The organism is Bradyrhizobium sp. Ec3.3 (genome assembly GCF_000472925.1).
In the GTDB taxonomy this organism is placed as follows: Bacteria; Pseudomonadota; Alphaproteobacteria; order Rhizobiales; family Xanthobacteraceae; genus Bradyrhizobium.
Genome location: NZ_AXAS01000003.1, coordinates 56,721 through 170,504, shown reverse-complemented (window position 1 = coordinate 170,504; position 113,784 = coordinate 56,721). Strand labels below are relative to the sequence as shown.

Below are 113,784 nucleotides of genomic sequence, written 5' to 3'. Positions count from 1 at the left end.
GGAAACGTTCGCCAAGGCGCAGGAGTATCTGAAGTCCGACGTAATCTTCGCGTCGAACACGTCCACGCTGCCGATCACCTCGCTCGCCGAGAGCTTCAATGACCAGGGCAAGTTCGTCGGCATCCACTTCTTCTCGCCGGTCGAGAAGATGATGCTGGTCGAGATCATTCTCGGCAAGAACACCGGTGACGTCGCGCTGGCGACCGCGCTCGACTACGTCCGCACCATCGGCAAGACGCCGATCGTCGTGAACGACAGCCGCGGCTTCTTCGCCAACCGTTGCGTCGGCCGCTATGTCGCCGAAGGCAACGAGATGTTCCTCGAAGGCGTCCCGCCGGCGATGATCGAGAATTGCGCCAAGATGGCGGGCATGCCGGTCGGCCCGCTCTCGCTGTCCGACGAAGTCGCGCTCGACCTCGGTCTGAAGATCATGAAGGCGACGGAAGCTGATCTCGGCCCCAACGCCATCAACCCCGATCAGAAGAAGCTGATGGTGGAGATGGTCGAGAAGCAGGGCCGGCTTGGCCGCAAGAACAGCAAGGGCTTCTACGACTATCCGGAGAAGGGCAAGGGTCAGAAGAGCCTGTGGCCGGGGCTGTCGGCGCTCCAGCCCAAGCAGCTCGATCCTGATACGCTCGACGTCGAGGAGCTGAAGCAGCGCTTCCTGGTGGTGCAGGCGGTGGAGGCCGCGCGCACGGTGGAGGATCACGTCATCACTGATCCGCGCGAGGCGGACGTCGGCTCGATCCTCGGCTTCGGCTTCGCGCCGTTCACCGGCGGCACGCTGTCCTACATCGACTTCATGGGCACGAAGAAGTTCGTCGAGCTCTGCCATAAGCTGGAAGCCAAATACGGCTCCCGCTTCACGCCGCCCAAACTGCTCGAGGAGATGGCGGCGAAGGGCGAGACCTTCTACGGCCGCTTCGCGCCGAAGAAATCTGCGGCTTAAGACTCCGCTGTGCTATGTAGTGAAAAGGCCGGATCACCGATCCGGCCTTTTTTTGCTTTTCGACCTGCGCGTTCATTCCATTCAGTCCTCCGGATAGAGCGCATGACCGGAGACGCGTTCATCGCCCTTGCTGGCGGTCCAGCTGCCCTTGTTGCCGCGCGCAACGCGCACCTCGAAATGCCAGTCGTTCTGGTTGGTGAACGCGATCTCCGCGCCGTCCTTCCGTTCGGTGTATGTGCAGCGATATTCGGTGGGCCGATCGGGAAACACGATCTGGCCCTCTCTGCTCTCGAACGCGGCGCTGGTCATCCCCGGGTGAAGCGTGAAGACACAGTCGCGTTGCGGCGCGACAGGTTGCGACAGTAGCAGCATGGCGAGGTACGTCCCGGAGGACGTCATGAATACGATCAGGTTCATCAGTGGATATTCTCGCGTGAGGATGTTCAGCCCTTGGTCGCTGCGACGGATCATGCAGTTCGCGGCATCGATGCGATTTTTGCGTGCAACTGCTGCCTGACACCCCGCGTCAGGTGCCATCACGCATCCGCGATGACACACTCCGGCCGCGCCGCGTCCGCAGGGACGCCACGCCCACGGCGTACTGGCACCGCTCTTGCTACCGTTCCCACCAGCAAGCCGGTAAGGCGACGATCAGCAATGAAGGTGTCCCGCAATGAACTCACTGGTGTCCCAAAAGAGTGCGGCCGGCATCGCGCTCCAATTCACGCCCCTGTCCTTTGTGAGTGGCCTGCTGACGCGCCGAAAGTCCTTGCGTCAGCGCCGCAAGGTTCCGTCCTGGGTGGGATTGACGCTACTCGTATTGGTCGCGGATATTCTTCTGGCGGTGTTTGCCTGGAAGGCCGTCGACTTCGTCCTCCATTGAGAGTTTCCCCCGGTGCAGGTGGAACGTCGCCAGCAGATAGGCGAGCTGGCTGACGACGAGGCACCCGACGATCACGGACACACCGGCGAAAAACTCAAAGCCCGCGGACTGAAGAACGATCGCGGACACGACCGCGACCAACGGCGAAGCCAGCGCCAGCGCCCAGACCCGGAACAACAGACCTGTCGCCAGTCCGACGACCAGGCTCGCAAGCAGGAGGGTGACTGCAACGGTCACAGTTCCAATTCCACTTCACCGACGCCCCCTGCAATCGATAGTTGGCCAACCCGGTCGCTCACGCAACAATGGTGTTACGCACGCCGTTCACAAGGCCAGTTATTGTTAACTGCGACAATGCTGTTCAATTGCTCCCGACGCGGCTCGCCTGCAAACGAGCAATCCAACAAACAAAAAAGAAGAGCCGGATCACTGATCCGGCTCCTTGTCACTGAACCTCGATCGACGGTCTCACGCCGCCTGCGCGAGCCCTTCGCGCTTCAGTGCTTCCTGCACCTTCGGCCGCGCGGCGACGCGGGCCTTGTAGGCGAGGAGGTTCGTGAGGGCTGAGAGATCGAACTTCAGTCGCTCCGCCCAGGTCAGCATGGTGAAGAGATACCCGTCGGCGACGGTGAACTGCTTGCCCATCAAATAGTCGCGACCGGCGAGCTGGCCGTCGATATATTTCAGCTTGCCCATCACGCGATCCCTGAAGAACGCCTTGGCATCATCGGCCAGCACCGGCGAGAACAGCGGACCAAAGCTCTTGTGCACCTCCGAGGTGAGGAAGTTCAGCCACTCCAGCAGCTTGTAGCGCTCGGAACTGTCGCGCGCAGGCGCCAGGCTTTTGGCCGAGGCCTGATCGGCGATCATCTGGACAATGACTGGGCCTTCGGTCACGATCTCACCGCTATCGAGGCCAAGCGCCGGCACTTGGCCCTTCGGGTTGACCTTCAGATAATCCTCACCGTTTTCGAGCTTCTTGGCGCGGATATCGACCTTGACGAGTTCGTAGGGCAGGTCGGCTTCCAGGAGGGCGATGTGGGGGGACAACGAGCACGCTCCCGGCGAGTAATAGAGCTTCATGGAATTTTCTCCTGCCGATGGTTGGTTGGGGCGAAAGAACGCCTACATGCATCTGCATGGAATAGTCAAGATTGATGCAGGTGCATCAAGTGCGCTAAGAACAGGCTACACACTTGAGCGGGACCATGAAACGCAGACCATCGACCGAGGCGACGTCCGCCTGGATCCGCCTGATGCGGGTGCAGAGCCGCGTGCTCGACTGCGTGGAGCAGGACCTGAAGAAGGCCGGTTTCCCGCCGCTCGCCTGGTATGATGCGCTTCTCGAGCTGTCGCGCGCGCCGTCGGGCGAGCTGCGCCCCGTGGAGCTCGAGCGCCAGATGCTGATCCCGCAATATTCGACCTCGCGGCTGATCGACCGCCTGGTCGACGAGGGCCTCGCCGTGCGCCGCGAATGCAAGATCGACAAGCGCGGCCAGTTCGTCGAGATCACCGAAGCCGGTCGCGAGTTGCAGAAGCGGATGTGGGGAGCCTATTCCGCCGCAATCGAGAAGTATGTCGGCTCAAAACTGTCCGATGCGGACGCAGTCAAGCTCAGCGGTCTGCTCGACCGGCTCGGTTGCTCCTGCGGCGAGATGAAGCTGCCGGTCGCCAACGAAAGCACACCGTTGCGATGACTCCGCAGCAAACCAATATGTCCGCGCAACCGGTTGGTTCGCGGACCATCCCTGTCACCCGCGCGCGTTCGGTCGAAGCGCTTTTGATTAGAGTTTGATATGGCGCGAGACCAGATCGATATGACGCCGCTGCAGTCACGCGACGAGCTCGTCGCGTGGTTCGAGGCCGGCTGCAAGCCGCTCGACGACTTCCGCATCGGCACCGAGCATGAGAAAACGCCGTTCACGCTCGAAGGCCGCCGCCCGGTTCCTTACGAGGGTGCGCGCGGCATCGGCGCGCTGCTCGAAGGCATGAAGCTCCTGCTCGGCTGGGAGCCGATCATGGAGAAGGGCAACATCATCGGCCTCTACGACGTTACCGGCGGCGGCGCGATCTCGCTCGAACCCGGCGGGCAGTTCGAATTGTCCGGCGCGCCGGTCGAGACCGTGCACCAGACGCAGAGCGAGCTGATGGCGCATCTGGCGCAGGTGCGGGAGATCGCGACCCCGCTCGGCATCGGCTTCCTTGGCCTTGGCATGACGCCGTCCTGGTCGCGCGCCGACATTCCGGTGATGCCGAAAGGCCGCTACAAGATCATGACCAACTACATGCCGAAGGTCGGCAAATACGGCCTCGACATGATGTACCGCACCTGCACGGTGCAGACCAATCTCGACTTCTCGTCCGAAGCGGACATGGTCAAGAAGCTCCGCGTCTCGCTTGCGCTTCAGCCGGTCGCAACTGCCCTGTTTGCCAATTCGCCGTTCACCGAAGGCAAGCCCAACGGCTTCCTGTCCTTCCGCTCGGAAATCTGGCGCGACACCGACAATGCACGCTCCGGCATGCTGCCTTTCGCGTTCGAGGACGGCATGGGCTTTGAGCGCTATGTCGACTATGCGCTCGACGTGCCCATGTATTTCGTCAAGCGCGGCGAGGACTACATCGACGTCTCGGGCTCCTCCTTCCGCGCCTTCTTCGACGGCCGCAACAACAACCTTCCCGGCGAGCGGCCGACGCTGTCGGACTGGGCCAATCATCTCTCGACCATCTTCCCGGAGGTGCGGCTGAAGCGTTACCTCGAGATGCGCGGCTCCGACGGTGGTCCGTGGGGCCGGCTGCCGGCGCTGTCGGCGTTCTGGGTCGGGCTGCTCTATGACAACGTCTCGCTCGATGCCGCCTGGGATCTGGTGAAGCACTGGAGCGCGCATGAGCGCCAGGCGCTGCGCGACGATGTGCCGCGCTTCGGCTTCAAGGCCCGGATCAAGGACCGCTATCTCTTCGAGATTGCCAAGGAATGCCTGGTGCTGGCCCATGCCGGCCTGCGCCGCCGTGGCCGGATCGACCAGCTCGGCCGGGATGAGACGCGCCATCTGGAGCCACTCGACCGCATCATCGATTGCGGACGGACCCCGGCCGAGGAGATGCTGGAGAAATTTCACGGCGCCTGGAAGGAATCCGTGGAACCGGCCTACGAGGACTACGCGTTCTAGTTCAGCCGGACGAGCGGCGCGCCGCCGTTCATCGCCCGTACAGGTTTGCGGCGATCAAATGACCGGCTGAAAAATCCAAGCGCGTTCAATAACTCGAAAGCTGTTCTAATGGGGAAAGGCCGCCTGCCAGGGGCCTTGATGGCAAAGGTCATGGCAAGAGCCGTGACGAGGGTCGTGGCACAGGGTATGGCGTGGGTCATGCTGCTGGCAGTCCTGCCTGCCATGGTGCCGGCGAGTGCCCAGACCGCATTCGACCGGCCCGGCGGCGACTATTTCAACACGCCCGTTGCGTCAGGGGATCCCGAGGACTGCGCGCTGCTGTGCGAGCGCGACCGGCGCTGCCGATCCTGGAGCTTCAGCTATCCCGACGTCGAGGGCGCGCCTGCGGTGTGCTGGCTGAAGAACACCGTGCCGCCGCGCAGCCCGGCGAATTGCTGCATCTCCGGCGTCCGCGGTGCGGGCGTGATCGAGCCGCGCGTCGAGGGTGTCGAAACGTCGATCGATCGTCCCGGCGGGGACCTGCGCAATTTCGAACTGAAGGTCGACGAAGGCGAGGACGCCTGCAAGGCCGCCTGCGTCGCCGACAACAAGTGCCGCGCCTTCACCTTCGCGCGCCCAGGTTATACCGGGCGCGCCGCGAAATGCTTCCTGAAGAAGGAAATCAAGCCGCCACGCAGGAAGGCGGGGTTTACGTCGGGCGTGGTCAGGTAGGGATACTCTCGCGCCCCGGGCGCAGTGCAGCACGCTAGTGATGCGCTGCTGAACCGGGGCCCACGTCGCTGGGTCCCGGCTCTGCGTCGCGTCACTGCGTGCCGCGCCGCGTCCGGGACACGAGACCTACTCCGCCGCAATGATCGCGATCTCCGGCCATAGCGATTTCCATCGCTGAGTTTTCGCCGCGTAGTTCGTCGCGGAGAAATTCGCGCCCGGATTGGGACGCGCGATCAACCCCGCGACGTCGTCGAACCCGTGCGGCGCATAGACGTCGCAGCGATCGCCTGCACGCCGGATGCCGATCTGTGTGTTCTGCGTCAGGAAACGGTCGATGCCGTCGGTCGAACAGGTCAGCGGCGGATAGGGCAGGCCGTGCTTGTCGGGGTACCACAGATGCACGCGCGCCTGGTTGCGCGCTTCGATCTTCGCGCCGAGATGCGCAAGGCTGGCGTCCAGCTTGCGGATCACCGCGTCTTCCGCTTCCCACGAGGTGTCAGGGTCGAAATAGAACACGTCGTAGTCGGCGATGCCGTGATCGATCGCGCGGCCCGTGATCACGTTCCACGCCGTCTGCACCAGGCATCCCGACACCAGCCAGGCATCCGGCAGCGCAAGCTGCGCGAGCGCGTCGGTGATCGCGACGTTGACGGGATTGCGCAGCGCCAATGCGAGGAATTCGTCGCGGGTCATCGGGAATCGTAGAGTGGGCAAAGGCGCGCACTTCGCGCGTCGTGCCCACCATCTCTCCAGGATTGCGACAGAAGTGGCGGGCACGCTTTCGCTGTGCCCAGCCTACGATCTTCCGGCTCCGTGCCTCACTTCACCGCGGTGAAGAACCGGGCCATCCGGAAGCCCGAGAGCCAGGTCCACATCGGCTGGCTGCGCATGCCGAGATCCCAGGAGCCGAGTACTGCGTCGGCGCGGCCGACGAGATTGTCGATCGGCAACAGCCCGACGCCGCCGGAGCGCAGCGACACGCGGCTGTCGGCGGAGTTGTCCCTGTTGTCGCCGAGCACGAAGAGATGCCCGGCCGGCACCGTCACTTCCGGCGTGTTGTCGAGCGGGCCGTTGTCGCGCATCTTGAAAATGAGATGCGAGACGCCATTCGGCAGCGTCTCGACATAGCGATAGGCGGGCTCGTTGCCGCCGTTGTCGTCCTCAGCCTGGCCGACGCCATCGGGCTTCAGCTCCGCAGGACGGTCGTTGATGAAGAGCTGGCCCTGCCGCATCTGGATGCGGTCGCCGGGCAGACCGACCACGCGCTTGACCCAGGCCTGCGAGCGGTCGCCGGGCCAGCGGAACACGACGACGTCGCCGAGCTTCGGCGTCTCGGCGAAGACGCGGCCGGTTTCCGGCAGGTTGATCTGGATCGGCAACGACGAGGTGCCGTAGCCATAGGGGAATTTCGAGGCGAGCAGCGCGTCGCCGATCAGCAAGGTCGGCTCCATCGAGCCCGACGGCACGTAGAATGGCTCGGCCAGCGCACCCTTGGCGATGAACACGGCGGCGACGATGCCGGCAAGCTGCACGAGCTGTCCGCGCCAGGTGCCGCTCTTGCCGCTGTTCTTGCCGCCGCTCTTGCCGCTGCTCTTGGGCTTGGTTGTTGCAGTCATTTTCTCAACGCTCATGCGCCCGTACCACCCACCGTAATCCGTTCCATCAGAAGCGTCGGCTGGCCGACGCCGACCGGCACGCCCTGGCCGTTCTTGCCGCAGGTACCGATGCCGGTATCGAGCGCGAGATCGTTGCCGATTGCGCGGATGCGATGCAGGTCGGTCGGCCCGTTGCCGATCAGCATGGCGCCCTTCAGCGGCGCGCCGATCTTGCCGTTCTCGATCTTGTAGGCCTCGGTGCACTGGAAGACGTATTTGCCCGAGGTGATGTCGACCTGGCCGCCGCCGAAATTCGCGGCGAAGACGCCGTTCTTCACCGAGGCGAGGATCTCGCCCGGCTCGCGGTCGCCCGCGAGCATGTAGGTGTTGGTCATGCGCGGCATCGGCACATGGGCGTAGCCCTGCCGGCGACCGTTGCCGGTCGGTTTCATGTTCATCAGGCGCGCGTTCTGGCGGTCCTGCATATAGCCGACCAGGATGCCGTCATCGATCAGCACCGTGCGGTTGGTCGGCGTGCCCTCGTCGTCGATCGACAGCGAGCCGCGCCGTGAGGCAATGGTGCCGTCGTCGACCACGGTGACGCCCTTGGCCGCCACCTGCTGGCCCATCAGCCCTGCAAACGCCGAGGTCTTCTTGCGGTTGAAGTCGCCCTCCAGGCCATGGCCGACCGCCTCATGCAACATGACGCCGGGCCAGCCGGCGCCAAGCACCACGTCCATCTCGCCGGCGGGCGCCGGCACGGATTCCAGATTCACCAGCGCCTCGCGCAGCGCGCCGTCAGCTGCGTCGCGCCAGTTCCTGGTCTCGATGAATTCGGCATAGCCGGCACGGCCGCCATAGCCCTTGCTGCCGCTTTCCTGACGATCGCCCTGGCCGGCGACAACGGAAATGTTCACGCGCACCAACGGGCGGATGTCGCGATAGCTCTCGCCATCGGGGCGGAGGATTTCAACCACCTGCCAGGTCGCCCCTATACTCACGCTGACCTGCCGCACGCGCGGATCCTTGTCGCGCAAATACGCGTCGATCTCCGCGAGCAGCTTGACCTTGGCTTCAAAACCCGGCGCATCCAGCGGATTGTCGTCGGCATAGAGCCGCACATTGGTATGCGGCGGCGGCGCGGCAAAGCTTCCCGAATAGCCGCCGCGGACTGCTGCGACCGCATCGGCCGCGCGGATCAGCGCCGGCAGCGACACGTCGGAGGAATGCGCGTAGCCGACCGCGTCGTCTTTCACGGCGCGCAGGCCAAAGCCCTGCGAGGTGTCATAGGTCGCCTGCTTCAGCCGCCCATTGTCGAACATCAGCGCTTCGGTCTGGCTGTATTCCAGGAACAATTCGCCGTCGTCGGCGCCCGAAAGCCCGCGCGCGACTTCGTGGCGAACCTGGTCGCGATCGAGATTGGCGCGGTCGAGCAGGGAGGTCGTGGCAGGGTTGGTCATCGGCGATCCATTATCGGGAGATGTGGGGCAAGATAATGGTTTCAAAAGCGTTCGGCGAGGGGGGCGGGCCGTCACATTACTGAAACGACATGGTCGGGATCGCACCCGGCCAGCCTTTCGATTGGCCTCGTCTTAAGCCGGTTTTCAAGGTTTTCAGCCTATACGGGCGCACACCTGTGTGAACCGGCGGCCAAAGCATGTGGAATTCCCTGCTTGCATTCTGGGATCAGTATCACGGCCTGATCATCGGCTTTGCCGTGCTGGCCCTGGTCCTGTTCGTCAACCAGTTCATCTTCCGCCGTGGCTGGAAATCCTACCCCGCGCGCGAACAGTACGTCGCGGCCCATCCAGGCTCAGCGACGGCGGGCGGCGTCGTCTGCGCCAAGTGCCGGCAGAAGGCGGCCGGAATGGCTGTCGCCAGTGCCGGCCGCATCTACCGCTGCACCTGGTGCGAGACGGAGCTTTATCGCGTCGACAGGGCGTGAGGTGCGGGCGGGCGGCCCACACTCCCGTCATTGCGAGCGCAGCGAAGCAATCCAGACTGCAATCCGCGGAAAGACTCTGGATTGCTTCGTCGCAAGAGCTCCTCGCAATGACTCGAGTGGCTAGGGTCCACTCCATCACCGTCACCACCGCGCAATGGCGAAGCCATTGTCGCTGGAGGTGCTGGAGCGTAGCGGAGGGCTCGAAGGGCGACGGCCCGGCCGGCCATTCTGCCGTTCATCCTTCGAGGCGAGCCTTGCGGCTCGCACCTCAGGATGTCGGGACTGGCATCGCCCTACGGCAACTTGTCATAGCCCTCGCCGAGCCCGTTCAAGCTGAGCGGGAAGCCGATGCCTTCCTCGGGGGTTTCGAAGATGATGAAGGTCGCGGTCTTGGCTGAACGGAGTTGGCCGAGCAGCTTGTCCTCCAGGACGACCTCGGCGACGCAGCCGTTTGGCAGGCAGCGGACAAAGCCGGCGCGGCCGACGTCCTGGTTGTCGAGCTTCAGCCCGAGGCCGGAGGGCAGCAGCACGCCGAGCGGCGCGACCACCCGCATCAGGCGGCTCTTCTGGTCGGCGGTCTTCAGCACGATCACGGTCAGGCCGGCATTGGAGCGGTCCTCGGCGACAACGCTCTGGATCAGGGCGCATTGCTCGGCCTGGGCCCCCGGCGGGGTGTCGCAGCGGATCTGCCAGTCACCATGGACCGAGCGCACCGCGCCTTGCGCATGCGCAAGGCCCGGCAGGAGGAGGACGGCGGCCACCAGAAAACAGGCCAGCGTGCCAAAATGGCGGTAAGGAGCGGGTTTCGCCATGCGTGTCGAAAGCCCCATCGGGGTCGATCCCTCTGTTCGCAACCTGCTTGGGCGGCTTCGCTTTCACTCAGGTACGGAAATGACGGCGGCTTGAAGGCGGATCCCAAGCAACCAACAAGCAAATCTCGCGCCGCGCCGGTCGCCTTTTTCCCGCGCGAATCAGGCTCCTGCGGGGGCGGCCGATCAGTGCCTACAGCGGGCAATCCTGCTGTCAAGCCGCGACACTCCCGGGACCGCTCATTTTGTCTGAAATATCTTGCGTGTGATGGCTGGCAGACCGGGCTCAAGACTGCATTGCGATACATCAAGAATTATGGTTTGAGAGGCTTGATTTCGGCGTTCTAGCGATCTGGCCCCAATTCCTCTTAGAGGTATTCTTGCGCGGCGGTTTGTCGGACGGGCGGATCGAATAAGCGTTCCCCAAAAATAGGGGAGCGCATTGGGGTGATTTCGTAAGGGGAGCGCGAGCGGCATGAGGATGTCGATGGGCCGGATGGGCCGGCACTTGCTGGGATTGGCCGTAGCTGGCCTGACGCTGGCCACTGGTGGCGCGGCATTTGCCGAGCTGGGTCAGCCGGCGCCGTGGGAGTGGACACTCCAGCAATCCGGTTCCCCGGTGATGGACAACATCGTCTGGTTCCACAATTTCCTGTTCGTGCTCATCACCGTGATCACGCTGTTCGTGCTTGCGCTGCTGGTGATCGTGGTCGTGAAGTTCAACGCGAGGGCCAATCCGGTGCCGTCGCGGACCACCCACAACACGCTGATCGAGGTGCTCTGGACGCTGGTGCCGGTGCTGATCCTGGTCGGCATTGCGGTGCCGTCGTTCCGCCTCCTGTTCCTCGAGCTCGACGTGCCGAAGGCGGACCTGACCATCAAGGCCACCGGCAAGCAGTGGTACTGGTCCTACGCCTATCCGGACAACGGCAAGTTCGAGTTCGACTCGCTGATGGCGCAGGACAAGCAGCCCCGCCTGCTCGGCGTCGACAACGAGATGGTGGTGCCGGTCAACAAGGTGATTCGCGTCCAGACCACCGGCGCCGACGTCATCCACGCCTTCGCGTTGCCGGCCTTCGGCGTCAAGATCGACGCGATTCCGGGCCGCCTGAACGAGACCTGGTTCAAGGCGACCAAGACCGGCATGTATTACGGCCAGTGCTCGGAGCTCTGCGGCAAGGACCATGCCTTCATGCCGATCGCGATTCGCGTGGTCAGCGACCAGGAATTCGCCTCCTGGGTTGATACGGCGAAGAAGAAATTTGCGAGCGGTGGCACGAGCACTTACGCCTCCGCGGCCGGCCCGGCGCAGTAAGCGCCGGTTCAGGGGACGAAAGGGTGGGACCTCTCGGGGTCCGAACGGGACGCAAGGCAGGATTTGAAAATGGCAACGAGTGCAGCGACACACGGCGATCACGCCCAAGACCACGCACACGACGATCACGGCCATCCGACCGGATGGCGGCGCTACGTCTATTCGACCAACCACAAGGACATCGGCACGATGTACCTGATCTTCGCGGTCATCGCGGGCATCATCGGTGCGGCGATGTCGATCGCGATCCGCGCCGAGCTGATGTATCCGGGCGTGCAGATCTTCCACGAGACCCACACCTACAACGTGTTCGTGACCAGCCACGGTCTGATCATGATCTTTTTCATGGTCATGCCTGCGATGATCGGCGGCTTCGGCAACTGGTTCGTGCCGCTGATGATCGGTGCGCCGGACATGGCGTTCCCGCGCATGAACAACATCTCGTTCTGGCTGCTGCCGGCCTCCTTCGCGCTGCTGCTCTGCTCGACCTTCGTCGAGGGCGAGCCGGGCGCCAACGGCGTCGGTGCGGGCTGGACCATCTACGCGCCGCTGTCGACCACGGGTCATCCGGGCCCGGCCGTCGATTTCGCGATCCTGTCGCTGCACCTTGCCGGTGCCTCCTCGATCCTGGGCGCGATCAACTTCATCACCACGATCTTCAACATGCGCGCACCGGGCATGACCTTGCACAAGATGCCGCTGTTCGTCTGGTCGATCCTGGTGACGGTATTCCTGCTGCTGCTGTCGCTGCCGGTGCTCGCCGGCGCGATCACCATGCTGCTCACCGACCGCAACTTCGGCACCACCTTCTTCTCGCCGGACGGCGGCGGCGACCCCGTGCTGTTCCAGCACCTGTTCTGGTTCTTCGGCCACCCCGAGGTGTACATCCTGATCCTGCCCGGCTTCGGCATGGTCAGCCAGATCGTGTCGACCTTCTCGCGCAAGCCCGTGTTCGGCTATCTCGGCATGGCCTACGCCATGGTCGCGATCGGCGGCATCGGCTTCGTGGTGTGGGCGCACCACATGTACACGGTCGGCATGTCCTCGGCGACGCAGGCCTATTTCGTCGCCGCGACCATGGTCATCGCGGTGCCCACGGGCGTGAAGATCTTCTCGTGGATCGCCACGATGTGGGGCGGCTCGATCGAGTTCCGCGCGCCGATGATCTGGGCGGTGGGCTTCATCTTCCTGTTCACGGTCGGCGGCGTCACCGGCGTCGTGCTGGCGAATGCCGGCGTCGACCGTGTGCTCCAGGAGACCTACTACGTCGTCGCGCACTTCCACTACGTGCTGTCGCTCGGCGCGGTGTTCGCGATCTTCGCCGGCTGGTACTACTGGTTCCCGAAGATGACGGGCTACATGTACAACGAGACGCTCGCCAAGACACACTTCTGGGTCACCTTCATCGGCGTCAATCTGGTGTTCTTCCCGCAGCACTTCCTCGGCCTGTCGGGCATGCCGCGCCGCTATGTCGACTATCCCGACGCGTTCGCGGGCTGGAACCTGATCTCCTCGATCGGCTCCTACATCTCCGGCTTCGGCGTGCTGATCTTCCTCTACTGCGTGTTCGACGCCTTCATCCGCAAGGAGCGGGCGGCCGACAATCCCTGGGGTGCCGGCGCAACCACGCTGGAGTGGACGCTGCCCTCGCCGCCGCCGTTCCACCAGTTCGAAGTGCTGCCCCGCGTGCAGTAAGCAACCCTTCGCCGCGGCGCCTGTTACGGGCGCCGCGGCTCTATAACGAAGCGAGTAGGTTTAAGTGTCGGTCCTCGATCAGAACGCTGTCGATATCAGGATCTCCGAGGCGGAGGTCGGCGACTACATCGCGCTCTTGAAGCCGCGGGTGATGTCGCTCGTGATCTTCACCGCGCTGGTCGGGCTGATGCTGGCGCCCGGGCATTTCCACCCCGTGCTCGCGATCACCTCGCTGCTCTGCATCGCGGTCGGCGCCGGCGCCTCCGGTGCGCTGAACATGGCGCTGGAAGGCGACATCGATGCCAAGATGTCGCGCACCGCGAACCGGCCGATCCCGCGCGGCCGCATCACCAAGCCCGAGGCGATGACCTTCGGCATGACGCTCGCCTTCTTCTCGGTGATGACGCTCGGCATTCTCGTCAACTGGATCGCGGGCGCGCTGCTTGCCTTCACCATCTTCTTCTACGTCGTGATCTACACGATGCTGTTGAAGCGCTGGACCGCGCAGAACATCGTGATCGGCGGCGCCGCCGGCGCGCTGCCGCCGGTGGTCGCCTGGGCCGCAGTGACCGGCACGGTCGACGTCGAGCCGCTGCTCCTGTTCCTCATCATCTTCTTCTGGACTCCGCCGCACTTCTGGGCGCTGGCGCTGTTCCGCTCCGACGATTACGCCCGTGCCGGCATCCCGATGCTGCCCAACGTCTCCGGTCCCGACGCGACGCGGCTGCAGATCCTGCTCTACACCGTCGTCCTGATCGCGGTGGCGGCGGCGCCCTGGGCGCTCGGTTATTTCGACTGGATCTACGGCGTCACCTCGCTGGTGCTCGGCGCCGGCATGCTGGTGCTCGCCATCAACGTCTATATGCGGCGCGAGCGCAGCCAGTCGCTGCGAGCGACGCGCAAATTGTTTGCTTTCTCGATTCTTTATCTGTTCGCGCTGTTCGCGACCCTGCTCGCCGAGGTCGTGTTCCGCGCCCTTGCTCCGATGGTAGGGGGCGCATGACGCTGGCATGCCCGACAAACCCGAGCCAGATGGAATCGTCCTCACCGAGGCGCAGAAGAGGAGCCGCCGTCAGCGCTCGATCGCGATCGCGCTCGCGCTCGGCGTGCTCGTGGTGCTGTTTTTCGCGGTCACCATGGTCAAGGGACCAGCGGTGCTAGTTCGGCCATTGTAGGAAAGATGGATCAGAAGCCGACCATATCGCGGGATGAGAGCCGAAGGGCCACGAAGGGGCGTGGTCTTTTCAACGGTCTTGGCCGCGACGCACTGGTCGCCTCGATCTGTGGCGGCGTGGTCGCACTGATGGTCGGCGCCTCCTACGCGGCCGTGCCGTTCTACAACTGGTTCTGCCGCGCCACCGGCTTCAACGGCACCACTCAAGTCGCGACCTCCGCGCCTACCGCCGGGCCGATCGCGCGCAAGATCGCGGTGCGCTTCGATTCCAACGTCGCGCCGGGCCTGCCCTGGAAGTTCGAGCCCGAGCAGACCGAGATCGAGGTCAATGTCGGCCAGGTCACGACCGTCTACTACACCGTGACCAACCAGGCCGCGCGCACCACCGCGGGGCAAGCGGCCTACAATGTCGCGCCGCTGACGGTCGGGTCCTATTTCCAGAAGATCAACTGCTTCTGCTTCACCGAGCAGACCATGGCGCCCGGCGAGAAGCGGGAGATGCCCGTGGTGTTCTATGTCGATCCATCGATCATCGATGATCACGACAATGACGGGCTGGGCACGATCACGCTGTCCTATACGTTCTATCCGGTGCGCGAGCCGGCGGTGAAGCCGCTCGCATCCGGCGAGGATGACAAGCGCAAAGGCAATCTTTGATCGCCGGGCTCAGATCCGGGGATTGGAATTAAAGGGGATAAGTGCCTGACGGGCACGGGCTAAGGAGAGAGACGGAAATGGCGACCGCGCAAGGCAAGCATCACGACTATCACTTGGTCGATCCGTCTCCGTGGCCGGCCGTCGGCTCGGTCTCGGCCTTCGTCATGGCATTCGGCGCCATCGCCTGGATGCACCACATGTTCGCGGCTGCGCCGATCATCTTCGGCTTCGGCACCGTCGGCGTGCTCTACACCATGGCGAGCTGGTGGGGCGACGTGATCAGGGAAGCCCAGTACAAGGGCGACCACACCCGCGTCGTGCAGCTGCACCACCGCTACGGCATGATCCTGTTCATCGCCTCCGAGGTGATGTTCTTCGTCGCCTGGTTCTGGGCCTTCTTCAACTCGGCGCTGTTCCCCGACTTCTCCATCCAGGCCACCCGTGACGCAGTCTTCGGTTGCGGACTGGGCACCGCGGCCGGCGCCTGCAGCGTGCCCGGCACCTGGCCGCCGCACGGCATCGAGACCTTCGATCCCTGGCACCTGCCGCTCCTCAACACGCTGATCCTCCTGACCTCCGGCACCACCGCGACCTGGGCGCACCATGCGCTGCTGGAGAACGACCGCCAGGGCCTCAAGTACGGTCTGATCCTTACCGTGCTCCTGGGCGCGACCTTTACCTGCGTGCAGGCCTATGAGTACAGCCACGCCGCGTTCTCCTTTGCCGGCAACATCTACGGCGCGACCTTCTTCATGGCGACCGGCTTCCACGGTTTCCACGTGCTGGTCGGCACCGTGTTCCTGCTGGTGTGCCTGGCGCGCGCCTATGCCGGTCACTTCACGCCGAAGCAGCACCTCGGCTTCGAGTTTGCCGCCTGGTACTGGCACTTCGTCGACGTGGTCTGGCTGTTCCTGTTCATCTGCATCTACGTCTGGGGTCGCGGCGCCGAGACCATGGCCCACGGAGCGCATTAACGCCCCGTCGATCGTGATACAAAGGGGCGGCCTCAAGGGCCGCCCCTTTTGCTTAAGGTGGGGAGAGGCGAAGGAAAGTGCATGACCGAGTATCCTCCCACGACCGTTTTCCAGAGCGCGATGCGCGGACTTGCCTGCAAATGCCCGCGCTGCGGACGGGGCAAGCTCTATGCAGGCTTTCTCACGCTCGCTCCGTCGTGTGAGGTCTGTGGCCTCGATTACGCCTTCATCGATTCCGGCGACGGGCCGGCGATCTTCATCATCATGCTGGCCGGCGCTATCGTGGTGGCCTGCGCGCTGATCGTCGAGGTCAAATACCAGCCGCCGTTCTGGCTGCATGCGGTGCTGTGGCTGCCGCTGATCCTGGCCACCACGCTGTTGCCGCTGCGCGCCATGAAGTCTCTGTTGATCGCGCTGCAATTCCACCACAAGGCGGCGCCGGGCCGGCTGGTCGATCGCGCGAAATGAACGGGACCGCGACGCGCCGCCGCGGCGTGGTGGGCTTTGGCCTGTTCACGCTCGCCATGATCGCAGCCTTCATCGCGCTCGGTGTCTGGCAATTGCAGCGCCGCGTCGCCAAGCATGAATTGATCGCAGCGCTGACCGAGCGTCTTGCAGCGCCGCCGGTCGCGCTGCCGCCGCCTCTACAGTGGAGCACGCTCAACGCGGCCAATGACGAGTTCCGCCGCGTGAGCTTCACGGCCACCTACGCGCCGCTTCCAGACGCCATGGTCTACAGCTCCGGCTCGGCCGTGCGCAAGGATGCCGCCGGTCCCGGCACCTGGGCCTTCCTGCCGGCACGGCTGCCGACCGGCGAGATGATCGTGATCGATGCCGGCTTCGTCGAGAATACGATGCAGGATCGGTCCGTCGAGGATCGTGCTGTAACCAAGCTCGTCACCGGCGGGCCGGTCGCGCTCACCGGATACTTGCGTTTTCCGGAAGCGCCGGGCTGGCTCACGCCTGCGGAGAATCGCACCAAGCGGCTGTGGTTCGTGCGCGATCAGCATCTGATGGCAAGTGCGCTCGGCTGGGGCGCGGTCGCACCATTCTACATCGATCTGGAACAGCCTGCGCCCGAGAACGGCATCCCGCGTCCCGGACCGCTCGACGTGCATCTGAAGGATGATCATCTGCAATACGCCATCACCTGGTTCACGCTCGCCGCCGCGGTGCTGATCGCGTTCGGCGTATGGGTGAGGGGACGGCGGCGGAGCTGATCCACCGGTTTCCGCGGCGGAACCCGGAATCTTCCGGGCTTTACCATTCAGCGTTCATTCGCGACTGTGGCCAAAAGCCGCGAAACGAATTCGCGTTAGCAGATCGGGATGGACGCGTGAGTGACTTCGACCAGATGGGCATTGTCGTCGACTGGCTGGACGCCTGTCGCAAGGGCGACCTCAGGTCGCTGATCGATCTCTACACCGATGATGCCAGCCTCGAATGCCAATGCGGGGGCACGCATCTCTACCACGGCCGCAGCGAGCTCGAAGCTTATTGGGGATCGCGGCTTGGGGCACTCTCCTCTGCCGGATTCGGGCTCGAGGACATCAGCCCCGCGCCGCAGGGCGTCGAGCTCGAATATTCGATTGCCGGCTCGTTGCGCATCCGCGCCAGCTTCGGCTTCAGCGCCGATGGCAAGATTTCCCGGACCACCTGCGCGCCGGCGCGGCAGAATCCGATGGACTGCTCTGCCTGCTAGCGGGGGAATGGCCCCGCGCCGCCAAATATGCAAACGGGCGCAGCCAGATGCACGTAGGGTCTTCCCCATTTAGTTAAATTCTAACGCAGGTCGCATTTTCACTCTTTCCATTTGTTCCCGCTGGCTTATCTGTTTGGGAAAGCGAGCACGAACAATGCAAGACATCGTCAAGCCGGCCACGCGGATATTGATCGTCGACGACCATCCGGTCGTCGTATTCGGCTGCAGGTCGCTGTTCGCGTCAGATCACTCGATCCGGATCGACGAGGCCAGTGATGCAAAGTCCGGTCACCGCGCCTTCGTCAGCAAGCGTCCCGACGTCACCCTGATCGACATCAGCCTGCCTGACGTCTCCGGCTTCGAGCTGATGCGCCGTATCCGCAAGGACGATCCGGACGCCAAGATCATCATGCTCAGCACCAACGACGATCCGGCTTTTGTGGTCCGGGCGGTCGAGATGGGCGCACAGGGCTATGTCTCCAAGGGCGACGACATCAAGATCCTGGTCAAGGCGGTGCGCAAGGTCGCGGCCGGCGACAATTTCATCTCGCCGCAACTCGCGGAGGCCGTGACCTTTTCCGGCGCGGCGATCAAGGCGAACCCGGCCTCGCAGATGACGCCGCGGGAATTGGAAATCCTGCGGCTGTTAGGGCGCGGCGACAAGATCGTCGAGGTCGCCGAAGCGCTCGGCATCTCCTACAAGACCGTCGCCAACACCACGTCGCTGTTGAAGCAGAAGCTTGGCGCGAAAAACCACTCTGACCTGATCCGGATCGCGGTGGCGGTCGGGATGAACTGAGTTCGGTCGTCCCAACTGAACGGCCTTCCAGCGGCGGGAAAAAATAGCAGGCGTGTCACGCCGAGCTTCAAAGCGGAGCGCGATCCGCGATCATCGCTTTGGCAGGTTGCGGGAAAAGTTGGAACGTTCTCCGGCGCAAACCGTTTTTCCCTTGACGATGAGATGACACCCGACCAAAAGCTCACGGCGAATGATTTGACGAGGCCCTGGCCCACGAACCGGCCTCTGAACATGGGTAAAACCGGTCTGCACACGTAACGACAGACCCTTCCAGGAGAGGGCTGCGGCATCGCCGCAGCCCTTTTTCTTGCGCCGCTTTAGGCCGGGGGCGACACGGGAAGCGGTTTCCCGATGCGGCAAAACGCTTTATGGTGCCCTCCAGCTTGCTGCGGCAAGAGAAAGTAACTTCATTAAAATCAAAGGTTTAGGCGATCGGCCGGCCTTTGGAGGGCGGTTTGACTCGATATATCTCCACACGGGGCGAGGCCCCCGAGCTTGGCTTCTGCGACGTGATGCTGACCGGGCTTGCCCGCGATGGCGGGCTCTATGTGCCCCTCGCCTGGCCGCAGCTCTCGCCAGAGACGATCGCGGGATTCTTCGGCCGTCCCTATTGGGAGGTCGCGGTCGACGTGATCCGCCCGTTCACCGGCGGTGAGATCTCGGATGCCGATCTCGGCCGCATGGCGAACGAGGCCTATGCCACCTTCCGCCACCCGGCCGTGGTGCCGCTGCGCCAGATGTCGCCGCATCAATTCGTGCTGGAGCTGTTTCACGGTCCGACGCTCGCCTTCAAGGACGTCGCGATGCAGCTGATCTCGCGGCTGATGGATCACGTCCTCGCCAAGCGCGGCCAGCGCACCACCATCGCGGTCGCGACCTCAGGCGACACCGGCGGCGCCGCCGTCGAAGCCTTCGCGGGCCTGGAGAATGTCGACCTCATCGTGCTGTTTCCGCACAACCGCGTCTCCAACGTGCAGCAGCGCATGATGACGACGACGGGCGCCGCCAACGTGCATGCGCTCGCCATCGAAGGCACGTTCGACGATTGCCAGGCGCTGGTGAAGGGGATGTTCAACCATCACCGCTTCCGCGACACCGTCGCTCTGTCCGGAGTCAACTCGATCAACTGGGCGCGCATCGTGGCGCAGGTGGTCTACTACTTCACCTCCGCGGTCGCGGTGGGCGCGCCGGCGCGGCAGGTCGATTTCACGGTGCCGACCGGCAATTTCGGCGACATCTTTGCGGGCTACGTCGCCAAGCGCATGGGGCTTCCGGTGCGCACCTTGCGCATCGCCGCCAATGTCAACGACATCCTGGCGCGCACGCTCAAGACCGGCATCTACGAAGTGCGCGAGGTGCACGCCACCGCGTCGCCCTCGATGGACATCCAGATCTCCTCGAACTTCGAGCGGCTGATGTTCGAGGCGAGCCGGCGCGATGCGGCCGGCGTCCGCCGGCTGATGGATTCGCTGAAGCAGTCGGGACGCTTCGTGCTGCCCGACGCAACGCTCGCTGCGATCCGCGAGGAGTTCGATGCCGGCCGCGCGGACGAGACCGAAACCTCGGCTGCGATCCGTGCCGCCTGGCGTGAGGCCGGCGAGCTCGTCGATCCCCATACCGCAGTGGCCCTCGCGGTGGCCGATCGCGACACCACGGACACGACGGTGCCCAATATCGTGCTGTCCACCGCGCATCCCGCCAAATTCCCCGACGCGGTCGAGGCCGCCTGCAGCATGCGGCCGCAATTGCCGGCCTGGCTCGACGGCTTGATGACCAAATCCGAACACATGAAGGTGATGAAGAACGATCAGGCCGAGGTGGAGCGGTTCGTGTTGTCGGTTAGCCGCGCCGCAAAGCAGGGAGTTGCCGGATGAGCGTCGAGATCTCCAAGCTTGGCTCCGGCCTCACCGTCGTCACCGACAACATGCCCCATGTCGAGACCGCCGCGCTCGGCGTCTGGGCCGGCGTGGGCGGCCGCGACGAGAAGTCGAACGAGCATGGCATCTCGCACCTGCTCGAGCACATGGCCTTCAAGGGGACCACCCGGCGCTCCTCGCGCGAGATCGTCGAGGAGATCGAGGCAGTCGGCGGAGATCTCAACGCCGGCACCTCGACCGAGACGACGTCCTACTACGCGCGGGTGATGAAGGCCGACGTGCCGCTGGCGCTCGACGTGCTCGCCGACATCCTCGCCAATCCCGCCTTCGAGCCGGAAGAGCTCGAGCGCGAGAAGAACGTCATCGTGCAGGAGATCGGCGCTGCGCAGGACACGCCCGACGACGTCGTGTTCGAGCATCTCAACGAGCTCTGCTATCCCGACCAGCCGATGGGCCGCTCGCTGCTCGGCACCGCCAAGACGCTGCGCGGCTTCAACCGCGACATGCTGCGCGGCTATCTCTCCACGCATTATCGCGGCCCCGACATGGTGGTGGCTGCCGCAGGCGCGGTCGACCACCGTCAGGTCGTGGACGAGGTGGCGAAGCGGTTTGCGAGTTTCGAGGCGACGCCAGGGCCGAAGCCGGCGCCTGCGATGTTCGGCAAGGGCGGGGCCAAGGTGGTGCATCGCGAGCTCGAGCAGGCGCATCTGACGCTGGCGCTGGAAGGCGTGCCGCAGACCGATCCGTCGCTGTTCTCGCTCCAGGTCTTCACCAACGTCCTCGGCGGCGGGATGTCGTCGCGGCTGTTCCAGGAGGTGCGGGAGAAGCGCGGGCTGTGCTACTCGATTTACAGCTTCCATGCGCCCTATACCGATACCGGCTTCTTCGGGCTCTACACCGGCACCGATCCGGGGGACGCGCCGGAGATGATGGAGGTCGTCGTCGACATCATCAATGATTCGGTGGAGACGCTGACCGAGGCCGAGATCGCGCGCGCAAAAGCACAGATGAAGGCGGGCCTCCTGATGGCGCTGGAGAGCTGCTCTTCGCGCGCCGAGCAGCTCGCGCGGCATGTGCTGGCCTATGGGCGGCCCCAGACGGTGCAGGAGCTGGTGGCTCGAATCGATGCCGTCAGCGTCGAATCGACGCGAAATGCGGCGCGAGCGCTATTATCGCGGAGCCGCCCCGCGGTCGTTGCATTGGGCAGCGGCAGGGGTCTGGACACGGCAGTGTCTTTTGCGGAAGGATTGACCCGGGCGCGAGCCAAGGCAAGGCTCCACTAGGAGCTATGCCGAAAGGGCTCATGCTGCGCCCCGGGAAGCATCACATGGCCCTTTTTCGCTTGCCATCCAGTGGACCCGCCGCCCTCGCCCCGCGCGGCAACGGGCTGCTGTTGCGTGCGCCGCAGATGTCCGACTTCCTGCAATGGGCGCATCTGCGCGAGGGAAGCAGGGACTACCTGACGCCCTGGGAGCCGATCTGGCCGTCCGATGATCTCACTCGCTCGGGCTTCCGCCGGCGCCTGCGCCGCTATGCCGAGGACATCGCCGCGGACCGCTCCTATCCGTTCCTGATCTTCCGGGAACTCGACAGCGCCATGGTCGGCGGCATTACGCTTGCCAATGTCCGCCGTGGCATCGTCCAGGCCGGCACGATCGGCTACTGGGTCGGGCAGCCCTACGCCCATCGCGGCTATATGACCGCGGCGCTGCGGGTGCTGCTGCCGACCCTGTTCGGCGAGCTCAATCTGCACCGGGTGGAGGCCGCCTGCATCCCCACCAATGCGCCGTCGATCCGGGTGCTGGAGAAGTGCGGCTTCTCCCGCGAGGGGCTGGCGCGCCGCTATCTCTGCATCAACGGGGTCTGGCAGGACCATCTGTTGTTCGGCTTGCTGCACGAGGATTTCCGCGGCTAAGCAGGCCGAAAGTTACCGTGTCGTGTGCCTTGGGTTCGCCGATTTTGGCGATATAACGCGCAGCAGGCCGGCGATCTGCCGGGACATTGTCATGGAGTATGGTCCCTTGAAGGTGAGAGAGCTTCGGTCCTCGCAGACCGCGCTGCGGCGAGGTCCGGTGATGGCGCTGGCGTTGTCGATTGTGTTCGCGGCGGCCTCGCCGGCTACGGCGCAGTCGCTGACTGACCGGTTCAAGAGCCTCTTCGGCGGATCCTCGGACGAGCAGGCGCCCCAGACCACGACGCCGGCACCCGGCCAGCCGGCCGACGCCCAGACCGAGGTCGATTGCCCGCCGGTCACGGTGCGTTCGGGCGCGTCCACCTATGCCGTGGCCGTTCCCGGCAAGCAGGCGGTCGGCAACGACGTGCGCTACCAGGCCTCGATCACCAAGATGGCGCGCGAATGCGTCCGCAACGGCAGCGAGATCACCGCGCGGATCGGCATCCAGGGCCGTATCGTCGCCGGCCCCGCCGGTGCGCCGTCGTCTGTGGAGATTCCGCTGCGCGTCGCGGTGGTGCAGGGCGGTGTCGGCGAAAAGGTGATCGGGTCGAAGGCCTATCGCACCACGGTGGCGATGTCCGAGGACGGCAGCGTGCCCTTCACCTTCGTCGCCGAGGACATGGTCTATTCGATGCCGTCTGCCGCGACCGCCGATTCCTACATCTTCTACGTCGGCTTCGACCCGCAGGCGTTGTCGGGATCGTCGAAGGCGCCGGCGAAGAAGAAGAAATAAGCGGGTAGCTGGGGTCATCAATTCGGCTGTCATGCCCCGGCTTGACCGGGGCATCCGGTACGCCGCGGCTTCTCCGTATTCGTCACCGCCTCTGGAATACTGGATCGCCCGCCCCAGTGCGCAATTGCGCACAAGGCGGGCGATGACGACGAGAATCTGGAAAGCGTGCGAGCCCAACAACAGCCCACAAAAAAAGCCGGCGCTCATCGCGCCGGCTTTTCGATTTGTGAGGAAGCTCGCCTCAGTTCAGCTTCTGCCGGACCTCGGTGATGCCCTTGGCGAGGAGGTCGTCCGCGACCTTGCCCTTGACCGACTGCGACAGGATCGTGGAGGCGGCCTGGACGGCGGCCTCTGCGGCTGCGGCGCGGACGTCGGCGAGCGCCTGGGCCTCGGCGAGCGCGATCTTGCTCTCCGCGGTCTTGGTTCTGCGGGCGACGAAATCCTCCATCTTCGCCTTGGCTTCGGCCGCGATGCGTTCGGCTTCGGCCTTTGCGTTGGCGATGATGTCCTGGGCCTCACGCTCGGCGGAGGCGCTGCGGGCCTTGTAGTCGGCGAGCACCTTGGCCGCCTCCTGCTTGAGGCGCAGGGCGTCGTCGAGCTCGGCCTTGATGCGCTCGGCGCGGTGGTCGAGCGTGGTCAGCACGGTCTTGTGAATGCCGAGATAGCCAAACACGACCATCAGGATCACAAAGGCGACGGCGACCCAAAATTCAGGTTCGAAGAACATCTCGACTAACCTTTCAGGGACGCATCGACCGCGGCGTTGACCGACGCAGCGTCGGGAACGACGCCGGTCAGCCGCTGCACGATCGTGCCGGCCGCATCGGCCGCGATGCCGCGGACGTTGCCCATGGCAGTGGCGCGGGTCGAGGCGATGGTCTTCTCCGCCTCGGCGAGCTTTTTCGCCAATTGCTCTTCCAGCGTCTTGCGGTCGGCTTCCGCCTGCGCATTCGATTTTTCGCGGGTCTCGTTGCTGATCGCCTGGGCGCGCGAACGCGCCGAAGCGAGCTCGCCTTCATAGGCCTTCAGCGCCGCGTCGGACTGGTCCTTCAGCTTCTGCGCCTCGGCCAGATCACCGTCGATCTTGTTCTGACGCGCCTCGATCGCGCCGCCGACGCGCGGCAGCGCAATGCGCGACACGATCAGATAGAGCGCGACGAAGAAGATCGCGAGCGACACCAGTTGCGATGGAAAGGTGCTGCTGTCGAACGGCGGAAAGCCTCCGCCGTGGTGACCGCCCTCGGCCTCGGTGTGAGCATTGGCCTCCGGGCCTTTTGCCCCGCCATGACTCTCAGCCATGGAGATCTCCTGTTGCTGTCATGCGCGCCGCCCGTAGGTCGGGCGGCGCGAACACGTCCTCAGAGCGGAACGAACAGCAGAAGCAGCGCGATCAGCAGCGAGAAGATGCCGAGCGCTTCGGTCACGGCGAAGCCGAAGATCAGGTTGCCGAACTGGCCCTGGGCGGCCGACGGATTGCGCACTGCGGCTGCGAGGTAGTTGCCGAAGAGGACGCCAACGCCGACGCCCGCACCGCCCATGCCGATGCACGCGATGCCCGCGCCGATAAGTTTTGCTGCTGCCGGATCCATTTTTGACTCCTTGGAAGAAAGATTGGGTTGTGGGTGGATATTCCCCGGACCGCTCAGTGTCCGGGATGAAGGGCGTCGTTGAGGTAGATGCAGGTCAGGATCGCGAACACGTAGGCCTGGAGGAACGCGACCAGAAGTTCGAGCGCGGTGAGCGCGACGGTAAGGGCGAGCGGCATCACGCCGCCGATCCAGCCGACGGCGCCGAGCGAGACGCCGAGCATGGCGACGAAGCCCGCGAACACCTTCAGCGCGATGTGGCCGGCCAGCATGTTGGCGAACAGACGCACGCTGTGCGAGACCGGCCGCAGCAAGAACGACAGGATCTCGATGAACATCACCAGCGGCAGGATGTAGCCGGGAACGCCGTGCGGCACGAAAATACTAAAGAATTTCAGGCCGTTCTTGTAGACGCCGTAGATCAGGACGGTGAAGAAGACCAGGAGCGCGAGCGTCGCGGTAATGATCAGCTGGCTCGCGACCGTGAAGGTGTAGGGGATGATGCCGATCAGGTTCGAGACGGCGATGAACATGAACAGCGAGAAGATCAGCGGGAAGAACTTCATGCCTTCCGCGCCGGCGTTGCTGCGGATCATGGTCGCGACGAATTCGTAGGAGATTTCGGCAACCGACTGCAGGCGGCCGGGAACGAGCTGGGTGCCGCTGGCGAGCATCAGGAGCGAGATCACCGCCACCGCCACCAGCATGTAGAGCGACGAATTGGTGAAGGCGATCGCGTGATTGCCGATATGGCCGATCGTGAAGAGAGGCTCGATATTGAACTGATGGATCGGGTCGATTGTCATCCGCGCGGCATCTCTCGGTCTGCCGGGCAAGCCGGCTGGTCTCGGTCAGCCGGCCGGGCCGGCCCGTACCGGCGAGGCCGGCACGATCAATTCCTCTGGCCTGAGGGGCTACGAACCACTGCGCCTGTTTTGACCCGCGCCCGCCGATCTCACCACGTTCACCACACCAGCCACGAAGCCGAGCAGCGTGAACACGATAAATCCGAAAGGCGACGTCGACAGCAAGCGGTCGAAACCCCAGCCAATCCCCGCTCCGACAATGACCCCGGCGATCAACTCGGAGGATAGCCGGAAACCAAGCGCCATCGCCGAGGCTCTGGCCGCTCTGTCTCCACCTTCACCTTCGGGTTGCTCGGTCTTGATCCTGCGGTCGCGAAATTCGGACAACCGCTGATTAAGACTTCCGAGCCTTGCGGAAAGCGCAGCTTCCTCAGGCGATTTATCGCCATTTCCATTCTCGCCGTGCCCCGTGCCTGTAGTCATGCAACGAAGACCCGAAACGCCGCGGTTGAATGGAAATTACGCCCGCCACCCTCGAAAGCCGCGCGGACCATACTGACCGCACATAATCAAGTCAAGCCAAGTCACGATTGCGTCGTTTTCGTTTATCTATTTGATATTACTTGCGATAACGCCGCGTTCCCCAGCGCTACACACAGCGTGACGCCGCACCGCAGCAGCTCGCGCCGCAATCAGCGGGCCTTGCCCGGATTTGGCCGCTGTGCGGATACCGAACGAGGTACGGAAATCAGTCATCCCGCCGGCGCGTTTTTCGCGTGCGGGGTGTAGGATTGCGGACAGGTCAGATCATTTCCGACGGAGCAGCGCCATGAGGTCAGCGACGTCATCCAGGACATCGTGGTTTTCGGCGGCCGTCATCGCCGTGGCTGTCGCGGCGGGTGGCGGTCTCGTATTCGCGCAGGCGGCGCCCGACAGCGAGAACGGCCGCTACACGATGACGCCGACCCCGGACGGCGTGTTGCGGCTCGATACGCGCACGGGGGTCGTGTCCACCTGCTCGAACAACGGGGCGGGCTGGGCCTGCTACGCCGTACCCGACGAGCGCTCCGCGCTCGATGCCGAGATCGGCCGCCTGCAGGCCGAGCTCGAGAAGCTGAAGGCGCAGGTGGCCGCCGGGCCGACCGTCTCCGGCAAGGTCGAGGAGGCGCTGCCGAAATCTGACTCGCTGAAGAAGGCCGAGCCGAAAGCTGCGGAGAACAATCGCAAGATCGAGGTCCCGTTGCCGAGCGATCAGGACGTCGACCGCGTGGTGTCATTCCTGGAGCGTGCCTGGCGACGATTGATCGAGATGGCCAACCGCGTGCAGAAGGACGTGTCGGGGAAGATTTGAGGACCCGCTGGCGCGCCGATGCGTTGAGCCTTCGAAGGGTGGGCAAAGGCGCGTCAGCGCCGTGCCCACAGTCTTTTCACGATTGCTATAGAAGAGGTGGGCACGCTTCGCTTTGCCCGCCCTACTATGGCGTTCGATAGAGCGAGACCTTTCATGACATCGACCACGCGCTCCGCGCCATCGACCGTGCAGTCCGCGACGATCAGCACATCGTTGCTGACGGTGCACACTTCAGGCCGCGGTTTTATCGATCTCACCGCGGAAGCCGAGAAATTCGTGCGCGACGTTCATGCGCGCGAGGGCGCGCTGACGCTGTTCATCCGTCATACCTCGGCATCGCTGACGATCCAGGAGAACGCCGATCCCTCCGTGCTCGTCGATCTCACGACGGCGCTGTCGCGGCTCGCGCCGGAGAATTCCGGGTGGGTGCATGACCTCGAAGGGCCGGACGATATGCCGGCGCATATCAAGACCATGCTAACGGGGACATCGCTCCAGGTGCCGGTCCTGAAGGGCGAACTGGCACTCGGCACCTGGCAGGGGATCTATCTGGTCGAGCATCGCAAGGCGCCGCACCGCCGCGAGGTCGTGCTGCAATTCATCGGCCAGACCGGCATGGGCTGACAAAACAAAACCGGCCGCGGGATGCCGCGGCCGGTTTGCTATTGGCTTGCGCCGCCGGCGGCAGGCGCCGGCAGCTTCGCGATCAGGTCGCCTTGATGTCGACGTCCTTGGTCTCAGGCAGGAACAGGAAGCCGACCACGGCGGTGATCACTGCGAACACGATCGGATACCAGAGGCCGGCATAGATGTCGCCGGTCGAGGCCACGATCGCGAACGCGGTCGCCGGCAACAGACCGCCGAACCAGCCGTTGCCGATGTGGTAGGGCAGCGACATCGAGGTGTACCGGATTTTGGTCGGGAACAGCTCGACCAGCATCGCCGCGATCGGCCCGTACACCATTGTGACGAAGATCACCAGGATGAACAGCAGGCCGATGATCGCGGCCACCTGCGGACGGAAGATGTCGAACGGATGCGCCATCTTAACGATGCCGGGGTCACCCGCCTTGGGATAACCGGCTGCCTGCACCGCCGCGAGGACGGCCGGGTTGCTGTCCTTGGCGTTGGCGTAGGGCACTTCCTTGCCGTTGACGACGACCTTGACGCCGGAGCCGGCCGCGCCGGGCATCGTCACGTATTTGACCGATGACTGGGACAGGAAGGCGCGCGCGGTGTCGCAAGGTGCGGTGAAGACGCGGGTGCCGACCGGGTTGAACAGGTCGCCGCAGCCCGCGGGATCTGCCCACACCTCGACCTTGCCCGATTCGATCGCCTTTTCCAGCGCCGGGTTGGCGTTGGTGGTGATCATCTTGAAGATCGGGAAGAAGGTCAGCGCCGCGATCAGGCAGCCGCCGAGGATGATCGGCTTGCGGCCGATCTTGTCGGACAGTGCGCCGAACACGACGAAGAAGCCGGTGCCCAGCAAGAGCGACCAGGCGATCAGCAGGTTCGCGGTGTAGCCGTCGACCTTCAGGATCGATTGCAGGAAGAACAGCGCATAGAACTGGCCGGTGTACCAGACCACGCCCTGACCCATGGTGCCGCCGAGCAGGGCGAGCAGCACCAGCTTGCCGTTCTGCCAGTTGGCGAAGGCTTCCGTCAGCGGCGCCTTCGAGCTCTTTCCTTCTTCCTTCATCTTCTGGAAGATCGGCGATTCATTGAGGCGGAGCCGGATCCAGACCGAGACGCCAAGCAAGAGCACGGAGACCAGGAACGGAATGCGCCAGCCCCACTTGGCGAAGTCGGCTTCGCCGGTCGCGGTGCGGGTGAACAGGATCACCAGCAGCGACAGGAACAGACCGAGCGTCGCGGTGGTCTGGATGAAGGAGGTATAGTAGCCGCGTTTGCCGTTCGGCGCGTGTTCGGCAACGTAGGTCGCCGCCCCGCCGTACTCGCCGCCGAGGGCGAGACCCTGGGCGAGGCGCAGCGCGATCAGGATCACGGGAGCTGCGAACCCGATCGTCGCGGCGTTCGGCAGCAGGCCGACGATGAAGGTCGACAGACCCATGATCAGGATGGTGACGAGGAAGGTGTATTTGCGGCCGACGATGTCGCCGATGCGGCCGAACACGATGGCGCCGAACGGGCGCACCAGGAAGCCTGCCGCGAAGGCCAGCAGCGCGAAGATGTCACGGGTCGCCGGCGGATAATCCGAGAAGAATTGCAGGCCGATGATGCCGGCGAGCGAACCGTAGAGGTAAAAATCGTACCACTCGAAGACGGTGCCGAGCGAAGAGGCGAGAATGACGAACCGTTCGTCCTTCGTCATCCCTCCCGCACGAGCCTGGGACACAGTCATTGTCGACATGTTGAGTTCGCTCCCCGAAAATCGTTTCCTCGCTCCCAGGTGTCCGGACGCGGCCGAACAGCCTCTGGGCTTGCCCCAAAGGTAACATCGCCGTGAAACCCGCCCCAATACGACTTTCGGCCTTTCGCACTGACGCGTGCCTGACGGCTGCTGGCATGCAATGCCGCGGGAGGTAGAAGATCGGGATTAACCCCTTTGCGGCAAAGGGATAATGTGTGCTTGCATGCCACGGCCGCTCGGGGAAGAATTGACCCGCCGGTGCCTCGGCTAATTGGCCCGACCACAACGACAGCAAGAGATCGATGAACGCTCCCGCAACCCGCCTCGTCATCGCCGATGATCATCCCCTGTTCCGCGATGCGCTGCGCCAGGCCGTGGCCGGCGTTCTGACCTCGGCGAGGGTCGACGAGGCCGGATCGTTCGAAGACCTGACCAAGCTCCTGGAACAGGATTCCGACGTCGACCTGGTCCTGCTCGACCTGTCGATGCCGGGAATTTCGGGCTTTTCCGGCCTGATCTATCTGCGTGCGCAATACCCGGCGATCCCGGTGGTCATCGTCTCGGCGTCCGACGACAGCGCCACGATCCGCCGCTCGCTCGACTTCGGCGCTTCCGGTTTCATTCCCAAGCGGTTCGGCGTCGAGACCCTGCGTGACGCCATCCTGAAGGTGATGGACGGCGACGTCTGGGTGCCGCCGGACACCGACCTCAACTCCGCCGCCGATCCCGACATGATGCGTCTGCGCGATCGCCTGGTGACGCTGACGCCGCAGCAGGTGCGGGTGCTGATGATGCTGTCGGAAGGTCTCCTCAACAAGCAGATCGCCTATGAGCTCGGCGTCTCCGAGGCGACCATCAAGGCCCACGTCTCCGCCATCCTGCAAAAGCTCGGCGTCGAAAGCCGCACCCAGGCCGTGATCGCCGCCGCCAAGATCGCCGGCGGCCAGTGGAAGCAGGGCACGCCGACGGAGTGATCCTTAGCTGTCATTCCGGGGCGATGCGTCAGCATCGAACCCGGAATCTCGAGATTCCGGGTCTGGTGCTTCGCACCATCCCGGAATGACGACGTATTTCGCTCACTCCGCCGCCACCATCTGCTGCGTGCGCCATTGGCCAAGCAAAGCGCGCAGTGAAGCCGGCTTCACCGGCTTGTTCAGCACCGCGATCTGCTCCTCGCGCGCCGCGAGCTGCACGGCCGGGCTGCGGTCGGCGGTGATCAGGATGGCGGGGATGTTGTCGCCGAAGCGGCGGCGGATGTCGCGGATAGCGGCGATGCCGTTGCCGCGATCGAGATGATAGTCGACGAGCAGGCCCGTCACGTTGCGGCCGGCCGCCTCGATCGCGCTGATCGCGCCCTCGGGATCGGCGACCGCGATGACCTCGGCATCCCAGGCCTTCAGCAGCGTGCGCATGCCGTCGAGGATCGCCGCGTCGTTCTCGATGCACACGATCAGCGCGCCGGCAATCGGTGTGCGTGCGAGCGGCGTGGCGCTGGTCACGGCCGCGGTATGGGTCGCAGCCTTCGCGGTCGGCACCGTCACCGAGAACATCGAGCCCCCGCTCGCATTGGCATCGATGGCGATGCCGTGCTTGAGCACGCGCGCCAGTCGCTCGACGATCGACAGGCCCAGCCCCAGGCCGCGTGCGATCCGCGCGCCCTGTTCGAGGCGGTGGAATTCCTTGAAGATCTCGCTGCGCTTCACGGCGGGGATGCCGACGCCGGTATCGTAGACGCAGACTTTCAGCGATTGTCCATGGCGGCGGCAACCGACCAGGACGCGCCCGCGCGGCGTATATTTTATCGCGTTGGAAATCAGGTTCTGGAGCAGGCGCCGCAGCAGCAGCCGGTCCGATTTGACCGCCAGCGAGCAGGGCATGAAGGTCAGCCGCAAACCCTTGGCGCGTGCAATCGGCGCGAATTCGATCTCCAGCGACCGCATCAGGTCGCCGATCTTGAAGCTCGAGATTGAGGTCGTCATGGCGCCCGCATCCAGCCGCGAGATGTCGAGCAGCGCGCCCAGGATCTCCTCGATCGCCTGGAGCGACTCGTCGATGTTCTCGACCAGCCGCGTCTCCTCGCCGCCATGCTGACGCTCGACCAGGCTCGTCGCGTAGAGCCGCGCGGCGTTCAGCGGCTGGAGAATGTCGTGGCTCGCCGCTGCGAGGAAGCGCGTCTTGGATATGTTGGCGTCTTCGGCGTTGCTCTTCGCCTGCGCCAGCTCCGAGTTCAGTCGGGTCAGCTCCTCGGTGCGGTCGCGCACCCGCTTTTCCAGCGTGGCATTGGCGCGCTCCAGTGCCTCCGCCGCCTCGAAGGTGGGCGTGACGTCGGTGAAGGTAATGACGAAGCCGCCGCCGGGCATGCGATTGGTCAGGACCTCGATGACCATGTGGCGATCGGGCAGGCGCTCCAGATACGGCGCGCTGTCGGTCGTATAGGCGATGAGCCGCCGCGCCAGCATCGCCTCATGGTCGTCGACTTCCGCCGGATTGCCGGCGCCCATGAATTCCAGGATCTCCCGCAGCGGCGTGCCGAACTGGATGAAATGCGGCGGCACGCTCAGCAACTCGCCGAACTGCCGGTTCGAGCAGATCAGCTGCAGGTCCTCGTCGAACACGGCGATTCCCTGGCGCACATGGTTGAGCGCGGTCTGGAGGATCTCGCGGTTGAAATGCAGCGCCGCATGGGAATCGTCGAGCAGTTTGAGCGCGGCTTTTGCCGATACGGTCCGCTTGCGCAGCAGGAGCGACATCACGAGGCGTGAGGAGGCCGCCCCGATCGAGGAAGCGATCATGTGCTCGGCATGCTGCAGCAGCTCGAAATCGGCCGGCGCCCCGGCTTCGAGCCGCACATTGCGCCGTGCTGCAAAGGCCTCGAAGGAATGCCGCGCGCGGTCGGGCCCGAGATATTGCGCGACGGTGCTCTGGATGTCCTGCACGGTGACGGTGGTGCGCCAGCGGCGGAAATTCGGTGCGATCGGCGCGAGCGTGTTGGGGACGAACAGGTCGCCCTGCACGAGCTCGATCGAGCTCGGCTGGCGCGCCAGCGAGAGCAGTACGTAGGTGAGGACGTTGAGCGACAGCGACCAGGCGACGCCATGCAGCAGCGGCGGCAGGTCGGCGCCGAACAGCGCCTGCGGCCGCAACGCTTCGATGCCGAACGGACCGTGCTGGAGGAGCAGGATGCCTGACGTCGAGGAGTCGAGGAAGCTCGGCAGGAACAGCGTGTAGAGCCACACCGCGAAGCCGACCAGCATGCCGCCGATGGCGCCGCGCGCGGTCGCGCGCCGCCACAACAGGCCGCCGAAGAAGCTCGGCGCAAGCTGGGCGATGGCGGCAAAGGACAGCAGACCAATCGCCGCGAGCTGGGTGTTGCCGAGCGCGCGATAATAGAAATAGGCCATCACCATGATGGCGAAGATCGCGAGCCGCCGTGAGCGCAGCAGGAAGTTGATGAAATCCGTGGCGCCGGCGCGGCCCTCGGGCCGGCGCTTCAGCACCAGCGGCACCACCAGGTCGTTGGAGACCATGATGGAGAGCGCGACGCATTCCACGATCACCATCGCGGTCGCCGCCGACAATCCGCCGACGAAGATGGCGACGCTGAGCAGGTCGTTGCCGCCCTCCATCGGCAGCGCCAGCACGTACATGTCGGGGTCGATCGCGCCGAACGGGAAGGTCACGAGGCCGGCGAGCGCGATCGGGATCACGAACACGTTGATGGCGACGAGATAGAGCGGGAACAGCCAGCGTGCGCGGCCGACCTCGGCATCGGACGAATTCTCGACCACGCTGACGTGGAACTGGCGCGGCAGCAGCATGACCGCGCAGAACGACAGCAGCGTCATGGTGAGGAAGTTGCCGATCGAGGGCGAATAGTTGATGGCGCGCACCGCCTCCGGCGTCTTCATCGCGCGCTCGATCAGTTCCTGCGGCGAGAACATCCAGAAGGTGACGAAGGCGCCGGCGGCGAGGAAGGCGACCAGCTTGACGATGGATTCGGTCGCGACCGCGAGCATCAATCCGTGCTGATGCTCGGTGGCGTCGGTCTGACGCGTGCCGAACAGCACGGCGAAGGCCGCCATCGTCAGCGTCACCATCAGCGCCATGTCGCCGAGGATCGGGATGTGGGAGAAGGCCTGGTCCTCGCTCAAGATGGTTTCGAGCGAGGAGGCGACGGCCTTCAGTTGCAGGGCGATATAGGGCACCGAGCCGATGATCGCGATCAGAGCGACCGTTGCCGCCACCGCCTGGCTCTTGCCGTAGCGCGCACCGATGAAGTCGGCGATCGAGGTGATGTTCTGCGCCTTGGCGAGCTGGATCACGCGGCGCAGGATGCCGGTGCCGATCCCGATCATCAGGACCGGGCCGACATAGATCGCGAGGAAGTCGGTCGAGGTGCGGGTGGCGAAGCCGACCGAGCCGAAGAAGGTCCACGAGGTGCAATAGATCGCGAGCGAAAGCGGGTAGATCAGGCCGGAGGCACGGCCGGCTTTAGCCTGGGAGCGGCGGTCGCCATGACTCGCCACCAGGAACAGAAAGCCGATATAGCCGAAAGCGGCTGCGATCACGCCCCAGTCATGCAGCATTGCTGGGGAACCTCTCCCTTGCGTCGCGGCGGGGGCCGCGTCCGATCTCATTTTCCGAAGAAAATCTAGCGCTTAAGCCTGCCGCAAGCGACAGCCATTTTTCCGGTTGCCGCAGGAACCATCATCGTCGTTAAGCCGCGCGGTGTGGCCTGACCGCACGGTGGTCTCAGGCCTTCCGAGAGAGTCCCCGTGTGGCACCCCCCCTCCCTGACCCTCCCCCGCAAGGGGGGAGGGAACGGGGCGAGCATCGCCCGCTGCAACAGGCACGAGACAAGCTCCGTGTCCGTATGTGCGCTCAATCGACGTGAGGGTAAGCACCTGTCTCGCTCCCTCCCCCCTTGTGGGGGAGGGCTGGGGAGGGGGGGTAGCCCCGGGGACGGTGGCAGTTGAAGAAGGACCTACTCCGCCGCCAGAGATTTCTGGCGCAGTGGCAGGCCGAGGCGGTCCCAGACCTGGAGCAGGGCTTCAGCGAGCTGATCGATGAGGCCGTCGTCGTGATAGGGCGAGGGCGTGATACGCAGCCGCTCGGTGCCCTTGGCCACGGTGGGATAGTTGATCGGCTGGATGTAGATGCCGTGCTCTTCGAGCAGGAGGTCGGAGGCCTGTTTGCACTTCTCGGGATCGCCGACGAACAGCGGCACGATGTGGGTGTCGCTCGACATCACCGGCAGGCCGGCGGCATCGAGGATCGCCTTGACGCGGGCGGCGCGGTCCTGGTGGCGCTCGCGCTCCCAGCTCGAGGTCTTCAGATGCTTGATCGCGGCGGTCGCGGCCGAGCAGATCGCCGGCGGCAGCGCGGTGGTGAAGATGAAGCCTGGCGCATAGGAGCGCACGGCGTCGATGATCTGGCCATTGGCGGCGATGTAGCCGCCGAGGCAGCCGAAGGCTTTCGCCAGCGTGCCTTCCAGGATGTCGATGCGGTGCATCACGCCGTCACGTTCGGCGATGCCGCCGCCGCGCGGGCCGTACATGCCGACCGCGTGGACTTCATCCACATAGGTCATCGCGCCGTATTTCTCGGCGAGGTCGCAGATTTTTGCGAGCGGGGCGACGTCACCGTCCATCGAATAGAGGCTCTCGCAGGCGATCAGTTTTGGCCGGCTCGGGCCGGCGGCCTTCAATAGCGCTTCGAGATCGGCGAGATCGTTGTGGCGGAACACGATCCGTTCGCAGCCGGACTGACGGATGCCCTCGATCATCGAATTGTGGTTGAGCTCGTCCGACAGGATCAGGCAGTTCGGGATCAGCTTTGCGATGGTCGCAATCCCGGTCTGGTTCGAGACGTAGCCGGAGGTGAAGAGGAGAGCGGCCTCCTTGCCATGGAGATCGGCGAGCTCGGCCTCGAGCTGCACCAACGGATGGTGCGTGCCGGCGATGTTGCGCGTGCCGCCCGCACCGGTACCGACCCGGGTCGCAGTCTCGACCATGGCGCCGACCACCTTCGGGTGCTGGCCCATGCCGAGATAGTCGTTGGAGCACCAGATCACGACGTCGCGCTTGCCCTTGGGCGAGTGCCATATCGCATGCGGGAACCGGCCGGCGATACGCTCCAGATCGGCGAAGACGCGATAGCGCCGCTCGGCGTGGAGGCGGTCGAGGGCGGAATTGAAGTACGCGTTGTAATCCATCGGCAGACCTGCGGCTGAACCTGGGCCCATGCGGCCATTTCTTCTTAGAGCTTTTCCAGCTCCAATGTCTATGTACCAGCCCACATTTGGCGGTGCGGCGGGCAGCGCCATTCATAGCGGCGGGCCATCGGTAATAATTGATGTGGATCAACCGGCTAGTGCCACCGCGTCGCGGCGGGGGAGCCGGCCGCTTGGGCTGCGCCGTCGCGCTCAGGCGGCATGGACATTTTGTCCATGGCGCTTCGCCGGTCATGATCGCGGAACCGGCTGAGCCTGGCTCGTGGCCCTTCTCCTGAAATGGCTGCGGTGCCGCCGGCCCGGCGAACAGCTCATGCAAAGGGAAGCGCTATGAAACGAGTGATGATCCTGAACGGCCCGAACCTCAATCTCCTCGGCGTGCGCGAGCCGCACATCTACGGCACGACGACGCTTCCCGAGATCAAGGCGAGCTGCGAGGAGGCCGCCGCGAAGCTCGGACTCACGGTTGCCTTCCACCAGTCCAACCACGAGGGTGTCCTCGTCGACCTGATCCAGTCGGCGCGGCAGGATGCCGATGCCGTCATCATCAATCCGGCCGGCTTCTCCTTCACGTCGGTTGCGATCATGGACGCGATCAAGGCGTTCGAGGGCCCCGTGCTGGAGGTGCACATCTCCAACATCCACGCCCGCGACGAATATCACAGGCACTCGAAGATTTCGTTCGTCGCAACCGGTGTGATCTGCGGGCTCGGGCCCTATGGCTACATCGCGGCGATGCACGCGATCGCGCAGATGAAGTGAGCCGAGCGCTCAGGTCGTCCTGAACTGAAGCATGCCGTCCTTCTCTTCGGCGGTCAGTCGTCCCTCGACGAGCATGTAGTTGACGTGGGCGATCAGCTCGCCCGCGGCAAAGCCCATCTGGTGGGGATCGAGCACGTGCTTGTGGAACACGACCGGCACGAGCTGGGACGAGGTCTGCGGCACCTCGCGGCAGGCTTCCGCGATCATCCGGCAGCGCTCCTCGTGATGATCGGCGAGCTGCTTGATGCGGGTCTTCAATCCGTAGAACGGCACGCCGTGGCCGGGCAGCACCAGCACGTCATAGGGCAGCGTCGTGGTGAGGCTCGCGAGCGAGGCCAGATATTCGCCGAGCGAGTTCTGGTCGGGCTCGACAGCCCAGACACTGACGTTCGGCGAGATCTTGCTCAGCACCTGGTCGGCGGACAGGAACAGCTTGTCGTCGGCGCAATACAGCATCACCTGGTCGAGCGCGTGCCCGCCGCCGGTGATCACCTTGAAGCGGCGCGTGCCGATCACGACCTCGTCGCCATGCGAGATGCGGCGGTAGGAGGCCGGCAGCACCGACACGCGCTTCAGATATTCCTGGCCGCGGCCGAGCAGCTTGTCGGTCAGCGTCTCGTCCATGCCGTGGCGGCGGAAGAACAACCGCTGCGCGTTGCGCCGCTCTTCGGTGCCGCGATTCTGGTGGTAGACCGATTGCAGATACTCGACCTGCGACATCTCGAGCGGACAGTTGAACCGCTCGACGATCCAGCCCGCGAGCCCGACATGGTCAGGATGGGAGTGAGTGACAATAAGCCGCGAGATGTTGACGCCCTTCAGCGGCCCGTCGAACAGCTTCGTCCAGGCCTCGATCGTCTCCTCATTGCCGAAGCCGGAGTCGATCATCGCATACCCGTCGCCGTCGGAGAGCAGGTAGATGTTCACGTGGTTGAGGCGGAACGGCAGCTTGAGCCGCACCCACAACACGCCGGGACGCACCTCCACGACCTCTTCAGGGCCGGGGTGCTGTTCCCAGGGGTAGCGCAGGGCCTCGGCCGAGGACTGCACACTGTCGCTCTTCGAATGCATGCACTATCGGTACCCGCACATCGGGCGGGACGCCAGCCGAAAAACCACGCGGGGTGACGTTCGCATGGCCGTCATTCCGGCGGGCGGACACGACGTCATTCCGGGGCGCGGCAAAGCCGCGAACCCGGAATCCCGAGGTAGTGGCGCGCGATTCCGGGTTCGGTGCTGGCGCACCGCCCCGGAATGACGATCACGCCGCGCGGATATTGCTGAGGAACGCGTCGATTTCCCCGCGCAGCACGTCGGCCTCGCGGCGCAGCGCATCGGAGGCGCTCAGCACCTCCGTCGCCGCGGCGCCCGCCTCGGCCGAGGCCGTGGAGACGCCGACGATGTTGCTGGAGACCTCGCTGGTGCCACCGGCGGCGTGCTGGATGTTGCGGGCGATCTCGTGCGTCGCGGCACCCTGTTCCTCGACGGCGGCGGCGATCGCCGTGGTCACGTCGTTGATCTCGCCTATGATCTGGCCGATGCCCCTGATCGCGCCGACCGCAGAGGTCGTGACCTGCTGCATGCTGGCGATCTGGGTGCGGATCTCGTCCGTGGCCTTCGCGGTCTGACTTGCAAGGCTCTTCACTTCGGAGGCGACCACGGCGAAACCGCGGCCGGCTTCGCCGGCGCGTGCCGCTTCGATCGTGGCGTTGAGCGCGAGCAGATTGGTCTGCGAGGCGATGGTCTGGATGAGATCGACGACCACGCTGATGCGGCTCGCGCTGTCGGCGAGGCCCTGCACGGTCGCATCGGTCGCTCCGGCTTCGATGACCGCCTTCTTGGCGATCTCCGCCGAGGTGACCACCTGGCGGCTGATCTCGGCAATCGACGATGACAATTGCTCGGTGCCGGCCGACACCGTCTGCACGTTGACCGAGGTCTCCTCGGCGGCCGACGCCACGGCGTTGACCAGCGCATTGGACTGGTCGGCCGTCGACGACATGCTCTGCGCGGTCGTCTGCATCGAATTGGCCGATTGAGCGAGGTTGTCGATGGCTGTTCGCACGGTGCCTTCGAACGATCCGATCTGCGCTTCCATGCGCGCGGCGCGCTCGGCTTTGGCGGCGCGGTCCTTGTCCTGCTCGCTGGAGAGCGCGCGGGCCTCGATCATGCTCTGGCGGAACACCTGAAGCGTATCGGTCATGGCGCCGATCTCGTCATTGTGTTTGGTGCGGACGATCTCTGCGTCGAGATCGCCGGTCGAGAGCAGCTGCATCGCGCGCTGCAGTCCGCCAATGCGGCGCAGGATGTTGCGTCCGACATAGAGCCAGACGAACAGCACCGAGCCGACCAGGGTCAGCGCGCCCAGCGCCAACATGACCATGGTGGCGAACGAAATCTGCCTGCGCGCCTGGAAGGTCGAGTCGTTGGTCTCCTTCTGCACGCCTTCGACGAGTTGCTGCACGCTGATGCCGAGGCCGACATTGAGCTTGCGGGTTTCGTCGAGCACGGTCTGGCCGTAGTCGGTGGCGTCGAGCTCCTTCTCGCGCAGGTTGAACACGCCGGTCTTGCCGGTGCCGAGCGCCAGCAGCCTTTCGGCCGTCTCGCGCAGCATCTTGCTGCCCTGATTGTCGGGCAGCAGGTCGAGGTTGGACCGCAGGCGGCCCTGGGCCGTCTTGAAATCCTTCTGGATGTCGTCGAGCTTGTCGGCGGTATTGGCCGAGAGCGCTGCGCTCATGTCGGCCGCCGCGAGATTGCCGCTGGCGACGACATTGCCGAGCTGGCCGACGGTCTGCGCGGCTTCGGTGGCGTCTTCGGCCGACAGGTTCGCCGAGCCGAGAATCGCGTTCACCTGGGTTTGGGCATTGAGCATCGCGGGACTTGCCGCGCCGACGAAATCGCCCTGCGCCTTGCGTAGCGCATCGTATTGCTTGTCGTGAAGGGCCGCGACGTCGAGCCGCTCGCGCGCGGCCGAAGTCAGGCTTTGAGCTGCCTCATTGAGATTCTTGATGGTGTCGTTAAGTCCCGTGACGATCGTCTTGTCGGCGCCGAGCTCGATGATCTCGCCGAGCTTCTGCTGGACCTGCTGCTGCAATTCCCTCAGCTTCTTGGTGCGCTCGTTCAGCGCGTCCTCACTCGGCGCGGCGAGCAGGGCCGGTCCCTGTGCCGCGAGGCTCGCGCTCAGTGCCGACAATTGCAGGCTTGCGGCGAGGCGCGGGATGTCCCGTCCGCTCAGGTCGATCATTCGCTCGCCGAGATTTTGCAGCACGTAACCGGCGCCCGCCGAGATCACGAGGCCCATGCCCGCGATCACTGCGAAGGCAGCGAACAGGCTGCCGCGCACACCCCATTTAGGCAACGAGACACGAGGCCTGAATCTGCCCAGGCTCACACGGATCGCCATCAGAATTCCCCCAGCCGATTACTTTATGTTTTGCGGCCGGCAGTATCGGGGGAGCGAGTTAAAAAATCGCAAGTGGCGCAATCGCTTGCGCTCTTTCCACACGGCGAAAAAAGAAGGGCCGGCGAGTCTGCCGGCCCTTCCGCAGGATCAGTTGTGGTTAGCGATCAGTAACGCGCGGCCACCGGGGCGCCCCAGTTGAAGCGGTAGTTGACGCCCGCCTTCACGGTGTGGTCGTCGGTGGTGAAGCTGCCGGCGGGCACCAGCGCGGCCGGAGCGGTGAAGGTGGCGCTGCCGAAATTGTAGTACTGGTACTCGGCCTTGGCCGACCAGCTCGGGGCAAACATGTATTCGAGGCCGGCGCCGACGGTGTAGCCGTTGCGATGATCGCCGGAGATCGCGAACGCGACCGGCGCGCCGCCGAGCGTCACATGCTCGTTGTTGTTCGAATAGGCGTAGCCGCCCTTCACGTAGAGCAGGCCCGGACCCCAGGTGTAGCCGACGCGGCCGGTGATCGAGCCGAGGCCGCGCTGGTCGTTGGTGTAGGCGTAGCCGCTCGGGAACACCGCGCCGACGCTGCCGGACAGCCAGGAGTACTGGCCTTCGACGCCGACCACAAAGTTCGGGTGGAACTGCCAGTCCGCGCCGACCTGGAGACCGCCGAGAAAGCGACCGTTGCCGTTGTTGCCGGTGGAGAGGCCGTTGAAATTGTTGTCGCTCGAGAACGCGCCGCCCAGATGCGCACCGAGATAGAAGCCGGTCCAGTTGTAGATCGGCGCGACATAAGCCGGCGCAGGCGTCTTGCTGTAATAGGGGCGGGCGCCGAGATCGGCACCGACGGCGGGCGCGGCCGCGCTTAACGAGAGCAGCGTAACGGTCGCGAACAGAATCTTCTTCATCGTCTCTAACTCCAACACTTCATTCCCGGCAGGCGCGCATCCCGCGCCGTCGTTGCTTCGCAGATAGCGGGCTTTTGACTAAAATGCTGTCACATGCGTGGCACAGCGGCAGCCAACCCAACGCATTGGCCGGCAAATGCTTTTCGTGCTTAACGGCAGCTTAAGAAACGGTGAAGGAAGGCTTAACGCGCAGCGCTTGAGGAGACGATCGGCCGCTCTTCGTCAAGCAAGACGCCTGCGGACTTCCTCGCGCATCTGCTCGCGAAATTTTTGGCGCTGTGCGGGCCGATCCTTCTCGGCGATGGTGTGGCGATCGAAGATGTCGAACTTGTCGAGGATCGGATAGCGCTCGCTCGCCATCGCGAGCACGCCGAGCACCTTGGCCGCCGACGCGCTCGGGCCGCGCACCTCCCAGCGCCGGATCGTCACGGTTCCGTTCGCGGCCGGCAGGCCGCACAGCTTCGCCATGTCGGCGACCGTGAGCTCCCGGCCGATCGCTTCGGACAGGTCGGCGCGCAATTGCTTCAGTTCGGGGCCCGTCATGTCACCTCGAGTAAGCGAAGTCGATGAGGTGAATGCACTAGCGCTGATTCGGGCCGATCCGAAGGCGGGCGTGGTCGTGCTAATGTTCCCCTTGCCGGTCGAGCGTCAGCGAGGGGAAATCGCATGCCTGTGTTCAAGCTGCCCCTGTCGGGGGATGTCGTGCAGTCCATCTATCCGTCGTTCTTCAGCCCCACTGGCAGCCAGTTCGGGCTGGTCAACATCACGGTCGGGCAGTCCTCGGCGCCCGAGGTCGAGAGGGACGTGCTGTCGGATGTCGGCAGCTACGGCAGGCAGATCGGCCAGATCGCGGATGCGCTGCTGGTCGTCATCGAGCATCTGGAAGGTGAGGCCGATGGGACGCTCGAGCGCGACAAGGCGATCAAGGAGTTCAAGGCGATGCTGCACGGCGTGGCGAAGGTGAAGGAAGCTCACCGTCGCGAGGCGCGCCGTCCGCGCGACTGATCACGCCGCCGGCGCGCGCTCTTTCCGTCCGGCATGGCCGCGAGCACTCGCGCGTGGGCTCACAGGTCCCGTTCCGCGCCGCAAGATGAAAGTCTCGACAGTCGTCGCACAAAAAACGTACAGCGCGATCCTGTTTTCACTTGATTCATCTCCCTGTCACGGAGACAAGTCCGCCATGGACAACGCCACCCGCTCGGAACGATCTCGCAACGCTGCGCTTGAAGCGGCGATTGCCATCATTGCGCGCGATGGACCCGGCCGCCTCACGCTCGACGCCATCGCGCGCGAGAGCGGCCTCAGCAAGGGCGGCGTCATGCACCAGTTCCGCACCAAGGAAGCGGTGCTCAAGGCGTTGCTCGAGCGGCAGATGGCGCATTTCGAGGAGTTCTCCAAAGGCTACATGGCGAAGGTGAGCGCCACCTCCGCGAATCCCGCGCTCGCGACCCAGCTCGCGACAGTCCGCGAAGCGGCCGCGTCGCCGAATTCGGCGGCGCTGGCGCTGGTCGCGGCCATGGTCGAAAACCCGGGCCTGATGTCGCTGCCGCGCGATCGCGAGATGAAGAGGGTCGCGGCCATCAAGGCTGAGGCCGCCGACCCGGATCTTGCATTGCTGCGCTGGGCCGCTGCACGCGGACTGCTGCTCAGCGGCCTGTTCGGCATGTCGCCGCTCAGCAAGGAGGAGCATCAGCGCCTGTTCGCGCGCCTGCTCGACGATAGCCAGTGGAGCGCGCTGGAAAAGCCTGCCAAGCCGCGCGCCGTGAAGGCGGGTGCAGCGACACCCGCCAAGAGCGCGACCGCGCGCAAGCGCGCCTGATTCGCCGTTAACGATTCTGCCTCGATCCTCTCGTCGGCCCGGTCTGCGGCCAAACGGCATCACCCGCTCTTGGCACTTTACAAACCGACTAGTCGGTTTTATAAGCGAAAACACTGAGGCCCGGCCCAAGGCTTCGGATCATGGCCCCGGAAGATGCCTTGGGTCGGTAATTGTGAGCACCGCAGCCGCGTTCTTGTCCCGTACGCGGCTGCGGTCGCCGCTGCCTCGCGTCGCGCCTTAAGAGGAGTGAGGAATGGATCGCTCGATCGCCATGCGCGGTCTGGGAACGCTTGCGCTGTGCGCCGTCGTGGTCGGCTGCGCCAGCGTGACGCCGGTGCCCTATTCGGAGATGGCCTCGTCGGCCTACATGGCGCCGGACAAGTCGGACACCTCCGGCCGCGTGCCCTACCGCTACGCCACGCAGGTCGATTGGCGCACCTACAATAAAGTCATCCTCGACCCCGTCGTAATCTACCGCGGCAAGGATCATCAGTTCGGCGACATGTCCGACAAGGACAAGGCGACGCTCGCCGCCTACATGCAGAACCGCTTCGCCGACAAGCTGCGCAGCCGCTTTGCGCTGGTGACTGCCCGCGGGCCGAACACGCTGCGGGTGCGGCTCACCCTGACCGGCGCAGTCGCCAACACGCCGGTGCTCGGCACGCTGTCGCGCTTCGATGTCGCGGGCGCCGTCTATAACGGCGTGCAGGCCGCGCGCGATGGCGAGGGCACGCTGACCGGCTCGGTCATCTACGGCGTCGAGATCTTCGACGCCTCGACCTCGCGCCTGCTCAGCGCTTACGTCACCAAGCAATATCCCGGCGCCTACGACATCAAGGCGAGCGTCGGCTCGCTCGCCGCCGCCACGGCCGGCATCGACAAGGGCGCCGACGCCTTCATGGCGCAACTGAACTGAAGCCAGAGAGGCCGCCGAAAGATGAACATCCTTCTTCGCATCGTCGTCCGCGTCGCGATCACCGTCGCGCTGATGATCTTCGACGGCCGCGCCGGGGCGGTGAGCCCAACTGATCCCGCCGGCACCTGGGTCACCGAGGACGGCCGCGCCCGCATCCGGCTCGAGCGCTGCGGTTTGGGGAGCGACCGCATCTGCGGCTTCATCGTCTGGATGAAGACCCCGCTGGATGCGCGCGGCCAACCGCTCCGCGACAGTGAAAATCCCGATCCCGACGAGCGCGCCCGCGCGCTGCTCGGCCATCAGCTCATCTTGGGCCTCGAGGCGACACCGGAGGGCCGCTTTGTTGGCGAGATCTACAATGCCGAGGACGGCAAGCGCTATTCCGTCTCGCTGTGGCGCGAGGCCGCCGACAGACTGAAGCTCAAGGGCTGCCTGATCAGGTTCTTGTGCCAGACCCAGACCTGGCAACAGTCCCTCGACGTCCAGCCCGGCCAGCTCGTCGGCCTGACCGGCGACGTCAACGGTCCCCGCGCCGACAAGGAATGGGCCGCCGCGCCGCCGCCGAAGCCGGCGCAGGTGAAGGCAAAGTAAGGACTTTGCCGCGGCGGCCGCTCGCCCGTCTGATGAAGCGTCGTGCTGTCGCGACAAGCTCGTCATTGCGAGCGTAGCGAAGCAATCCAGAATCTCTCCGCGGAGGGACGCTGGATTGCTTCGCTGCGCTCGCAATGACGGCGTGGAGGCAGTTGCTCGCTAATCGGTAGAGGTTCGCTCGACCGTCCCGTCCGCTGAATTTGATCCGGATCAAAGCCAACGCCTCGCTTTTGCGATCCGATGGCAACAACAGCGGATTGGCAATGGACGTCCTTTCGACCGATATCTCCTCACCTGACGCAGGCGAAGTCACGCTGGAGACCGCCGACGACATCGGCCTTGCCCGCTGCGTGCAATTGCTGCGCGATGCCGGATTGAGACCGACACGCCAGCGCGTAGATCTGGGGCAGCTCCTGTTCCTGAACGGCCACCGGCATGTCACGGCAGAGGCGCTGTTCGAGGAGGCGATCGCGGCGAACATGCGGCTGTCGCTCGCAACCGTCTACAATACGCTGAACCAGTTCACCGAGGCGGGCCTGTTGCGCCGGATCGCAGCCGACGGCCTGAAATCGTTCTTCGATACCGACACCAGCGTGCATCCGCACTTCTACCTCGAAGGCGAGGACATTCTGGTCGACGTCTCCGAGGGGCTGAGCTTCACCAAACTGCCGGAGGCGCTGCCGGGGCACGATATCGTGCGGCTCGACGTCGTCGTGCACCTTCGCAAGAAGCCGGCGCCAAGAGGCTAGCCCCGCGACCACGGCAGCATGCGCTTCAGGGTGCGGTCGCGCAGCACGTAGTGGTGAAGAAGCGCGGCTGCGGCGTGCAGCCCGACCAGGATCAGCAGCGCGTTGGTGAGCGCCTCGTGCACTTCCCTGACGTCGCGGGCGAAAGCGCGGTCGGCCGCCCAGGGCGAGGCGATTTCGACCAGGCCGAACACCGGCAAGGCATGACCGCGGGCGAATTGTACCAGAATGCCGGCGACCGGCGCGGCGACCAGCAGCGCATACATTATATAGTGCATCGCGCTCGCCGCGCGCTCGCTCCAGGGGCCGATCGCGGCATCCGGCGCGGGCGGCGGATCGGTGAGACGCCAGCACAGCCGCACGGCGACCAGCACCAGGATCAGAAGCCCGAGGAAGATGTGGATCAGCTCGCCGGCTTCGCGCTGCGGTCCGCGCGGCAACGCGTCGCCGAACTCCCCGAGCAGCCACGCGCAGAACACCAGCGTCACGACGGCCCAATGTAGCGTCATCGCGACCGCGCCATAGCCCTCGGCTGAATTGCGAACCTGCATCGAGAATTCCCGTCCTCAGACAGTGTGGCGGACGGGCAGTCAACGGCCATTGATGCAGGTCAATTTCGCGGATCGCGTCATGTCCGGATCACCGCAAAGGTGATGACACTGTTCCATGCCGCGTGCCAAGATGCGTCCGATCGCCAAAAGCAGTTTCAACAACCAGATCGGTGGATCATGAATGATCGGCCTTTTCCAGGACCCGCCTTGCGCCCGCTGAGCTTGCAGATCGGCGCCCAGAAAATCGCCGGCTTTGAGAGCGCAGGCACCTGCCGCCCGATCCTCCTGATCCACGGCAATTCGTCCTCGTCCCGGATCTGGCAGAAGCAGTTGCAGGGGCCGTTGGGGGCAAAATTCCGTGTGATCGCGATCGACCTGCCGGGCCACGGCGCGTCGTCGCCGCCGCCCAATCCTGAAGCCGATTATTCAGGTGGTGGCTATGCGTCAGTGATCGCCGCGATCGCCCGTGAGCTCGATCTGAAAAACGCCGTGGTGGTCGGCTGGAGCCTCGGCGGCCATGCCGTGCTCAATGCGGCGGCCGCGCTGCCGATGGCCGCCGGTCTGATGATCTTCGGCACGCCGCCGATCGGCAAGGCGCCGGACGGCTTTTCCGGCTTCAAGGGCCTGTCGGCCACGGTGTTCACGCCGAAGCCGAGCGAGGCCGAGATCGAGGAATGGACGAAATCGGCCTTCGCGCCGGGCTATGCGCCGATTCCCGATTTCGTCGTCGTGGACTTCCGCAACACGGACGGCAACGCTCGGGGCTATCTCGGCGCCAACGTCCAGGCCGGCCGCATCTCCGACGAGGCCGAGATCGTCCGCAATCTCAAAATTCCGCTTGCGATCGTCCACGGCCGTGAAGAGCAGATCGTCGATCTCCGCTATCTCCAGCGACTGGCGGCGCCGACGCTGTGGCGCGGCGAGGTGCAGGTGATCGACGGCGCCGGCCATGCGCCGCAATGGGAGAAGGCGGAGGCGTTCAACAAGGTGCTCGACGAATTCGCATCGAGCGTTTGATCTTCCTCACCTCAATCCCGCCCTTCGAAATCCCTCCAGATAATGCTCGCGATCCGCTTCGCTCCGCCAGGGCAGTTGCGTCGTGATCCAGGCGAGTGAGATGTTGGGTTGGGTGCGGCGCAGCTCCTGCAAGGCGGTCGCGGCGAGCTCCTGGTCGCCGGCCATTCCGGCCGAGACCGCGAGCACGCGATAGGCGCCGGTAAGATCGCCGCGGTGGCGAATCGCCTCCCGGGCAAGTGCGATCGCCTCGTCATAGCGGCGCTCGGTGAAGCGGGCATAGCCGGCGATCCCGTAGTAGATCGCGAGCGACGGATCGCGCGGACTGAGGCGGATGGCCTTTTGCGCCGCGTCGAACGAGCAGCTCGAACGGCCGGCATAGGACAGCGCCAGCGCGTAATAGCCCTGCGCCAGCGAGAAATTCGGATTGAGCCTGAGCGCCTGCTCGAACTCCGACAGCGCGTCGTCGAGCCGCCGCGTCGAGAAATAGACGCTGCCGAGCGCGGTATGCGCCCAGGCATCCTCATGGTCGCACTTGACCGCCGCGAGCGCGGCTGCTTCCGCGATCGGCGCGGCGGTCGCAAGCTCCGCCCAGCCGAGATGCACGCCGAACATGTGGCTTGCCGCCAGCACCGACTGCGCCTGGCCATAGTCGGGATCGATCGCAATCGCCTGCGCGAGCAGCGCCTGCGCCATCAGATGATCCTGCCGCGTCACGCGCCAGTAGTGCGACAGCCCTCGCATCACGAGGTCCCAGGCGTCCAGGCTCGCCGGCTGCTTGCGCCGGGCGTGAAAATTCTCCGCCGCATAGATCTGCGGCTCGATCGCCGCGACGATCGCGCTGGTGATCTCGTCCTGAACGGCGAAGACGTCGCCGAGCTCGCGATCGTAATGCTCGGCCCAGATGTGGCTGCCGGTGACGGCATCGTTGAGCTGCGCAGTGATCCGCACGCTGCCGCCGGCCTTGCGCACGCTGCCTTCGACGACATAGCCGACGCCGAGCTCCTCGGCGATCTGCCTGATATGGACGGCGCGTCCCTTGTAGGTGAAGGACGAGTTGCGGGCGATCACCAGGAACCAGCGCACCTTCGACAGCGAGGTGAGGATGTCCTCGGCGATCCCGTCGCAAAAATACTCCTGCTCGGGGTCGTCGCTCATGTTCTCGAACGCCAGCACCGCGATCGCCGGGCGCTCGGGCGCGCTTCGTAGCGCCTTCGTCTCGGCCGCAGGCGGCGCCGGCGTCTCGTCCAGCACCTCGCCGACGAAGCGAAAACCCTTGCGCGGGATGGTCTTGATCAGCCGCTGCGCCGCGCCGTCGTCGCCGAGCGCCTTTCGCGCCGCGTTGATGCGGCTATTCAGCGCAGAGTCCGAAACGATGCGGTTGTCCCAGACCTCGCTGATCAGGTCGTCCTTCGTGACGACGCGGCCCCGCTGCGCGACGAGGTGCACGAGCAGATCGAATACCTGCGGCTGCAATGGAACCGGAACGCCGTCACGCGTGAGCTCGCGCAGGTCGCAGTCCAGCACATGATTTTCAAAGCGAAATCGCACGTCTCATCGTCTCAAGCAAAAATCAGCGTCGTCTCAGGCGAAAATCAATCGTCCGCAAAAGCCTGGGGACGTCCGATCCGGCAGGGTGCAGCGACTTAATGAGTGCCAGTCGTTCGGCACAACGGAGCTGTCTATGACCCAACTGGATCAGCAAGTTCATTCTATCAGCCAGAATGTCGTGGGCTCCAAAGTGTTCAGGTTCATCGCCTTTCTGTACGGAATTGCGGCCTATCTCGTATTTCTCGCGACCATCCTCTACGCCATCGGTTTCATCACGGGCCTGGTGGTGCCGAAAAGCATCGACACCGGAACCGATTCCTCGGCGATCGAGGCCGTCGTCATCAATCTGCTCCTGATGGCGCTGTTTGCCGTTCAACACAGCGTGATGGCACGGCAGCAGTTCAAGGAGTGGTGGACGCAGTTTGTGCCAAAGGCCGTCGAGCGCAGCACCTATGTGTTGCTGGCGAGCCTGTCGCTGCTGCTTCTGTTCTGGCAGTGGCGGCCGCTGCCGGCGATCATATGGGACGTCCAGGACCCGGATGTCGCCGTGACCATCGTCACGCTATCCTTCGCCGGTTGGGTGCTGGTCTTCACCTCGACCTTCCTGATCAATCACTTCGAGTTGTTCGGTCTGCAGCAGGTGACGCAGCAACTGGTCGACAAGCAGGCCTCGCCGCCGCGTTTCAGGACGCCGCTGTTCTACAAATTCGTCCGGCATCCGCTCTATCTCGGCTTCATCATCGCAGTCTGGGCCGCGCCGACCATGACCGTGGGGCACCTGCTATTTGCATCCGTGATCACGCTCTACATCCTGCTCGGCATCACGCTCGAGGAGCGCGACCTCGTCGCGCTGTTTGGCGACGAGTACCGGCAATACAAACAGCGCGTATCGATGCTTATTCCCTGGCGCAGGTCAGTTTGATCTTCGCCTCAACTAGATCTGCATCCTCATCCAAGGAGAACACTTCAATGAAACACCTCGGAAACTGCTTCTGCGGCGCGGTCGCGATCGAAGTGACGGGCGCGCCGGAGGCGATGGGTTATTGCCATTGCCGCTCCTGCCGCTCGTGGTCGGGCGGGCCGGTCACCGCCTTCAGCCTGTGGAAGCCGGAGGCCGTGCGCATCACCGACGGCGCTGATCACGTTGCGACCTACGCCAAGACGCCGCTCAGCCAGCGCAAATATTGCCGCAAATGCGGTGGCCATCTTATGACCAGCCATCCGCCGCTCGGCCTGATCGACGTCTTCACCGCGACCATCCCGACGCTCGCTTTCACGCCCACCGTCCACGTCAACTACGCCGACACCGTGCTGCCGATGCGCGACGGCCTGCCTAAGCTGAAGGATTTTCCTGCAGAGTTCGGCGGCAGCGGCGAGATGATGAAGGAGTAGGTGATTGCTTCGCCTCTCCCTGCTTGCGGGGAGAGGCCGGAATGCACGCGCAGCGCGGATTCCGGGTGAGGGGGAGCTTCCGCGAGTCCAACTCTCGCCGTGACTGCGGATGCAGCCCCTCACCCCAACCCTCTCAGCGCGAGCGAAGCTCGTCGCGGCCCCGTAAGAACGGGGAGAGGGGGTAGGCTACCTCAACCCCGCGCGCCGCAAGCCCTTGAGGTAATGCTCCCGATCCTCGGCGCGCTGCATCGGCAGCTCGCTGGCGATCCAGGCGAGCGACACGTTGGGCTGGGCGCGACGCAGGCCCTCGAGTGCGGAGGCCGCCAGCTCGCGATTGCCGAGCATGCCGGCGGCGGCCGTCAGCGCGCGATGGGCGCCGACGAAATCGCTGCGTTGCCTGAGCGATTCGCGCGCGAACTGGATCGCTTCTTCGTAGCGATGGCCGATGAACTGCGCATAGGCGGCGACCCCGCAATAGATCGCCGAGAAAGGATCGCGCGGACTGAGCCGCAGGGCCCGGCGCGCGGCGGCATCGCCGTCTTGCCAGCGGCCCGCATAGCACAGCGTCACGCCGTAGAAGGCGTGCGTCATGGCAAAATTGGGATTGAGGCGCAGCGCCAGTTCGAATGCAGCGATGGCGTCGTCGAAGCGCCGCCGGAACAGATAGGTGTAGCCGAGCCCGTGATGGGCCCAGGCGTCGTCGCGGTCTGCCTCGACCGCGGCGAAAGCGGCGCGCTCCGCGATCGGCAGCGTGGCCGCCATGTCGGCCCAGCCCATATGGGCGCCAAACATATGGCTGGTCGCGAGCAGGCCGAGCGCCTTGCCATAGGCCGGATCGATCGCGATCGCCTTCTCCAGTAGCCCCTGGGCTGCGACATTGTCGCCCCGCGTGATGCGCCAGTAATGCGACAGCGCTCGCATCACCAGATCCCAGGCATCCAGGCTTCCGGGCGGCTTTTGTTGGGCGCGAAAGCTTTCGGCGGCGTAGAGCTGCGGCTCGATCGCGGCGACGATGGCGTCGGTGATCTCGTCCTGCACGGCGAAGACGTCGGCGATGCTGCGATCGTAGCGCTCGGCCCACAGATGGCTGCCGGTCGTGGCGTCGTTGAGCTGCGCGGAGATGCGCACCCGGTCGCCGCTCCGCCTGACGCTGCCCTCGACGACGTAGCGCACGCCGAGCTCGCGGGCGATCTCGCCGATATGTACGGCGCGGCCCTTGTAGACGAAGGAGGAGTTGCGCGCGATGACGAAGAACCAGCGCAGCTTCGACAGCGCGGTGATGATGTCCTCGCTGATCCCGTCGGAAAAGTAATCCTGCTCGCGGTCGCCGCTCAAATTGGTGAAGGGCAGCACGGCGATTGCAGGGCGATCGGGCAGCGGCAGCGCCGCCGGGGCTTCCCTGGCCTGGCCGGCTGGCTCCGCTGGGCGGCCATGGCCGTTCCGCATCTCGACGTTGCCGACGAAGCGAAAGCCTTTGCGCGCCACGGTGCGGATCAGCGCCTGGCTCGCGCCGGAATCGCCGATCGCCTTGCGCGCCGCATTGATCCGACTGGTCAGGGTCGATTCCGAGACGGAACGCCCAAGCCAGATCTTGTCGATCAGCTCATCCTTCGTCACCACGCGGTCGCGATTCCGCATCAGGTGAACGACGAGGTCGAAGACCTGGGGCTCGACTGCGACGGGAACCTGATCGCGGCTCAGCTCCCGCCTGTCGGTGTCAAGTAGATGATCGCTAAACAGAAACTGCACTGCGACGGCTCTGGCCTCACGACAAAATCAAGCATCTGAAACGGCAACATGAATTGGGCTTTGATTCTGTGAGTCCATCGAGACGCACTCCTGGTTCATCGAAGCGGCGTCGGTTGCCCTGAACTGGGCAGATGCCAGCCATGTCGTCGATGGGCGGCCGGGCGATGGAACCGGCCGAGAGGGGGGGTCAGGACTTCCAAGGGTGGGCAAAAGCCGCACTTTGCGCCCTGTCCGCCCTGCGATTTATGACGAGGGGGTTACGGACACGGATGACGGCGGCCGTCATCGCCGAGGAAGGTGCCGCTATTCGGATCGAAGGACCGGTAGCGCTGCATGCAATAGGCGACCGCATCGTCGGCAGGCGGTGCGGCATAGTAGGCGGGCGGCGGAGGCGGATAGCCTGGACCATAATAGGAAGGTGCAGCGAGCGCGCCGCCGATCAGCGCGCCGGCTGCGAGGCCGCCGACGAATGCGCCGCCGCCGAAGCCGCGATGTCCGTACCAGCGGACCTGCTCGACATTTGCGGATTGCGATGGCGTGACCGCCAACGGATGGCCGATCGGTGCAGCGGACGCTGGCGACAGCGCGCCTGCTGTGAGGCTTGCAAGCAGCAAGACCCCGCCAACAGAACGAAACGATTTCAACATCAAGGTCTCATCGTCATGCAAAGGCGATCGACGCCTCGCGCCAGAGATAAAGCAACCTGCCGGTGCCGATGGATTAAAGTTTCGACAGGATGACGGCTCGCAACGACTGCGTTGCAGAACCGCGCCACAATCGCGGCGCCCGTTTCACCGAAAAATGACCTCGGCCTCGCTCGATCAGGCTGCCGGCGCGGCAACGTGTTGAAAACCAAGATGCGTGAAATTGCGTATCTTGGCTCAAGGCGCGCAATTGGCTCGCGCACTTGCGCCATGCGATGCTAGACTTAGATGGAATAGAGATTTCGGCAGAGGGCCCGGCATGACCGATCAACGCAATACCTCAACTCCCATCGATCCCGCAAAACTCGACCGGCTGGCCGAGGTGGCGGTGAAGGTGGGCCTGGGCTTGCGGCCGGGCCAGGATCTGCTGCTCACCGCACCGGCGATCGCGCTGCCCCTGGTGCGACGGATCGCCGTGCATGCCTACAAGGCCGGCGCGGGCATCGTCACGCCGATCCTCTCCGATGAAGAGATGACGCTGGCGCGCTACCGCCACGGCCACGACGAAAGTTTTGATCGCGCCGCCGGCTGGCTCTACGAGGGCATGGCGAAGGCATTCTCGGAGAATACCGCGCGGCTGGCCATCGTCGGCGACAATCCGATGCTGCTGTCGGGCGAGGATCCCGCCAAGGTGGCGCGCGCCAGCAAGGCCAATTCCATGGCCTACCAGCCTGCGCTGGAAAAGATCGTCAATTTCGACACCAACTGGAATATCATCGCCTATCCGAGCTCGTCCTGGGCGAAGCAGGTGTTTCCCGATGATCCCGAGGAGATCGCGATCGGCAAGCTCGCGGACGCGATTTTCGCCGCGTCCCGCGTCGATCGCGAGGATGCAATGGCGAACTGGGCGCAGCACAATGCAGCGCTGCGCGAGCGCACGGACTGGTTGAACGGCAAGCGTTTCCGCGCGCTGCAATACTCCGGTCCCGGCACCGATCTCACCATCGGCCTTGCCGATGGTCATGAATGGGAAGGCGGTGCCTCGCTCTCCAAGAACGGCATCAGTTGCAATGCCAACATCCCGACCGAGGAGGTCTTCACCACCCCGCATTGCCGTCGCGTCTACGGCCACGTCGTCAGCTCGAAGCCGCTGTCCTATCAGGGCACGCTGATCGACAACATCGCGGTGCGATTCGAGGACGGCAAGATCGTCGATGCAAAGGCCTCGCGCGGCGAGGAGGTGCTGAACAAGGTGCTCGACACCGACGAAGGCGCGCGGCGGCTCGGCGAGGTGGCGCTGGTGCCGCATTCCTCGCCGATCTCGCAGAGCGGGCTGTTGTTCTTCAACACGCTGTTCGACGAGAACGCGGCCTCGCACATCGCGCTTGGCCAGTGCTATTCGAAGTGCTTCATCAATGGCGCCAAGCTGACGCCGCAGCAGATCGCGGCACAGGGCGGCAACCAGAGCCTGATCCACATCGACTGGATGATCGGCTCAGCCGAGACCGACATCGACGGCATCCTGGCCGACGGCAGCAAGGAGCCGGTGTTCCGCAAGGGCGAGTGGGCAAAGTAGGCCGCGAGCCTCACGCCGCTGCGTTGCGCAGCATCGGATTGCGATCGATCGTGAAGCGGTTGAACAGCGTGGTGAACGGACTGCCATCGGTCGTGCGCACGATGGCGTCGGACGCGGCGACCGCTTCATAGAGCGCGCCGACGGGATCCTCCAGGGCAGAAAGGCCAAACGCGTCACGGATCGCGTCGCGGGCGTCGTTGATGTCGTCCTCGTCGTCGAGCGTCGCCTCCAGCGCGACCGCCGCGCGCCGCATCTCGTCGACGTCGCCGCCGGCGGAGAATTTGAGGATGTCGAGCCAATAAGGACAGGCGACGACGATCTGGATGAAGTCCTCGAATGTCGCTGCGATGATGCCGGCGCGGCCCTCCGACGACGCATAGAGCACATGGTTTGACGGCAGCAGCACGAACGCGCCGCCCGTGCCGTCACTGCCGAGCTGCCGGGGCGCCTCGATGCCGTCGATGGAGAACCAGTCCGGCGGCCCGTCGTCGACTTCAAGGGAGACGTCGAGGGCCGCGAGCTGCTCGGCGACCTCGCTATTGGCGCTGACGGCCTCGGGGAAGAGGGGCATCGGACAGGCTCCTTGCTGATTGGACTCCGCGCATTTTGTCGCACCCTGCAAAAACCGGGTTCAAATGCACGAATCCAAAGGCAAATCGGCGCGTTAGGCGCGCCGCACATGCAACTTGCGGCTGATTGTCCGGGCAAGCGTAAGGAAGAATTAAAAAACGGCTTCTAGCGTCATAGGCACTGTTTGAAGCGGCCCGAGGGGCCGGCCAGTCATATTGTATCCCCAGAGGAAGCCAATGTCGCGCGCGTCAATTGAAACCGGAAGTTGTGCCGTCGATCTGGAGCTGCGGCCGATCGAGCCGTCCTGGATCATCGAAGGCAATCCGGTGTCGCGGTCGCACATCCTGTCGACCAGCGCCGACGGCACCGCATCGACCATCATCTGGTCCTGCACCGAAGGGCGCTTCAACTGGTACTACGATTTCGACGAGACCATCATGATCCTGGAAGGATCGATCGTGCTCGAGAGTGAAGGCATGCCGCCGAAGCGCTACGGCGTCGGCGACGTGATCTTCTTCCGCGACGGTGCGCATGCCAAATGGCACGTCGAGGGCCACGTCAAGAAGATCGCCTTTTGCCGCAAGACCAATCCGGCGCTGATCGGCTTCATGGTCCGGGTCGTCAACAAGCTGAAGCGGATGTTCCTCTCGCCCGGTGAGCGTCGTCCCGCGACCCTCATGGGTGCCGGCTAACCCGAAGTTCTACCAAGGCGCTTCCCAGCGAATGGTGTCGGAAGGGGTCGGGACTGACGTCCCGGCCCCTTCTCATGTCATGACGGCAGTTCTAGCCGGTAGAAGCTGGACGCCGTCTGCGAAAACAGCGCCGTCTTCTCGGCTTCGCTCAGCGGCGCCGCGATGCGCTTGAACGCATTGAAGATCACCTGGTAGCTGCACTGGCCCTTGTCCGGCGGGAAATTGCTCTCGAACATCGCGCGCCTCGCACCGAACGCCTCGATGCAGGTCTCGACATAGGGCCGCCACGCCGCCGCAAGCTCCTCGGACGACGGCGGCCTTTCGCGCAGATGGAAGTCAAAGCCGAGCAGGCACATCGCAAGTCCGCCGAGCTTGACCACGACGTTCTCGCATCTCGCGATCTCCTTGATCGCGGCCCGCCACGCCGGAAACACCTCCTCGCGCCGTCCTGCGAACCGGCCGGTGCCGGCCGGCCCGCCGCAATGGTCGAGCACGATTCTGGTGTCGGGAAAGGCCCGCGCCAGTTCGGTCAATTCGCCGATCTGCGGATGAAACAGCCAGGCGTCGAAGCTCAAGTTGAGAGGCGCGAGGCAGGCAAAGCCCTTGCGGAAGGTCGCGTCCTCCAGCAACCCCCTCGGCCGGTTGGCATACATGCCCGCGACCACCGGGTCCTCGTCCCAGGCGGAGGAATGCCGGATACCGCGAAAGCGGCCGTTACCGGCGGCGATCTCGGCTTCCAGCACCGGCTTTGCCGCATCGCCAAGCAAGAGATTGACGTGGCTGACGATGCCGGCACAGATCGCGGCCTTGCCATAGCCGCCGCTCGCACTCATCGCGGCAACGCCATTGGCGAACTCGACCTCACCGACGGGACGGAAGGCCTCGGGCCCGTGTGCGCGGTACATCGAGCGGCAGTCGACATACACGGTTGCAATGAGGTTGTGACCGGAGGCGATGTCAGCGGCCATCTCCTCGATCAGATAGCGCTGCCCGCCGCGATCCCAGAGATGGTGGTGGGGATCGACGATCGGCCGTAAGGGATCGAGGATGTCCTCGCGGTGGAGCGCGAGCCAGTCCTCGCGCGGATCGGCAAAGAGTCCGCTCTTGTTGGCGGGCATGCTGCTCGCGGCCATCGCATTCGCTCCCCTGATTGTCGTTGCCGATGAAGCTAACATCCGGGGACGATGCGCGGCAGCGCGTGTTGCGCAACCGCGCCCTTCGGCAGGAGCGCATCAGGAGCATGATCCGGAAAAGTGTGAAGCGGTTTTCCGAAAGGATCATGCTCAAACAATAACCCGGCGCCGCCGCGCCTTCACCTCCACCACCAGCTGCCACTCCGGCGCGGTGGCCGGCTTGGCCTCGCCGAGCCAGTGGAACGCGTTCTCGGTGATCTCCGTAAAGCTCCAGCGTGACAGGTCACCGCTGTCGGTGGTGCCTTCCTGCACGATATCAGCGCCGCTGCGACGGCCGATCTGCTGACGGAACACGCTGCGGCCGGGATCGAGCCAAAAAATCCGCCAGGCGTCGATGGTCGGATCGTACACGCGCAACGTCGTGCCGTACCAGTTGCCAGCGATCGGGAAGGGTGGCGCGTCTGTTGCGCGCGGGATCATCCAGACGTCCTGGATGGCGCGGCCCTCAAGCACCCAGCCGAAATGGATTTCGCCGGGTGCGCGATGGGTGGTGCCGTCGGGTGCGTGCGCGATGACCTCGGCATCCCAATCGCCGATGAACTGGCCGTAAAGCCTTAGCGCTTGCGCATGTTCGCGGTTAGGCCCGTCGGCGTGCAGAAATCTGGCAAAGTCGGTCATGTCAGTCTCCGTTGCTGCGGATAGACCATCACGCGCAGACGGCGACCGGCTTGGAGAAAATTGCGCGAGGCCACTCACACGCCGTCGAGAATGATCACCGTCGGAGTGCCCGGCAGCGAATCCCGCGAGATCCGCAAGGAGCGTTCGAGGCGCCGGTCGATCTCGAAGTCGCGGCCGATCCGGCGCATGAAGTCGTCGAGCGGGGTGGCGAAGCGGTGCATCGGCAGCACCACGGAGGCTCGCAGGCGTTTCGTGATCTCCGAGATGCCGTCGAGCGACATGGTGTAAGTGCCATCGATCGGCACCATGACGATGTCGAGGCGGCCGATCTGGGCAAAATGGCTGTCGTCGAGCTTGTGGTGGAGATGGCCGAGATGGCCGATGCAGAGGCCCGCGACCTCGAAGATGAAGATCGAATTGCCGTCACGGATCATGTCCGTGCCGGAATCGTCGCCAAAGTAACGGCGGATGTCGGTGGTGACGTTGCGGATGAAGGTGTCGCCGATGCGCTCGGAAATCACCGCCGGCTTGCCGTCTTCGCCCCAGCCATGCAGCACATGGGGAATGCGCTTGTCGGGATATAGCGAGTAGTGCGTGCTGTGCGCCCGGTTCATGGTGACGACGTCGGGGAGCCGGCCGACCTGATAGGCGCCGCTATAGTCGGTGGCGATGCGCAAGCCGCCGGGTGTGTCGATGAAATAGGTGGAATGGCCGGCATAGGTGATCTCGACCTCGGCGGCATTCGCCGCCTGCCGAAAGGCGACCGGCAGTACGCGCGGCGCCGCATTGGCCATCGCCAGGCACTCGCTGCGCTGTGGCTGCTGGGCGGTCGCGGGCGCGAGGGATGCGCCGAGCAGCGCAAGGATCGCGGAAACAAGTCGCCACATAGATCCGTCCCCAATGACGTCGGGGAAGTCTAGCGTGCAATCCGGCCTGCGGCCAATGTGCCGCGATCAACAGCGCGTCAGGATCGCGGACATTGGAGCCTGATCAGTTTTCCGGCGCCGTTTCGCGCCATTGCCGCTCGAAGACATTCGGCTAGACCCGAACGTCCCGGAAAGCGCGCCGTGCGCGATCGATGCCCAGACCACGGGTTGCTCGATCGCGCTCAGCCTGGGCGTTAGGGCAGCATTGGCGGCGCCACAGAGGGCAGAGACGGTCTACTTCAAATAGCCTACGTAGTAGATGCCGATCACGTTTTGCGAGGCATCCCGGATAGGCTTATAGCCTGTGATGTAGGGCTTACCGAGGATGTCGACCTCGCCATAGAACGCTTCGCCTTTCCTGATGGACTCGATGGCCTTGCCCTTGGGGTCCAGAATGGTTCCGATCGCTCGGGAGCCATCGTCCTTCTTCACGTTAGTCGCGACGCGAACATACTCGTCACCGCTTTTGACGAAGATTGTGGCCGTGCCCTGCGCTTTCTTCACGACCTCGTCGACCAGGTCGAAACTGTTGTTCATCTTGGCCGAACCAAAGTAAATGACAGGTACCTCCTTGCCTGCAACGGAGTCAGTACCTTCGATTTTTGGCGGACCCAGTTGGGCCGCGATCGAAACCAAGAGGTCCATGGCCGTCTTGACCCTCGCGTCCTGAGGCTCGCCTTGCTGCGCGAAAACTGTCGTGGTCCAGGTGAGACAGGCGGCCGCTAATATGCGGATTGCGATTTGCTTGAGTTGCATGAGGTCTCCTCCTTCTAAAAGGCAGCGATACCTCTGGATGACTCGGAGCGCTTGGGCTCTTTGCGGACAAAGCGTGTCGTCAGTTCGAAATTGCGAGCCGCATTGCGACTCATACAAACGTATCCGCTACCGCTGTGAATTCTGGGGGGAGCTAAACTCCCCATCAGATATCTCTATTTGTTCGGCACACAGATCCCAAAGTTCAGGCGATGGGGCAAAAAGTCGCGCACGGGAGGTAAAAGCGGATGGAAATGCGTCAGCGTCCCAACGCGAACGGCAGCTTGTGGCCCTGCTGTTGATTGAGGGTCTTCGGAAAGCGGGATTACCCGAATGTGCCCGCGGGGGGCGCGGTGATCGAACACGGGTCATGAACATCGTCGGGACCAAGCCACTGATCGCTGCGATCCCGGTCTGAGACAGGCGCGCTTCCTGGCTTCCTGGGTGGACGCCTTTTGAAGCCGTTTTTACACGGCCAAGACCCGTTGCGGACATCCTTGATCTAGATCAACCCGGAAAGCTGCCGCTCCGTGTCGGCTTCAGGCGCATCACAGGAAAGAGGATCGCGTCATGAGCAATGACAAGATTTCGAAAAACCCTGAGAGCATCGAGTTGGCCAACGGAGGACTGAAACGCCGCGACTTGCTGTTGAGCGGCAGTTCTCTTGTCGCGGCTTCGGCGCTTTCGGCCGTCGGACTGACAACCCCCGCGCAGGCGCAGCAACAAACAACCGGGCCAGCGCCCGCATCGGCCGGCCAGAGGCCGAACATCGTCTTCATCATGGGTGATGACATTGGCTGGTTCAACATTGGTGCCTACCATCAGGGCATCATGGCGAGCCGGACGCCAAACCTCGACAGGCTCGCCGCGGAGGGAATGCGCTTCACCGACTACTACGCAGAGGCGAGTTGCACGGCGGGCCGCGCCAACTTCATCACCGGCGAACTGCCGATCCGCACGGGCCTTACCACAGTCGGCCAGGCCGGCTCCCCGATCGGCATGCCGGCGCAAGCGCCGACCATTGCGACCGTGCTGAAATCCATGGGGTACACCACGGGTCAGTTCGGCAAGAACCACCTCGGCGACCTCAACGAGTTTCTGCCGACGGTGCACGGCTTCGACGAGTTCTTTGGCTACCTCTATCACCTCGACGCGATGGAGGACCCCGCCCACCGCAATTACCCGCAATCGCTGCTGGCCACGGTCGGTCCTCGCAACATGGTTCATTCATGGGCGACCAACGTCGACGATCCGTCGGTGCAAGCCCGCTGGGGCAAGATCGGCAAGCAGCGGATCGAGGACGCCGGGCCCCTGTATCCGAAGCGGATGGAAACGGTCGACGACGAGATTCTGCAAACCACCTTCGCCTTCATCGACAAGGCGAAGCAGGACAATAAGCCGTTCTTCGTCTGGCTCAATCCCACGCGCATGCACGTCGTCACCCATCTTTCGGAAAAATACGAGAACATGCGCAACTCGGAAAACGGCTGGTCGGTTTCCGAGGGCGGGTTCGCCCAACTCGACGACATCGTCGGCGCCGTGATGAAGAAGCTCAAGGACGAGGGCTTCGACGACAACACGATCGTCGCGTTCACAACCGACAACGGCGCCGAGAACTTCACCTGGCCGGATGGCGGCCAGACGCCGTTCGCGGGCGGCAAGGGAACCGCCCTGGAAGGCGGCTTCCGTGTGCCCTGTATGATCCGCTGGCCGGGCAAGGTACCGGCGGGAAAGGTCGAGAACGGCATTATGTCCGGACTCGACTGGTTTCCGACCTTTGCCGCCGCCGCCGGCAATCCGAATATCGCCGACGAGTTGAGGAAGGGAAAGCAGCTCGGCGACAAGACCTATAAGGTCTACCTCGACGGATACAACCAGATGGACCTGATTACCGGAAAAGGCCCGTCTGCGCGCCACGCGATCTTCTATTTCACGGAGGGCACACTGAGCGCGGTGCGCGTCGACGACTTCAAGTATCGCTTCACCGATCAGCCCGGCGGCTGGTTGGGCGGCACAGTCAAGGTTGATTGGCCGATCCTCACCAATCTCCGCCTTGATCCCTTCGAACGCACAAATTTGCCGAACGGCGATAAGGGGTCATTGGCATTCTATAACTGGTTCGCTTACGAGTTCTGGCGATTCCAGTTCGTTCAGCAGGAGGTGGGTAAGCTCGCCCAGACTGCGATCGAGTTTCCACCGATGCAGAAGGGTGCGAGCTTCAACCTGGAAGCCGTCAAGGAGCAGATCGAGAAGGCCATGCAGTCGCACGCTGGCAAGTAGAATATGGTGACGGGCGCCCTAAGCCCAGGGGCGCCCGTCCGACAAGCATCATGTAGCAACTGGGCGACGACCATAGCTCGCATTTCCGCCGATGGCCCACAGCGGCGGTCCCGGAATGTCTGCTCTCGCAGCGCTGTTGGAGGCTGGGCGGATCGGCCCCGCTCTGATTTATGAATACACGCTCGAGCATAACACGTTGGCGTTATTATCCGAGCATGCGAGTGGCTTTGCCCTTCACTCCCGCCGCGGGCTGAACTTCCAGGTGACGGCGACGAGGCCCGCGGTGATCAGGCCGCTGATGAGGCCGGCGAGGGGAAACGCGAGCAGCAGTGCGGCGCTTGCTGCCCAGCCGATCGAGGAAAAAGCCTCGGCGAAAGTCGCAAGGCGCGACGAGGTCTGGCGGCGGCGAAATTGGCTGCGCCGCGCCTGCACACGGAACCAGAGCTGGATCGCGGTGGCGGACGCCGCGCTGACGATGATCGCGCCCGCCGTGATCGCCGCCTGGAGCGGCGAGGCAAAGGCAAGCGCTGCGATCAGCGGGGCGAAGATCACGGCGATCGCGATCAGTACGACCTCGATCTTGGCGCGGATGACGCGCGAAGGCGACAGCGGAGCGGTCGCGACGAGATCGGGGGCGTCCTCGCCCGAAATCGTCAGCCAGGCGAGACCGCCGGCAAGCTGTCCTGCCGCCATCACGATGACGGGCGTGATCAGCACCAGCGCCGCAGAGCTGTCGGCAAAGCTTCGCCACAGCAGGAGCGCGGGCGGCGCCAGATAGAGCAGTTGCATCAAGGTTTGCGAGATCAGCCAGGGATCGCGCCACAGCAGCATGAACTCCTTGCGCCGCAGCGCCTGTGGCCGCGTGCCTGTGCGAAACTTCCGTTCGCGCGCGGTCCGGCGGCCGGTCGCGCCGCGGGCGGCGGCGTCGATGGCGGTGTCGGCGAAGCGGCCCGAGAACAGCGCCATCACGCCGCCGAGCATGATGAGGCCGAGCGCGAGCAGCAGCGCCAGCGCCCCGCTGTCGCCCATCACGGCCCGCGCGGGCAACCAGATGATGCTGTCCACATCGGGGGCATAGGCGGCCGTGGCGTCAGAGGTCAGCACCGCAAAGCGCGACAGCGTGCCGTAGGAGATGATCGCGGCGATCTGGAGCGCGATGACGAAGCCGGCGCCGATGATCGCGGCGAGGATCTGCGCGATGAAGCGCGTCCGTGCCGGACCGATCAACCTGAACAGCAGGATCGTGATCGCGATTGCGATAGCAGCGGCCGACAGCCCCATGGCGACGACCACGCCGAACGCCGCGAGCCATCGCGGCCCGCCGCCGATCACGAGAACGTCGATGAAGGGCGTGGAGAACAGCAGCGCCATCATCGTGATCGCAAGCGCAATCGCGGCGATGCGTACCGAGAACAGGTTGGTGAGAGTTGCCGGCGACGACATGATGAGATCGAGATCGGCGCGGGCGTAAAACACCCGGGTCACCGATTCGATCGCCTGCGACAGCATCAGCGACCAGGCGAGCGCTATCGTCGCCGTGATTACGATCAGCGACGGTTTGTCGAGCGGCAATCGAAGTCCGGCGAAGCGGCCGATCACGGCCCAGGCCGGCAGGTGCAGGAGTGCGGCAAAGGCGACCAGGCCGATCACCGCCGCGCGCTTCCGCTTGCGCTGGCCCGTCATCATCGCGAGCCATTCGCGCCAGGCGAGGCGGAGCTCGTGGCGGGCAAACCACGATAATGCAGTCGCCGAGCTCATGCGGCGGCAGCCTCCAGCGTGACCAGCGCGATGAAGAGATCCTCGAGACTGGTGTCGGTGTGGCCGTTCTGCTGGCGCAGCTCGGCGAGCGTGCCTTCGGCGACGAGGCTGCCTGACGCGATCACGCCGATCCGATCGGCCATGCGCTCGGCGACCTCGAGAATATGCGTTGTCATGATCACGGTGCAGCCGGCGCGGACGCGCTCGGCCAAAAGGCCCTTCACATGGCGGGCGGAGACGGCGTCGAGGCCGGTCAACGGCTCATCGAGAATGATGAGGCGGGGGTCGTGGACCAGCGCGCCGGCCAGCGCGACCTTCTGGCGCATGCCCTTGGAAAATCCCTCGCAGCGCTCGTGCCGGTGCGGCGCAAGGCCGAGCGAGCTCAGCAGCTCCTGCGCGACCGGTTCGGAGGCGGCGGGCGCGATGCCCCAGAGGCCGGCCACGAATTCGAGATATTCGAGCGGCGTCAGCTTGTCATAAATCATGGGCTCGTCAGAGACCCAGGCCATCACCTGCTTGGCGGCCACCGGATCGGCGAGGGCATCGATGCCGAAGATCGACACTTCGCCCGCATCGGGCCGCAGCAGCCCTGCGACCATGCGCAAGGTGGTGGTCTTGCCGGCGCCGTTGGGGCCGACCAGTGCGTAGAATTCACCGGCGTGAATGGTGAGATCGAGGGAATCGACCGCCAAGCGGTCAAAACGCTTCGTTAACCCTCGCACGCTCAGCGCCGAGCTGTCCGGTTTCATGACGGCCACACCATACGGTTTCGCATCGCATGCGACCTTGATCTGAAGATGTTTCGGCACGGTGAATTAACCTGCCACAAATTCCGTCATCCCGCACGGATGCATCCGCCTCTCGTTTTATTGACAGCGCTTGGCGGTTCAGGCTGAATTGCACCGGGCAAATGGCGCTTTCCGCGACTCATAATGATCGCGTAGCGACTGGACACAAGATGCGACGAGACGGCCGCCAAGAGCCGCAGGATCGCATCGGGGAGGATGCTCGGCGATGCTGGACTTCGTTCAGCAGCTGGTCAGTGGCATTGCACTCGGCTGCGTCTACGGCCTGATCGCGCTTGGCTTCGTGCTCGTTTACAAGGCAACCGAGGTCATCAACTTCGCCCAGGGCGATCTGATGATGCTCGGCGGCTTCTTCGCCTTCACCTTCATCGGCATGATGGGCCTGAACTACTGGGTCGGCTTCGCCGGCGCGGTCGCCGCGATGGCGCTGTTCGGCATGCTTGCCGAACGCATCGTGGTGCGCCCGATTCTCGGCTATCCGCAATTCTCCATCATCATGGCAACCATCGGGCTCGGCTACTTCCTGCGCTCGATCGCCGGCATGATCTGGGGCACCGACGACTTCAAGATCGAGACGCCGTTCAGCCAGGGCGTGCTGCGCATCGGCGCGCTCGTGCTCGCCTATGACAAGCTGTCCGTGATCGCGGCAACCGTCATCCTCTGCGCGCTGCTCTATCTCTTCTTCAACAAGACCACGCTCGGCACCGCGATGCGCGCCAGCTCCGAGAACATGCTCGCGGCCTACTACATGGGCATCCCCGTGAAGCGCGTCGTGTCGATCGTGTGGGCGATCAGTGCAGCGGTGGCGACCTGCGCCGGCGTGCTGCTGGCGCCGATCACCTTCATTCACTCCAATGTCGGGCTCGTGCTCGGGCTGAAAGCCTTTCCTGCCGCCGTGCTCGGCGGCTTCGGCTCGATTCCCGGCGCAGTCGTTGGTGGAGTCTTGATCGGTATCATCGAGAGCATGGCCGGCTTTTATCTGCCGGAAGGCTGGAAGGACGTTGCGCCCTACATCGTGCTGCTGGCAGTGCTGCTGCTGAAGCCCGAAGGCCTGTTCGGCCTTCACGTGCGCAAGAAGGTCTGAACTCCATGCGCTTCCTGTTCAAGACCGACTATGAGGACGACATCCGCCTGTTCCCGCATTCGGGCTACGTGGTCTCCTACGGGCTCCTGATCGCGGTGCTGCTCATCGCGCCCTACGTGCTCTCCAGCTACCTTATGAGCCAGCTCGTTTTCGTCTGCATCTATGCGACAGTCGGCGTGGCGCTGCTGATCCTCACCGGCTTCACCGGGCAGGCTTCGCTCGGGCATGCCGCGTTCCTTGCGATCGGCGCCTACACCGCGGCCTACTTGCAGAAATACAACGTGCCGTTTCCGGTCTATTTCGTCGCCGCTGGGCTCCTGACCGGATTGATCGGCGCGCTGGTCGGCTTCCCGGCACTGCGGCTCCAGGGCATCTATCTCGTCATCGCCACGATTTCCTTCGCCTTCATCGTCGAGGAAATTCTGGCGCGCTGGGAAAGCGTCACCAACGGCAATGAGGGCATGCGCATCAAGACGCTCTCGCTGCTCGGCGTCGCCGTGCCGCGCGACAGTCCGACGTTCTATTTCCTTTGCCTGGCCGTTCTGATTCTGACGATCGTCGGAACGCTCAATCTCTTGCGCTCGCCGACGGGCCGCGCCTTCGTTGCGATCCGCGACTCCGGCGGCGCGCAGCATGGGCGTCAACGTCGCGCTCTACAAGGTGAAATCCTTTGCGATCTCGGCGGCGATCACCGGCTTTGCCGGCGTGCTGTTCGCGCACAAGCTCTCCTTCATCTCGCCGGAGATGTTCACGCTCCAGCTCTCGATCGAGTTCATCATCGTGATCCTGATCGGCGGCACGTTCAGCCTGCACGGTGCGGTGCTGGGGGCGATCTTCATCGTGATGATCGATCCGTTCCTGACCTATCTGAAGGACGACATGCCCGGCATCATCGCCGGCATCGCCGCGACCCTCGGGGCTGGTAGCGAGAGCGCGGCGAACGTCCAGTCGAAGGTCGCGGCCTTCGCCTCGCTCAACGGCCTGAAGGGCGCAATCTATGGCATCATCATCGTGCTGTTCGTGCTGTTCGAGCCGCTCGGCCTCTACGGCCGCTGGCTGAAGATCAAGCTCTTCTTCCAGCTGTTCCCGCTCTACAAGCGCGCGACCTTCAAGCGCCAGAAGATCTATGTGAAGTCGGAGCGGAACCGATGAGCTATTTCCGCGCCGAAAACCTGTCGCTGCATTTCGGTGGCCTCAAGGCGGTCGACGCGGTCTCGTTTGCGGTCGAGAAGGGGGAGATCCTCTCGATCATCGGGCCGAACGGCGCCGGAAAAAGCTCGATCTTCAACCTGATCTCGCGGATCTACCGCCCGACCGCGGGCCGTATCTTCTTCGAGGACCAGGATATCACGGAACAGCCGCCCTACGACATCGCGAGGCTCGGCATCGCCCGCACCTTCCAGAACATCGAACTGTTCGAGAATGCGACCGTGCTCGCGAACCTCCTGGTCGGGCGCCACCGTCACTCGACCACACAGCTTTGGCAGGAATTGTTGTTCCTGCCGAGCGTGCGCGCCAACGAGAAGCTGCACCGGCGCCGCGTCGAGCAGGTGATCGAGTTCCTCGATCTCGAGCCCTATCGCGACAAGGTGATCTCGGGTCTGCCTTACGGCGTGCGCAAGGTGATCGAGCTTGCCCGCGCGCTTTGCTCGGAACCGAAGTTCATTCTGCTCGACGAGCCGTCATCGGGACTGAACGTCGAGGAGACCGACGACATGTCGTTCTGGATCCGCGACATGAAGAGCGAGCTCGGCATCACCGTGCTGATGGTCGAGCACGACATGTCGCTGGTCAACCGCGTCTCCGATCGCGTGATCGCGCTGAACTACGGCCGGGTGCTGGCGATGGGCTCGCCCGCCGAGGTGCAGCAGCATCCCGACGTCGTCGCCGCCTATCTCGGAGCCTGACGCGATGGACGCCGCCGTTTCGCCCGACATCATCCTGAAGCTTTCCAATATCGAGAGCTATTACGGGCCGATCATGGCGATCCGCGGCATCTCGCTCGAGGTGCCGCGCGGCCGCATCGTCACCTTGCTGGGCGCCAATGGCGCGGGCAAGACCACGGTGCTGAAGACCATCTCGGGGATTCTCGATCCGCAGAAGGGCACGATCGAGTTCATGGGCAAGCCGATCCAGCGCATGGAGGCCGACAAGATCGTTCGCCTCGGCCTCAGCCACGTGCCGGAGGGGCGCGAGGTGTTTCCGTTCCTCTCGGTGCGCGAAAACCTGATGATGGGCGCCTATCCGCGGAAGGCTCGCGACGGTGTCACGGAGGATCTGGAGCGCGTCTACGGCTATTTCCCGCGGTTGAAGGAGCGCATCGACCAGCCGGCCGGCCAGCTTTCCGGCGGCGAGCAGCAGATGCTGGCGATCGGCCGCGCGCTGATGAACCGGCCGACGCTGCTGCTGCTGGACGAGCCGTCGCTGGGCCTGTCGCCGATCCTGGTGAAGGAGATCTTCACGATCATCCGCCGCGTCAACGAGGAGCAGGGCATGTCGATCCTGCTCGTCGAGCAGAATGCCAAGGTGGCGCTGGAAACGGCGCATTACGGCTATGTGCTGGAGATCGGCCGCGTCGTCATGAACGACACCTGCGACCGCTTGATGCATTCCCAGGACATCCAGGAATTTTATCTTGGTGCCAAGGAGGCTGGCGCGCGGGGCGAACGGCGCTGGAAAAAGAAGAAAACGTGGCGTTAAATATGGCATCTCCTCGTTGACGAACAGACCGCCGGCAAAGCCGGCAGCGCGAGGGATGAAGCGACAAGGAGGGAATGGCATGGCCCGACCGGCGATGCTGACAGTCGCAGACACGATCGCAAAGAGTTTCCTGCGCGCGGTGGAGGCGCGCGGTGACAGACCTGCAATCCGCGAGAAGCAGTTCGGCATCTGGCAGCCGACGAGCTGGCGCGAATGGCTGGAGATATCCAAGGAGATCGCCTACGCGCTTCATGCTTCGGGCTTCAAGCCGGGGGACGTCGCCTCCATCATGGCCAACGCCGTGCCGGAATGGATCTATGCCGACATGGGCATCTTGTGCGCGGCCGGCGTCTCGTCCGGGATCTATCCAACCGATTCATCGGCGCAGGTCGAATATCTCGTCAACGACTCCGCTACGCGCGTGATCTTTGCCGAGGACGAAGAACAACTCGACAAGATCCTCGCCTGCCGCGCGCGATGCCCGACGCTCGAGAGGATCGTTGTGTTCGACATGGAAGGCCTGCGCGGCTTCGCCGACGACATGGTGATGTCGATCGACGAGTTCCGCGCGCTCGGGCGCAATCACATGGTCGGCCGCGAGCAGCTCTGGCACGAGATGATCGACCGCCGCGGCCCGGGCGATCTGGCGATTCTCGTCTACACGTCGGGCACGACGGGCCCGCCCAAGGGCGCAATGCATTCCAACCGCAGCGTTACGCATCAGATGCGCCACGCCAACGATTTCATCCCGGCGAGGGAGGACGAGGACCGGCTGATCTTCCTGCCGCTCTGCCACGTCGCCGAGCGGGTCGGCGGCTACTACATCTCGGTGGCACTCGGCTCGGTGATGAATTTCGCCGAAAGCCCCGAGACCGTACCGGACAATCTGCGCGAGGTGCAGCCGACCGTCTTCCTCGCGGTGCCGCGCGTTTGGGAGAAGTTCTATTCCGCGATTACCATCGCGTTGAAGGATGCGACGCCGTTCCAGCAATGGGTCTATCGCCGCGCCGTCGACATCGGCTTCCTCATGACCGATCGCCGGCTCGAGGGCGCAGCACCGTCGCTTGCGCTCAGGATCGCGAACCGCTTCGCCTATTGGCTGGTGTTCCGCAATGTCCGCCGCATGATCGGGCTCGATCGCTGCCGCATTGCGTTCACGGGCGCCGCGCCGATCTCGCCGGATCTGATCCGCTGGTATCTCGCGCTCGGGATCGACATGCACGAGGTCTATGGCCAGACCGAGAATTGCGGGGTGGCGACCATGATGCCTTCCGAGCGCATCAAGCTCGGCTCGGTCGGCAAGGCCGTGCCCTGGGGTGAGGTCAGTCTCGCTGCCGATGGCGAGATCCTGATCAAGGGCGACTTCCTGTTCATGGGCTATTTGAACCAGCCGGAGAAGACGGCCGAGACCATTGATGCGCGCGGCTGGCTGCACACCGGTGACGTCGGCACCATGGACGACGAAGGTTTCGTCAGAATCACCGACCGCATGAAGGACATCATCATCACTTCCGGCGGCAAGAACATCACGCCGTCGGAGATCGAGAACCAGCTCAAATTCTCGCCCTATATCTCCGACGCCGTCGTGATCGGCGACAGGCGGCCGTATCTCACCTGCCTCGTCATGATCGACCAGGAGAACGTCGAGAAATTCGCGCAGGACCACGACATTCCCTTCACCAATTATGCCAGCCTGTGCCGGGCGATCGAGATCCAGGGCCTGATCTGGCGCGAGATCGAACAGGTCAACGGCAACTTCGCCCGCGTCGAGACCATCAAGAAATTCTATTTGATCGAACGCCAGCTCACGCCCGAGGATGAGGAGCTGACGCCGACCATGAAGCTGAAACGGAGCTTTGTGAACAGGCGCTATGCGGCCGAGATCGACGCGATGTATCGCGAGCGCGCGGTGGCGTGAGCAAACCATTCAAAAAAAGCGAAGGAGCGATGGGCCCCGTTCTTTGCGCAACAAGGGCCTTGAGGAGAGGAGACGTCGATGTCGAAATCGTTTTGGGCGTTCGGCCTTGCGGCAAGCGCGGTGGTGCTCACCTGTTTGCCGGCTGCTGCGCAAACCAAGTTCACCAATGAAGGCATCTCGGCGGGCGAGATCGTCATCGGCACCCATCAGGATCTGTCAGGCCCGATCAAGGGGTGGGGCGTGCCCGTCGCCAACGGAATGAAGATGGCGGTCGAGGAGATCAACGCGGCAGGCGGCGTTAACGGCCGCAAGATTCGACTGGTCGTCGAGGACAGCGGCTACGATCCGAAAAAGGCTGTGCTGGCCTCGCAAAAGCTGATCGAGCGTGACAAGGTCTTCGCTATGGTGGGAGCGATGGGATCGCCGACCGTGCTTGCAGCGCAGGACATCCTGTTCGACGCCGGCGTGCTCCAGCTCTTCCCCCTCTCGGCAGCCGAGTTCACCTTCAAGTTCGATCCGGCCAAGCCGCAGGAGCGGCTGAAGTTCAGCAATCTGCTGCCCTACGTCGAGAGCACGCGGGCCGCGCTGAAATACATGATTGATTCGAAGAATTTCCAGAAGCCCTGCATCATGCATCAGGACGACGAGTACGGTAAGAACGTGCTCGACGGCTTCAATCGGCAGCTCGCCACCATGAAGGTGCAACCGGCTTCGATCACCAGCTACAAGCGCGGCGCCTCGGACTTCAGCGCGCAAGTCGCCAAGATGAAGTCGGACGGCTGCGATCTCGTATTGCTCGGCACCGTGATCCGCGAGACCATCGGGGCGATGACGGAAGCGAAGAAGCTCGGTTGGGACGTCACTTTCCTCGGCGCGACGCCGACCAACGTGCTGGAAGTGCCGGCGCTGGGCAAGGATGCCGTAGAAGGGCTTTATGCCGCGTCCCAGTTCGAGATTCCCTATGAGGACAGCGCCAAGGGCCCGGTGAAGGACTGGCTTGCCAACTACAAGAAGATGTTCAATTCGGACGCCAATACGCAGGCGATCATCGGCTACAACACGGTGATGACCTTTGCCTTCTACGCGCAGAAGGCGGGCAAGGATCTCACGGGACAGACGATGCTGGACTCGCTCGAGTCGGGCGAAAAATTCCTCGACATCTTCAACTCGCCGCCGACGAGGTTCACCAAGACCGATCACCTCGCCAACACCATCACCCAGGTGCAGCAGGTCAAGGGCGGACGCTGGGTCCTCGTGAAGGACAATCTGATGTTCTGATCTTAGCCTCTCTCCGCACGGGTGGTGCACCCTCTCCCCTTGTGGGAGAGGGTGGATTCGCGTTAGCGAAGCCGGGTGAGGGATCTCTCCGCACGAGAACCTCGCTCGATTGAGTTCGTGGATAGAACCCCTCATCCGGCGCCATAGCCGATGCGAAGCATCGGCGTTCTCTTGAGAACGGCGGCCGAAGGCCGCCTATGCCACCTTCTCCCGCGAGGGGAGAAGGAAGAAGAACGGCGCGAGCTACGATCCCCCGCCGGCGATGCCGGACTCCACCGGTGCCAGTTCGTCCTCCCTGCAGCGCCAGCCGTCGGCGGCTTTCTGGAACGCGAAGGTTCGCTGGATCCTGAGCCGGCGCGTCACATTGAAGCTTTCCCGGGAGTTCTGCTTGGCGGCAGCCGGTTGCGCCTTGCCGGACCTGGGGTCCCAGCAGGTGCCGGTGCAGGTCGATGCGACCGGGCTGCACGTGGTGAAGGGCGACAGCACGACCATGTCGATGTCGGCGGTGACCTTCGCGTCCTGCTCCCCGACGTCGTTGCCGGTCGCGACCACGCGACTGATGCGGAGGAAGTCGCCGCAGGAATTGGCCGCATGGATCTTGGCGACGCAGAAGTCGGCGGCATCGGTGTCAGGCAGCCGTGCAGCGATCTGGCGGCCGAACACCCGCTTCGGATCGCCCTTGGCGCCACGGATGTCAGCCGTCTTTCGGTTCAGATATTCGGCGAGGCAGCCTTGCGCGGATGACAGCTCGGCCAGCGGCACGTTCTCCTTGCCGACGAGGTCGCATTTGCGATCGCGCTCCCTTGTCCAGCGGCCGTATTCGGCGAAGGCAAAGCGGGCTTCGCTCGGGTTCAGCTTGCCGATCAAGCCGAGGACCTGGCCGTTGAGCTCCTCCTCCGCCAGCGCCAGCTCCGGATCGCTACAGATCAGCGCGCCGGCCGCCGTGTTGGCCGCGAGGCAATCGAAATCGGGGTCGCGCACGATCGCGGCGCGCTCCTCGGTCTCCCTCAGCAGGCAGGTCTTCACGCGATCGATGTCGTCGGTGCGGACCGCGGTCTGGCCGACGATACCGCAGCTCAGGTTGCGCTGCCGGATCCACAGCGCGTTCTCCTCGATCGCCGGCAGACGATCCGGCAGTCGGGAGAGCCGCGCCTCGATCGCCGCACCGAGTTTCTCGGCCGCTGCGGCAAGCTCGCCATCGCCGCAAAACAGCTGACCTGCGGGATCGCGTTGCTGCTCGCAGTGATTTTTCGCAAACAGCGGCAGCTTGTCGGCGATCGCTGGATCCGGATTGGCCGCCTGCGCGCGCGCAGGTGACATCAGCGGCACCATCGCCGCAACCATCGCCAGCACCAACGCCCGCATTCCGCTTGTCCCCGAAGCCCGCATGATACGCCATGCTAGCTTCCCCGGCGGCGGGACGAAACGGCTTTGTGGCCGCGGCTCGCCGCGTCAGCGTGCCTCGTTGGCGGCGACCTGCGCCGTCCGGCTGCTCACCGGCACGAAAGCCGGCTCGTCGACATATTTCAGCACTGCGGACTGATAGAGCACGAACAGCGGCTGATAGGTCCGTGCCGCCTCATCCTCGACCATGGCCATGCGGCGGTTGTCGAGCATCAGCCAGTGGCCGTCGAGCCTGGCGGCCGCGACCGCATGCTCCTCGCCGACTTGCGTGTCGCGCACGAAAACGATGCGCAGATCCTCAGGTGGAATGCCGGCGAGGCGGAGCGCGGCGAGCTTGGCGATCGCATAGTCCTCGCAATCGCCGGCGCCGCGCTGGAAGGTGGCGAGCGGCGAACTCCAGACGTCGTCAGTGCCGTCACTGGCCGCCTTGATCGCGAGATTGACGGCGCGGTTGGCTTCACCGAGGCGGGCACGACCTTCGCGGCTGCGCGCCTGGTCGACGATGGCGAGCAGCTTCAATGCAGCCGGCGAGACGCAGTTGTCGCGGTCGCCGTCGCATAGCGCGAGCTGCACCATCTCGTCGTCGAGCTTGTCCTTCAGGTGAAGCCACTTGTCGCGGACGCGACCTGCGGAGATCGCGAAGGCGAACACGCCGAACGGTTCTGCGGATTTCCGCACGAGGACGGCGGACCCGGGCGACAGCAGCGTGCCGGCGCGAAGGTCGGCGGCCGATCCGAGCAGGATCAATCCGCATAGGAACAGGACTGCGCGCCAGGCGCGCGAGTGAGCAACGGTCTCCATCTGACTTCCCCTGTCCAGCATCGGCAGGACACCCCTGACCCGCACGTGCCGGCTTTGTTTCTGGTGCGGAGATAGTGGGGGGAGGCCGTTTTGTTCTGCTTAACGCGCCCCGCGGGGGGGCTCAAAACCGCGGAACAAGCTGAAACCGGTCTCTCCGGTTTACGTAAAATTTTACCGGCCAAGCCGGGGAAAGCCACAGTCTGCCGCGAAATGGAATCAATTGCGGACAGGGCTTGAGTTAGCGGCCGAATCTGCTGCTTATGACTAATGACGTGCTTATCGCGTCACTTCTGTTAGCCAGGTTACGGTTAAAACTCCGTATTTGCCGCAGTATGTTGCAGGGCACTGCAAAGGACAGATGACGTAAGTATTCGTGAGTTGATTTATACGTTGCAATACTTGCGGTTGTAGGAAATGCCGTCGATTTGGCGGGAATATACCTGTAAATGTCACAGGAATTACTTTTGCTACTCTGCTCGCCTGCAGTCTCTTGCGGGCTGTGGTATGGCCCCCGTGTCGATTCGCTCAAGCAATAGACGGTTTCGCTAAGGACTTGGTAATGATATGCAAGCATAGGCAGCAGATACTTCTTTAAATATTAACCCTTTTTGCGGTGCTCCCCCGTTGAACTACGCTGGCAAATTTGACGCCGCGCTCTCCTTGCATGGCCAGGGTTTCCACGCGCCCGCCGATGGCCATGTCGAATCGTTTTCCGTTTCGGGTCATGGAACCGTGCCGCCGGGCGCGTTCTTCGTTCCCGATCCCAATCTGCTGTTCCATGGCGACTTCAAGCGCGCAGGCGTTGATCTCGTCCTGTCCAATGACGGACACGAGTTCGTCATTCACGATTACTTCAAGGGCGAGAAGCGCGCCGCGATCGCCTCGCCCGATGGCGCCCATCTCACCGGCGACCTCGTCAATGCGCTCGCCGGCAACATCCAGTACGCGCAGGCGGCGGGTGGCGCCGCCGCCGCGCAGGTCATCGGCCATATCACCAAGCTGACCGGCAGCGCGACCGCGGTCCGCAACGGCGTCTCGATCATCCTGAACAACGGCGACAACGTCGAGAAGGGCGACGTTCTCTCGACCGGGTCGGACTCGACCCTCGGCGTCACCTTCATCGACGGCACCGTCTTCGGCCTCTCCTCCAACGCGCGGATGGTGCTGAACGAGATGGTCTATGACCCGAACGGGTCGAGCAACTCCTCACTGCTGAGCCTGGTCGCGGGCACCATCACCTTCGTCGCCGGCGAGACCGCCAAGCACGGCGACATGAAGATCGATACGCCGGTCGCCACCATGGGCATCCGCGGCACCGCCGTGCTGACGGAAATCAGCTTCTCGATTCCGTCGGGCGGCGGCGATCCGCAACCGCAGGCGAATTTCCAGGTGCTGGTCGAGCCGGACGGCACCACCGGCTCCTACATCCTGTTCGACAAGGTCACGCTGCTGCCGATCGCCACCGTCAACCAGGCGGGGCAGATGATCCAGATCAGCGGCGGCAACGTCTCGGTCACCAACGCGCTGCTGTCGCCGGACGTGCAGAAGCTGATCACGGACGTGTTCTCGCTGAAGTTCACGGACAACGGCACCAACACCAAGCTGACCAACAACTCGACCGATTCGATCACGCAGGACGCCAACCTGTTGCTGATTAAGACGGCAAGCGGTGCGACGGCGCAGGTAACTTTCGTCAACACAGTCACTAGCGGCAACAACGAACAGTCGACCAATACCTCCGACAAACCGACGACCGTCAGCCGTGTTCCCGGCGCGCCGCTCGCGAGCAGCCTCGACCTCAACGGCAACGTGAAGGCGGCGTTCGCGCTGTCTGAGCTCGACGGCAAGACCGGCGATACCAGCGATCTCGACGTGGTCGGTGGCAAGATCACCTTCTTAGACTACAACCTCGGTGACCGGCCGACCGTGAAGGTGAATTTCGACTCCTTCACCTACCATAGCGCCAATCACGACGACGTCACCGCCGGATTGTCGGACCTGCAAAAGGCCGACATTGCCGCGACCGAGGCCAAGATCACGGTCGTTCCCACCTCGGGCAACACCAACACCGGCTCGGCAAGCTGGACCTACAGCGTTTCGGACAACGCGTTCGATTTCCTCGCCGCCGGCGAAACGCTGACGCTGACCTACAAGGTCCGCGTCGACAACAATTTCGCCGGCTTCAACGAAACTGCCTTCATCGACATCACCATCACGGTGACCGGCACCAACGACACGCCGGTGATCACCTCGAGCGTTCCGACCGTCACCTTCGAGGGCGGCACCAGCGTGCCCGGCGGTCCGCTGACCTCAGAGGTGCCGACCTCGGGGACGCTGACCTTCACCGATGTCGATCTCACCGACACCCACAAGGTGTCGGTGAAACTGACCGGCGCGACCCTGCCGGACGGCAGCACCGTGCCGCCGGGACCGCTGGCGATCTTCGAAAAAGCGATGTCGGTTGCGATCGATACCGACAGCACCGGGACGGGCGCCGGCGTCATCGACTGGTCGCTCGCGGATCTGCCCGTCTACCTCGCCGACTTCATTCCCAAGGGCGAGGTCCTGACGCTGACCTACACCGTGACGGTCACGGATTCGCAGGGCGCGACCGCGACCCAGACCGTCACCGTCACCATCAAGGGCACCGACAGCCCCGCGGTGGTGTGGGTCGCGACGACCGAGGCCGGGTCCCCGCCCGGCGGCTTCTGGAAGAACGCCGCGAACTGGGAAACCGGCACCGTGCCGACGATCAATGACGACGTCATCGTCATCACCGATCAGCTGCACGGCCTGACGCCGTCCTATCCGGTCACGATCGACGAGGCGGCGTTCGCCAAATCGCTGACCATGAACGATTTCGACACGTCCGCCGGGCATACGGCGCCGCAGGTCATCAACCAGAGCACGCTGACGATCGCCGGAGCGCTCAATCTCAGCGCCGACTCGATCCTGACCAATTCCGTGGGCGCCACGATTTCCGTCGGCGGCAAAGCGGAGATCCTTGACACCAGCGTGCTGACGAATTCCGGCACGCTGACGCTCGCGGGCGGCGGCGACTTCGCCGTCGGCGCCTCTATCACCAATGCCGGCACGATCGAGCTCAGGGGCGGCACACTCAAGATGCTGGCCGAGATCCACAATGCCGGCGGCAAGCTCAAGATCGATGCCGGTGCAACGCTGGACATCAACGGCGGGACCATCGACAGCGGCAAGCTGATCATCGGCGGCGCGTTGGTGCTGGAGGGGACGAGTTTCCTGACCAATGGCAAGCTGGACAATTCCGGCGCCGTCACCGTCACGGGGACCGTCGCTTTCGACAACGAGACCGTCGACAACGACTCGACCATCGAAATCCAGGCCGGTGCGACGCTGACGCTGGACAAGGGGACCAAGGTCGCCAATTCGTCCGGCACCATCACCGTCGACGACCATGGCGTGCTGGTCCTCGATCAGGCCGAGATCACCGGCGGCACGCTGACGCTGTCCGGCACGCTTGTCTCGACCGGAATCAGTGCCATCAACAGCGCAGACATCACCAACGCCGGTACGATCGACGTCACCGGCGGGACGCTGACGATCGACCCGCTCGTGCAGCACACCATCACCAATCAGAACCTCATCGAGGCGAATGGTGGCGAGCTCGACATCACCGGCGATCTGATCATCAACGCCGGTACGCTCGAGGCGATCAACGGCGGCGTGCTCAAGCTCGGTACGGTCACGGTCACCAACACGAAGGGGACGGTGACGGTCGACGGTACCTCGAAGCTGTATCTGTCCGACGTTACGATCAACGGCGGAAGCCTCGGCAATGCCGGCAATATCTACGTCGTCACCGGCAGCAACAGCATCACGGCCGCGGTCACCAATACCGGCACGATCGAAGTGCAGGGCGGCACGCTCGATCTCGCCGGCGGCCTCAGCGGCACCGGCTCGCTCATCATCGACGACGGCGCGACGCTGGAGCTCGCCGGCGCCAACGCGCAGACGGTCACTTTTGCCGGCGGCGCCGATACGCTTCAGCTCGACAATGTCGCGGGCCAGAGTTTTACCGGCACCATCGCCGGCCAGTCCTCGTCCGGCGGCACGTTCACCATCGCGGGCGCTGGCAACGTCACCACGGCGAGCGGCGATGCGCTCGACTTCACGGCAAGCGGCGGCACGATCGGCGATGCCGCCGCCATCGTGCTCACGCCGACCGGCGCGCTGACGGGCGCAGCGGGCGGCATCTTCGTGACCCAGAACGGCGTCGGCGACATCTCGCTGGCGGCGACAAAGGACATCACGGGCCTGAACGGCAACGGCATCTGGCTGCGCGATAGCGCGACCGGAACCGGCGACATCACCGTGACCAATCTCACCGGCAAGGCGACCGGAACGGGCGCCAATTCCGTTGGCCTGCTCGTTGAAAATCTCAACACCGCCAATGCCGGCGATATCACCATCGAGCAGCGCGGCGGCGCCGCGGGCGGCGCCTACGGCATCGACGCAACGACCAAGGGTGACGGCGACATCAGCATGGAAGCGGGTGGCAACGTCACCGGAGGCTCGGTCTACGGCATCCGTGCGCGCAGCTACGGCAGCGGCAGCGAGACTGTCACCACGGATGCAGGCACCTTCATCAACTCCGGCAGCTCCGGCATCGTCGCGGTCAACCGGGCAACTTCGATCGATGCGGACAGCGACAGCACGATCACCGTCACCGCCTATGGCACGATCAATTCCGGCAGCAGCCTCAACCAGAGCGGCAATCCGCCGGCCGGCATCCAGGCTGGCTACAACGGCGCAACGACGGGCTCGGTCGCCAACACCGACGTCAACGGCTCGGTGACCATCAACAACTACGCCAATGTCACGGCCGAGGCCGGCTATGGCCTGCACGCCTACAATTACGGCAATGGCGACGTGACCGTGAACGACGAGGCCGGTACCACAGTGACCGGCGCCGTTCAGGGCATCCGGGCGCAGGCCTTGAGCGGCGGCACCGGCGATGTCGAAGTCACCGTCGGCGCCAACGCCAACGTCACGGGCACCTCAGGCTACGCCATCCTCGCCTACAGCATCGACGCCGGCGATATCGACGTGTCGCTGTCGACGGGCGACGTGCTGACGTCGGGCAGCTCGGGCATCGTGGCGGTCAACTATGCGACTGCCATCGCGAGCGGTCTGGACAGCACGATCACGGTCGAGGCGCATGGAACGATCCATTCCGGCTCCACTCTGAACAACGACGAAACCACGCCAGGCGCGATCATCGCCGGCTACAAGCCCGGCGGCAATTCCACCTTCTCCAGCCAGGTCAACGGCGACGTCACGGTCGAGAGCGACGCCACGATCACGGCGGATGCCGGCTTTGGCATCGAGGCCTTCACCTGGGGCGTCGGCGACGTCACGGTGATGACCGGTACGGCGTCGTCGATTACGGCCGCCGGCACCGCGATCGGCGCCTTCGATCACGGCGGCGGCGACGTCAGCGTCACCAATGAAGGCGACGCCACCGGCTTTGTCGGCCTGTCCGCGTTTGCCACCGGCGGCGGCGACATCACCATCGTCAATGACGGCGACCTCACCGGCACCGGCACGGTCGGCATGGTCGTCACGCAGAACAGCGACGGCGCGACCGGCTCGACCCACGTCACCAACACCGGCTCGGTCGTGGGCGCGGACGGCCATGCCGCGATCTTCGTCCAGGAGAACGCCACCGGCTCCGCGCTGATCGACAATTCCGGCACCATCGGGCCCGACGATACTGGTGCCGTGACTTCCACGACCTATGCCATCGTGGAGACCGGCGGCCACGTCACGATCAACAACACCGGCGACATCAACGGCAATATCTCGGTCGCCGGCGCGACCTTCAGCAACGAGGCCGGCGGCACCTGGACGGTGTCCGGTTCGAGCTTCTTCGGCACCCTGTCCACCCTCGGCAATGCCGGCGAGATCGATCTGCACGACGGCGCGTCGATTTCCGGTGCTGATGGTGCGGCCTTCGCCATCACCAACTCCGGCGAGATCGAGAGCTGGGGCACGACCTCCATCACCGGCGCCATCACCAACACCGGCAGCATCGAGATCGACAGCGGCACCATGACGCTGTTCGGCTCGCTGTCAGGCTCCGGCTCCGTCACCATCGACGCCAATGCGACGCTCGAGGTCAACGCCACCGTCGCGCAGACCATAACCTTCTCAGGGGACGGCGCCGAGCTCCAGATCGATACCGCGAGTTTCGGCGGTTCGATTGCGGGACTGGCCACGACCGACAAGCTGGACCTGTCGACGATCACCTTCGACGGCGGCACCACCGCGACCTATGACGCGGAGACCGGCAACCTCGTCGTCAGCGATGCCTACGACCACAGCATCACGGTGAAGCTGATCGGCGACTACAGCAACGCGCATTTCGCCGCCAGTGACGATGGCACCGGCCACACGCTGATCACGTTGAATGCCGCTGACGATGCGAATGTCGACGTGTGGACGGGGGACGTCGACCAGAGCTGGAACAATGACGGCAACTGGTCGCTGGGTCACGCCCCCACCGCGACCGAAACCGCATTGGTCGATACCGACAGCGTGGTGGATCTGGCGGTGGACGGCAACGGCACCACGATCGGCGGGCTGTCGCTCTCCGGCGTGACCAGGCTCGACATTAAGGGCACCGGCTACGACTCCGAGTACGAAAGCGTTGACAGCTTTCTGCTGGTGAACGGCACCCTCGTCAATCACGGCCATATCGACGTCGCCGATGCCTATCTTGACGCCGTCCAGCACGTCGTCAACACCGGCACCATCGTCGCCGACGAACGATATGGGATCTTGAACTTCGGCAATCTGTCCGGCAGCACCATCGACAACGCCGGCGGCACGCTGGAAGCGGACGACGGCGGGCATATCGGCCTCTTTTACACCACGATCAATGACGGCGAGATCGACCTGTTCGGAGAGGGCTCGGTCGCGTTGCTGCGCGCCTCGATCATCAACGGCACGACGCTGACCGCCGACTCCTATTCCCATTTCGAGGTGTTGGGCACCACGACCTTCAACGGCTCGGCGAGCGCCATGTCGGTCGGCGGCGACATCCATATCGACGTCTACGGCAAGCTCGTCCTCGAGGGCACCATCAACGACACCGGCTCGGTTGCCAACCACGGCGTTCTCGTTGCCGATACCGGGGCAACGACGATCCTCGGCGATCTCACCGGCTCCGGCACGGTTCAGATCATGAGCGCGAGCCTCGAGCTCGGCGGCACCTCCGATTCCGCGATCCAGTTCGTCGGCTCTGGCGTCGGCACGCTGCATCTGGACTCTACGTCGCACTTCACGGGCACGGTGACGGGCTTCAGTTACGGCGACAATATCGATCTCGCCGGCATCGACCCCAAGAACGTTTCGCTGGTCTCGACCGAAAGCGGGCTCGAGGTCCATTACGGCACCGGCGACGGCGACTACTTCACCATTACCGGCGGTTACAACGAAACCGGCTTCAGCACGAGCAGCGACGGCAGCGGCGGCACCAAGCTCCTCTGGAGCCACCAGTCGCCGGTGATCGACACCACGCACTTCACCCACGTGCACGACGAGGCGACGAATACCGACACGGTCACGGGTCTGTCGATCTCGGGGTCCTCGACGGAAACCTACACGGTGACGGCGGAGACCGAGGGCGCGAAGGAAGGCACCGGCGTGACGCCGTCCTCCATCGATGGCGTCTCGCTCGACCAGGTCAACACGGCTCTCCACAGCGTGACCTACGATCCGGGCGCCAACCCGCCCGATACCGACATGATCACCTTCAAGGTGACCGACAGCCTTGGCGCCAGCGACACCGTCAACTTCATCTTCGACGAAGGCGGCTCGGGTCCGGTCACGCTGACCGGCACCAGCGGCAAGGACGTCATCTTCGCCACCGAGTCCAGCGACACGCTGATCAGCGGCGGCGGGCAGGACCAGTTCGTGTTCGGCCCGGCGTCAACGACGGACGCCGTCCAGCACACGGTCTACGGGTTCGATACGACCCAGGATAAGATCGACCTGCGCCAGTTCGATACCATCAATTCGGTCGCCGACCTCACCATCACGCAGCAGAACGCCGATACGCTGATCACGCTGGACGATCACGAGACGATCCTGCTCAAGAACGTGGCCGCCGGCAACCTGCACGCGAGCGATTTCATCGTCACTAACCACGGCACGACGTAGCGCGAGCCTCGTTCTTCGGTCGCGGGGGCAGCAAAAAATCCCCGGATCGTCGCTTGCGGCCATGGCCATTTGCGTCCTGACGATCCAAAATCGCCTGGTCGGTTTACGGGAAGTCCAACAGGCATGAAGCGGCTCAGGATATGGCGGCGGTGGTTCGCGCGCAGGTTCGGCTATGCGCGGCTGGTCTGCCTTGCGCTGCTCGTCGGCCTCGCAGCCGTGCGCCTCGCCGACTGGAGGCCGGTCGAGGAGGTTCGCGTCCGCACCTTTGACTGGTACCAGCGCCTCGACCCCCGTGAGAAGACCCAAAAGCCCGTCGTCGTCGTCGATATCGACGATCGGACGCTGAAGGCGGTTGGCCAGTGGCCATGGCCGCGAACCAAGCTCGCCGAGCTTACCACCGATCTGACGCGGCTCGGCGCCGCGGCCATCGGCTTCGACGCGATGTTCCCCGAGCCCGATCGGCTCAATCCTGATCTTGCGGTCGAGACCTTCCGCAATCTGGACGAGGCGACACGCGAGAAGCTCAGGGCGCTGCCGAGCAACGACCAGGCGTTTGCCGAGGCGATCAAGAGTTCCCGCGTCGTGCTCGGCGAGGCCGGCCTTCCGGCCAGCAACTCGGAACTCGACGAGAAACTTCCGCAGACCGGCCTGGCGACCCTGGGTGAGGATCCGCATCCTTTTCTGTTCGAATTTCCCGGCTTGCTGCGAAATATTGCCGTTCTCGAGGCTGCCTCCGCCGGCCGCGGTTTGCTGACCATCAAGCCCGAGCGCGACGGCATCGTCCGGCGGCCGCCGATGATCACGCAGGCCCAGGGCGTGATCCTGCCATCGCTGAGCTTCGAGATGCTGCGGGTGATGTCCGGCTCCAACACGATGCTGGTCAAGGCCGATCGCGAAGGTATCCTCAGCGTCGGCGTGCCGCGCTTCTCGATCCCGACCGACAAGAACGGTCTGCTCTGGGTGCATTTCGCCCACCATGATCCCTCGATCTACGTCTCGGCGGTTGACGTGCTGGAAGGACGAGTCGCGCCGGACAGGATCGCACAGCGGTTGGTGCTGATTGGCACTTCGGCAGCGGGACTCAACGATATCAAGACGACGCCTGTCGACCCCGCTGTGCCGGGCGTCGAAATCCACGCCCAGGTGCTGGAAAGCGCGCTGACCGGCTCGATCATCTCGCAGCCGAACAACGGCCTCGCGATCGAGTTCTTCGCCGCCATGATCTTGGGCATTCTGGTGATCATGTTCGCTCCGAAGTTCGGGCCCGTCACGCTGGTCGGCGTCGGCGCGCTGTTTGCTTCGGTGTTGATCGGCTTCTCCTGGTACTATTATGTGCACTATCGTCTCTTGATCGATGCCACCTATCCTCTGTTCTCGACCACTGCGATCTATTTGACGCTGGTCTTCGCAAGCTTCGTGCGCGAGCAGCAGCAGCGCAAGCAGATCCGTGGCATGTTCGCGCAATATCTGTCGCCGGTGCTGGTCGAGCAGCTGACGCCTGAGAAACTCGTCCTTGGTGGTGAGGAGCGCGATCTGACGATCATGTTTTCCGACGTACGCGGCTTCACCACGATCTCGGAGACCTACAAGCACGATCCGCAGGGGCTGATCACGCTGATGAACCGCTTTCTGACGCCGCTCACCAACGTGATCGCCAATCGAAAGGGCTATGTCGACAAATACATGGGCGACGCCATCATGGCGTTCTGGAACGCGCCGCTCGACGATAGGGAGCATGAAATCAACGCCTGCGAGGCGGCTGTCGGCATGCTGGAGAAGATGGACGAGGTCAACAGGGAGCGCGAGCAGGAGGCCGCCGACGGCGGCCATGTCTACATCCCTCTCAACGTCGGCATCGGCATCAACACCGGCACCGGCGTGGTCGGCAACATGGGTTCCGATCTGAGAAAGAACTATACGGTGCTGGGTGACAGCGTGAACCTGGCTTCGCGCCTGGAAGGACAGACCAAGGACTACGGCTTCCCGATCATCGTCGGCTCCAAGACGGCGCTGGCAGCCAAGGACAAGTTCGCGATCCTCGAGCTCGACTTCATCATGGTGAAGGGCAAGACCGAGCCGGAGGTCATCTACGCCGTCGTCGGCCGCGAGGACGTGATGAATTCTGGCGCCTTCCAGCGCCTGCGCAACATCACCATCGAGATGCTCGCCTGCTACCGCAGCCGCGACTGGCAGGGCGCGCTGGACGCGATCGAGCGCGGCCGCAAAAGCGAAGACGCCGACACGCTGGAGAGGCTGTTCCGCCTCTACGAGGCGCGCATCAGGTATTTCCAGGCCAACCCGCCGCCGGACGACTGGAACGGCGCCTACGCGCTGCTGTCGAAGTAGCGGATGGCATGAGTGAGGATCGTAGTAGCACAATATTCATGTCGTCCTGGCGAAAGCCAGGACCCATTATCCCAGGGCGTAGCTGTGGTGCCGAGCTGTCAACCGCCAGTCTCCGCAAAACAAAGGCCGGTGGTTATGGGTCCTGGCTTTCGCCAGGACGACATCGGAGTGCATGGCGCAGCATGCGCCGCCCCCTCACTCCACCCCGATCGTCGTCAGATCCTGGAACCAGTGCTGCGCCTGCACGAACTGCTTGATCTTCGGCGATAGCGCATGCGGGTTGGTATCGTGGACGACCCAGACCAGCGCGGCATCGTCGACGATCTCTGCATGCGCCTGCGCCAATAGCTCGTCCTGCTTCGCGGTATCGAAAGTCTGCTTGGCTTCGTCGATCAGCCCATCGACCTTCGGGTTCTTGTAGCCGCCCCAGTTGACGCCGACCGGCGCGATCTGGCCCGAATGGAAGAAGCGCACGATGGCGTAGAGCGGGTCGGAGGTGACGTAGGCGATGTTGTTGGCGGTGATGCCGGAATTCATCTCGTCGGCCGCGCCCTTGCGCCAGTGGGTGTAGAGCGTCTCGAGCTCGACGACCTTGAAGTCGATGTCGATGCCGATCTCCTTGAAGCTCTGCTGCAGGAATTCGTTCATCGGCAGCGACAGCATCTGGCCGGTGCCGCCCTGCGCGATGATGAAGGTGGTCTTCAGCGGCTTGTCCTTGCTGTACCCGGCCTCCTCGACCAGCTTCTTCGCAGCAGCGAGATCGTACTTCAGTTCAAACGTCGGCTTGCCGAACCACGGGCTGGACGGATCGACCTGGCCCTTGGCAGGTTTTGCGAGACCGTTCATCAGCCCGACCACCGCGTCGCGGTCGATCGCGAGATTGAGCGCCTTGCGCAGGCGGATGTCCGTCCAGGGCGAGCCCGGCAACACGCTCAAATGATAATTCCACACATGCGGCGTGACGTTGTCGACGATCCTCATGCCGGCTGCCTTCAGCTGCGGCACGGCGTCGGGAGCGGGCGTCTCGATCAGGTCGACTTGTCCGGCGAGCAGCGCATTGGTGCGCGTCAGCGCTTCCGGCATCGGCACGAGCACGAGCTTGTCGACCTTCGGAATCCGCTTCTTGTTCCAGTAGTCCGGATTCTTGCTGAGCTCGGCGAGCTCGCGCGGCACGAGCTTCGTGAGCTTGAACGGGCCGGTGCCGGAGGGCTGGCTTGCGAACTTGTCCCAGTCCTTGCCGAGCTTCTCATACTGTGCCGGGCTCGATACCAGGAACCAGAGCATCTGGTAGGGAAAAAAGGAATCGACCGTCTTGGTGGTGATCTCGACCGTATCGTCGTCGATCTTGGCGTAGCTCGCGACGGATGGAAGCCGGGTCTTCACCTGCGCGCTCTGTCGCTTGTCGAATTGCGGCGCCTTGTCGTTGAGCACCTTGTCGAGATTCCAGATCACCGCATCGGCGTTGAAGTCGCTGCCGTCGTGAAACTTCACGCCCTTGCGCAAGGTGAAGCGCCATTTGGTCTTGTCCGTGTTGTCGACCTTCCATTCGGTGGCGAGCCCCGGCACCAGCTTGCCCGGCCGGTCGGCGACGTCCATCTCCCACGCAACGAGCGGATCGTAGATCGTGTAAGCCGTGAACTGGTAGGCGCCGGCGCCGCGATCGGGTTGGCCCGTGGTCAGCGGAATATCCGCCATCGAGATGCCGTAACGCACCAGGGTTTCGGCACGTGCCGAGATTGCGGAGAACGCCAGCGCAAGCGCGACGAGACCGGTCGAGATTCGATTGCGCATGACCAAAGCTCCCAACGAATAATTTGGAGCCGAACTTGCAATCTTGATGCCAGAATAGGCAGCGTAGCACCTTCGCCCGCACAGCATCACAAGGACTTGTCGTCACAGGGGCAATTTGCAGAATAAGTTTCCCCATTGGCACAGCCATTGCATAGGCTTGCATCAAAAATAATCATCGAAAGCCGGAAAAGGATTGAGGCGATGCTTATCGATAAAACCACCCGCGCAGCATTGATTGCGGCGCTGGCGTTCACGACCGCCGCGGCCTGGCCGCGTGCGGCCGGTGCCGAAACCGTGCTGCGCATCGGCATGACCGCTGCCGATATTCCGCGCACGCTGGGCCAGCCCGATCAGGGATTCGAAGGCAATCGCTTCACCGGCCTCACCATGTACGACGCACTGACCATGTGGGACCTCTCCTCGGCCGACAAGCCGAGCGTGCTGATCCCGGGGCTTGCGACCGAGTGGAAGGTCGACGAGACCGATCACAAGAAGTGGACTTTCAAGCTGCGCCCTGGCGTGAAATTCCATGACGGCAGCGACTTCAACGCCGATGCTGTGGTGTGGAACGTTGACAAGGTGCTGAACAAGGATGCCCTGCAATACGACCCGAGCCAGGTCGGCCTCACCGCCTCGCGTATGCCGACGCTGCTGTCCGCTCGCAAGATCGACGACCTGGCGGTGGAGCTGACCACGAAGGAGCCGGACAGCTTTATGCCGATCAATCTCTCCAATCTGTTCATGGCGAGCCCTGCGAAATGGCAGAAGCTTTATGACGCCGCCAGCGGCGCTGATGCGAAGGCGAAATCGGCCGCCGCATGGGAAGCATTTGCACGCGATGCCTCCGGCACCGGTCCGTGGAAGATGACGAGCTTTACGCCGCGCGAGCGGCTGGAGCTCGCCAGGAATGAAAACTACTGGGACAAGGCACGCGTTCCGCATGTCGACCGCATGGTGCTGTTGCCGATGCCGGAGGCGAATGCGCGCACCGCGGCGCTACTGTCGGGGCAGGTCGACTGGGTCGAGGCGCCCGCGCCCGACGCGATTGCCCAGATCAAGCAGCGCGGTTTCGTCATCTACTCCAACGAAGAGCCCCATGTCTGGCCGTGGCAGTTCTCGCGGGTCGAAGGCTCGCCCTGGAGCGACATCCGCGTCCGCAAAGCGGCCAATCTCTGTATCGACCGGGAGGGCCTGCGAGACGGCCTGCTCGGCGGATACATGGTGCCGGCGACCGGGACCTTCGAGCCCGGCCATCCCTGGCGCGGCAATCCAACCTTCCTGATCAAGTATGACAAGCCGGCCGCGCTGAAATTGATGGCAGAGGCGGGCTATGGTCCCAACAAGCACGTGGCGGTCAAGATCCAGACCTCGGCCTCGGGTTCCGGCCAGATGATGCCGCTGCCCATGAACGAATACCTCCAGCAGGCACTCGCCGAATGTTACTTCGACGTGCAATTCGACGTCATCGAGTGGAATACGCTGGTCAACAACTGGCGGCGCGGCGCCAAGGATGCTTCCGCCAACGGCTCCAACGCGGTCAATGTGACCTATGCGGCGATGGATCCGTTCTTCGCCCTGGTGCGCTTCCTGCAGTCGTCAATGGCGCCGCCCCTCTCGAACAATTGGGGCTACATCAACAACCCCAAATTCGACGAGCTGGTCACCAAGGCGCGGCAGACATTCGATCCCGCCGCACGCGACGCCGCACTCGCCGAGCTGCACGCGGCCTCCGTCGACGACGCCGCCTTTCTCTACGTCGCCCACGACGTCGCCCCGCGCGCCATGAGCCCGAAGGTGAAGGGCTTCGTGCAGCCCAAGAGCTGGTTCGTCGACTTCTCGCCGGTGTCGATGGTGCCGTAGTTCGCGCAACACGCTCGCTGCACCCTCTCCCCTTGCGGGAGAGGGTGGCTTCGCAAAGCGAAGCCGGGTGAGGGGTCTCTCTCCGCGGATGACCCTCTCGCATTTGAAACGACAGTACCCGCGGATAGAACCCCTCATCCGGCGCTTCGCGCCACCTTCTCCCACAGGGGGAGAAGGAAGGAAGAAGACCAGTGCTCGCCTATATCGCCAGACGCATCGTCTACGTCATCCCGATCGTCATCAGCGTGGCGCTGGTGTGTTTTCTGCTGGTGCACATCACGCCCGGCGATCCGCTCGTCGCCGTGCTGCCGGCCGATGCGTCACAGGAGCTTGCGGCGCAACTGCGTGCGGCCTACGGCTTCGACCGGCCGCTGCCGGTGCAGTTCGGCCTCTGGCTGCTGCGCGCGCTGCACGGCGATCTCGGTAATTCCATTGCGACGGGACGCCCCGTACTTGCTGAGGTGATGCGCGCGGTCGGCAACACCGTGACGCTTGCAATCGCGGCTGCCATCATCGGTTTCACGATGGGGATCCTGCTTGGCCTGATCGCCGGCTATTTCCGCGAGACCTGGATCGACAAGCTGGCGACATCCTTTGCCATCGCCGGCGTCTCGGTGCCGCATTACTGGCTTGGCATGCTGCTCGTCATCATCTTCTCGGTCGAACTGAACTGGCTGCCCGCGGTCGGCGCCGGCCCCGGCGGCTCCGGCGCATGGGCCTGGGACTGGGCGCATCTGCAATATCTCGTGCTGCCGGCGATCACGACATCCGTGATTCCCATGGGCATCGTCACCCGCACCGTGCGCGCGCTCACCGGCGACATTCTCAGCCAGGATTTCGTCGAGGCCCTGCGCGCAAAAGGCCTGCGCGAAACTGGTGTGTTCCGCCACGTCATCAAGAACGCCGCGCCCACTGCGCTGGCGGTAATGGGCCTCCAGCTTGGCTACATGCTCGGCGGCTCGATCCTGATCGAGACGGTGTTCTCCTGGCCGGGCTCGGGCTTCCTGCTCAACTCCGCGATCTTCCAGCGCGACCTGCCGCTGTTGCAGGGCACGATCCTGGTGCTGGCCCTGTTCTTCGTTTTCCTCAATCTGCTGGTCGACATCGCGCAAGCCGCGATCGATCCGCGCATCAAGCGGGGCTAGCCGATGAGCGAGCTCCCACTTCACGCCACCAGCGATGCCGCGCTTCAGGCCGCACCGGTGACGAAAGCGCGCGGCTACTGGGCGACAGTGGGCCGCCGCATCATGCGTGATAAGGTCAGCATGGCCTGCGCGCTGGTGCTGCTGCTGATCTTCCTCTCCGCGCTGCTCGCGCCGTGGCTCGGCCTCGAGGACCCCTACAAGGGCTCGATGATTCGCCGCCTGCGCCACATCGGCACGACGGGCTATCCGCTCGGCACCGACGAGCTCGGCCGCGACATGCTGGCGCGACTGATCTATGGCGGTCGTCTCTCCCTCGTCATCGGCATTCTGCCGGTGATCCTCGCCTTCGGCATCGGCACCTCGCTCGGCCTCGTTGCCGGCTATGTCGGCGGCAAGCTCAACACCGCGATCATGCGCACGGTTGACGTGTTCTACGCCTTCCCCTCTGTGCTGCTTGCTATCGCCATCTCCGGTGCGTTAGGGGCCGGCATCCTCAACTCCATCGTGGCGCTGACCATCGTGTTCGTGCCGCAGATCACCCGCGTCGCCGAAAGCGTCACCACCGGCGTGCGCAACATGGATTTCGTCGAGGCCGCGCGCGCCTCCGGTGCGGGGGCGTTCACCATCATGCGCGTGCATATCCTCGGCAACGTGCTGGGCGCGATCTTCGTCTATGCGACCAGCCTGATCTCGGTCTCGATGATCCTGGCCGCCGGTCTCTCCTTCCTCGGGCTCGGCACAAAGCCGCCGGAGCCGGAGTGGGGACTGATGCTGAACACGCTGCGCACCGCGATCTACGTCAATCCCTGGGTCGCAGCGTTGCCCGGCGCGATGATCTTCGCGGTCTCGATCTGCTTCAACCTGCTCTCGGACGGCCTGCGCAGCGCCATGGACATCAGGAACTAAGAGATGACGACATCGACCGACACTGGCTCCGCGGCGAAGATCACCTCTCCCAAAGGGAGAGGTCGGATCGCATCGTCAGATGCGATCTGGGTGAGGGGGTACGCTTTATCGAGGGACCTGTGCCCCTCACCCGGCGCTGCGCGCCGACCTCTCCCCGATGGGGAGATGTGAAGGGCGACGATCATGATCGACACCAACGCCTCCATTGCCATGCTGGAGCCCGTCGAGGATCGCGGTGGCGTCGCGCAGCCGCTGTTAAGGGTGAATGGCCTGACCAAGCATTTCCCCGTGCGCGGCGAGCTGTTCAGCGCGAAGCGCACGGTGCGTGCCGTCGACAACGTGTCCTTCTCCGTTGCCAAGGGCGAGACCGTCGGCATTGTCGGCGAATCCGGCTGCGGCAAGTCGACCACCGCGCGGCTCCTGATGCATCTGATGCAGCGCGATGCCGGCGACATCATCTATGACGGCATGACCGTCGGCCAGGCGCTCAGCTTGCGCGAGCTGCGCCGGGGCATGCAGATGGTGTTCCAGGATTCCTACGCCTCGCTCAACCCGCGCCTGACGATCGAGGAATCGATCGCGTTCGGCCCCAAGGTCCACGGCATGACCGACGGCGCGGCCCGGGCGCTCGCGCGCGAATTGCTCGGCAAGGTCGGCTTGCGTCCGGAAAATTTCGCCAATCGCTACCCGCACGAGATCTCCGGCGGCCAGCGCCAGCGCGTCAATATCGCGCGGGCGCTGGCGCTGTCGCCGCGGCTGGTGATTTTGGATGAGGCCGTTTCTGCGCTCGACAAGTCGGTCGAGGCGCAGGTGCTCAACCTGCTAGCCGACCTCAAACGCGAATTCGGGCTCACCTATCTCTTCATCAGCCACGACCTCAACGTGGTCCGCTACATCTCCGACCGGGTGCTGGTGATGTATCTCGGCGAGGTCGTCGAGCTCGGCCCGGTCGATGCGGTCTGGGACGCGCCCGCCCATCCCTATACGCGTGCGTTGCTGGCGGCGATGCCGTCCTCCGATCCGGACAAGCGCACCGAGACGCCGCCGATCTCGGGCGATCCGCCCAACCCGATCGATCCGCCCTCCGGCTGCCGTTTCCACACCCGTTGTCCGCTCGCGGAGCCGCTCTGCGCAAAAGCAACGCCAAAGCTCACCGCGCTCGATACAATGGGCCACGAGGCCGCCTGCTATATGGCCATACCGGGATCGGGCCACAGCCGCGCGCCGCAAGAGGGAGCAGCATGACAAGACCGACCGCAAAAGACATCAAGGCCATGGCTGACACAGCCGGCGTCCCCGTCGAGGACGAGATCGCGGTTCGTATCGCGAACAACATGGGTCCCGTGTTCGACGGCTTTGCGACCATCGCCGGCACGCTGCCGATGGATCTCGAGCCGTCTCTCTATGTGCTGGCGCAAACCACGAAGGTTCCGGCATGAGCACCGAACCCGCATTGATGACGCTGACCGAGGTCGCGCGCGCGATCGCGATGAAGCAGCTGTCTTCGCACGAGGTGACGCGCGCGCTGCTGCATCGCATCGCGCAGTGGCAGCCGCATCTCAACGCCTTCATGGCGATCGAGTCGGAGGCTGCGTTGAAGGCGGCTGAAGAGGCCGACGAGGCCCTCGCCAAAGGCGAGGTGCGCGGCCCGCTGCACGGCGTGCCGCTCGCGCACAAAGACATGTATTACGACGCAGGGAAAGTCGTGACCTGCGGCTCGCTGATCCGCCGCGACTATGTCGCCACCACGACGTCGACGGCGCTCCAGCGCCTGAAGGATGCCGGCCAGGTCCGGCTTGGCACGCTGCACATGGCCGAGTTCGCCTATGGGCCGACCGGTCACAACGGCCATTATGGTCCGGTGCGCAATCCCTGGAATGTCGCGCATATCACCGGCGGCTCGTCGTCGGGTTCGGGCTCGGCGGTCGCGGCGCGGCTGACCTTCGCCGCGCTCGGCTCGGATACCGGTGGCTCGATCCGTATGCCCGCGAATTTCTGCGGCGTCACGGGCCTCAAGGTCACCTGGGGCCGCGTCAGCCGCGCCGGTGCGATGCCGCTGTCGCAATCGCTCGACACCGTCGGCCCGCTCGCGCAGACCGCGGAGGACTGCGCGCTGCTGCTCGCGCTGATGGCGGGTCCTGATCCTGAGGATCCGACAGCGAGCGCCGAGCCTGTGGCGGACTACGTTGCCGCGACACAAGGCTCGCTGAAGGGCCTAAAGATCGGCGTGCCCACATCCTTCTATGTCGATGATCTCGATCCTGAAGTGGCGCGCGTGCTCGACGAGACCATCGCCGTGCTCAAGCGCGAGGGCGCCGACATCGTCAAGGTCGAGCTGCCGGATCAGCGGCAATTGCAGGCGGCGAGCCAGCTCGTGCTGGCGGTGGAGGCCGCCGCCTTCCACAAGCGCTGGCTGATCGAACGTCCGCAGGACTATGGCGCGCAGGTGCTGATGCGTCTCCAGAACGGGCTTGCGGTCCCCGCCATCACCTATCTCGAAGCGATGCGCTGGCGCGGACCTGCGCTTGCCGCCCATCACGCGGCCATCGCAGGCGTCGATGCGGTGATCGCGCCGGTCTCGCCGGTGCCGGCGCCGACGATCGCCGAGAGCGATGTCGGCGGGGATGTGCATGCGCCGGCGCTGTTGCAGCGGCTGACACTGTTCACCCGTCCGGTGAACTATCTCGGCCTGCCGTCGCTGGTCGTGCCGTCGGGCTTCACCAAAGGCGGCCTGCCGGTCGGCATGCAGCTCATAGGTCGCGCGTTCGACGAAGCGACCCTGCTCACCATCGGCGCCGCGTTCCAGCGCGCGACCGATTATCACGCCAAGGTGCCGAAGCTGCCGTCATGACAAAGCTCGTCGAGATCTCAGGCCTCAACATCCGCTTCACCGGCGAGCGCACGGTCTATGCCGTGAACGATCTCGATCTCTCGCTCGGTGACGGCGAGGTGCTGGGCCTGCTCGGCGAGTCCGGCTCGGGCAAGAGCGTGACGCTGCGCGCCCTGATGCGGCTTCTGCCGAAGAAGCGCACGCAGATCTCGGGCACCGTCAACGTCATGGGCCGCGACGTGCTCGCCATGGGCGAGGAGGAGCTCTCTACATTCCGCGGCCAGACGGTGTCGATGATCTTCCAGGAGCCGGCGCTTGCGCTCGATCCGGTCTACACCATCGGGGCGCAGATTGCCGAGAGCGTGGTGCGTCACGAAGGCAAAAGCTATGCGGAAGGGCGGGGGCGCGCGCTGGAGATGCTCGAGGTCGTGCGCATCCCTTCCGCAAAGCGCCGGCTCGATGCCTATCCGCACGAGATGTCCGGCGGCATGCGCCAGCGCGCGATGATCGCGCTGGCGCTCGCCTGCCGGCCGAAGATCCTGCTCGCGGACGAGCCGACCACCGCGCTCGATGCCACCGTGCAGATCCAGATCCTCTTGCTGCTGCGCGAGCTGCAGCGCGAGTTCGGCATGTCCGTCATTTTCGTCACCCACGACATCGGCGTGGCGATCGAGATCTGCGATCGTGTCGCGGTCATGTATGCCGGCCAGCTCGTGGAGCAGGGGAGCTTGCGCGACATCGTGCGCGCGCCGGTGCACCCCTACGCCAAGGGCCTGCTCGCCTCGACCATTCACGGCGCCAAGCGCGGCGCGCGGCTCGAGACCATCCCCGGAACTCCGCCCTCGCTTGGCCAGAAACCGCACAACTGCTCCTTCGCCCCCCGCTGCGCCGTCGCCCAGCCGCAGTGCCTGGAGCAACTGCCCGTGAACGTGCAGGTGGGACCCGGCAGGGCGGCGCGGTGTGTGCTCGCGGAGGCGGCGACGGTCGCTTCGTAGCTTGCTCCCTTCGATCTCAAGCCCAGCCACGTGCACACTGCGCTCCCTCCCTTGCGGGGAGGGGGTAGCCCCGGGAGAGGTCAGCGTTCGTGGCACCCCCCTCCCTGCCCCTCCCCCGCAAGGGGGGAGGGAATGAGAGAGCGGTGTGCCCCTCACTTTGAAATTGCTCCTCACCTCAAAAATCTCAAGCACCAGCACGCAGTTGCCGCGATCCACCGCGCGCGTCCAGCCAAAGGCCGGTTCTACTTTGCATTGGTTTGTTTTCGACATTTTGTCGGGGTGAGACCTCCTAGGGAGACGTGACAGGCATTCAGTTCCCATTCATCCCGGGGAGGGTTCCATGCGCCCCCATTCACGGAGAGGGACTTCAACTTATGTACATTTCTGGCCAAAGCCTCATCGTCATCCTGTTCGTCGGCCTGGTTGCCGGCTGGCTTGCTGGCAAGGTGGTACGCGGAAGCGGGTTCGGCATCATCGGCGACATCGTGATCGGCATCGCGGGCGCGTTTGTCGCGAGCTTCCTGTTCCCGCGGCTCGGCATCCATCTCGGCGTGGGGCTGGTCTCGGAGATCATCTACTCCGCAATCGGCGCCATCATTCTGCTTCTGGTGGTCCGCCTGGTGCGCGGCGGCGGGCGGCTCTAGCGGTTCCTGCGAAAAACCGGCTGCCGCGATGATAAATTCGTCGCGGCAGCTCCAAAAACTGTGGAATTCCGGATTTGCGCCGCAGCGCGGCTGCGCTAGAGGTTTTGAGCCAGAGATTGTTGATCAACTGTCGTGCATTGGACGACAGCCACAAACGCGATATTAATCTGGGTCGAGTACCCCAAATTTAGCTTGTGAAATCAGGGGTTTTACCCCTCATCCGATGAGAAGCGACTGATGGCAGCGGTTCCCGGCTTGCGCCGTTCCGAACTCGGTAATGCCTTGCGTGCCTGTCGCGCTGCGTTCCTGGGCCTCGGGTTGATGAGCTGCATGATCAACCTGCTCTATCTGACCGGGTCGATCTTCATGCTGGAGGTCTACGATCGGGTGCTGCCCAGCCGCAGCATCCCGACGCTGGTCGGCCTGATCATCCTCGCCGGCGGTCTCTACATCGCGCAAGGCGTTCTGGACCTGATACGCGGCCGCATCCTTGGCCGTATCGGCACTGCGCTCGACGAGGCCCTGAACAAGCGGGTGTTCGACACCATCGTGCGTCTGCCGCTCCTGGCCGGCAACCGCAACGAAGGCCTCCAGCCGCTGCGCGACCTCGACAACGTCCGTTCCTTCCTCGGTGGCATGGGACCGAGCGCGTTCTTCGACCTGCCATGGCTGCCGCTCTATCTCGCCATCTGCTTCGCCTTCCATTGGCTGATCGGCGTCACGGCTTTGGTCGGTGCGATCATCCTGGTTGGCCTCACGCTGGTGACGGAGTTCATGTCCCGCCGGCCCGCACGCGAGGCGACGAGCCTCGCCGCACAGCGCAACGATCTCGCCGCTTCCAGCCGCCGCAATGCCGAGGTGCTGGTGGCGATGGGTATGGCCGGCCGGCTCAACCAGCGCTGGAGCGAGGCCAACGAAAAATATCTCGCCGGCAATCAGCGCGCCAGCGATGTCGCCGGCGGTCTCGGTGCCATCGCAAAAGTTCTGCGCATGATGCTGCAATCCGCCGTGCTCGCGGTCGGTGCCTATCTCGTCATTCATCAGGAGGCGACCGCCGGCATCATCATCGCGGGCTCGATCCTCTCGGCGCGCGCGCTCGCGCCGGTCGATCTCGCGATCGCGCACTGGAAGTCCTTTGTCGCCGCGCGGCAGAGCTGGCAGCGGCTCAGCCGCCTGCTGGAGCAGATTCCGGCCCAGGCGATGCCGACCCAGTTGCAGGCGCCCTCGAGCCGCCTCGCGGTCGAAGGCGTCAGCATCGTGCCGCCGGGCGATCAGCGCGTCATCGTGCAGGACGTGACGTTCGCGCTCAATGCCGGCATGGGCCTCGGCGTGATCGGCCCGAGCGGTTCGGGCAAATCGTCGCTGATCCGGGCGCTGGTCGGCGTCTGGCAGCCGGTGCGCGGCAAGGTGCGGCTCGACGGCGCGGCGCTCGACCAGTGGGCCTCCGACGTGCTCGGCCGCCACATCGGCTATTTGCCGCAGGACGTCGAGCTGTTCGGCGGTAGTATCGCGCAGAACATCAGCCGGTTTGATCCCGACGCGACCTCCGATGCCATCATTGCCGCGGCGAAGGAGGCTGGCGTGCATGAGATGATCATCAAGATGCGCGAGGGTTACAACACCCAGGTCGGCGAGCAGGGCACGGCGTTGTCCGCCGGCCAGGCCCAGCGTGTGGCGCTGGCGCGCGCGCTCTACGGCAATCCGTTCCTGATCGTGCTCGACGAGCCCAACTCCAACCTCGACACCGAAGGCGACGAAGCCCTGACCCGCGCGATCCGCGCCGCGCGCGAGCGCGGGGCCATCGTCGTCGTCGTGGCGCATCGGCCGATTGGCGTCGAGGCGGTCGATCAGATCCTGGTGCTGCGCGACGGCCGCATGCAGGCCTTCGGCCCGAAGGAGCAGGTGCTCGCACAGGTGCTGCAGCCGCGCGTCGCCCCGCCGGCGCCGCCGATCAAGATCGTCAGCGAAGGCGGAGTGGCCAAACCATGAGCTCGATGACGATGGCGGGCGCCAAGCCCGCGGCAAAGAGAAGCGTGCGGCAGTCGATCAGGTTTCACCTGCTGCTCGGTCTCGGGATCGTGCTGCTGCTCGCCGTCGGGCTCGGCGGCTGGGCGTCGACCGTGCTGATCTCCGGCGCGCTGATCGCGCCGGGGCAGATCGTCGTCGAATCCAACGTGAAGAAGGTGCAGCATCCGACCGGCGGCGTGGTCGGCGAGGTGCGCGCCCGCGACGGCGACCTGGTCAAGGCCGGCGACATCGTGGTGCGGCTCGACGACACCGTCACCAAGGCGAACCTCGCCATCGTCACCAAGAACCTCGACGCCGGCCAGGCGCGCGCGGCGCGGCTCCAGGCCGAGCAGCGCGGGCTTGCAAGGATCGAATTCCCGCAGGGGCTGCTCGATCGCGCAAGCGATCCCGACGTGGCGACACTGCTCGCCAGTGAAGGCAAATTGTTCGACGTCCGCGTCAATGGCCGTGCCGGTCAGAAGGCGCAGCTTCGTGAGCGCATCCAGCAGCTCAACGAGGAAATCGAGGGCCTGAAGGCGCAGGAGACCGCCAAGGACAAGGAGATCGTGCTGGTGCAGCAGGAGCTCACCGGTGTCCGCGATCTCTATGACAAGCACCTGGTGCAGCTCTCGCGCCTGACGACGCTAGAGCGCGACTCGGCCCGCCTCAACGGCGAGCGCGCGCAGTACATCGCCTCGCGCGCCCAGGCCAAGGGCAAGATCACCGAAACCGAGCTGCAGATCATCCAGGTCGACAAGGACATGGTGAGCGAGGTCTCAAAGGATTTGCGCGAGACCAACGACAAGATCGGCGAGCTGATCGAGCGCAAGGTCACCGCCGAGGATCAGCTCCGCCGCGTCGACATCCGCGCGCCACAGGATGGCATGGTGTTGCAATCGACCGTGCACACCGTCGGTGGCGTCGTCACCGCCGGCGATACCCTCATGCTGATCGTGCCGCAGCAGGACGACCTGCAGGTCGAGGCCAAAGTCAATCCGACCGACATCGACAAGCTTCAGGTCGGCCAGAAGACGCTGCTGCGCCTGTCCGCCTTCAACCAGCGCACCACGCCGGAGCTCAACGGCGTCGTGAGCCGCGTCTCGCCCGACGTCACCACCGACCAGCGCACCGGGCAGAGCTATTACACCATCCGCGTCTCGATGCCGCCGGAAGAGGTCGCCCGCCTCGGCGAGGTCAAGCTGATCCCCGGCATGCCGGTCGAGGCCTTCGTGCAGACCGGCGACCGCACCATGCTGTCCTACCTGATGAAGCCGCTGCACGATCAGCTGATGCGGGCGTTCCGGGAGAAGTGAGGCGGAGCGCCGCTTCAATCGTCATTGCGAGCGTAGCGAAGCAATCCAGAATCTTTCCGCGGCGGCAGCCTGGATTGCTTCGTCGCAAGAGCTCCTCGCAATGACGAGTTGCAATGAGCGGCGCCGTTGTTGCTATACTCTGGCTCCGAGCAGACTACTCAGCATGAAACGGCGTCAGACACATGCATCACGCCCCGATCCAGACCCCGCCGACTATTGCCACGGAAGCCTTCACCGATGCGAGCCTTGCGGTCGCCCGGCTCGAAGAGATCTACGAGCGCAACACGAAATTCCTGCGCGATCACTTCGAGGCCTATCTGGGCGGCAGGTCGCCGACGACGCGCGTGCGCGCGTTCTACCCGTTCGTCCGCCTGACCACCGCCACCCATGCGCGGCTCGATTCGCGCCTGGCCTACGGCTTCGTTGCCGGACCCGGCGTGCACGAGACCAGTGTGACGCGGCCGGACGTGTTTCGGACCTATCTCACCGAGCAGATCAGCCTGCTGATCAAGAATCACGGTGTGCCGGTCGAGATCGGCGAGTCCATTGAGCCGATCCCGATTCATTTCGCCTATCGGCGAGACATCAACATCGAGGCGGCGATCAGCACGGGCGATACGGTCGGCACACGGCTCATGCGCGACGTGTTCGACACGCCCGATCTTGCCGCCATGGATGATGCGATCGCCGACGGCACGCTCGCGCTGGCGCCCGGAGCGCCGGAGCCGCTGGCCCTGTTCCGCGCGGCGCGCGTCGACTATTCACTTCGGCGGCTCTATCACTACACCGGCACCGATCCCGAGCACTTCCAGAATTTCGTGATCTTCACCAACTACCAGTTCTACGTCGATGCCTTCGTGCAACTCTGCCAGCAGCGGCTCGCATCGGGCGACGACGGCATCGAGGCCTTCGTCGGACCGGGCAACGTGATCACCCGCAACGCGAGGTTCGGCGGCGGTACGAGCGGGACTGCGCCGGATCGCGCGCCGCAGATGCCGGCCTTCCATCTCGTCGAGCCCGGCTATCAGGGCATCACCCTGATCAACATCGGCACGGGCCCTTCCAATGCGCGGAACGTCACCGACCATGTCGCGGTGCTGCGGCCGCATGCCTGGCTGATGGTCGGACATTGCGCTGGCCTCCGGAATACGCAGCGGCTCGGCGACTACGTGCTGGCGCATGGTTACGTCCGCGAGGACCACGTGCTCGATCAGGAGCTGCCGCCCTGGGTGCCGATCCCGGCGCTTGCCGAAGTGCAGGTCGCGCTCGAGGAGGCGGTCGAGGAGGTCACGGGATTGTCCGGCTTCGAGCTCAAGCGCCTGATGCGGACCGGAACGGTCGCGAGCGTCGACAACCGCAATTGGGAGATCAGCGGCGCCGCGGTCATTCGCCGCCTGTCGCAATCCCGTGCCGTTGCGCTCGACATGGAATCGGCGGCGATCGCCGCCAACGGCTATCGCTTCCGCGTTCCCTACGGCACCTTGCTGTGCGTCTCGGACAAGCCCCTGCACGGCGAGATCAAGCTCGCAGGGATGGCGAGCGCATTTTACCGGCAGCGCGTCAGCCAGCATCTCGAGATCGGCCTGAAGGCGCTCGAACGGCTCAAGCACCAGGAGTCGGAACGCCTGCATTCGCGCAAGCTGCGCAGCTTTGCCGAGGTGGCGTTTCAGTAGCTTCAGCGTCTGATGCTCGCGCGCGCTTAGGGCAGCGAAACTGTCATACGCAGCACTGACGTCTGCGTGAGCGCACAAGCCCTCCGGAATATTCACTGCCAGTGCAGGGTTAACACCTATCCGGGGCTCCCTTGACCAAGGCCACAGGAGCAGACATGAGCAATCCCCTGATCAGGTATGTCGTGCTGGGAGCATGTGTGGTGGCGCTGTTCGTGCCGCCGATATTCGCCCCGGTCTTTGCGGCAGGCGGTGGTGGTGGCGGCGGAGGCGGAGGTGGAGGCGGAGGTGCGGGGGGTGTTGATCCCTTTGCGAGTACGTCCGCAGGCCAGAACCGGAATACGCCCGCGCCGTCCTATCCGAATCGGTCCGGCACGAAGGCCACCCAGAAGGGCAAGAAGCCCAACAACCAGTCGAGCATCGGCGACCCCACCTTTGCGGCTGCCTATCGCGCGGCCTATGACACCATCTACGAGCGCAACGATTATGCCTCCGCGATCGCGCAACTGAAGGCGCTCGGCCGCGACGACAATCCGAACGTCGCCAATCTCATCGGCTATTCCTACCGCAAGCTCGGCGACTACAAGCAGTCGCAGGTCTGGTACGAGCACGCCCTGGCGATCGATCCGAACCACGTGCTGACCTGGCAGTATTACGGCCTGTGGCAGCTCGAACAGGGCAATCGCGAGCAGGCGATGTATCACCTGGAAAAGATCGCCGCGATCTGCGGCACGACTTGCGAGGAATACAAGTCGCTGGCCGCGGCACTGGACAAGCCGACGGGCACGGCGCTGGTGTATTGACGGCTAACTCACCCCAAAAGCGGTGACAAGCCGCAAAAATTTCCGCATTGTCCCGGCCGGGGGCGCGACCGGGACAATTGGATGCCGCTGACGCGCGACAAGATCATCGGCCACGACGTTGAACGTCTGGCCTTCCGCTTTACCATGCTGAGTGACGGCGAGGAAGTGACGTGCCAGATCAGCGACGCCGCGATGGATGAGCTCGCCGGCATGCAGGGCACGGAAAGCAGCGCACGCCAGGCGCAATTCCTCTCGCTGCGCGAGACCATCGAACGGATCGCCTCAGACCTCTACGACGAAGCGCCGCGCTTCAAGGGGTATGTGGTGCGGATTTTTACCAAGCATCTGGGGAGATAGCCGCCTTCTGCCGTCATCGCCCGGCTTGACCGGGCGATCCAGTACTCCAGAGACAGCGCAGCTAGAATCGAGAAGCCGCGGCGTACTGGATGCCCCGCTCTCGCGGGGCATGACTGCGGTATGTGCAGCGATACTTTCTCATCCTCACGTCGCGGATCGAAATCACTCCGAAAGTTTTCGCAGCAGCAGCCTCAGCGCCGTCGCGGCAAACGTCTGCATGTTCGCGAAGCGGTCGTTGCCGGCCGTCTCCAGCGTCATCACTTCGGTCGCGGGGCCGGCGATCGCCATGCAGCTATGGCCGGCGGCGTCGCCGTAGCGATTGCCGGTCGGGCCCGCCGCGCCGGTCTCGGACAGGCCCCAGTCGCAGCCGAAGCGCTTGCGCATCCGTTCGGCGAGCAGTCTTGCGTAAGGCTCGGATGAGGAGCGAAAGCCCTTCATGCCGTCATCCGAAATATCCATCAGCACGCGCCGCGCATCGCGCGTATAGACCACGGCGCCGCCGAGGAAATAGGCCGAGGCGCCAGGCACTGCGAGCAGGCTCGCGGCGATCAAGCCGCCGGCGGAGGATTCCGCCACTGCAATGGTTTCTTTGCGCGCGATCAATTTGGCCGCGACCTGTTCCGCAATCCCCACGAGCTCTTTCATCTTGCGCCTCACCACCTGGCAACCTAGCTGCGCTGTTCTAGCATATGACAGCGGCGCTGGCCGAGTTGCAGGCGGCTTGCGGGCCTGCTTGAATGGCATCAGCAAGCGGCGCGGCCGAGCACGCGTGAAGAGGAAGCGTCATGACGTCCCTGATCGCCGGCGGCGTGGACTGCGACGTGCACCCGGCGGTGCCGCATCTCACCAGCCTTTTGCCGTATCTGAACGATTACTGGCGCGACCAGGTGACGACGCGCGGCATGGTCGATCTGGTCTCGCAGTCTTATCCGCAGAATTCGCCGATCACGGCCCGCCCCGATTGGCGCCCGGAAACCGGCAAGCCGGGATCCGGCCTTGAGGACATGCAGCGCCATGTGCTCGATCCCTTCGCGCTTAGCCACGCCATCTGCAACCCGCTCTATGGCGTACAGATGGTGTTTTCCGAAGACATGCAAAACGCCTTCTGCCGCGCGCTGAACGACTGGCTGGCGAGGGAATGGCTCGACCGGGAACCGCGGCTGCGCGGCTCGATCGTCATTCCCGTACAAAATGTCGAGAAGTCGGTGGCCGAGATCGAGCGCTGCGCGGCGGACAAGCGCTTCGTGCAGGTGCTGATGCTTGTCATGGGCGACACGCCGCTGGGAAAGCGCGCACTGTGGCCGATCTATGCGGCGGCCGAGCGGTTCGACCTCGCGGTTGGCATCCATGCTGGTTCCGCCTATCACAACCCGCCGACCGCTGTGGGGTGGGGCTCCTATCACATCGAGGACTATGTCGGTCAGGCGCAGGCGTTTCAGACCCAGCTCACCAGCCTGATCGTCGAGGGCGTGTTCGCCCGCCATCCGCGGCTGAAGATGGTGATGCTGGAATCCGGTATCACCTGGATCGCGCCCTATCTCTGGCGGCTGCACAAGTTCTGGCGCGGGGTGCGGATGGAGACTCCCTGGGTCGATCGCGCTCCGCTGGAAATTGTGCGCAGCAACATCCGTTTCTCGTTACAACCATTTGACGCACCACCGGAACAGGCGACATTAATTCGCCTGTTTGAGCATATGCAGTCTGACGAATTAGTCCTATTCTCCACGGACTATCCGCACTGGCAATTCGACGGCCAGGACGCGCTGCCCGAAGGTCTCACCCCCGATCTCGTGCGCAAGATCATGATCGACAATCCGCATGCGACCTACCCCCGCCTGACTTAGCCGCTGCCAAAGGAGGCAAGGCGATGAATATCCAGTTCCGCGAAGCGACCGAGTCCGCGTCCGCCGTGACCACCAAAACGGCAATTGCGGACTGCGACATTCACCCGGCGCGCGCGACTCGAACCGAGCTCTATCCCTATCTCGCCAAACGCTGGCAGCATCATCTCGACGTCTACGGCGTGCATGCCTATCAAGGCATGATGGAAGGCCCGCCCTATCCGAAAGCCCAGCCCAACGCTTCGCGCCGCGATGCCTATCCGCCGGAAGGCGGCCCGCAGGGCTCTTCGCTCTCCTTCATGCAAGAGCAGCACCTCGATCCCAACAACGTGCAGTTCGGGGTACTCAATCCGCTCGGCACCGGGCAGGGCATCCGCAATCACGAGCTCTCGGCGGCGCTGTGCTCGGCGATCAACGACTGGCAGATCGACAAATGGACCTCGAAGGACAAGCGGCTGAAGGCCTCGATCGTCGTCGGCAATGAGGATGCGATGACGGCGGCTGCCGAGATCCGCGAGCGCGCAGGCGACAAGAACTTTGTCCAAGTGCTGCTGCTCAGCCGCAATGTCGAGCCGATCGGCCAACGCCGTTACTGGCCGATCTATCAGGCCGCGGAAGAGGCGGGCCTGCCGGTCGGCGTGCACGCCTTTGGCTTCGGCGGCAATCCGATCACGCCCTCGGGCTGGCCGAGCTACTACATCGAGGAGATGGTGGGACATTCGCAGTGCCAACAATCGGCGCTCGCGAGTCTGGTGCTCGAAGGCGTGTTCGAGCGCTTCCCAAAATTGAAGATGGTGATGATTGAGGCCGGCTTCGGCTGGACGCCGTCGCTCGCCTGGCGGCTCGACAAGGTCTGGCAGCGGCTGCGCAGCGAGGTGCCGCATGTGAAGCGGCCGCCGTCCGAATATATCCGCGAGCAGGTGTGGTGGACGACACAGCCGATGGAAGATCCGGAGCGGCGCGAAGACCTGTTCGACGTCATCAAATGGATCGGCTGGGACCGGCTTCTGTTCGCGACTGACTATCCGCATTGGGACTATGACGAGCCGTCCCGCGTGCTGCCGCCCGGCGTCAGCGAAGCGAGCCGCGAGGCGTTTTATCTCGGCAATGCGCGGAAGCTGTACGGGATCAATTGATGGCGCGTCATGTGATTGCGCCGGTTGATGAGTTGCCGCCCGGCACACGAAAATTTTTGGAGATCGACGGCCGGCCGATCGCGGTCTTCAACATCAAGGGCGAATATTTCGGCCTGCTCAATCGCTGCCCGCATCAGGGCGCAGCGCTGTGCGAGGGGCCGCTGATCGGGCTCGCGCAATCCAAGGATCCAGGCGAGATCGAGTACAGCAAGCTGGGGGAGATCATCCGCTGCCCCTGGCACGGATGGGAATTTGACGTGCGCACGGGGCAATCCTACTGCGACCCCCGCCGCTTCCGCGTGAAGGCGTATCCAGCCGGCGTCGAACCGGGCACAAGCGTCGTGAAGGGCCCGTATATCGCCGAGACGATTCCTGTCAGGGTCGAGAGCGACTACGTGGTGGTGGAACTCTAGCACCACCGTCATTTCCGGCGCGCACTCGAAGAGGCGAGCCCGGAATCCATTTCTCCCAGCACTCCTGTGGCATCATGGATTCCGGGCTCGATGCTTCGCATCGCCCCGGAATGACAATGCGGTTAGCGACCGGCAACCGGCTCCGCCACCGGATCATACGTCGCCACCGCCTTGCCGCCGCCGCGATAGACGGTCGTGGCCGCGATGATGCCGAGCGCGGCGGCGAACATCAGCCAGAAGCCGGGCGATGCCTTGTCGCCGGTTTTTTCGATCAGCCAGGTCGAGGCGAACGGCGTGAAGGTGCCGAACAAGGCGGCCGCGAGCGCAAAGGCGAGCGAGAAGCAGGTGGTGCGCACATGCGCCGGCACGATCTCGACGAGCGCACCCAGCATGGTGCCGCTATAGACGCCGAAATAGAACGAGAACATCATCTCGACGGCGAGCAGCTTGCCGAAGGTCGGCGCCGCCACCAGCCAATGCAGCGCCGGATAGGCCGTGAACAGCGACAGGCAGGCGATGGTGAGCAGCACCGGCTTGCGGCCGATGCGGTCGGATAGCGCGCCGCCGACCGGATTCCAGATGAAGTTGGTCACGGCGACGAGCAGCGTGACAAGCAGCGCATCCTGCGTCGACAGCTTCAGCACGTTCTTGCCGAAGGTCGGCGTGTAGACCGTGACGAAATAGAACGTCGTGGTGGTGAGGATCGCGATCATCATGCCGAGGATGACGATGCGCCAGTTGGCGAGGGCCGACGAGAACACCTGCGCAGCGGTCGGATGCTTCTTCATCGCCAGAAACTCCGGCGTCTCCTGGAGCGTTCGCCGCAGGAAGAAGATCAGCGGAATGATCAGGCAGCCGACGAAGAAGGGAATGCGCCAGCCCCAGTCGGCAACCATGTCGGCCGGCATCAGCTCGGAGAGGATGTAGCCGAGGATCGACGCCACGAAGATTGCGACCTGCTGGCTCGAGGACTGGAACGAGGTGTAGAAGCCGCGATTGCCGGGCGTCGAGATCTCCGCAAGGTAGACCGACACACCGCCGAGCTCGACGCCGGCGGAGAAGCCTTGCAGCAGGCGGCCGAGCAGCACGATGATCGGCGCGGCGATGCCGATGGTCGCATAGCTCGGGCAGAACGCGATCACCACCGTGCCGGCGGCCATGATCGCGAGCGTGACGATCAGGCCCTGGCGGCGGCCGATGCGGTCGATGTAGGCCCCAAGCACGATCGCGCCGACGGGGCGCATCAACGCGCCGAGCCAGAACACGCCAAAGGTGTTAAGCAGCGAGGCCGTCTCATTGGTCGAGGGGAAGAACGCCTTGCCGATCGCCGCGGCATAGAAGCCGAACAGGAAGAAATCGAACTGCTCGAGGAAATTGCCCGAGGTCGCGCGCAGGATGGCGCCGATTCGCGACGTGATCTCGGGCGGATTGGTTGAAGTGGCAGGTCCTGCCATGACGCTTACTCCCTGAACATGTGGCCGGACCCGGAACTCGACTTCGCCGCAGGCGACAGATTTCAGGTGCGACAATCTGTCTTACCCCTCTCGCGCAGGGGGGCGGGAGTCAACCGATTTCGCGGACGAAGCTGATGATTTTTCAGGCTTTATTCTGCGCTGCAGCGACCAGCCAGTCGCGGAACGCAACCAGTTTCGGCGCCTCGCGGCGGCCATCCGGCGCGACCAGGTAGAAGCCGGCATCTGCGGGCAGCGCGATGCGGAAGGGGACCACGAGGCGGCCCTTGGCGATGTCGTCCTGCACGTAGGTGGTTCGTCCCATCGCCACCCCCATGCCGTCGATCGCCGCCTGGACCGTCATGAGCGTCATGTCGAAGGTGATGCCAAGCTGTTTGGAAATGCTGGTCGAGAGTCCTGCCGCCGTCAGCCACAGTCGCCAGTCGTCGCCATTGTTGGTGTGCAGCAGCACGTGGTCCTTCAGGTCCTGTGGCGTGCGCAGCGGCTTGTCACCTCTGAGCAGCGACGGGCTGCACACCGGGAACAGCTCGTCCCGCATCAGCCACTCGGCGCGCACGCCCGGCCATTGGCCGCGGCCGTAACGGATCGCGGCATCGACATTGTCGCGCTGGAAATCCACGAGGCTCGTCGATGTCGTGATGCGGACGTCGATGCCGGGATGCTGCTCCTGGAAATTGGTCAGCCGCGGCAACAGCCATTTGGCGGCGAGAGAGGCAATGGTCGAGACGGTCAGCACCTTGTCGTCGTCCTTTCGGAGCAGCCGGTCGGTGGCAAGCCTGAGGTCGTTGAAGGCGGCGCGTACGCCGGGGAGGTAGTCGCGTGCTTCGGGCGTCAGCGAGAGCGCGCGGTTCTGACGGACGAACAGGCGGATGCCGAGCTCCTCCTCGAGCCTGCGGATCTGATGGCTGATCGCAGTCTGCGTCACGTTCAGCTCGGTCGCGGCCAGCGTGAAGCTGAGGTGGCGCGCGGCGGCCTCAAAGGCACGCAAACCGTTCAGGGAGGGCAATCTGGCAGTCATTTGGCAGCAGGATGCATGAGCTTATTTCATGCGAAAGGGTACAAATTGTCGTTTGTCGAAGCGATGATCAAGGCAGATATTGCAGTCTGCAAGTTAGCTCCAGGAGCTGAAAATGTCTACGTTGACCGACAATTCGATGACAAATCATCATGCGCCAGGCCTTCTCTACCAGATCGGCGAAACCCTCCATGTCTGGCACGAGCGCTACCGCACCCGCAAAGAGCTGTCCCAGTGGACCACCCGCGATCTTCAGGACGTCGGCCTCTCCTGGAGTGACATTGCCTTTGAGGCTGAAAAGCCCTTCTGGCGGGCCTGATTGGCCGCCGGGCCGGCGCCGCCTCAGGAGTGGGGCGCCGGCGGTCCCTTTTTGTCGCGGGAGGCTCCCATGAGCACGCTGCGTCTGGATGATCTCAAGCAATATTCGGACACCCTGCGGACCCGCGACGGCGACGTGCTGACTGTGCGCTTCGTCGAGCCGCGCGACACCGACGAAATCCAGCACTATTTCCGCTCGCTGTCGTCCCGCTCCCGCTACAACCGTTTCTTCGGAGCGCTGAGCGAGTTGCCGAAGGCACTCCTGCACGACTTCACCCATGTCGGCGAGCGCGAACGCTTCAGCGTGATCGCGACCATGATGGTCGATGGTTTCGAGACCATCGTCGGCGAAGCGCGCTATGCCTTCCACGCCGAGAGCTCGAGCTTCGAATTCGGCTTGTCGGTCGACGACCGCTGGCAGGGCCACGGCATCGGCACAGCGCTCCTCAAAAATCTCGAATGCCGCGCGGCTGCCTTCGGCGCCGAACACATTTTCGGCGACACGCTTCGCGCCAACGACGTGATGATCTCGCTCGCCCGCAAATCCGGCTTTGCCTTCGTCAATCACCCGGACGACTGGAAGCTGGTTCGCTTCGACAAGGAGATCGCAGTCGAGCCGAACGACATTCCCTGCGCAAGCTGGCGTCTCGCCGCCCTTTCCCGTCAGGCCGAAAGCCTCTCAGCCACAGCCTGACACGACTGAAAGCCCGGTTCTGGCGAACCAGAACCGGGCTGATTTTTTCCCACATCACACGGCCTGATCGCCGGTAAAGTCGGTCGAGGTCGACACCATCAGCCACTCCGCGAGCTCCCTCGCGACAAAGGCGTTCTTTGCCTCGATCCGTTCCACGGTGTCGCTGCCGAGCGGCAAGCGCAGCGGCGCTTTCGCCGCGTCGGCCAATTCGAGGAACGCCTGCGCCAGCTTGCGCGGATCGCCGCGCTGGCCGTGATTGACGTCGGCGGCGTGCGCGCGCGTCTTGCCGACGGTCTCGCTGTAATCGTCGATCTGGAGGGCTGTGCGCGACAGTGAGGTCTCGTCGAGGAAATCGGTGCGGAAGAAGCCCGGCTCGACCACGGTCACTTTGATTCCGAGGGGAGCCACTTCGCCGGCCAGCGCCTCGCTGATCCCTTCGACCGCGAATTTGGTGGCGCCATAGACGCCCCAGCCAGGATAGCCGGTGTAGCCGCCGACCGACGAGATGTTGATGATGTGGCCTGAGCGTTGGCGGCGCATATGCGGCAGCACCGCACGGGTGACGCCGAGCAGGCCGAACACATTCGTGGCGAACAGCTTCTGCGTCTCCGCGGCGCTCGCCTCCTCGATTGCACCGAGTAGGCCGTAGCCAGCATTGTTGACGAGGATGTCGATACGCCCGAAGCGCTTCACCGCCTGGCCCGCGGCCTCATGGGCTTCGGCCTCGCTGGTGACGTCGAGCCGGGTGGCCAGCAGGCGCTCGTGACTGCCGAGCCGCGCGGTGACGGTCGAGGGATCGCGCGCGGTCGCGACTACGGCATCGCCAGCCTTGAGTGCCGCTTCGGCTATCAACGCGCCAAATCCGCGGGACGCTCCTGTGATGAACCAGACACGCATGGTGTTTGCTCTTTCCATTTGAGGCCCCGACGACGTGCCGAAGCTGATGGACAAACGTGTAGCGCCTCGCCATAGCTGAGATAATCCGCTATATATTCTTCAAGTTAGTGAGCAAAATTCATCAATGCGGATCGACCCATCCGACCTCGCGACCTTCCTCGCCATTGCCCGTCACCGCAGCTTTCGGGCGGCGGCGACCGAGCTCGGTGTCACGCCATCGGCGTTGTCCCATGCGCTGCGCAACATCGAGGAACGGCTCGGCCTGCGGCTGGTGAACCGCACCACGCGGAGCGTGGCCTTGACCGAAGCCGGCGAGCGTCTGTTTGCCCGCATCAAGCCGGCGTTTCGCGATATCGACGACGCGCTCGAAGACCTCAACAATTTCCGCGGCAAGCCGGCCGGCACGCTGCGCTTCACCGCCGCGCGCCAGTCGGCGCAGCTCGTGCTGTTGCCGATCGTGACGCGTTTCCTCAAGGCGTTTCCGGACGTCAGCATCGAGATCATGATCAACGATGCCCTGATCGACATGGTCGCGGCCGGCTTCGATGCCGGCGTGCGCTTTGGCGAGACCATCGCTGCAGACATGATCGCGGTGCCGATCGGCCCGCGTCATCGCTTTGCAGTGATCGGCTCGCCTGCTTTCTTCAGATCCTACAAGACGCCGGCGACGCCGCACGACCTGAAAGCACTGCCCTGCATCCGCTACCGCTTCACCAGCGGTGCGCTCTATCATTGGGAGTTCGAGCGCGGAGGCATCGAGGTCGATATCGACGTCATGGGACCGCTGACGCTGAACGACCAGGACCTCATGGTCGATGCAGCGCTCGACGGTGCCGGCCTTGCCTATGTGCTCGAAGGGCAGGTGGAAGAGTTGCTCGCGAAGCGCAAGCTGGTCCGCGTGCTTGCCGACTGGTGCCCGGCCTATCCGGGTTTCTTCCTGTACTATCCGAGCCGCCGGCAATTGCCGGCAGCACTACGGGCCTTCGTCGATTTCGCACGGACGCCTGCCGCGTAGCCCGGCCGGAGCGAAGCGCAATCCGGGCTGCGAAATATCGATCGCTGCCGAATGAACGGCGAAGCGCGTTACTTCCCCGTGAACACCGGCTTGCGCTTCTCGATGAAGGCCTGCACCGCTTCCTTGTGATCGGCCGTCGCGGTCAGGCGGATCAGCCGCCCGGCCTCGTGGTCGCGGGCGGTCTCGAAATCGAACAGCAACGCTTCGTCCAGATTGTCCTTCATGTAACGCAGCGCGAGCCGCGGGCCCTCGGCCAGCGATTTGGCCAGTGCGAACGCCTCCTCCTGCAATTTGTCGTCCGGCACGACGCGATTGACGAGGCCAATCGCCTCGCACCTGATGGCATCGACCTTGTCGCCCGTGAACATCAATTCGCGCGCTCGTGCCGTGCCGACCAGACGCGTGAGCAACCAGGCGATGCCGTAGTCGCCGCTGAGCGCAACGCGAGCATAGCCGGTGGCAACGAACGCCGATTGCGCGGCGATGCGGATGTCACAGGCCATGGCGATTGCGAGCCCCGCGCCGACCGCGGGCCCGGACAGGGCCGCGATTGTCGGCTTGCGCACGGAGACCAGCGCGCCGGTGAGGAGCCGCTGCCGCTCCTGCAAATCGGCGACCCGGTCGTCGAAGGACATTTCGAGCTTGGCCTTGTCGCGATGCGCGCCCATGCCCTTGACGTTGCCGCCGGCGCAGAAGGCGGCGCCGGCACCGGTGATCAGCAGCGCGCCGACACTTTGATCCTCGCCGCAGGTCCGGATCATGGCGCGCAGCGCCGGCGTCAGCGTGTCCGACAGCGAGTTGCGCGCCTCGGGCCGGTTCAGCGTGATCACCGCGACGCGGTCGCGAATGACGCAGAGGAGTTCGTCGGTGCCGGTGTCGATGGTGGTTTCGATGGTCATGCTTCCATGCTCCCGTAGGGTAGGCAAAGCGCAGCGTGCCCACCGCTTCTGCATCCCGTGTGATCATGAGGGGTGGGCACGGCGCTGCGCGCCTTTGCCCACCCTACGGCAGTTCACCTCAAAACTTCTCCACCCAGGGGCGCAGCTCCATTTCCCAGGTCCAGGCGCTGCGCGGCTGTTGCAGGACGTTCCAGTAGCTCTGTGCGATCGCATCGGGATCGAGCATCGAATCCGGCCTGTCCGGCGCCTCCGTGCGCGCTGCGCTACGGATGCCGCCGTCAATGACGAAATGTGCGACGTGAATGCCCTGCGGCGCGAGCTCGCGCGCCATGCTCTGCGCGAGCCCGCGTAGCGCGAACTTGCCCATCGCAAATGGTGCCGACTGCGCATAGCCCTTGACGCTCGCCGATGCGCCCGTGAACAGGATCGCGCCGTGCTTGTTGGGCAGCATGCGTTTGGCCGCCTCTTGCGCCACCAGGAAACCGCCGAAGGCGCTGACCGTGATCGACTGCGCGACATCGGCTGCGACGAGCTCGACGAACGGCCCGCGCGTCCGGCCGCTCGCGTTGTAGACCACGACGTCGGGCGTGCCGATCTCGCGCTCGACGAGGCCGAACAGGCGTTCGACCTCCTCCGGCTTGCTTGCGTCACAAATATAGGCCTTAGCGCCTGTCTCGCCGCAGAGTGCGCCGAGCTTTTCGATCTTCCGCGCGGCGAGCGCTACGCGCAGGCCCCGGGCGGACAACAGCCGTGCCAGCGAGGCGCTCAAACCTTCGCCGGCACCGACGATGAGCGCGATGTTGTATTTGGGATGTTCCATGGTGCGATCCTATGGGGAGCGGGAACAGCGGATCTATGCATGCTTCGCTCGGACGACCAGCCGCGTCCACTGAGGCGGTCGATCACAATTCCGCAGAGCGGTCCCGGCCATCGCCACGCTCATGCCTCCCTGACGATTTGCGGCTTTATCGACAGCCTCGCCTGGAGCATGATCGACATCATCCAAAGCAGCAAGCACCAAAGCGGCAGGAAATGCCGCGGGACGGAAACGAAAGAGGTCGACCATGCACAAGCCGGGTACGTCGCAGCAGGAAAGCGTCGCGGCCGAGCAGCCGGGCCTGCTTGCGCCCGACACCACAGGCATGAATTTCTATCGCGCCGATCGGGCGTTGACGGACCTGTTGCGCATCCACTTGCCCGATCCGTTGTTCCGTCACATCGAGCCGCATCTCGATCGTCTCGGCGAGCTCGCCGGCGGCACTCTCGACGAATGTGCGCGGCTCGCCGACCGGCATACGCCGGTGCTGCATCAGCGCGACAAGTTCGGGCGCGACGTGCAGTGGATCGAATATCATCCGGCCTATCGCGAACTCGAGAGAGCTGCGTTCGGCGAGTTCGGCATTCACGCGCTGTCGATCCGCAAGGGCATCATGGGTTGGCCGGACAAATATCCCGTCGTGGCAAAACACGCCTTCACCTTCCTGTTCAACCAGACCGAATTCGGCATGGGCTGCCCGATCAACGTCACCGACGGCTGCGCCAAGCTTCTGGCGAATTTCGGCAGTGAGGCGCTGAAGGCGAAATATCTGGACGGCCTGACCCAGACCGACATGACCAAATTGACGCAAGGCGGCCAGTTCATGACGGAGAAGGAGGGCGGCTCCGATGTCGGCACGTTGACGACGCGCGCCGTGTCGGAGGGCGATCATTGGCGGCTCCACGGCGAAAAATGGTTCTGCTCGAATGCCGACGCTAAAGTCGTGATGCTGCTGGCGCGTCCTGAAGGCGCCGGTCCCGGCACACGTGGTGTCGGCCTGTTCCTGATGCCACGCTTCCTCGATGACGGTTCGCAAAATCACTACCGGATCGTGCGGCTGAAGGACAAGCTCGGCACCCGCTCGATGGCCTCGGGCGAGATCAAGCTCGAAGGCGCGATCGCCTATGCTGTCGGCAAGCTCGAACGCGGCTTCGTGCAGATGGCTGAGATGGTCAACTCCTCGCGGCTCTCGAACGGCGTGAAGTCGACGGCGCTGATGCGCCGCGCCTACCACGATGCGATGACTGTGGCGACCAATCGCGTCGTGTTCGGTAAGCGCATCATCGACCTGCCGCTCGGACGGCGGCAGATGATGAAGATCCTGCTGCCGGTCGAGCAGGCGTTGTCGATGAGCTTTCTGACCGCCGACGCACTCGACCGCGCCGAGGCCGGCAGCCAGGATGCAGCAGCGCTGCTGCGCATCCTCACCCCGACGCTGAAGTTCCGCGCCACGCGCGATGCGCGAAAGGTCTGCGGCGATGCGCTCGAGATGCGCGGCGGCATCGGCTATATCGAGGAGTTCGCCACCGCGCGCCTGTTGCGCGATGCCCATCTCGGCTCGATCTGGGAAGGCACCGGCAACATCGTGGCGATCGACGCCTTGACGCGAGCGATCGGCCGTCATGGCGCAGAAGCCGCACTCGCCGCCGATCTGCATGCCCGGCTGAACGACAGCGCATCCGTGCCGCAGGCCTGGCGCGATCGCCTGCACGGGCTTACCGATCGTGCCGTCGGCTTCGCGCGCGAGGTCGCTGATAGCGCCGACAATGAAGCCGATGCGCGGCGCGCCACCAGCCTGCTCTATCATGTCGCAAGCGCGGTCGCGCTCGCATGGGAATCACATCGCATCCACGAGATGCGCGGCGATGCCCGACGGCTGCTGTTGTCGCGGCTCGTGATCGATCATCGGGTCTCGGCGAGCGATCCGTTCCGGGTCACGGAAAATCCGACGCAACAAGCCATCGTGTCGCTGCTGCTGGGCGAGCGTGCGGCTGCGATGCCCGAGGTTGGCGAGCTGGTTCTGGCGGCGTAGGCTCGTCCTTCACCTCTCCCGATGGGAGAGGTGGGGGCCTGCACCCAACGAAATCAAAAAAACGAGGAAAGACCGATGAAGGCTGCCGTTCTCCATGAAGTCAACAAGCCGCTCGTCATCGAGGATGTCAGCCTGTCGAAGCCGGGCCCGCGCGAGGTTTTGATCCGCACCGCGGTCGCGGGCCTCTGCCACTCCGACCTGCACTTCATGGAAGGGCTCTATCCGCATCCGCTGCCCGCGGTGCTCGGCCATGAATCGGCTGGTGTCGTCGAGCAGGTGGGCTCCGATGTCACCTATGTGAAGCCGGGCGATCACGTCGTCACCTGTCTCTCCGTGTTCTGCGGCACCTGTGACAATTGCACGACGGGACGCACCGTGCTCTGCACCGACACCACGGTCAAGATGCTGCCGGGCGTCTCCGATCGGATGCAGTGGTCGAAGCCGGAGAAGCTGCACCAGTTCCTCAACCTGTCGTCCTTCGCCGAGCAGATGCTGGTGCACGAGAACGCTATCGTCAAAATCCGCAAGGACATGCCGCTCGAGCTTGCCGCGCTGATCGGTTGCGGCGTGATCACCGGCTACGGCGCGGTCGTGAACACCGCAAAAGTCCAGGCGGGCGAGACCGTGGCGGTGATCGGCTGCGGCGGCGTCGGCATGGCCGCGATCAACGGCGCCGAGATTGCGGGTGCCGGCCGCATCATCGCCATCGATACCAACCCGGCAAAACTCCAGCTCGCGACCAAGTTAGGGGCGACCGACATCATCAATCCCACTGAGGGCGACGTTGTGAAGCAGGTGCGCGACCTCACCAATGGCGGAGTGCATCATTCCTTCGAGGTGCTCGGACGCAAGGAGACCGCCGAGCAGGCGTTCGGCATGCTCGCCGCCGGCGGCACCGCGACGATCGTCGGCATGATCCCGTTCGGCCAGAAGATCGAGCTGCATGGCTTCGACTTCCTGCGCGAGCGCAAGATCCAGGGCTCCTCGATGGGCTCGAACCATTTTCGCGTCGACATGCCGCGTTTGGTCGATTTCTATCTGCGCGGCCGCCTGCACCTGGAAGATTGGATCTCCGCCAAGCTGAAACTCTCCGAAATCAACGAAGGCTTCGCCAACATGAAAGTCGGCAAGACGCTGCGCAGCGTGATCATGTTCGATAGCTAGTGCCGACGCGAACTCAGCGTTGCTGCCCCAATTCAGGTGTCATCGCCCGGCTTGACCGGGCGATCCAGTACGCCGCGGCAGTTGTTGTAGGCCTCGCGGCCTCTGGAATACTGGATGCCCCGGTCGAGCCGGGGCATGACAGCGGAGAGTGGTGCGCAGCTTGGCCGAACGCCGCAGCCGCCGTTTGACGGTGATTGCGGTGGGACGCAGGAACGCAGCAAGACCTACGCCGCGCCTATCAATATCCCGACTCCGAGCACGATGGCGCCGCCGAGCACGATCTGGAACACCGCCTGGAGGAACGGCGTATCCATGTAGCGCGCGCGGATGAATGCGATCGCCCACAATTCGAAGAACACGACGACGCAGGCGATCACGGTGGCGATCCAGAACGCGTTGGGCCAGGAGTCCGGGAGGAGATAGGGCATGGTGTGGCCTAGCCCGCCGAGCGTCGTCATCAGGCCGCAGGTGACGCCGCGCAGCCAGGGTGAGCCGCGGCCGGTGAGCGAGCCGTCGTCCGACAAGGCTTCCGCAAAGCCCATGCTGATGCCGGCGCCGATCGAAGCTGCAAGGCCGACCAGAAACGTCTGCCAGTTCTGATGTGTCGCGAAGGCCGCGGCGAACAGCGGCGCGAGCGTCGAGACCGAGCCGTCCATCAAGCCGGCCAAGCCCGGCTGCACATATTGCAGCAGGAACATGCGGCGGCTGGTGCGATCTTCTTCGGCGCGCACGTCGGGACTGAGGATCTCGCCGGTCAGCCGCGTTGCGGTCTTCTCGTGGGCCTTCTCGGCTTCGGCGAGATCGCCCAGGAGCCGGCGCACGCCGACGTCCTGGGCCTGTTCGGCGGCCTTGATGTAGAATCGTTCGGCCTGCAGCTCCATCGTCTCGACCTCCTTGCGGATGGTGCCGAGGGATAAGTTCTTGGTCAGCCAGATCGGGCGGCGGCGCAGGAAGCCCTTGACGTCCTCGCGGCGGATCGGCGGCAGATGCGGTCCGAAGCGCTGCTCATACATTTCCAGCAGCATATGGCGATGGCCGCGCTCCTCTTCGGCCATCTCCTCGAACAGTTTTGCCGAGTCCGGATAGCGGTCCTTCAGGTCCTCGGCGAAAGCCATGTAGATGCGGCTGTCCTCCTCCTCGGAGGCGATGGCGACCGCGAGCACCTCGCGTTCGGTCAGATCGGCGAAATTCTTCACGACGGGTCCAACAACTTTAGAATGGTTCTAAAGTGTTATAGGGCTCCGAGTTTCCGCGGTCAAACCGTCCCGCTGGCCGTTTGGGCCCGGGCGAGGAACTCGATCAACAGCCGGCTGACCTCGGCGGGCTGCTCCTGCTGCACCCAATGACCGGCGCCATCGACGAGATGGCAGCCGAGCATGTTCGTGCAGGCGCGGGCCTGCATCGCCTCGAACACGCCAGGACGCTGATACGTGCCCCAATCCTGCTTGCCGGAGATGAAGCAGGAGGGCACGTCGATGGTGCGGCCGGAGAACAGTTGCAATTCGTTATTGAAAGCACCCGACGTG

General features: G+C 64.2%; 103 protein-coding genes and 1 pseudogene (2 of these 104 running past the window's edge). 63 read left to right on the top strand and 41 right to left on the bottom strand.

The genetic code is table 11. The features are described from left to right. Positions 1 to 949: the final stretch of an FAD-dependent oxidoreductase gene (locus YUU_RS0105330; RefSeq protein ID WP_027521453.1), read on the top strand. The gene continues 1,265 nt to the left of window position 1, outside the view; the window shows 949 of its 2,214 coding nt (coding positions 1,266-2,214); its start codon lies beyond the left edge, outside the window; the stop codon is at positions 947 to 949. 81 nt (positions 950 to 1,030) lie between these two features. On the opposite strand, the gene YUU_RS0105325 is transcribed toward YUU_RS0105330, so the two are convergent. From YUU_RS0105325 to gstA, 3 genes are all read right to left on the bottom strand, one after another. Next, on the bottom strand, positions 1,031 to 1,366 hold the full coding sequence (locus YUU_RS0105325) for a hypothetical protein (protein WP_027521452.1): 336 nt from the start codon (positions 1,364 to 1,366) through the stop codon (positions 1,031 to 1,033). Between the two features lie 394 nt (positions 1,367 to 1,760). After that, complete coding sequence (locus YUU_RS0105320; RefSeq protein WP_027521451.1) at positions 1,761 to 2,069, bottom strand: hypothetical protein; 309 nt, start codon at positions 2,067 to 2,069, stop codon at positions 1,761 to 1,763. A 231-nt stretch (positions 2,070 to 2,300) separates the two neighbouring features. Beyond that, positions 2,301 to 2,915, bottom strand: a complete 615-nt coding sequence (gene gstA, locus YUU_RS0105315) for a glutathione transferase GstA (protein WP_027521450.1) — start codon at positions 2,913 to 2,915, stop codon at positions 2,301 to 2,303. 125 nt (positions 2,916 to 3,040) lie between these two features. Here gstA and YUU_RS0105310 point away from each other — a divergent pair, with 125 nt between their 5' ends. The 3 genes from YUU_RS0105310 to YUU_RS0105300 all read left to right on the top strand — a co-directional run bounded on the left by YUU_RS0105310 (position 3,041) and on the right by YUU_RS0105300 (position 5,710). Beyond that, complete coding sequence (locus YUU_RS0105310) at positions 3,041 to 3,529, top strand: MarR family winged helix-turn-helix transcriptional regulator (protein WP_027521449.1); 489 nt, start codon at positions 3,041 to 3,043, stop codon at positions 3,527 to 3,529. A gap of 99 nt (positions 3,530 to 3,628) precedes the next feature. Continuing rightward, positions 3,629 to 4,999, top strand: coding sequence for a glutamate--cysteine ligase (locus YUU_RS0105305; RefSeq protein WP_027521448.1), 1,371 nt, complete (start codon positions 3,629 to 3,631; stop codon positions 4,997 to 4,999). A gap of 108 nt (positions 5,000 to 5,107) precedes the next feature. After that, positions 5,108 to 5,710, top strand: coding sequence for a PAN domain-containing protein (locus tag YUU_RS0105300; protein ID WP_027521447.1), 603 nt, complete (start codon positions 5,108 to 5,110; stop codon positions 5,708 to 5,710). 126 nt (positions 5,711 to 5,836) lie between these two features. Here the strand turns inward: YUU_RS0105300 and YUU_RS0105295 are convergent, their stop codons facing one another. The 3 genes from YUU_RS0105295 to tldD all read right to left on the bottom strand — a co-directional run bounded on the left by YUU_RS0105295 (position 5,837) and on the right by tldD (position 8,765). After that, positions 5,837 to 6,403, bottom strand: coding sequence for a nucleotidyltransferase family protein (locus tag YUU_RS0105295; protein ID WP_027521446.1), 567 nt, complete (start codon positions 6,401 to 6,403; stop codon positions 5,837 to 5,839). Positions 6,404 to 6,528: 125 nt separating this feature from the next. Further along, positions 6,529 to 7,341 carry a signal peptidase I gene (gene lepB, locus YUU_RS0105290; RefSeq protein WP_027521445.1) on the bottom strand — a complete coding sequence of 271 codons (813 nt, stop codon included), beginning with the start codon at positions 7,339 to 7,341 and terminating at the stop codon, positions 6,529 to 6,531. Then, positions 7,338 to 8,765: a metalloprotease TldD gene (gene tldD, locus YUU_RS0105285; protein WP_027521444.1), complete on the bottom strand. Its 1,428-nt coding sequence runs from the start codon at positions 8,763 to 8,765 to the stop codon at positions 7,338 to 7,340. Before tldD ends, lepB begins: the two co-directional genes overlap by 4 nt. A 197-nt stretch (positions 8,766 to 8,962) precedes the next feature. Here tldD and YUU_RS0105280 point away from each other — a divergent pair, with 197 nt between their 5' ends. Then, on the top strand, positions 8,963 to 9,250 hold the full coding sequence (locus YUU_RS0105280; RefSeq protein ID WP_027521443.1) for a hypothetical protein: 288 nt from the start codon (positions 8,963 to 8,965) through the stop codon (positions 9,248 to 9,250). A 293-nt stretch (positions 9,251 to 9,543) separates the two neighbouring features. Here the strand turns inward: YUU_RS0105280 and YUU_RS0105275 are convergent, their stop codons facing one another. Further along, positions 9,544 to 10,080, bottom strand: coding sequence for an invasion associated locus B family protein (locus YUU_RS0105275; RefSeq protein ID WP_027521442.1), 537 nt, complete (start codon positions 10,078 to 10,080; stop codon positions 9,544 to 9,546). A 454-nt stretch (positions 10,081 to 10,534) separates the two neighbouring features. Here YUU_RS0105275 and coxB point away from each other — a divergent pair, with 454 nt between their 5' ends. The 14 genes from coxB (at position 10,535) to YUU_RS0105205 (ending at position 22,939) form a co-directional block, all read left to right on the top strand. Continuing rightward, entirely contained in the window at positions 10,535 to 11,374 is an 840-nt protein-coding gene (gene coxB / locus YUU_RS0105270) for a cytochrome c oxidase subunit II (protein WP_027521441.1), read from the top strand. Positions 11,375 to 11,443: 69 nt separating this feature from the next. Continuing rightward, positions 11,444 to 13,069 carry a cytochrome c oxidase subunit I gene (ctaD, locus tag YUU_RS0105265; RefSeq protein ID WP_027521440.1) on the top strand — a complete coding sequence of 542 codons (1,626 nt, stop codon included), beginning with the start codon at positions 11,444 to 11,446 and terminating at the stop codon, positions 13,067 to 13,069. A 64-nt stretch (positions 13,070 to 13,133) separates the two neighbouring features. Next, positions 13,134 to 14,072 (top strand): heme o synthase, encoded by a 939-nt coding sequence (locus YUU_RS0105260; RefSeq protein ID WP_027521439.1) that lies wholly within the window; start codon positions 13,134 to 13,136, stop codon positions 14,070 to 14,072. Between the two features lie 7 nt (positions 14,073 to 14,079). Then, the gene (locus YUU_RS0105255) at positions 14,080 to 14,244 is read left to right on the top strand and encodes a hypothetical protein (protein WP_027521438.1); all 165 of its coding nucleotides are present in this window, start codon (positions 14,080 to 14,082) and stop codon (positions 14,242 to 14,244) included. Between the two features lie 5 nt (positions 14,245 to 14,249). Next, on the top strand, positions 14,250 to 14,900 hold the full coding sequence (locus YUU_RS0105250; protein ID WP_027521437.1) for a cytochrome c oxidase assembly protein: 651 nt from the start codon (positions 14,250 to 14,252) through the stop codon (positions 14,898 to 14,900). 77 nt (positions 14,901 to 14,977) lie between these two features. Further along, positions 14,978 to 15,874: a cytochrome c oxidase subunit 3 gene (locus tag YUU_RS0105245; RefSeq protein WP_027521436.1), complete on the top strand. Its 897-nt coding sequence runs from the start codon at positions 14,978 to 14,980 to the stop codon at positions 15,872 to 15,874. 81 nt (positions 15,875 to 15,955) lie between these two features. Further along, complete coding sequence (locus tag YUU_RS0105240; RefSeq protein WP_027521435.1) at positions 15,956 to 16,342, top strand: DUF983 domain-containing protein; 387 nt, start codon at positions 15,956 to 15,958, stop codon at positions 16,340 to 16,342. After that, complete coding sequence (locus tag YUU_RS0105235; protein ID WP_027521434.1) at positions 16,339 to 17,094, top strand: SURF1 family protein; 756 nt, start codon at positions 16,339 to 16,341, stop codon at positions 17,092 to 17,094. Before YUU_RS0105240 ends, YUU_RS0105235 begins: the two co-directional genes overlap by 4 nt. Before the next feature lie 116 nt (positions 17,095 to 17,210). Continuing rightward, the gene (locus YUU_RS0105230) at positions 17,211 to 17,576 is read left to right on the top strand and encodes a nuclear transport factor 2 family protein (RefSeq protein WP_027521433.1); all 366 of its coding nucleotides are present in this window, start codon (positions 17,211 to 17,213) and stop codon (positions 17,574 to 17,576) included. Between the two features lie 154 nt (positions 17,577 to 17,730). After that, the gene (locus YUU_RS0105225) at positions 17,731 to 18,375 is read left to right on the top strand and encodes a response regulator transcription factor (RefSeq protein ID WP_027521432.1); all 645 of its coding nucleotides are present in this window, start codon (positions 17,731 to 17,733) and stop codon (positions 18,373 to 18,375) included. A 455-nt stretch (positions 18,376 to 18,830) separates the two neighbouring features. Continuing rightward, on the top strand, positions 18,831 to 20,249 hold the full coding sequence (gene thrC, locus YUU_RS0105220) for a threonine synthase (RefSeq protein ID WP_027521431.1): 1,419 nt from the start codon (positions 18,831 to 18,833) through the stop codon (positions 20,247 to 20,249). After that, a complete protein-coding gene (locus tag YUU_RS0105215) occupies positions 20,246 to 21,535 on the top strand; it encodes a pitrilysin family protein (RefSeq protein WP_027521430.1) in 1,290 nt (429 codons plus the stop codon). The genes thrC and YUU_RS0105215 overlap by 4 nt, the downstream gene beginning before the upstream one ends. A gap of 44 nt (positions 21,536 to 21,579) precedes the next feature. Beyond that, positions 21,580 to 22,167, top strand: coding sequence for a GNAT family N-acetyltransferase (locus YUU_RS0105210; RefSeq protein ID WP_027521429.1), 588 nt, complete (start codon positions 21,580 to 21,582; stop codon positions 22,165 to 22,167). Positions 22,168 to 22,258: 91 nt separating this feature from the next. Continuing rightward, positions 22,259 to 22,939: a hypothetical protein gene (locus YUU_RS0105205; protein WP_035661294.1), complete on the top strand. Its 681-nt coding sequence runs from the start codon at positions 22,259 to 22,261 to the stop codon at positions 22,937 to 22,939. Between the two features lie 241 nt (positions 22,940 to 23,180). Here YUU_RS0105205 and YUU_RS0105200 read toward each other — a convergent pair whose 3' ends face one another. The 5 genes from YUU_RS0105200 to YUU_RS0105180 form a co-directional block, all read right to left on the bottom strand. Then, positions 23,181 to 23,666, bottom strand: a complete 486-nt coding sequence (locus YUU_RS0105200) for an ATP F0F1 synthase subunit B (RefSeq protein WP_027521427.1) — start codon at positions 23,664 to 23,666, stop codon at positions 23,181 to 23,183. Between the two features lie 5 nt (positions 23,667 to 23,671). Beyond that, complete coding sequence (locus YUU_RS0105195; protein WP_027521426.1) at positions 23,672 to 24,238, bottom strand: F0F1 ATP synthase subunit B; 567 nt, start codon at positions 24,236 to 24,238, stop codon at positions 23,672 to 23,674. Between the two features lie 59 nt (positions 24,239 to 24,297). Then, positions 24,298 to 24,528 carry a F0F1 ATP synthase subunit C gene (locus YUU_RS0105190; RefSeq protein WP_027521425.1) on the bottom strand — a complete coding sequence of 77 codons (231 nt, stop codon included), beginning with the start codon at positions 24,526 to 24,528 and terminating at the stop codon, positions 24,298 to 24,300. A gap of 53 nt (positions 24,529 to 24,581) precedes the next feature. Further along, positions 24,582 to 25,331, bottom strand: coding sequence for a F0F1 ATP synthase subunit A (locus tag YUU_RS0105185; RefSeq protein ID WP_027521424.1), 750 nt, complete (start codon positions 25,329 to 25,331; stop codon positions 24,582 to 24,584). 108 nt (positions 25,332 to 25,439) lie between these two features. Next, positions 25,440 to 25,814: an AtpZ/AtpI family protein gene (locus YUU_RS0105180; protein WP_027521423.1), complete on the bottom strand. Its 375-nt coding sequence runs from the start codon at positions 25,812 to 25,814 to the stop codon at positions 25,440 to 25,442. 346 nt (positions 25,815 to 26,160) lie between these two features. On the opposite strand from YUU_RS0105180, the gene YUU_RS0105175 reads away from it, so the two are divergent. Both YUU_RS0105175 and YUU_RS0105170 read left to right on the top strand, forming a co-directional pair. Beyond that, positions 26,161 to 26,682 (top strand): hypothetical protein, encoded by a 522-nt coding sequence (locus tag YUU_RS0105175; protein ID WP_027521422.1) that lies wholly within the window; start codon positions 26,161 to 26,163, stop codon positions 26,680 to 26,682. Between the two features lie 153 nt (positions 26,683 to 26,835). After that, positions 26,836 to 27,306, top strand: a complete 471-nt coding sequence (locus tag YUU_RS0105170; protein WP_027521421.1) for a secondary thiamine-phosphate synthase enzyme YjbQ — start codon at positions 26,836 to 26,838, stop codon at positions 27,304 to 27,306. An 82-nt stretch (positions 27,307 to 27,388) separates the two neighbouring features. On the opposite strand, the gene YUU_RS0105165 is transcribed toward YUU_RS0105170, so the two are convergent. Further along, complete coding sequence (locus tag YUU_RS0105165) at positions 27,389 to 29,014, bottom strand: MFS transporter (RefSeq protein WP_198031704.1); 1,626 nt, start codon at positions 29,012 to 29,014, stop codon at positions 27,389 to 27,391. A gap of 341 nt (positions 29,015 to 29,355) precedes the next feature. Between YUU_RS0105165 and YUU_RS0105160 the strand changes: the two genes are divergently transcribed. Continuing rightward, positions 29,356 to 30,027, top strand: a complete 672-nt coding sequence (locus tag YUU_RS0105160; RefSeq protein WP_027521419.1) for a response regulator transcription factor — start codon at positions 29,356 to 29,358, stop codon at positions 30,025 to 30,027. A 102-nt stretch (positions 30,028 to 30,129) separates the two neighbouring features. Here YUU_RS0105160 and YUU_RS0105155 read toward each other — a convergent pair whose 3' ends face one another. Both YUU_RS0105155 and hemA read right to left on the bottom strand, forming a co-directional pair. Then, positions 30,130 to 33,639 (bottom strand): PAS domain-containing hybrid sensor histidine kinase/response regulator, encoded by a 3,510-nt coding sequence (locus YUU_RS0105155; RefSeq protein WP_027521418.1) that lies wholly within the window; start codon positions 33,637 to 33,639, stop codon positions 30,130 to 30,132. A 398-nt stretch (positions 33,640 to 34,037) separates the two neighbouring features. Beyond that, positions 34,038 to 35,267, bottom strand: a complete 1,230-nt coding sequence (gene hemA / locus YUU_RS0105150; protein WP_027521417.1) for a 5-aminolevulinate synthase — start codon at positions 35,265 to 35,267, stop codon at positions 34,038 to 34,040. A gap of 348 nt (positions 35,268 to 35,615) precedes the next feature. Between hemA and aroQ the strand changes: the two genes are divergently transcribed. Beyond that, positions 35,616 to 36,047: a type II 3-dehydroquinate dehydratase gene (gene aroQ, locus YUU_RS0105145; RefSeq protein WP_027521416.1), complete on the top strand. Its 432-nt coding sequence runs from the start codon at positions 35,616 to 35,618 to the stop codon at positions 36,045 to 36,047. 9 nt (positions 36,048 to 36,056) lie between these two features. Here aroQ and YUU_RS0105140 read toward each other — a convergent pair whose 3' ends face one another. From YUU_RS0105140 to YUU_RS0105125, 4 genes are all read right to left on the bottom strand, one after another. Beyond that, positions 36,057 to 37,118 carry an MBL fold metallo-hydrolase gene (locus tag YUU_RS0105140; protein ID WP_027521415.1) on the bottom strand — a complete coding sequence of 354 codons (1,062 nt, stop codon included), beginning with the start codon at positions 37,116 to 37,118 and terminating at the stop codon, positions 36,057 to 36,059. Positions 37,119 to 37,308: 190 nt separating this feature from the next. Beyond that, positions 37,309 to 39,450 (bottom strand): methyl-accepting chemotaxis protein, encoded by a 2,142-nt coding sequence (locus YUU_RS0105135; RefSeq protein ID WP_027521414.1) that lies wholly within the window; start codon positions 39,448 to 39,450, stop codon positions 37,309 to 37,311. 164 nt (positions 39,451 to 39,614) lie between these two features. Next, on the bottom strand, positions 39,615 to 40,346 hold the full coding sequence (locus tag YUU_RS0105130; RefSeq protein WP_027521413.1) for an outer membrane protein: 732 nt from the start codon (positions 40,344 to 40,346) through the stop codon (positions 39,615 to 39,617). A gap of 222 nt (positions 40,347 to 40,568) precedes the next feature. Continuing rightward, positions 40,569 to 40,889, bottom strand: coding sequence for a hypothetical protein (locus tag YUU_RS0105125; protein ID WP_027521412.1), 321 nt, complete (start codon positions 40,887 to 40,889; stop codon positions 40,569 to 40,571). Positions 40,890 to 41,012: 123 nt separating this feature from the next. On the opposite strand from YUU_RS0105125, the gene YUU_RS0105120 reads away from it, so the two are divergent. From YUU_RS0105120 to irr, 5 genes are all read left to right on the top strand, one after another. Beyond that, positions 41,013 to 41,351, top strand: a complete 339-nt coding sequence (locus YUU_RS0105120; protein ID WP_027521411.1) for a hypothetical protein — start codon at positions 41,013 to 41,015, stop codon at positions 41,349 to 41,351. A 175-nt stretch (positions 41,352 to 41,526) separates the two neighbouring features. After that, entirely contained in the window at positions 41,527 to 42,165 is a 639-nt protein-coding gene (locus tag YUU_RS0105115) for a TetR/AcrR family transcriptional regulator (protein ID WP_027521410.1), read from the top strand. A 253-nt stretch (positions 42,166 to 42,418) separates the two neighbouring features. Beyond that, on the top strand, positions 42,419 to 43,081 hold the full coding sequence (locus YUU_RS0105110; RefSeq protein WP_027521409.1) for a DUF3313 domain-containing protein: 663 nt from the start codon (positions 42,419 to 42,421) through the stop codon (positions 43,079 to 43,081). Between the two features lie 21 nt (positions 43,082 to 43,102). Further along, positions 43,103 to 43,672 carry a DUF2147 domain-containing protein gene (locus YUU_RS0105105; protein WP_027521408.1) on the top strand — a complete coding sequence of 190 codons (570 nt, stop codon included), beginning with the start codon at positions 43,103 to 43,105 and terminating at the stop codon, positions 43,670 to 43,672. 263 nt (positions 43,673 to 43,935) lie between these two features. Continuing rightward, positions 43,936 to 44,421, top strand: a complete 486-nt coding sequence (irr, locus tag YUU_RS0105100) for a Fur family transcriptional regulator Irr (protein ID WP_027521407.1) — start codon at positions 43,936 to 43,938, stop codon at positions 44,419 to 44,421. On the opposite strand, the gene YUU_RS0105095 is transcribed toward irr, so the two are convergent. Continuing rightward, positions 44,418 to 44,969, bottom strand: coding sequence for a cytochrome b (locus tag YUU_RS0105095; RefSeq protein ID WP_027521406.1), 552 nt, complete (start codon positions 44,967 to 44,969; stop codon positions 44,418 to 44,420). The genes irr and YUU_RS0105095 overlap by 4 nt on opposite strands. A gap of 207 nt (positions 44,970 to 45,176) precedes the next feature. Between YUU_RS0105095 and YUU_RS0105090 the strand changes: the two genes are divergently transcribed. Beyond that, a complete protein-coding gene (locus tag YUU_RS0105090) occupies positions 45,177 to 45,986 on the top strand; it encodes an alpha/beta fold hydrolase (protein WP_027521405.1) in 810 nt (269 codons plus the stop codon). Positions 45,987 to 45,992: 6 nt separating this feature from the next. Here YUU_RS0105090 and YUU_RS0105085 read toward each other — a convergent pair whose 3' ends face one another. After that, complete coding sequence (locus tag YUU_RS0105085; protein WP_027521404.1) at positions 45,993 to 47,534, bottom strand: winged helix-turn-helix domain-containing tetratricopeptide repeat protein; 1,542 nt, start codon at positions 47,532 to 47,534, stop codon at positions 45,993 to 45,995. A 133-nt stretch (positions 47,535 to 47,667) separates the two neighbouring features. Between YUU_RS0105085 and mddA the strand changes: the two genes are divergently transcribed. Together mddA and YUU_RS0105075 are read left to right on the top strand one after the other, a co-directional pair. Next, positions 47,668 to 48,456 carry a methanethiol S-methyltransferase gene (gene mddA, locus YUU_RS0105080; protein ID WP_027521403.1) on the top strand — a complete coding sequence of 263 codons (789 nt, stop codon included), beginning with the start codon at positions 47,668 to 47,670 and terminating at the stop codon, positions 48,454 to 48,456. A 47-nt stretch (positions 48,457 to 48,503) separates the two neighbouring features. Continuing rightward, positions 48,504 to 48,926 (top strand): GFA family protein, encoded by a 423-nt coding sequence (locus YUU_RS0105075; protein WP_027521402.1) that lies wholly within the window; start codon positions 48,504 to 48,506, stop codon positions 48,924 to 48,926. A gap of 186 nt (positions 48,927 to 49,112) precedes the next feature. On the opposite strand, the gene YUU_RS0105070 is transcribed toward YUU_RS0105075, so the two are convergent. Together YUU_RS0105070 and YUU_RS50050 are read right to left on the bottom strand one after the other, a co-directional pair. After that, entirely contained in the window at positions 49,113 to 50,675 is a 1,563-nt protein-coding gene (locus YUU_RS0105070; RefSeq protein WP_027521401.1) for a winged helix-turn-helix domain-containing tetratricopeptide repeat protein, read from the bottom strand. A 257-nt stretch (positions 50,676 to 50,932) separates the two neighbouring features. Continuing rightward, the gene (locus YUU_RS50050; protein ID WP_035661360.1) at positions 50,933 to 51,322 is read right to left on the bottom strand and encodes a BA14K family protein; all 390 of its coding nucleotides are present in this window, start codon (positions 51,320 to 51,322) and stop codon (positions 50,933 to 50,935) included. Positions 51,323 to 51,638: 316 nt separating this feature from the next. Between YUU_RS50050 and YUU_RS0105060 the strand changes: the two genes are divergently transcribed. Beyond that, a complete protein-coding gene (locus YUU_RS0105060) occupies positions 51,639 to 52,895 on the top strand; it encodes an aminopeptidase (RefSeq protein ID WP_027521400.1) in 1,257 nt (418 codons plus the stop codon). A gap of 10 nt (positions 52,896 to 52,905) precedes the next feature. Here YUU_RS0105060 and YUU_RS0105055 read toward each other — a convergent pair whose 3' ends face one another. Further along, the gene (locus tag YUU_RS0105055; RefSeq protein ID WP_027521399.1) at positions 52,906 to 53,466 is read right to left on the bottom strand and encodes a hypothetical protein; all 561 of its coding nucleotides are present in this window, start codon (positions 53,464 to 53,466) and stop codon (positions 52,906 to 52,908) included. A gap of 235 nt (positions 53,467 to 53,701) precedes the next feature. On the opposite strand from YUU_RS0105055, the gene YUU_RS0105050 reads away from it, so the two are divergent. After that, a complete protein-coding gene (locus tag YUU_RS0105050; RefSeq protein ID WP_027521398.1) occupies positions 53,702 to 54,157 on the top strand; it encodes a cupin domain-containing protein in 456 nt (151 codons plus the stop codon). 77 nt (positions 54,158 to 54,234) lie between these two features. Here YUU_RS0105050 and YUU_RS0105045 read toward each other — a convergent pair whose 3' ends face one another. The 4 genes from YUU_RS0105045 to YUU_RS0105025 all read right to left on the bottom strand — a co-directional run bounded on the left by YUU_RS0105045 (position 54,235) and on the right by YUU_RS0105025 (position 57,650). Further along, entirely contained in the window at positions 54,235 to 55,290 is a 1,056-nt protein-coding gene (locus YUU_RS0105045; RefSeq protein ID WP_027521397.1) for an amidohydrolase, read from the bottom strand. Between the two features lie 150 nt (positions 55,291 to 55,440). Next, complete coding sequence (locus tag YUU_RS0105035; protein WP_027521396.1) at positions 55,441 to 55,968, bottom strand: hypothetical protein; 528 nt, start codon at positions 55,966 to 55,968, stop codon at positions 55,441 to 55,443. Between the two features lie 74 nt (positions 55,969 to 56,042). Continuing rightward, entirely contained in the window at positions 56,043 to 56,855 is an 813-nt protein-coding gene (locus YUU_RS0105030) for an MBL fold metallo-hydrolase (RefSeq protein ID WP_027521395.1), read from the bottom strand. 273 nt (positions 56,856 to 57,128) lie between these two features. Then, a complete protein-coding gene (locus YUU_RS0105025) occupies positions 57,129 to 57,650 on the bottom strand; it encodes a Cache 3/Cache 2 fusion domain-containing protein (protein WP_027521394.1) in 522 nt (173 codons plus the stop codon). 567 nt (positions 57,651 to 58,217) lie between these two features. Between YUU_RS0105025 and YUU_RS0105020 the strand changes: the two genes are divergently transcribed. Continuing rightward, the gene (locus tag YUU_RS0105020; RefSeq protein ID WP_156944103.1) at positions 58,218 to 59,927 is read left to right on the top strand and encodes an arylsulfatase; all 1,710 of its coding nucleotides are present in this window, start codon (positions 58,218 to 58,220) and stop codon (positions 59,925 to 59,927) included. 234 nt (positions 59,928 to 60,161) lie between these two features. Here YUU_RS0105020 and YUU_RS0105015 read toward each other — a convergent pair whose 3' ends face one another. Continuing rightward, a complete protein-coding gene (locus tag YUU_RS0105015) occupies positions 60,162 to 61,685 on the bottom strand; it encodes a hypothetical protein (RefSeq protein WP_027521392.1) in 1,524 nt (507 codons plus the stop codon). Continuing rightward, complete coding sequence (locus YUU_RS0105010; RefSeq protein ID WP_027521391.1) at positions 61,682 to 62,434, bottom strand: ABC transporter ATP-binding protein; 753 nt, start codon at positions 62,432 to 62,434, stop codon at positions 61,682 to 61,684. The genes YUU_RS0105015 and YUU_RS0105010 overlap by 4 nt, the downstream gene beginning before the upstream one ends. 265 nt (positions 62,435 to 62,699) lie before the next feature. Between YUU_RS0105010 and YUU_RS0105005 the strand changes: the two genes are divergently transcribed. The 6 genes and pseudogenes from YUU_RS0105005 (at position 62,700) to YUU_RS0104980 (ending at position 69,471) form a co-directional block, all read left to right on the top strand. After that, complete coding sequence (locus YUU_RS0105005) at positions 62,700 to 63,575, top strand: branched-chain amino acid ABC transporter permease (RefSeq protein WP_027521390.1); 876 nt, start codon at positions 62,700 to 62,702, stop codon at positions 63,573 to 63,575. 5 nt (positions 63,576 to 63,580) lie between these two features. Next, positions 63,581 to 64,727 (top strand): annotated as a pseudogene (locus YUU_RS50045) (branched-chain amino acid ABC transporter permease). Next, complete coding sequence (locus tag YUU_RS0104995) at positions 64,724 to 65,482, top strand: ABC transporter ATP-binding protein (protein WP_027521389.1); 759 nt, start codon at positions 64,724 to 64,726, stop codon at positions 65,480 to 65,482. The pseudogene YUU_RS50045 and the gene YUU_RS0104995 overlap by 4 nt, the downstream one beginning before the upstream one ends. Before the next feature lie 4 nt (positions 65,483 to 65,486). Continuing rightward, positions 65,487 to 66,275: an ABC transporter ATP-binding protein gene (locus YUU_RS0104990; RefSeq protein ID WP_027521388.1), complete on the top strand. Its 789-nt coding sequence runs from the start codon at positions 65,487 to 65,489 to the stop codon at positions 66,273 to 66,275. Between the two features lie 79 nt (positions 66,276 to 66,354). After that, positions 66,355 to 68,193 (top strand): long-chain fatty acid--CoA ligase, encoded by a 1,839-nt coding sequence (locus tag YUU_RS0104985; RefSeq protein WP_027521387.1) that lies wholly within the window; start codon positions 66,355 to 66,357, stop codon positions 68,191 to 68,193. A 78-nt stretch (positions 68,194 to 68,271) separates the two neighbouring features. Then, entirely contained in the window at positions 68,272 to 69,471 is a 1,200-nt protein-coding gene (locus tag YUU_RS0104980; protein WP_027521386.1) for an ABC transporter substrate-binding protein, read from the top strand. Between the two features lie 243 nt (positions 69,472 to 69,714). On the opposite strand, the gene YUU_RS0104975 is transcribed toward YUU_RS0104980, so the two are convergent. Together YUU_RS0104975 and YUU_RS0104970 are read right to left on the bottom strand one after the other, a co-directional pair. After that, positions 69,715 to 70,836: a lysozyme inhibitor LprI family protein gene (locus YUU_RS0104975; RefSeq protein WP_027521385.1), complete on the bottom strand. Its 1,122-nt coding sequence runs from the start codon at positions 70,834 to 70,836 to the stop codon at positions 69,715 to 69,717. 87 nt (positions 70,837 to 70,923) lie between these two features. After that, on the bottom strand, positions 70,924 to 71,676 hold the full coding sequence (locus YUU_RS0104970; RefSeq protein WP_027521384.1) for a transglutaminase-like cysteine peptidase: 753 nt from the start codon (positions 71,674 to 71,676) through the stop codon (positions 70,924 to 70,926). Positions 71,677 to 72,300: 624 nt separating this feature from the next. Between YUU_RS0104970 and YUU_RS0104965 the strand changes: the two genes are divergently transcribed. Together YUU_RS0104965 and YUU_RS0104960 are read left to right on the top strand one after the other, a co-directional pair. After that, positions 72,301 to 79,878, top strand: coding sequence for a FecR domain-containing protein (locus YUU_RS0104965; protein ID WP_035661282.1), 7,578 nt, complete (start codon positions 72,301 to 72,303; stop codon positions 79,876 to 79,878). Between the two features lie 123 nt (positions 79,879 to 80,001). After that, entirely contained in the window at positions 80,002 to 82,224 is a 2,223-nt protein-coding gene (locus YUU_RS0104960; protein WP_027521382.1) for a CHASE2 domain-containing protein, read from the top strand. 195 nt (positions 82,225 to 82,419) lie between these two features. Here the strand turns inward: YUU_RS0104960 and YUU_RS0104955 are convergent, their stop codons facing one another. Then, positions 82,420 to 84,015, bottom strand: a complete 1,596-nt coding sequence (locus YUU_RS0104955; RefSeq protein ID WP_027521381.1) for an ABC transporter substrate-binding protein — start codon at positions 84,013 to 84,015, stop codon at positions 82,420 to 82,422. A 201-nt stretch (positions 84,016 to 84,216) separates the two neighbouring features. Between YUU_RS0104955 and YUU_RS0104950 the strand changes: the two genes are divergently transcribed. The 13 genes from YUU_RS0104950 (at position 84,217) to YUU_RS0104885 (ending at position 98,545) form a co-directional block, all read left to right on the top strand. Further along, the gene (locus YUU_RS0104950) at positions 84,217 to 85,875 is read left to right on the top strand and encodes an ABC transporter substrate-binding protein (protein ID WP_027521380.1); all 1,659 of its coding nucleotides are present in this window, start codon (positions 84,217 to 84,219) and stop codon (positions 85,873 to 85,875) included. A gap of 191 nt (positions 85,876 to 86,066) precedes the next feature. Then, complete coding sequence (locus tag YUU_RS0104945) at positions 86,067 to 87,020, top strand: ABC transporter permease (RefSeq protein WP_027521379.1); 954 nt, start codon at positions 86,067 to 86,069, stop codon at positions 87,018 to 87,020. 3 nt (positions 87,021 to 87,023) lie between these two features. Continuing rightward, a complete protein-coding gene (locus YUU_RS0104940; RefSeq protein WP_027521378.1) occupies positions 87,024 to 87,926 on the top strand; it encodes an ABC transporter permease in 903 nt (300 codons plus the stop codon). Between the two features lie 183 nt (positions 87,927 to 88,109). Further along, entirely contained in the window at positions 88,110 to 89,171 is a 1,062-nt protein-coding gene (locus tag YUU_RS0104930) for an ABC transporter ATP-binding protein (protein ID WP_027521376.1), read from the top strand. Then, the gene (locus tag YUU_RS0104925) at positions 89,168 to 89,365 is read left to right on the top strand and encodes a hypothetical protein (RefSeq protein ID WP_027521375.1); all 198 of its coding nucleotides are present in this window, start codon (positions 89,168 to 89,170) and stop codon (positions 89,363 to 89,365) included. Before YUU_RS0104930 ends, YUU_RS0104925 begins: the two co-directional genes overlap by 4 nt. Then, positions 89,362 to 90,777, top strand: coding sequence for an Asp-tRNA(Asn)/Glu-tRNA(Gln) amidotransferase GatCAB subunit A (locus YUU_RS0104920; RefSeq protein ID WP_027521374.1), 1,416 nt, complete (start codon positions 89,362 to 89,364; stop codon positions 90,775 to 90,777). Before YUU_RS0104925 ends, YUU_RS0104920 begins: the two co-directional genes overlap by 4 nt. Beyond that, positions 90,774 to 91,751, top strand: coding sequence for an ABC transporter ATP-binding protein (locus YUU_RS0104915; RefSeq protein WP_027521373.1), 978 nt, complete (start codon positions 90,774 to 90,776; stop codon positions 91,749 to 91,751). The genes YUU_RS0104920 and YUU_RS0104915 overlap by 4 nt, the downstream gene beginning before the upstream one ends. A 374-nt stretch (positions 91,752 to 92,125) precedes the next feature. Beyond that, positions 92,126 to 92,395, top strand: coding sequence for a GlsB/YeaQ/YmgE family stress response membrane protein (locus YUU_RS0104910; protein WP_027521372.1), 270 nt, complete (start codon positions 92,126 to 92,128; stop codon positions 92,393 to 92,395). A gap of 237 nt (positions 92,396 to 92,632) precedes the next feature. Then, a complete protein-coding gene (locus YUU_RS0104905) occupies positions 92,633 to 94,384 on the top strand; it encodes a type I secretion system permease/ATPase (protein ID WP_027521371.1) in 1,752 nt (583 codons plus the stop codon). Continuing rightward, positions 94,381 to 95,715, top strand: coding sequence for an HlyD family type I secretion periplasmic adaptor subunit (locus YUU_RS0104900; RefSeq protein WP_027521370.1), 1,335 nt, complete (start codon positions 94,381 to 94,383; stop codon positions 95,713 to 95,715). The genes YUU_RS0104905 and YUU_RS0104900 overlap by 4 nt, the downstream gene beginning before the upstream one ends. 182 nt (positions 95,716 to 95,897) lie before the next feature. Beyond that, on the top strand, positions 95,898 to 97,388 hold the full coding sequence (locus YUU_RS0104895) for an AMP nucleosidase (protein WP_035661277.1): 1,491 nt from the start codon (positions 95,898 to 95,900) through the stop codon (positions 97,386 to 97,388). 155 nt (positions 97,389 to 97,543) lie between these two features. Next, positions 97,544 to 98,188 (top strand): tetratricopeptide repeat protein, encoded by a 645-nt coding sequence (locus YUU_RS0104890; protein WP_027521368.1) that lies wholly within the window; start codon positions 97,544 to 97,546, stop codon positions 98,186 to 98,188. 81 nt (positions 98,189 to 98,269) lie between these two features. Then, positions 98,270 to 98,545: a DUF1488 family protein gene (locus YUU_RS0104885; protein ID WP_027521367.1), complete on the top strand. Its 276-nt coding sequence runs from the start codon at positions 98,270 to 98,272 to the stop codon at positions 98,543 to 98,545. A gap of 162 nt (positions 98,546 to 98,707) precedes the next feature. Here YUU_RS0104885 and YUU_RS0104880 read toward each other — a convergent pair whose 3' ends face one another. Then, complete coding sequence (locus YUU_RS0104880) at positions 98,708 to 99,190, bottom strand: CinA family protein (RefSeq protein ID WP_027521366.1); 483 nt, start codon at positions 99,188 to 99,190, stop codon at positions 98,708 to 98,710. Between the two features lie 140 nt (positions 99,191 to 99,330). Between YUU_RS0104880 and YUU_RS0104875 the strand changes: the two genes are divergently transcribed. From YUU_RS0104875 to YUU_RS0104865, 3 genes are read left to right on the top strand one after another with little or no spacing between them, the layout of a single operon-like run. Next, positions 99,331 to 100,389 (top strand): amidohydrolase family protein, encoded by a 1,059-nt coding sequence (locus tag YUU_RS0104875; RefSeq protein WP_027521365.1) that lies wholly within the window; start codon positions 99,331 to 99,333, stop codon positions 100,387 to 100,389. Positions 100,390 to 100,412: 23 nt separating this feature from the next. After that, positions 100,413 to 101,522 carry an amidohydrolase family protein gene (locus YUU_RS0104870; RefSeq protein WP_027521364.1) on the top strand — a complete coding sequence of 370 codons (1,110 nt, stop codon included), beginning with the start codon at positions 100,413 to 100,415 and terminating at the stop codon, positions 101,520 to 101,522. Further along, positions 101,522 to 101,935, top strand: a complete 414-nt coding sequence (locus YUU_RS0104865; RefSeq protein WP_027521363.1) for a Rieske (2Fe-2S) protein — start codon at positions 101,522 to 101,524, stop codon at positions 101,933 to 101,935. The genes YUU_RS0104870 and YUU_RS0104865 overlap by 1 nt, the downstream gene beginning before the upstream one ends. Before the next feature lie 122 nt (positions 101,936 to 102,057). On the opposite strand, the gene YUU_RS0104860 is transcribed toward YUU_RS0104865, so the two are convergent. Both YUU_RS0104860 and YUU_RS0104855 read right to left on the bottom strand, forming a co-directional pair. Further along, a complete protein-coding gene (locus YUU_RS0104860) occupies positions 102,058 to 103,389 on the bottom strand; it encodes an MFS transporter (RefSeq protein WP_027521362.1) in 1,332 nt (443 codons plus the stop codon). Between the two features lie 142 nt (positions 103,390 to 103,531). After that, positions 103,532 to 104,425 (bottom strand): transcriptional regulator GcvA, encoded by an 894-nt coding sequence (locus tag YUU_RS0104855; RefSeq protein WP_027521361.1) that lies wholly within the window; start codon positions 104,423 to 104,425, stop codon positions 103,532 to 103,534. A gap of 112 nt (positions 104,426 to 104,537) precedes the next feature. Here YUU_RS0104855 and YUU_RS0104850 point away from each other — a divergent pair, with 112 nt between their 5' ends. Next, complete coding sequence (locus YUU_RS0104850) at positions 104,538 to 104,741, top strand: DUF1127 domain-containing protein (protein ID WP_027521360.1); 204 nt, start codon at positions 104,538 to 104,540, stop codon at positions 104,739 to 104,741. Between the two features lie 69 nt (positions 104,742 to 104,810). Next, the gene (locus YUU_RS0104845) at positions 104,811 to 105,434 is read left to right on the top strand and encodes a GNAT family N-acetyltransferase (protein WP_027521359.1); all 624 of its coding nucleotides are present in this window, start codon (positions 104,811 to 104,813) and stop codon (positions 105,432 to 105,434) included. Positions 105,435 to 105,488: 54 nt separating this feature from the next. Here YUU_RS0104845 and YUU_RS0104840 read toward each other — a convergent pair whose 3' ends face one another. Further along, positions 105,489 to 106,331 (bottom strand): oxidoreductase, encoded by an 843-nt coding sequence (locus tag YUU_RS0104840; protein ID WP_027521358.1) that lies wholly within the window; start codon positions 106,329 to 106,331, stop codon positions 105,489 to 105,491. A gap of 124 nt (positions 106,332 to 106,455) precedes the next feature. Here YUU_RS0104840 and YUU_RS0104835 point away from each other — a divergent pair, with 124 nt between their 5' ends. Beyond that, entirely contained in the window at positions 106,456 to 107,346 is an 891-nt protein-coding gene (locus YUU_RS0104835; RefSeq protein ID WP_027521357.1) for a LysR family transcriptional regulator, read from the top strand. 68 nt (positions 107,347 to 107,414) lie between these two features. Here YUU_RS0104835 and YUU_RS0104830 read toward each other — a convergent pair whose 3' ends face one another. After that, the gene (locus YUU_RS0104830; protein WP_027521356.1) at positions 107,415 to 108,245 is read right to left on the bottom strand and encodes an enoyl-CoA hydratase; all 831 of its coding nucleotides are present in this window, start codon (positions 108,243 to 108,245) and stop codon (positions 107,415 to 107,417) included. A gap of 118 nt (positions 108,246 to 108,363) precedes the next feature. Next, positions 108,364 to 109,065 (bottom strand): SDR family NAD(P)-dependent oxidoreductase, encoded by a 702-nt coding sequence (locus YUU_RS0104825; protein ID WP_027521355.1) that lies wholly within the window; start codon positions 109,063 to 109,065, stop codon positions 108,364 to 108,366. Between the two features lie 244 nt (positions 109,066 to 109,309). Here YUU_RS0104825 and YUU_RS0104820 point away from each other — a divergent pair, with 244 nt between their 5' ends. Both YUU_RS0104820 and YUU_RS0104815 read left to right on the top strand, forming a co-directional pair. Continuing rightward, positions 109,310 to 111,094, top strand: coding sequence for an acyl-CoA dehydrogenase family protein (locus YUU_RS0104820; protein WP_027521354.1), 1,785 nt, complete (start codon positions 109,310 to 109,312; stop codon positions 111,092 to 111,094). A 75-nt stretch (positions 111,095 to 111,169) separates the two neighbouring features. Further along, entirely contained in the window at positions 111,170 to 112,258 is a 1,089-nt protein-coding gene (locus YUU_RS0104815) for a Zn-dependent alcohol dehydrogenase (protein WP_027521353.1), read from the top strand. A gap of 224 nt (positions 112,259 to 112,482) precedes the next feature. Here YUU_RS0104815 and mbfA read toward each other — a convergent pair whose 3' ends face one another. Continuing rightward, a complete protein-coding gene (gene mbfA / locus YUU_RS0104810) occupies positions 112,483 to 113,454 on the bottom strand; it encodes an iron exporter MbfA (protein WP_027521352.1) in 972 nt (323 codons plus the stop codon). 59 nt (positions 113,455 to 113,513) lie between these two features. Next, positions 113,514 to 113,784 carry the end of an alpha/beta fold hydrolase gene (locus tag YUU_RS0104805; RefSeq protein ID WP_027521351.1) on the bottom strand. It continues 890 nt past the right edge of the window, so 271 of the gene's 1,161 nt are visible here — the last part of the coding sequence; its start codon lies beyond the right edge, outside the window; it ends in the stop codon at positions 113,514 to 113,516.

Bases quoted from the DNA above. Each gene is read 5' to 3' on its own strand.
- YUU_RS0105325 (WP_027521452.1), bottom strand. From the start codon at position 1,366: ATGAACCTGATCGTATTCATGACGTCCTCCGGGACGTACCTCGCCATG.
- gstA (WP_027521450.1), bottom strand. From the start codon at position 2,915: ATGAAGCTCTATTACTCGCCGGGAGCGTGCTCGTTGTCCCCCCACATC.
- YUU_RS0105310 (WP_027521449.1), top strand. From the start codon at position 3,041: ATGAAACGCAGACCATCGACCGAGGCGACGTCCGCCTGGATCCGCCTG.
- YUU_RS0105305 (WP_027521448.1), top strand. From the start codon at position 3,629: ATGGCGCGAGACCAGATCGATATGACGCCGCTGCAGTCACGCGACGAG.
- YUU_RS0105300 (WP_027521447.1), top strand. From the start codon at position 5,108: ATGGGGAAAGGCCGCCTGCCAGGGGCCTTGATGGCAAAGGTCATGGCA.
- YUU_RS0105295 (WP_027521446.1), bottom strand. From the start codon at position 6,403: ATGACCCGCGACGAATTCCTCGCATTGGCGCTGCGCAATCCCGTCAAC.
- lepB (WP_027521445.1), bottom strand. From the start codon at position 7,341: ATGAGCGTTGAGAAAATGACTGCAACAACCAAGCCCAAGAGCAGCGGC.
- tldD (WP_027521444.1), bottom strand. From the start codon at position 8,765: ATGACCAACCCTGCCACGACCTCCCTGCTCGACCGCGCCAATCTCGAT.
- YUU_RS0105280 (WP_027521443.1), top strand. From the start codon at position 8,963: ATGTGGAATTCCCTGCTTGCATTCTGGGATCAGTATCACGGCCTGATC.
- YUU_RS0105275 (WP_027521442.1), bottom strand. From the start codon at position 10,080: ATGGGGCTTTCGACACGCATGGCGAAACCCGCTCCTTACCGCCATTTT.
- coxB (WP_027521441.1), top strand. From the start codon at position 10,535: ATGAGGATGTCGATGGGCCGGATGGGCCGGCACTTGCTGGGATTGGCC.
- ctaD (WP_027521440.1), top strand. From the start codon at position 11,444: ATGGCAACGAGTGCAGCGACACACGGCGATCACGCCCAAGACCACGCA.
- YUU_RS0105255 (WP_027521438.1), top strand. From the start codon at position 14,080: ATGCCCGACAAACCCGAGCCAGATGGAATCGTCCTCACCGAGGCGCAG.
- YUU_RS0105250 (WP_027521437.1), top strand. From the start codon at position 14,250: ATGGATCAGAAGCCGACCATATCGCGGGATGAGAGCCGAAGGGCCACG.
- YUU_RS0105245 (WP_027521436.1), top strand. From the start codon at position 14,978: ATGGCGACCGCGCAAGGCAAGCATCACGACTATCACTTGGTCGATCCG.
- YUU_RS0105240 (WP_027521435.1), top strand. From the start codon at position 15,956: ATGACCGAGTATCCTCCCACGACCGTTTTCCAGAGCGCGATGCGCGGA.
- YUU_RS0105235 (WP_027521434.1), top strand. From the start codon at position 16,339: ATGAACGGGACCGCGACGCGCCGCCGCGGCGTGGTGGGCTTTGGCCTG.
- YUU_RS0105225 (WP_027521432.1), top strand. From the start codon at position 17,731: ATGCAAGACATCGTCAAGCCGGCCACGCGGATATTGATCGTCGACGAC.
- YUU_RS0105215 (WP_027521430.1), top strand. From the start codon at position 20,246: ATGAGCGTCGAGATCTCCAAGCTTGGCTCCGGCCTCACCGTCGTCACC.
- YUU_RS0105210 (WP_027521429.1), top strand. From the start codon at position 21,580: ATGGCCCTTTTTCGCTTGCCATCCAGTGGACCCGCCGCCCTCGCCCCG.
- YUU_RS0105205 (WP_035661294.1), top strand. From the start codon at position 22,259: ATGGAGTATGGTCCCTTGAAGGTGAGAGAGCTTCGGTCCTCGCAGACC.
- YUU_RS0105200 (WP_027521427.1), bottom strand. From the start codon at position 23,666: ATGTTCTTCGAACCTGAATTTTGGGTCGCCGTCGCCTTTGTGATCCTG.
- YUU_RS0105195 (WP_027521426.1), bottom strand. From the start codon at position 24,238: ATGGCTGAGAGTCATGGCGGGGCAAAAGGCCCGGAGGCCAATGCTCAC.
- YUU_RS0105190 (WP_027521425.1), bottom strand. From the start codon at position 24,528: ATGGATCCGGCAGCAGCAAAACTTATCGGCGCGGGCATCGCGTGCATC.
- YUU_RS0105185 (WP_027521424.1), bottom strand. From the start codon at position 25,331: ATGACAATCGACCCGATCCATCAGTTCAATATCGAGCCTCTCTTCACG.
- YUU_RS0105180 (WP_027521423.1), bottom strand. From the start codon at position 25,814: ATGACTACAGGCACGGGGCACGGCGAGAATGGAAATGGCGATAAATCG.
- YUU_RS0105175 (WP_027521422.1), top strand. From the start codon at position 26,161: ATGAGGTCAGCGACGTCATCCAGGACATCGTGGTTTTCGGCGGCCGTC.
- YUU_RS0105170 (WP_027521421.1), top strand. From the start codon at position 26,836: ATGACATCGACCACGCGCTCCGCGCCATCGACCGTGCAGTCCGCGACG.
- YUU_RS0105165 (WP_198031704.1), bottom strand. From the start codon at position 29,014: ATGACGAAGGACGAACGGTTCGTCATTCTCGCCTCTTCGCTCGGCACC.
- YUU_RS0105160 (WP_027521419.1), top strand. From the start codon at position 29,356: ATGAACGCTCCCGCAACCCGCCTCGTCATCGCCGATGATCATCCCCTG.
- YUU_RS0105155 (WP_027521418.1), bottom strand. From the start codon at position 33,639: ATGCTGCATGACTGGGGCGTGATCGCAGCCGCTTTCGGCTATATCGGC.
- hemA (WP_027521417.1), bottom strand. From the start codon at position 35,267: ATGGATTACAACGCGTACTTCAATTCCGCCCTCGACCGCCTCCACGCC.
- aroQ (WP_027521416.1), top strand. From the start codon at position 35,616: ATGAAACGAGTGATGATCCTGAACGGCCCGAACCTCAATCTCCTCGGC.
- YUU_RS0105140 (WP_027521415.1), bottom strand. From the start codon at position 37,118: ATGCATTCGAAGAGCGACAGTGTGCAGTCCTCGGCCGAGGCCCTGCGC.
- YUU_RS0105135 (WP_027521414.1), bottom strand. From the start codon at position 39,450: ATGGCGATCCGTGTGAGCCTGGGCAGATTCAGGCCTCGTGTCTCGTTG.
- YUU_RS0105130 (WP_027521413.1), bottom strand. From the start codon at position 40,346: ATGAAGAAGATTCTGTTCGCGACCGTTACGCTGCTCTCGTTAAGCGCG.
- YUU_RS0105125 (WP_027521412.1), bottom strand. From the start codon at position 40,889: ATGACGGGCCCCGAACTGAAGCAATTGCGCGCCGACCTGTCCGAAGCG.
- YUU_RS0105120 (WP_027521411.1), top strand. From the start codon at position 41,013: ATGCCTGTGTTCAAGCTGCCCCTGTCGGGGGATGTCGTGCAGTCCATC.
- YUU_RS0105115 (WP_027521410.1), top strand. From the start codon at position 41,527: ATGGACAACGCCACCCGCTCGGAACGATCTCGCAACGCTGCGCTTGAA.
- YUU_RS0105110 (WP_027521409.1), top strand. From the start codon at position 42,419: ATGGATCGCTCGATCGCCATGCGCGGTCTGGGAACGCTTGCGCTGTGC.
- YUU_RS0105105 (WP_027521408.1), top strand. From the start codon at position 43,103: ATGAACATCCTTCTTCGCATCGTCGTCCGCGTCGCGATCACCGTCGCG.
- irr (WP_027521407.1), top strand. From the start codon at position 43,936: ATGGACGTCCTTTCGACCGATATCTCCTCACCTGACGCAGGCGAAGTC.
- YUU_RS0105095 (WP_027521406.1), bottom strand. From the start codon at position 44,969: ATGCAGGTTCGCAATTCAGCCGAGGGCTATGGCGCGGTCGCGATGACG.
- mddA (WP_027521403.1), top strand. From the start codon at position 47,668: ATGACCCAACTGGATCAGCAAGTTCATTCTATCAGCCAGAATGTCGTG.
- YUU_RS0105075 (WP_027521402.1), top strand. From the start codon at position 48,504: ATGAAACACCTCGGAAACTGCTTCTGCGGCGCGGTCGCGATCGAAGTG.
- YUU_RS50050 (WP_035661360.1), bottom strand. From the start codon at position 51,322: ATGTTGAAATCGTTTCGTTCTGTTGGCGGGGTCTTGCTGCTTGCAAGC.
- YUU_RS0105060 (WP_027521400.1), top strand. From the start codon at position 51,639: ATGACCGATCAACGCAATACCTCAACTCCCATCGATCCCGCAAAACTC.
- YUU_RS0105055 (WP_027521399.1), bottom strand. From the start codon at position 53,466: ATGCCCCTCTTCCCCGAGGCCGTCAGCGCCAATAGCGAGGTCGCCGAG.
- YUU_RS0105050 (WP_027521398.1), top strand. From the start codon at position 53,702: ATGTCGCGCGCGTCAATTGAAACCGGAAGTTGTGCCGTCGATCTGGAG.
- YUU_RS0105045 (WP_027521397.1), bottom strand. From the start codon at position 55,290: ATGGCCGCGAGCAGCATGCCCGCCAACAAGAGCGGACTCTTTGCCGAT.
- YUU_RS0105035 (WP_027521396.1), bottom strand. From the start codon at position 55,968: ATGACCGACTTTGCCAGATTTCTGCACGCCGACGGGCCTAACCGCGAA.
- YUU_RS0105030 (WP_027521395.1), bottom strand. From the start codon at position 56,855: ATGTGGCGACTTGTTTCCGCGATCCTTGCGCTGCTCGGCGCATCCCTC.
- YUU_RS0105025 (WP_027521394.1), bottom strand. From the start codon at position 57,650: ATGCAACTCAAGCAAATCGCAATCCGCATATTAGCGGCCGCCTGTCTC.
- YUU_RS0105020 (WP_156944103.1), top strand. From the start codon at position 58,218: ATGAGCAATGACAAGATTTCGAAAAACCCTGAGAGCATCGAGTTGGCC.
- YUU_RS0105015 (WP_027521392.1), bottom strand. From the start codon at position 61,685: ATGAGCTCGGCGACTGCATTATCGTGGTTTGCCCGCCACGAGCTCCGC.
- YUU_RS0105010 (WP_027521391.1), bottom strand. From the start codon at position 62,434: ATGAAACCGGACAGCTCGGCGCTGAGCGTGCGAGGGTTAACGAAGCGT.
- YUU_RS0105005 (WP_027521390.1), top strand. From the start codon at position 62,700: ATGCTGGACTTCGTTCAGCAGCTGGTCAGTGGCATTGCACTCGGCTGC.
- YUU_RS0104995 (WP_027521389.1), top strand. From the start codon at position 64,724: ATGAGCTATTTCCGCGCCGAAAACCTGTCGCTGCATTTCGGTGGCCTC.
- YUU_RS0104990 (WP_027521388.1), top strand. From the start codon at position 65,487: ATGGACGCCGCCGTTTCGCCCGACATCATCCTGAAGCTTTCCAATATC.
- YUU_RS0104985 (WP_027521387.1), top strand. From the start codon at position 66,355: ATGGCCCGACCGGCGATGCTGACAGTCGCAGACACGATCGCAAAGAGT.
- YUU_RS0104980 (WP_027521386.1), top strand. From the start codon at position 68,272: ATGTCGAAATCGTTTTGGGCGTTCGGCCTTGCGGCAAGCGCGGTGGTG.
- YUU_RS0104975 (WP_027521385.1), bottom strand. From the start codon at position 70,836: ATGCGGGCGTTGGTGCTGGCGATGGTTGCGGCGATGGTGCCGCTGATG.
- YUU_RS0104970 (WP_027521384.1), bottom strand. From the start codon at position 71,676: ATGGAGACCGTTGCTCACTCGCGCGCCTGGCGCGCAGTCCTGTTCCTA.
- YUU_RS0104960 (WP_027521382.1), top strand. From the start codon at position 80,002: ATGAAGCGGCTCAGGATATGGCGGCGGTGGTTCGCGCGCAGGTTCGGC.
- YUU_RS0104955 (WP_027521381.1), bottom strand. From the start codon at position 84,015: ATGCGCAATCGAATCTCGACCGGTCTCGTCGCGCTTGCGCTGGCGTTC.
- YUU_RS0104950 (WP_027521380.1), top strand. From the start codon at position 84,217: ATGCTTATCGATAAAACCACCCGCGCAGCATTGATTGCGGCGCTGGCG.
- YUU_RS0104940 (WP_027521378.1), top strand. From the start codon at position 87,024: ATGAGCGAGCTCCCACTTCACGCCACCAGCGATGCCGCGCTTCAGGCC.
- YUU_RS0104930 (WP_027521376.1), top strand. From the start codon at position 88,110: ATGATCGACACCAACGCCTCCATTGCCATGCTGGAGCCCGTCGAGGAT.
- YUU_RS0104925 (WP_027521375.1), top strand. From the start codon at position 89,168: ATGACAAGACCGACCGCAAAAGACATCAAGGCCATGGCTGACACAGCC.
- YUU_RS0104920 (WP_027521374.1), top strand. From the start codon at position 89,362: ATGAGCACCGAACCCGCATTGATGACGCTGACCGAGGTCGCGCGCGCG.
- YUU_RS0104915 (WP_027521373.1), top strand. From the start codon at position 90,774: ATGACAAAGCTCGTCGAGATCTCAGGCCTCAACATCCGCTTCACCGGC.
- YUU_RS0104910 (WP_027521372.1), top strand. From the start codon at position 92,126: ATGTACATTTCTGGCCAAAGCCTCATCGTCATCCTGTTCGTCGGCCTG.
- YUU_RS0104905 (WP_027521371.1), top strand. From the start codon at position 92,633: ATGGCAGCGGTTCCCGGCTTGCGCCGTTCCGAACTCGGTAATGCCTTG.
- YUU_RS0104900 (WP_027521370.1), top strand. From the start codon at position 94,381: ATGAGCTCGATGACGATGGCGGGCGCCAAGCCCGCGGCAAAGAGAAGC.
- YUU_RS0104895 (WP_035661277.1), top strand. From the start codon at position 95,898: ATGCATCACGCCCCGATCCAGACCCCGCCGACTATTGCCACGGAAGCC.
- YUU_RS0104890 (WP_027521368.1), top strand. From the start codon at position 97,544: ATGAGCAATCCCCTGATCAGGTATGTCGTGCTGGGAGCATGTGTGGTG.
- YUU_RS0104885 (WP_027521367.1), top strand. From the start codon at position 98,270: ATGCCGCTGACGCGCGACAAGATCATCGGCCACGACGTTGAACGTCTG.
- YUU_RS0104880 (WP_027521366.1), bottom strand. From the start codon at position 99,190: ATGAAAGAGCTCGTGGGGATTGCGGAACAGGTCGCGGCCAAATTGATC.
- YUU_RS0104875 (WP_027521365.1), top strand. From the start codon at position 99,331: ATGACGTCCCTGATCGCCGGCGGCGTGGACTGCGACGTGCACCCGGCG.
- YUU_RS0104870 (WP_027521364.1), top strand. From the start codon at position 100,413: ATGAATATCCAGTTCCGCGAAGCGACCGAGTCCGCGTCCGCCGTGACC.
- YUU_RS0104865 (WP_027521363.1), top strand. From the start codon at position 101,522: ATGGCGCGTCATGTGATTGCGCCGGTTGATGAGTTGCCGCCCGGCACA.
- YUU_RS0104860 (WP_027521362.1), bottom strand. From the start codon at position 103,389: ATGGCAGGACCTGCCACTTCAACCAATCCGCCCGAGATCACGTCGCGA.
- YUU_RS0104855 (WP_027521361.1), bottom strand. From the start codon at position 104,425: ATGACTGCCAGATTGCCCTCCCTGAACGGTTTGCGTGCCTTTGAGGCC.
- YUU_RS0104850 (WP_027521360.1), top strand. From the start codon at position 104,538: ATGTCTACGTTGACCGACAATTCGATGACAAATCATCATGCGCCAGGC.
- YUU_RS0104845 (WP_027521359.1), top strand. From the start codon at position 104,811: ATGAGCACGCTGCGTCTGGATGATCTCAAGCAATATTCGGACACCCTG.
- YUU_RS0104840 (WP_027521358.1), bottom strand. From the start codon at position 106,331: ATGCGTGTCTGGTTCATCACAGGAGCGTCCCGCGGATTTGGCGCGTTG.
- YUU_RS0104835 (WP_027521357.1), top strand. From the start codon at position 106,456: ATGCGGATCGACCCATCCGACCTCGCGACCTTCCTCGCCATTGCCCGT.
- YUU_RS0104830 (WP_027521356.1), bottom strand. From the start codon at position 108,245: ATGACCATCGAAACCACCATCGACACCGGCACCGACGAACTCCTCTGC.
- YUU_RS0104825 (WP_027521355.1), bottom strand. From the start codon at position 109,065: ATGGAACATCCCAAATACAACATCGCGCTCATCGTCGGTGCCGGCGAA.
- YUU_RS0104820 (WP_027521354.1), top strand. From the start codon at position 109,310: ATGCACAAGCCGGGTACGTCGCAGCAGGAAAGCGTCGCGGCCGAGCAG.
- YUU_RS0104815 (WP_027521353.1), top strand. From the start codon at position 111,170: ATGAAGGCTGCCGTTCTCCATGAAGTCAACAAGCCGCTCGTCATCGAG.